Consider the following 110,598-nt stretch of genomic DNA (forward strand, 5'->3'; position numbering starts at 1 on the left):
GACGTGGTCCTCGTCGACGGTCGCCAGGACCTCGCCCACGCCCGGGACCTGTGCCGGCTGATCCGCACCACGGGCTCCGACCAGCCGGTGCTGCTCGTGGTCACCGAGGGCGGCCTGTCGGTGGTGGCCGTGGACTGGGGCATGGACGACGTCGTGCTCGCGACCGCGGGCCCGGCCGAGCTCGAGGCGCGGCTGCGGCTGGCGGTCGGCCGGCTCGCCGCGCAGGCCGAGGTCGCGCCCGACGCGCACGTGATCCGCTCCGGCGAGGTCACCGTCGACGACGCGACGTACACCGCCAAGCTCGGTGGCCGGCCGCTGGACCTGACGTTCAAGGAGTTCGAGCTGCTGAAGTTCCTCGCCCAGCACCCGGGGCGGGTCTTCACGCGTCAGCAGCTGCTGCAGGAGGTCTGGGGCTACGACTACTTCGGTGGCACGCGGACCGTCGACGTGCACGTGCGCCGGCTGCGGGCCAAGCTCGGCCCCGAGCACGAGACGCTGATCGGCACCGTGCGCAACGTGGGCTACCGGTTCGTCGTGCCCCCGGTCGACCGGGGCGCCCACGACGAGGCGCCCGCCCACTGAGCTCGCGGGTGCTGCCCGGACCGGGCCGTCCTCAGGCGGCGACCGGGTCGGCCTGCGTGGCCGCGACGGCGACCGGCGCCGGCTCTCGCGTCGCCCGCGGGGTCTCGATCCCGTCGGCCAGGGTGTCCTCGAGCCGGGCGAGCCACAGCAGCAGTCCCAGGCACAGGAACGGCACCGCCGCGGCAAATGCCAGCGCAATCGCCTCGTTCATCGACAAAACTCCCAAACCTCGACATAAGCGGGTCCACACCACCGTTCCCAGCCCGACAGGTTCCATGCGCGACTTGCCTAAGGTGAGCAGGTGACGTCGATCTCGCGGGTGGACCCCGACCAGTTCCAGCAGTCAGACGCGGCGGGCACCGATTCGGTTGCCTCCGCGCTGAGAGCGGTGTCCGCGCACGCCGCCGAGACCGACGGGCGCAGCCCCTTGAACGAGGGCACCGAGCTCTCCCTGCGCCACGACGGCCTGGCCGGCAAGTCGCTCTGGGTGGCCCGCGCAGAGGCCGGGGAGACCGTCGGCTTCGCGCTGCTCAGCGGCATCGACGAGTCCGCGTCGGTCGAGGCGAACCTGGTCGTCGCCCCCGGTGCACGCCGCGCGGGCATCGGACGGGCGCTCGCCGAGGCGGCGCTGGCCACCGTCGAGGGGCGGGCGGTCACCGCGTGGTCGCACGGCAACCACCCCGCCGGTTCCCGGCTCGCCGAGGCGCTCGGCTTCCGCAGGGTCCGGGACCTGTGGGTGATGCGCCGCCCGCTGACCGACGGACGGCCGTTGCCCGAGCTGAACGGCGCGGGCGGGACGGTCGTACGCCCCTTCGAGCCGGGGCGCGACGAGGAGGCGTTCCTCGCGCTCAACGCGGCGGCGTTCGCGCAGCACCCGGAGCAGGGCTCGATGACCCGCGCCGACCTCGAGCAGCGGATGGCCGAGCCGTGGTTCGACCCGGCGGGGTTCTTCGTCGCCGAGGACGCAGAGACCGGCCGGATGCTGGGCTTCCACTGGACCAAGGTGCACGACGACCGGGTCGGCGAGGTGTACGTCGTCGGCATCTCCCCCGACGCGCAGGGCCGCGGGCTCGGTCGGCTGCTGACGCTCACCGGCCTGCACCACCTGGGTGACCGGGGGCTGGTCGAGGTGATCCTCTACGTCGAGGCCGACAACGCGCCCGCGGTCGCGGTGTACTCCAAGCTGGGCTTCACGCACGCCCCCGAGGACACCGACGTGATGTACGCACGCGACTAGGCCAGCGCGCGGCGGAGCCTGACCGCCATCTCCGCGACGGCGGCTCGGTTCGCACGGCCCACGCCGACGATGTTCGCGAAGCCGTGGATGAACCCCGGGTAGCGCTTCAGCTCCACCTGGCAGCCGTGCTCGGCCAGCAGCCGCGCGTAGGCCTCGCCCTCGTCGCGCAGCGGGTCGAAGCCTGCGGTGGCGACGAAGGCCGGCGCGAGGTCGGGCGGGAACTTCTCGTGGAAGTACACCGAGACGTTCGGGTCGCGCCGGTCGTGGTGCTCGTGGAGGTACGACGTCTCGGCGAGGTCCATGAACGCCGTGGTCAGGAAGAACCCCTCGCCGAAGATCCGGCGGCTGTCGCTGCGCTCGGCCATGTTCGTGACCGGGTAGATCAGCAGCTGGAAGCGCAGCGGGAGCCCCGCCTCGGCGGCCCGGATCGCGGTCACGGCGCTGAGGTAGCCGCCGGCCGAGTCACCGCCCACGGCGATCCGCTCCGGGTCGGCGCCGAGCTGCTCGGCGTACTCGCTGACCCACTGGAACGACGCCCAGCAGTCCTCGACCGCGGCGGGGAACCGGTGCTCGGGCGCGAGCCGGTAGTCGATCGAGAGCACGCGTACGTCGGCCCGCTCGGCGAGGAACCGGCACAGGGCGTCGTGGCTGTCGAGGTCGCCGTACATCATCCCGCCGCCGTGCACGAAGAACAGCAGCGGCGAGTTCCGCGGGCTCGCAACCTGGCCGCGCGGGACGTAGAGCCGCGCGGGGATCTCGCCCTCCGCACCCGGGACCTTCAGGTCGCGCACCAGGCCGATCGGCTGCTTGCCGCCGGCCAGGGTGGCCTGGCGCAGGATCGCCTTGCGTGCCTGGTCCATCGGCAGGGTCTCGGCGGCCGGCTCGCGCATGAGCCTCTGCAGCCGCAGCATCCACTGGGTCTCCACGTCGAGCACCTGCCCGTCGACGACGACCGGCCGTCCTGCCAGCGCGCGCAGCACGGGACGGGGCAGGCCCATCAGGGCGCGGAACACAGCGGGCTCGATCTTCTCGGCGAATCCGGTCGGCATGCGGGCAACTTACTCCTGCCTCATCCGATCTGGTCGATGGCTACTCCCGTTCACCTCGCGGTGCGACGATGGGTGGCATGGACACCGCACCCGAGATCTCCCTCCCGACACTCGTCGAGGACCGGTTCCTCGACCGCGAGCTCTCGTGGCTGCACTTCAACACCCGCGTCCTCGAGCTCGCCGAGGACGACACCATCCCGCTGCTCGAGCGGGTGCGGTACCTGCAGATCTTCTCCTCCAACCTCGACGAGTTCTTCATGGTGCGCGTGGCCGGCCTCAAGCGCCGGATCGCCGCCGGGGTGGCGGTCCGCGCCGCGTCCGGGTTGATGCCGCGTGACGTGCTTGAGCAGATCTGGAGCACGACGGGCGCGCTGATGGAGCGCCAGGCGACCCTGTTCCGCGAGGAGATCATCCCCGCGCTCGAGAAGGAGGGGATCGAGCTGCTCCGCTGGCCCGACCTCACCCGCGACGAGCAGAAGCAGATGAAGAAGCAGTTCAAGGAGCGGCTGTTCCCGGTGCTCACCCCGCTCGCGGTGGACCCGGCGCACCCGTTCCCCTACATCTCCGGGCTGTCGCTCAACCTCGCCGTGCTCGTCCGCAACCCCCAGACCGGCAAGGAGCACTTCGCCCGGGTGAAGGTCCCGCCGATCTTCTCGCGGTTCGTCGCGGTGGGCGAGCAGCGGTTCGTGCCGCTCGAGGACGTGATCGCCGAGCACCTCAAGTCGCTGTTCCCGGGCATGGAGGTGATCGCCGTACACACCTTCCGGGTGACCCGCAACGAGGACCTCGAGGTCGAGGAGGACGACGCGGAGAATCTCCTTGCTGCGTTGGAGAAGGAGCTGCTCCGCCGCCGCTTCGGGCCGCCGGTGCGGCTCGAGGTCGAGGAGTCCATGGACGACCACATCCTCGAGCTGCTGGTCTCCGAGCTGGGAGTCTCCCGGGCGGAGGTGTTCCGGCTCCCCGGCCCGCTGGACCTGCGCGGGCTCGGCGTGATCGCCGACATCAACCGGGCGGAGCTGAAGTACCCGGCGTTCGTGCCCTCCACGCACACCGACCTCGCCGAGGTCGAGTCCGCCTCCCCGGTCGACGTCTTCGGTGCGCTGCAGCGCCGTGACGTGCTCGTGCACCACCCCTACGACTCGTTCTCCACCTCGGTGCAGCGGTTCATCGAGCAGGCGGCCGACGATCCCAGCGTGCTCGCGATCAAGCAGACGCTGTACCGCACCTCCGGCGACTCCCCGATCATCGACGCCCTGATCGACGCCGCCGAGGCCGGCAAGCAGGTGCTGGTCCTCGTGGAGATCAAGGCCCGCTTCGACGAGCAGGCCAACATCCGCTGGGCGCGCAAGCTCGAGCAGGCCGGCTGCCACGTCGTCTACGGTCTGGTCGGTCTGAAGACGCATTGCAAGCTGGCGCTCGTGGTCCGCGACGAGCCCGAGGGGATCCGCCGCTACACCCACATCGGCACCGGCAACTACAACCCGAAGACCGCGCGGCAGTACGAAGACTTCGGGCTGCTCACCGCGAACGCCGAGATCGGCGAGGACGTCGCGCACCTGTTCAACAACCTGTCGGGGTTCTCCCGTCACACCGGCTACCAGCACCTGCTCGTGGCGCCGGAGTCGGTGCGCGACGGGCTGATCGAGCGGATCCGCGCGGAGGTCACCAACCACGCCGAGGGCCGGCCGTCGCGGATCCGGATCAAGGCGAACTCGATCGTCGACGAGGCCGTCATCGACGAGCTCTACCTCGCCTCGCAGGCCGGCGTGCCCGTCGACCTGCTGACGCGTGGGATCTGCGCGGTGCGGCCCGGGGTCCCCGGCCTGTCGGAGAACATCCGGGTCCGTTCGGTGCTCGGCCGGTTCCTCGAGCACAGCCGGATCTTCTGGTTCGAGAACGCCGGCTCCCCCGAGGCCTGGATCGGCTCGGCGGACCTGATGCACCGCAATCTCGACCGGCGGGTCGAGGCGCTGGTCCGGCTCCCCGGGCAGGCCCAGGTCGACGAGGTCGGCCGGATCCTCGACCTGGCCTTCGATCCCGGTACGGCGACCTGGTGGCTGCAGCCCTCCGGCGAGTGGGAGCGGCATGCGTTCGCCGAGGACGGGACGCCGCTGCGCGACCTGCAGGAGATGCTGATCCAGACCAAGCGGCGCCGCTCCCGCTGACCCCATGACGGTCCCCTGCCCGCCGTACCGGCCCCGGCGCCGCGGCTGGCGCTCACTTGCAACGTTCTGCACCATTTCGACGGTGAAATTGGTGCAGAACGTTGCAAGTGCGGGGCGCGGCTCGGCGTACGGCGGTCAGCAGGCTGCGAAGAGCACCGGCCCCTGACTCAGGTCGCTGAGCAGCGGGGTGTCGCGGGTCGCCGGCTCGAGCTCCATCACGATCTCGTTGCCGTCGGCGGCCGCCTCGACGACACGGAACCGCTCAGCGAACGAACCACCCTGCCCTGGGGCCTCCCCGCCGGCCAGCTGGGCCCGCGGACGCAGGTCGTCGGAGGCCTGGGTGGAGCTCTCGAAGTGCATGCCGACCACCATCGACCGGTCCGGCTGCACGGCCATCACGAGACCGGCAAGCGGGTGCACTCCCCCGGCCGCGTCGACCAGGTCCTCGGCGACCGCGCGGTCGGAGTCGTCGGCCTGGCTCATGTTCAGCGCCTCGCAGGCGAAGTCGGAGGCGAACAGCACCGCGCTCGCCGGCTCACCGGCCGCCGACGCGAGCGCAGAGACGCCGTCCACCGAGTCGAGGCCGTCCGAGTCGCCGGTGACCACCTCGGCCGAGGAGGACGCGTAGGCCTGGTTGTCCGAGAGCAGCACGACCCGCTCCTCGGGCAGCACCACGACGTTCTGCATCACCGGCGTCAGCGACCCGTCGATGGTCGCGACGAGGTCGGCCGAGCCGGCCCAGACACCGCCGGAGCCCGGCCCGTCGGCCGGCTCGGAGTAGCCGAGCTCCTCGAGCCGCCGCTCCACCTCGTCGAGGTCGACCGAGTCGGGCAGCCCGAGCAGCACGACGGCGCCCTCCCGGGACTGGCCGAAGAGCTCCCACGACGCGTCGAGCGGCGAGAAACCGAACTCCCGGGACAGCACGAACGTCGCGTCCACGACCGCGGAGGTCGAGGTCAGGTCCAGGTCGTAGGCCCGCGACAGGAACCGGTCCACGTCGCCGGCCGAGGCGCGCCGCGACGGGCCGTCGGCCAGCGAGCGCACTGACTCCCAGTCGGTCCAGGTGGCCCGCAACGTCGACTCGGGCAGCATGGAGACGGCCCGTTCGTACGTCGTACGACTCACCGCCTGCCAGCCGAACCAGCCCGCCACCGCCACCACCACGAGGGCGACGACGGCGAGCAACACGACGAGGCGTCTGCGCACGAGGGGTCCGTTCTCTCCAGCCGGCAGTGGGTGTGAGACTAGCGCCATGGCGCAATCTGCCCGCCGCCCCGCCGACGTGGTCGCCGCCGGGGCGGTCGTCACCCGCAAGGGCGGCGACGTCGTCCTCGTGCACCGGCCGAAGTACGACGACTGGTCGTTCCCCAAGGGCAAGCTCGACCCGGGTGAGCACGTCACCGCCGCCGCGGTGCGCGAGGTGGCCGAGGAGACCGGTCTGGACATCCGGCTCGGCCCGCCGCTGCGCAGCCAGCGCTACCAGGTGGAGAACGGCGAGCGCCGGATGAAGCGCGTGCACTACTGGGTGGGCCGGGTGGTGGGCGACGACGACGTGTCGTCGTACCAGCTCAACGACGAGATCGACGAGGTCGTCTGGCTGCCGCTGGACGAGGCCCGCGAGCGACTGCACTACGACTACGACCGCGCGACGCTCGCGGAGTTCGAGGGCGTGCGCAAGAAGACCTACCCGCTGGTGATCCTGCGCCACGGCCGGGCGAAGTCGCGCAAGTCGTGGCCCAAGGACGACCGCGAGCGCCCGCTGACGAAGGCCGGGGAGTTCCAGGCCGAGCAGGTGGTCCCGGTGCTCGGCGCGTACGGCGTCACGCATGTCCTGACCTCGAGCAGCCGCAGGTGCTGGCGCACTGTCGCGCCGTACGCCGACGTGGCCGGTCTCGAGATGGAGGACACCGACGACCTCTCGGAGGAGGACGCCACTCCGGAGCTCGTCGCAGGGCAGGTCGACAAGCTGCTCGGCCTCAAGGAGGCCAGCGTGCTGTGCACGCACCGGCCGGTGCTGCCGTGGGTCTTCGAGGCACTCGGCATCGAGCCGCACCCGCTCGCGCCCGGCTCGGTTTTCGTCGTGCACCACCGTCGCGGCAAGGTCGTGGCCACCGAGCACCACGACGTGAGCTTCCGCTGACCCCAGCGCCGGCAGCAGTGCGAAAGTAAAGAGAACCGACCTTTCTACCCCTCGACGGGGCAAAGCACACCCCTGGACGACCCTGTTCACGTGACCGTCGTCATATCTCCGGGACCCGGTGGCCACTTCGCCGGTCACCGTTCACCTGCTGTTCACCTTCGCCGACTGATCGCTTCACCTGGCCTCCCTACGTTCGACAGCGACAACTCAGAAGTCTCGATGTCCCGAACACAGGAGATGACGCAGTGAACCGCTCAACCTTCCGCCGCGTGGCCGGCCCCGGCGTCGCGGCCCTCGCTCTTGCTCTCGGCCTGTCGGCGTGCGCCGCCGGCAACGAGACCGCCGACGGTGACAGCGAGGCGACCGTCGAGGGCCTCTCCGGCACCCTCAACGGCGCGGGCGCCAGCTCGCAGGAGGCCGCCCAGTCCGCCTGGCGCGCCGGCTTCCAGACCGCGAACCCCGACGTGACCGTGAACTACGACCCGGTCGGCTCCGGCGGCGGGCGCGAGCAGTTCATCGCCGGCGGCAACATCGCCTTCGCCGGCTCCGACGCCTACCTCAGCGACGACGAGGGCGAGCTCAGCGCGGCCAAGGAGCGCTGCCTGAACGAGGACCCGATCGAGATCCCGAACTACGTCTCCCCGATCGCGGTGATCTACAACCTCGAGGGCGTCGACAACCTCCAGCTCTCCGGCGAGACCCTCGCGAAGATCTTCACCGGCGACATCACCAAGTGGAACGACCCGGCGATCGCCGAGGATAACCCCGACGCCGAGCTCCCGAACAGCAACATCACCGCCGTGCACCGGGCCGACGACTCGGGCACCACCGACAACTTCACCGCCTACCTCGACGCGGCGGCGCCCGAGGTCTGGACCCACGGCGAGGTCGGCGAGTGGCCGATCAAGCACGGCGAGGCGGCTCCGCAGACCTCCGGCGTCGTGTCCGCGGTCACCAACGGGTCGGGCACGATCGGCTACGCCGACGCCAGCCAGGCCGGCGACCTCGGCGTCGCGTCGATCAAGGTCGGCGAGGAGTACGTCGCTCCCTCTGCCGAGGCGGCCGCCAAGGTGCTCGAGGTCTCGCCGCGGGCCGAGGGTCGCTCCGACGTGGACATGGCCGTCGACCTCGACCGCACCACCGAGGAGGCCGGCGCCTACCCGATCGTGCTGACGTCGTACCTGATCGCCTGCCAGACCTACGAGGACCAGAACACCGCCGACCTCGTGAAGGGCTACCTCACCTACATCGTCAGCGACGAGGGCCAGCAGGCCGCTGCCGAGACCGCCGGCTCCGCTCCTCTTTCGGACACGCTCCAGGAAGAGGCCCAGGGCATCATCGACGGCATCAAGGCGAAGAGCTGACCGCCGTCCGCACTGGACCCGGGTCCGCGTCCCAGCCCTAGGCTGTGACGCGGACCCTCGTCCGTGTCCTGGGCGCGGACGTCCGGCGCCCGCGCATCCATCAACGCAGACCCACGAAGAGGGAACCTGGTGTCCGCAACAGCCACCGCAAGGAAACAGCGATCGCGCCCACCACAGCGCCGTGGGGATCTGATCTTCTCGGGGTCCACCCGACTCGCCGCACTCCTGATCCTGCTCGCTCTGGCCGGCGTCGCGGTGTTCCTGACCGCCGAGGGGATCCCGGCGATCGGAGCACCCCCGGACAAGCTGGGCGGTGAGTCGAGCCTCGCCGCCTTCGTCTGGCCCCTGCTCTACGGCACCGTCCTCGCGGCTGTGATCGCGCTGGTGATCGCGACACCGTTCGCCATCGGCGTGGCGCTGTTGATCTCCCACTACGCCCCGCGCCGGCTGGCCCAGCCGATCGGCTACGTCGTGGACCTGCTCGCCGCGGTGCCGAGCGTCGTCTACGGCCTGTGGGGCATCGCGTTCCTCGGACCCCAGCTGGTGCCGGTGTACGCCTGGCTCTCCGAGAACCTCGGCTTCCTGCCGTTCTTCGCCGGCCAGCCGTCGGGCACTGGCCGCACCATCCTCACCGCCGGCATCGTGCTGGCGATCATGGCGCTCCCGATCATCACCGCGATCACCCGGGAGATCTTCGCCCAGACCCCGACGCTGCAGCAGGAGGCCGCGCTGGCGCTGGGCGCGACGCGGTGGGAGATGATCCGGCTCGCGGTGCTGCCCTACGCCCGGTCCGGCATGGTGTCGGCGACGATGCTCGGTCTGGGCCGTGCGCTCGGTGAGACGATGGCGGTGGCGATGGTGCTCTCCGCGACCGGCGTGGTGACGATCAGCGTCATCAGCAGCCTGAACCCGTCCACGATCGCGGCCAACATCGCCAACGGGTTCCCTGAGGCGACCGGGCTCGGCGTCAACGCCCTCATCGCCAGCGGCCTGGTGCTCTTCGTGCTCACCTTCGTGGTGAACTTCGCGGCCCGCGCGATCGTGGCCCGCAGCGAGAAGAGGTTGCACGGATGAGCGACGTGAGCACCACCCCGACCGCGAGCCCGAGCACGGACCGTTCGCACCTGCCGCTGTCCCACCCGATGCTGCCCCGCTGGGCGCCGTGGCTGGCCGCCGTCGTCGCCGCAGCCGCTGGCGGCCTGCTTGCCCTGTCCCTGGGCTGGGGGCTGATCGGCTGGCTCATCGCCGCCGTCGTCGTCTACGCCGTGGCCCTCCCGGTGTGGTCGTGGAGGGTCGAGCGGGCACGAGCCGCCAAGGACCGGCTCGCCACCATCCTGGTGTGGGTCGCCTTCGCCGTCGCACTCATCCCGCTGGGCTCCCTGGTGTGGAAGGTCGTCTCCGAGGGCGCACCCGTCATCGACGCGGAGTTCTTGACCTTCTCGATGCGCAACGTCGTCGGCGAGGGCGGCGGGATCTACCACGCGATCATGGGCACCCTGCTCGTGACCGCGGGCGCCGCCGCGATCTCGATCCCGGTCGGCGTGCTGAGCGCCATCTACCTCGTGGAGTACGGCGGGACCGGGCGGTTCGCGCGGGCAGTGACCTTCCTGGTCGACGTGATGACCGGCATCCCGTCGATCGTCGCGGGCCTGTTCGCCTACGCGCTGTTCGTGCTGTTCTTCGGTCCCGGCGTCCGGATGGGCTTCGGCGGCTCCGTCGCCCTGTCGGTGCTGATGATCCCGGTCGTGGTGCGCTCGGTCGAGGAGATGCTCAAGCTCGTCCCGCACGAGCTCCGTGAGGCGTCGTACGCCCTCGGAGTTCCGAAGTGGCGCACGATCGTCAAGGTGGTGCTGCCGACGGCGATGGCCGGGATCATCACCGGTGTCATGCTGGCGATCGCCCGCGTGGCTGGCGAGACGGCCCCGCTGCTGATCATCGCCGGCTCGACCGACTCGCTGAACCTGAACCTCTTCGACGGCCGGATGATGACCCTGCCGGTGTTCATCTACTACTCGTACATGCAGCCGGGGGTCCCGCCTGAGTTCGGGCAGGAGCGCGCCTGGGGAGCCGCGCTCATCCTGATCGCCATCGTGATGGCGCTCAACCTGCTCGCCCGGGCGATCGGGCGCTACTTCGCCCCGAAGACCGGCCGCTGACCCGTCCCACCGCCACAGAAAGCCGAAAGCGAAGCCCCATGGCAAAGAGCATCGACGTCTCGAACCTGAACATATACTACGGCGACTTCCTCGCCGTGGAGGACGTCTCCATGACCATCCCGGCGAAGTCGGTGACCGCCCTGATCGGGCCCTCCGGCTGCGGGAAGTCCACCTTCCTGCGCTCGCTGAACCGGATGCACGAGGTGATCCCGGGCGCCCGCGTCGAGGGCAAGGTGGTGATCGACGGGCAGGACATCTACGGTCCCGAGATCGACCCGGTGCAGGTACGACGCCAGATCGGCATGGTCTTCCAGCGACCCAACCCGTTCCCGACGATGTCGATCTACGACAACGTGATCGCCGGGATGCGGCTGAACAACAAGCGGATGAAGAGGTCGGAGTCCGACGACGTCGTGGAGAAGTCGCTGCGGGGAGCGAACCTCTGGGAGGAGGTCAAGCAGCGGCTGAACCGTCCCGGCGCCAGCCTCTCCGGCGGCCAGCAGCAGCGACTGTGCATCGCCCGCGCGATCGCCGTCGAGCCCCAGGTGCTGCTGATGGACGAGCCGGCCTCCGCCCTCGACCCGATCTCGACCAGCGCGATCGAGGACCTGATCCACGAGCTGAAGACCGACTACACGATCGTGATCGTCACCCACAACATGCAGCAGGCCGCCCGGGTCTCGGAGGACACCGCGTTCTTCAACCTCGCCGGCGCGGGCCTGCCCGGACGTCTGGTGGAGATGAACCCGACGCGGAAGATCTTCTCCACGCCCGACCAGCCCTCCACCGAGGCCTACATCTCCGGCCGCTTCGGCTGACCGAGAGGGCCGGGTAGCCGGCCGCGAGGGGGCCGTTCGGCCCTGCGCATCCGCGCATGCGCACCCCTACGGTTGCCGTATCGCGGCACGACAGTGGGAGGACGGCAATGGTGCTCAAGATTCTCGGCTCGGAGAACGAGTGCGACGCACTGGAGAAGGCGACCCGGACCGCGCTGCACGACCTGATGCTCGACGGGATGCCGCTCGAGCGGGTCACCGACGCCAGGCAGGTCGCCGCGCACGGCGTGCGGCGCACACCGGCCCTGCTCGCCGACGGCCACGAGCTGGTGTCGGGCAGGGTGCCCACCGCGGCCGAGCTGCAGGCTCTGCTCTCCGCCGCGAAGGTGTGACTCAGTCGCAGGCTGGGCGGCGCAGGTCCGAGGTGCTCCGCGCGCCGGCGGCGAGCTCGCCGAGCCGGGCGGCCAGGCCGTCGAGGACCTCCGGCACCAAGCGGTAGTAGGTGTAGCGGCCGGCGGGTTCGGCCTCCACCAGCCCCGCCTCACGCAGCACGCGCAGGTGGTTGGACACGTTGGTCTGTCGGGCACCGGTCTCGGCGACGAGGTGGCAGGTGCACAGCTGTTCCCGGGCGAGGAGCTCGACGATCTGCATCCGGAGCGGGTCGCCGAGGATCCGGAACACATCAGTGTGGACTGACATCAGCATTCTTTGATACGTTACCTGATGTGGTGAACCACCTCCAGACCCCGCGCGAGACGCATGTCGTCGAGCGTCTCTCCACCCTCGACCGGTTCCTGCCCCTCTGGATCGGGCTGGCGATGGTTGCCGGACTGCTTGCGGGCCGCTGGATCCCCGGCCTCAACGACGCGCTCGACGCGGTGAAGGTCGCGTCGGTGTCCCTGCCGATCGCGCTCGGCCTGCTGCTGATGATGTACCCGGTGCTGGCCAAGGTCCGCTACGACAAGCTCGACACCGTCACCCGCGACAGGCGGACGCTGGTCCTCAGCCTTCTGCTGAACTGGGGCCTCGGTCCGCTGCTGATGTTCACCCTCGCCTGGGTGTTCCTGCCCGACCTGCCGGAGTACCGCACCGGCCTGATCATCGTCGGCCTGGCGCGCTGCATCGCGATGGTGATCATCTGGAACGACCTGGCCTGTGGCGACCGCGAGGCCGCTGCGGTCCTGGTCGCACTGAACTCGGTGTTCCAGGTGCTCGCCTTCGGCGTGCTCGGCTGGTTCTACCTCGACGTCCTGCCCGGTTGGCTGGGCCTGGACACCACCGGCCTGGACGTGTCCCCGTGGACCATCGCCGGCAGCGTCGTGGTCTTCCTCGGCATCCCGCTCGCGGCGGGCTACCTGAGCCGTCGGATCGGCGAGAGGCGCCGCGGCCGCGAGTGGTACGAGTCGACCTTCCTGCCCCGGGTGGGGCCCTGGGCGCTCTACGGTCTGCTGTTCACGATCGTGCTGCTGTTCGCGCTGCAGGGCGAGGCGATCACCTCGCAGCCGCTCGACGTCGCGCGGATCGCGCTCCCGCTGCTCGCCTACTTCGCGATCATGTGGACCGGCTCCCTGGCGCTCGCCTGGGCGGTCGGGCTCGGCTACGAACGCTCCACCACGGTCGCCTTCACCGCCGCGGGCAACAACTTCGAGCTCGCAATCGCGGTGGCGATCGCGGTGTTCGGCGTCACCAGCGGCGAGGCGCTGGCCGGCGTGGTCGGCCCCCTGATCGAGGTGCCGGTGCTGGTCGGCCTGGTCTACGTCAGCCTCTGGGCCCGGAAGTTCTTCCCCCGTGCCTCGCGTCCCCGAAAGGCCCTGTCATGAGCAAGCCCAGCGTCCTCTACGTGTGCGTGCACAACGCCGGCCGCTCCCAGATGGCTGCGGCGTACACCAGGCACCTGTCCGGTGGCGCGGTCGAGGTCCGCTCCGCCGGGTCGGAGCCCGCCGACCAGGTCAACCCGGCAGCGGTCGAGGCGATGCTCGAGGAGGGCATCGACCTGTCTGCCGCGCAACCCAAGATCCTCACCACCGAGGCGGTCAAGGACTCCGACGTCGTGATCACGATGGGGTGCGGCGACACCTGCCCGATCTTCCCCGGCAAGCGCTACGAGGACTGGGTGCTCGAGGATCCGGCCGGCAAGGGCGTCGAGAGCGTCCGGCCGATCCGCGACGAGATCCGGCGCCGGGTGGTCGAGCTGCTCGAGTCCCTGGGTGCGCCGGTCCGCACCGGGTGACGGCTCCCCCGAGGATCGACCCTGCCGACCTCGGACGGGGCCGGGTCCCGGCAGGTGCGTCACGATCGGTCAGCTGAGCGGTTGTGACGTGCGATGTTGCTGAAACGCCGTCACAAGGGTTCAGCTGAACGGTTGTGACCGAACTCTGCTCAGGGCAGCACTTCGAGGAAGTAGTGCGCCACGCCGTAGCACGCGGCCGCCACGATGCCGGCCGCCGGGAAGGTCAGCACCCAGGCCATCACGATCGAGCGCGCCACACCCCAGCGCACCGCGGAGAACCGCTTCGTGGCGCCGGCGCCCATCACCGCGGAGGTGATGATGTGGGTGGTCGAGATCGGCGCGGAGAACGCGAACGCGGTGGTGTACAGCACACCCGCGGCCACCGACTCCGAGGCGAATCCCCGGGCCGGGTCGAGGTGGATGATCCGCCGGCCCAGCGTGCGCATGATCCGCCAGCCGCCGGAGTAGGTGCCGAGTGAGATCGCACCGGCCGCGGCGACGATCACCCACACCGGCAGCGGGTCGCCCTGGGAGACGTAGCCGCCGGCGAGCAGCGCCAGGAAGATCACGCCCATCGTCTTCTGGGCGTCCTGGAGCCCGTGGCCCAGCGCCATCGCCGCCGCCGAGGCGGTCTGGGCGAACCGGAAGCCGCGGTTGGTGCGGTGCGGGTTGCTCTTCCGGAACAGCCACATGATCGCCAGCATCACCAGGAAGGCCGCGGTGAACCCGAACAGCGGCGAGGCGACCATCGGGATCACGATCTTGTCCAGGATCACGACCCACTTGACCGGGTCGAGCGCGTCACCCTGGAGGAAGCCGTAGCCCATCGCCGCGCCGACCAGGCCGCCGATCAGGGCGTGCGAGGACGACGACGGCAGGCCGTAGTACCAGGTGATCAGGTTCCAGGTGATCGCACCGATCAGCCCCGCCATCACGACCACCAGCCCGGCAGTGCCGGTCGGCGGGCTGATCACGTCGCTCACGGTCTTGGCGACCTTCTGACCGAGGAAGGCACCGACGAAGTTCATGACCGCGGCCATGATCAGCGCCACCCGCGGGGTGAGGGCACGCGTCGAGACCGAGGTCGCGATCGCGTTGGCGGCGTCGTGGAAGCCGTTGGTGTAGTCGAAGACGAGGGCGACGACGACGACCGCGATGATGATCGCGAGCTCCACGCTCAGGACTCCTTGACGGCGATCTGCTCGACGGTGTTGGCGACCGTCTCGAACGCGTCGATCGCCGCCTCCAGCGAGTCGACGATGTCCTTGAGCTTGAGCACCTCGAGAGCCTCGAACTCGCCGCCGAAGAGCTTGGCGAGGATCCGGCGGTAGGACCGGTCACCCATGTTCTCGAGCCGGTTGATCTCGATCCAGTACTCGTCGAGGTCCTTCATCGTCTCCAGCCGCGGCATCGACTCCGCGGTCAGCTCCGCCGCCCGCTGGAGCACCTCGACCTGTTCGGCGAGCTCGCCGGGCAGGTCGTCGACGCCGTACAGCACGACGAGGTCGACGGCCTCCTCCATGTGGTCCATCACGTCGTCGAGCCCGGAGGCGAGGTTGTAGATGTCCTCGCGGTCGAACGGGGTGACGAACGTGGAGTTCACCCGCCGGATGATCTCGTGCGTCGTCTCGTCGGCCTGGTGCTCGGCCTCCCGCATGCGGGTGGCGATGGCCTCCCGGTCGTTGCCCTCACCGAGCATCTCGGCGAGGAGCGCGGCGCCGCCGACGAGGTGCCGGGCCGACTGTGCGAAGAGGTCGTAGAACGTGGCGTCGACCGGTCGGAAGCGCAAACCCACGGGAAACTCCTGACAAACCGGAAATGGACCACCGGACATGCTAGAGCGTCGGTGGCCCGTGCAGCCAAGCCGCCTGCCACACCGGCGGCGAGGCGCTCGTCACGTCGACCGGCGTCGACGCGTCAGTCCGCGCGGCGTTGCTGCTCGGGCACCGGCACCTGGCTGGCGTCGGCCGCCACGAGGCCGAGGAGACGGTCGACCTGTTCCTGGCTCAGCGACGCCTCTGACTCACTGGCGGCGATGATCAGGTTGGTGGTCAGCTCGACCTCGTCCAAGAGCTCGGCGTCTTCGAGCGGGACGTTCAGCTTGTCGTCCACGACGCGGCTCCTCTCCTGCATGGCCATGACACTACCTATCCGTCCGTCCCGACGCCGCCCACGGGTCGCGAGGGTTCCCGAGCCCATTCTCGCGGACGGAGTGAGTCCTACCCATAGTCAAAGCGGGCAAAACAAAGACCCCGACGGGTTACCGTCGGGGTCTTTGGTGTCTATGCCTTAGTGACTAGACGTTCCCTCTGGATCAGATGGGGCGAACGTTCTCAGCCTGGGGGCCCTTGGGGCCCTGGGTGACGTCGAACTCGACCTTCTGGTTCTCGTCGAGGGACTTGTAACCCTGCGTCTGGATCGCCGAGTAGTGCACGAAGACGTCGTCGCCGCCGTCCTCCTGCGCGATGAAGCCGAAACCCTTCTCGGCGTTGAACCACTTAACGGTGCCCTGAGCCATGCTCACTTACTCCTCTAACGGGGCGTGAGACCGTCACTTCGACGGCCCCGCTCCAGGTGCGGTGAAACGCCGTGCCCCCTCGAAAAGCATTGAGCTACTGAGAAGAAACGCCGTCGGATCACAAACTCCGCGGGCGTAACCTGCTGGAACTTGCACCTGGTGCACTGACGAGACTACCAACGATCTCGCCGAAAGCCGATACCGGAAGGTGAAGAGCTGTCGGCGATGTCGGGACGGCCCCGTGAACGCCGCTGGGACCTTGGACCCGATTCCTCGGCGTTGGTCCCACGCAGGTGGGTGGATCAGACATTTCACATCTAGGCTCGAGCACATGGGTCGCAGCGTCTACATCGCCTCGGTGGAGGGATTCACCGGCAAGTCCACGATCGCCCTGGGCGTCCTCGAGCAGCTCTCCCGGCGGGTCGAGCGGGTCGGCGTCTTCCGGCCGATCGTGCGCGCCGACGCCGACCGCTACGGCGGCCGGGACTACGTGCTGGACCTGCTCACCGCCCACGACTCGGTGACGTTGACGTACGACGAGTGCGCCGGCGTCACCTACGACGAGGTGCACGAGAACCCGACCGCGGCGCTGGACCGGATCGTCGAGCGCTTCCACCAGGTCTCCGACCGGTGTGACGCGGTCGTCGTGGTCGGCAGCGACTACACCGACGTCGGCACACCGACGGAGTTCTCCTACAACGCGCGGATCGCCGCCAACCTCGGCGCACCGGTGCTGCTCGTGCTCAACGGGGCCGACCGCAGCGCCGAGGACCTGCACACGGTCACCGAGATGGCGGTCAACGAGCTGCACGCCAACCACGGCACCCTGTTCGCGGTCATCGCGAACCGGGTCAGCGCCGCCGACGTCGCCAAGGACATCGAGGCGCTCTGCACCGAGGACGTCCCGGCCTACGCGATCCCCGAGGAGCCGCTGCTGAGCGCGCCGTCGGTCAGCGACCTCATCGGCGCGATCGACGGGCAGCTGATCAGCGGCGACGAGAGCCTGCTCAGCCGCGAGGTCACCGGCCTGGTGGTCGCCGCGATGACGATGCCCAACGTCCTCGACCGCCTCATCGAGGGCGCCGTCGTGATCACCCCGGGCGACCGGCCCGAGGTGGTGCTCGGCGTACTCATGGCGCACACCTCCCCCGACTTCCCGCAGATCTCCGGCATCGTGCTCAACGGCGGGCTCGAGCTGCCGCCCCAGGTGACGCGGCTGATCAAGGGCCTGGGCGTGACGATGCCGATCATCACCACCGAGCTGGGCACCTACGCCGCCTCGGCAGCCCTCACCGCCGTGCGCGGCCGGCTCACCAAGGACGCCCCCCGGAAGGTGGCCACGGCGCTCGCGCTGTTCGGCAAGCACGTCGACGGCGACGAGCTGCTCGACAAGCTCGAGGTGGCGCGCAGCGAGGCGGTCACCCCGCTGATGTTCGAGCACCAGCTCATCGACGACGCGGTCGCGGACTGCAAGCACATCGTGCTGCCCGAGGGTGAGGAGGAGCGGGTGCTGCGCGCGGCCGACATCCTGCTGCGCCGCGGCGTCGCGGAGCTGACCCTGCTCGGCGACCCGATCCAGATCAGTGCCCGCGCCGCCTCGCTCGGCGTCGACGTGTCGAAGGCGACCCTGCTCAGCCCGTTCGACGAGGAGCTGCGCGAGCGGTTCGCGCAGGAGTACCACGCGCGCCGCAAGCACCGCGGGGTCGACCTCGACGAGGCGCGCACGGTCGTCACCGACGTCTCCTACTTCGGCACGATGATGGTCCTGCTCGGTCTCGCCGACGGCATGGTGTCCGGCGCCGCCCACACCACCGCACACACGATCCGGCCCGCGCTCGAGGTGGTCCGCACGCTGCCCGGTGTCTCGGTGGTCTCCTCGGTGTTCTTCATGTGCCTGGAGAACCAGGTCCTGGTCTACGGCGACTGCGCGGTCAACCCGGACCCGACCGCCGAGCAGCTCGCCGACATCGCGATCTCCTCGGCTGCCACCGCGGCCGCGTTCGGCGTCGAGCCGCGCGTCGCGATGCTGTCCTACTCCACCGGCGCGTCCGGCTCGGGCAGCGACGTGGAGAAGGTCGCCAGGGCCACCGCGATCGTCAAGGAGCGGGCGCCGGAGCTGCCGGTCGAGGGCCCGATCCAGTACGACGCCGCCATCGACGTCGCCGTCGCCCGGACCAAGCTGCCCGACTCCGAGGTCGCCGGACGCGCGACGGTGTTCATCTTCCCCGACCTCAACACCGGCAACAACACCTACAAGGCCGTGCAGCGCTCGGCCGGCGCGGTCGCGGTGGGCCCGGTGCTGCAGGGGCTGCGCAAGCCGGTCAACGACCTGTCCCGGGGCGCGACCGTGCGCGACATCGTCAACACCGTCGCGATCACCGCGATCCAGGCCCAGCACATGCCCGAGGAGTCCCGATGAGCCGCGTCGTCCTGGTCCTCAACGCGGGGTCGTCCTCGCTGAAGTACAGCCTCGTCGAGGGCGACACCGGTGAGTCGCTGGCCGGCGGCCTGGTCGAGCGGATCGGCGAGTCCCACGGCATCCTCACCCACCGGACGCCCGACGGCGTGGACCGGCTCGAGCAGCCGATCGCCTCCCACGAGGAGGCGCTGACCGCCGTACTCGCCGCCTTCGAGAAGCACGGGCCGAGCCTGGACGGGCTCGACCTCGCCGCGATCGGGCACCGGGTGGTGCACGGCGGCGACCGGTTCGCCGACCCGGTGGTGATCGACGAGGAGCTGGTCGCGAAGGTGCGCGAGCTGATCCCGCTCGCACCGCTGCACAACCCCGCCAACCTCGAGGGGATCGAGGTTGCGCGCCGGATCTTCCCCGACCTGCCGCACGTGGCGGTGTTCGACACCGCGTTCCACCAGACCCTGCCGGAGCACGCCTACACCTACGCGGTGCCGCTGGCCTGGCGCGACGAGCACCACGTCCGCCGCTACGGCTTCCACGGCACCTCGCACTGCTTCGTCTCCCGGGAGGCCGCGCGGCTGCTCGGCCAGGAGCCCGAGGAGGTCAACGTGATCGTCCTCCACCTCGGCAACGGCGCCTCGGCCACGGCGGTCGCCGGCGGCAGGTCCGTGGACACCTCGATGGGGCTCACCCCGCTCGAGGGTCTCGTGATGGGCACCCGGTCCGGTGACATCGACCCGGCGCTTCCGGCGCACCTGCACCGCCAGCAGGGCTGGTCGCTCGACGAGATCGACCGGGTCCTCAACCGCGAGTCGGGACTGAAGGGCCTGGCGGGCGAGAACGACTTCCGCGAGCTCGAGCGGATGGTCGGCGAGGGCGACGAGGCCGCGCAGCTGGCGTTCGACGTCTACTGCTACCGGGTCCGCAAGTACGTCGGCGCCTACACCGCGGTGCTCGGCCGGGTGGACGCGATCGTGTTCACCGCCGGCGTCGGGCAGCACTCCGCCGAGGTCAGGGCGGCCTCGTTGAGCGGGCTCGAGAACCTCGGCATCGAGGTCGACGCAGAGCGCAACGGCGTCGTGACGGGTCGTGAGGCCGCGGTCGTGTCCACCCCGGACAGCCAGGTTGCGGTGATGGTGATCCCGACGAACGAGGAGTGGGAGATCGCGCGCCAGTCGCTGGCCGTCGTACCGTCCTAGCTCCTGCCGGCAAGCGGGAAGGATCCGGCGAAACCCTCCCGTCCCAGCAGTCACTGGGGTTACGTTGTCAAGGCGACACGCCGCCTCGATCGATCCCTGGGAGCCTGCATGGTCCGGACGCACCTCGGCCGGCTGCTCAGCGCAGCGCTGCTCCTCACCGGCCTGCCGTCGGCGGCGACCGCCGTGTCGGCGCCGGCGGGTGCGGCGGTCGACGGCTACGCCGGGTACGACGGCCAGTCCACCTGTGCCTCGGAGGTGCTCCCCGGCACGGCGTACCTCCTCGACCACCTGGTGCGCACCCACCCCGGCACGCGGGCGGTGTCGACGCTGCGCGCCTGCGCCGGGGACAACGTCTCCGAGCACAAGGACGGCCGGGCGCTGGACTGGGGCGTCGACGCCGACGTCGAGGCGGAGCGGCGGCTGGCCTACGCCTGGCTGGACAAGGTGTTCGCCAGCGACGCCCGGGGCAACGAGCACGCGCTCGCCCGGCGGATGGGGATCATGTACGTGATCTGGGACGACCGGATCTGGCGCGCCTACGACGGGTTCCAGGAGCGGCCCTACGCGCCCTGCGGGGACAGACCGGACTGCTCGAAGACGCTGCGCCACCGCGACCACGTGCACGTCTCGCTGTCCCGCTCCGGAGCGGCCGCGCAGACCACGTTCTACCGGCAGCGCAACGTCCCCTCCGTGCCGGTGCTCCTGCCGCGCACGAACCAGCTCGACCCGGTCGGCACCGCCGAGGTGACCGTCGAGGTCCCCGCCACCGGCCGGGTGGTGACCACGGACTTCGAGCTCAGCGAGGGCACCGGCTATCGGATCGTCGCCGACGGCCTGGTGCGCACCGGCCCGGGCGCCCGGGTCGCCGACCCCGCGTGCCGGTGGACCCGCGCCGGCTGGTCACCCGGCCCCGTGCTCCGTGTCGCCGGCACCGACCCGTGGGGCACGAGCTGCACCGACAGCCACACCTACGAGACCACGTTCACCGCGACGCAGACCGGACCGCTCTCTCTCCGGGTCGCCGGCGCCGCCGGACCGGGCGTGGAGGGGACGTTCACGTTCGCGATCCTCCGGGAGGACCTCCCGGCCACGACGGTGGCGACGCGCCGGCCGCTCGGCTCGGCCGAGCCGCGAGCCGCCCGCCGCAGCCCGCAGCGGGGCCGGCCGCTGAAGTCCGAGGAGGTCACCGTGCGTGCCGCGTCCGCGCGTGGCGTGCTGACCGAGCGGGGCCTGCGGCGCAAGGACCGCTACCGGGTCGTGGTCACCGGCACGGCGGCGAGCGGTGAGACGCTCTTCGACGGCCAGTGCGTGAGGTACGCCGGACGCTGGCGCCCGCAGCACACCCTCGACCTGACCACCCCGGCCGCCGACCACCTCGCGCTCTACATCCAGGGCGTGAAGGTGCCGCTCCGGGTGCCCGGGTCGAGCCGCCCCTGCGACGGGAAGGCGCACCGCTACGTCGGGGTGTTCCGGCCGGTCGTCGACGGCCGGTCCCAGGTCAAGATCTGGGACCCCTACAGCCACGCCGACAACACGGGTGCCCTGACCGTCGTGCTCAAGCGGCGGTGAGGCGCCCGCGGGAGGTCAGCGCATCACGCCGAGCGGGCGGTACTTCAGCCCCGGGAACACCTGGCTGATCGACCGGTCAGGGAACCGCTTGGTGATCACCTCGCCGAGCACGTTGCGGTAGTCGGTGGTGACCTTCAGGTCGCCGTCCTCGAGCGAGGTCGGGATCAGCCACGGCCAGTTGCCGTAGTACTTCCCGCCGCGCACGCCGCCGCCCATGACCAGCATCATGTTGCCCCAGCCGTGGTCGAGGCCGCGGTTGCCGTTCTCGGCCACGCGCCGGCCGAACTCGCTGATCGTCACCAGCGTGACCCGGCTGCGCAGCTCCGGGCCGAGGTCGCGCATGAAGGCGTCCACGGACTGCGCGAACGCACCGACCATGCCCTGCATCTCGCCCTGGCCCTGGTCGCCGTACTCGCTGTGCATGTCCCAGGAGCCGAAGTCGACCGAGATGATCTCCGCACCCACGTCGGCCCGGATCAGGTGGGCGGTGTCCTTGAGCGCGTCGGCCAGCGGCTTCGCCGGCCACGACTCGGGGTACCGCACGGCGTTGCGGGGGGCGTAGACCTGGTCCGCGATCGGGCCGAGCTGGGCGGCCACCTTCATCGCGGACCGGCCGGCGCTGCCGAGCGGGCCGGGCGCCTTGCCCCAGACGGTGCTCAGCTGGGCGCGGCGCTTGGCCGCCCAGCCGTTGTCGGTGCCAGGCAGGTTGAACCCGTCGAGCTTGGTCGCCGACAGCGTCGGCGCGGGCCCGGCGAGCATGGTCGGCACGACGCGGCCGTTGATGTGCACCGCCTCGCTCGGCGAGGAGCCGCCGCCGAGGCCGATCATCCGGTTCACCCAGCCCCGCCGCACGCTCGACGTCGGGTCGGCGTCCTCGATCTCCTCCATCGCGAGGAAGTGCGACCGGTTCGGCCGCTCCATCCCGACCGCGTGTACGGCGGCCAGCTCACCGCCGTCGAACATCCACGCCAGCGGCTTCATCGACGGGTGCAGCCCGAAGAAGCTGTCCTTCGCGACGAGGCTGGCCGCGGGCACGCTGATCCGCGGACGCGCCGCGTAGTAGCCGGGGTCGGCGTGCGGGACGACCATGCCGAGGCCGTCGATGCCGCCGCGCATGCTCATCACGACCAGGACGTTGCCGCCCCGGGTCGCGCCGAAGGAGGTCTGGCGCAGCGCGTCGCCGAACATCGTGGTGGCCACGGCGCCGGCGCTGGTTGCGGCGGCCGCCTGCAGGAAGCGGCGTCGCGAGAGGTTCGCTGCGCGCTCGTAGTCGGCGCAGCTGAGCAGGTCGTCGGTCATCGTCTACCTCAGCGAGACATGTGGGTCGGGGAGTCCAGCAGGACGGTGATCAGCCGGACGAACATCCAGTCGGCGACGGCGTGGTCGCGGGTGATGACCTCGCCGGGACGGATGCCGGTGGCCTGGACGGCGGCCTTGAGCATCTGCGGCGTCGAGCCACGCCCGTGCACCATCCGGCACAGGTGGTCGACGTACTGGTCGAACCGGATCCGCCGCTGCGGCAGCCACGACTTCGGCGAGCGGTAGGCCACCCGCTGGTTCGGCCACCAGCCGCCGGCGAGGTTCCAGTGCATCTTGAAGCTCGAGAGCATCCGGCTCGCCGAGGACCAGGAGGCGTTGTCCAGGGGTGCGCCGTCGGGCCGTGGCCAGGAGTAGAGCTGGTCGCCGCCGTGCGCGTAGGCGATCGCGGTGGCGAAGGACTGGTCGGTGGTCGGCTTGGCAGCGCGTACGCCGAGCACCCGCGCGGTGTGCACCATGTCGTCGATCGGGGTGCGGACCTTCTTGCCCGCCGAGGCACGGAACTCCTTGTGCGCCACCAGGGCCCGCAGCACGGCCTTGATGTCGGTGCCGGACCGGGTGAAGACGCTCGCCAGGTGGTTCACCAGCCCGGCCGAGGGGGTGTCGGAGACGAACCGCACCGCGAGCTTGCGGGCGATCGTCCGCGCGGTCGCGGGATGGTGGGCGAGGTAGCGCAGATAGGCCTTGGCCACCTCGCTGCCGTCGGGCCGCTGGTTGGCGTGGCTGAAGCCCAGCACCCGGACCCGGCCGGTGGTGTGCCGGCTCGGGTCGTAGTACGCCTTCCACGAGCCGCGGACGTCGACGGTGAAGCCGGAGAGGATCTTCGCGGAGTCCTTGACCATCTCCTCGGTGTAGCCGGAGCTGCGGCCGACCGTGTGCAGCTCGAGCAGCTCCCGGCCGTGGTTCTCGTTGGGCGCGCCACGGACCGACAGCCGGTTGTCCAGGAACACCAGCATCGCCGGGTGCAGGGTGACCGCCTCGAGCAGCTGGTCGAACCGCCCGAACGCGTGCTGGCGGATCGCCTCGTCGTAGCTGTCGCGCCAGACCCAGGCGAGGTCGCCGTTGGAGGAGATGTGGAAGTGGTCGGACCAGAAGTCGACCATGGTCTCCAGCACGGGACGGTTGGAGTACATCCGCTTGAGCATCGTGTAGGCGCCGAGGTCGCGGCCGTACTCCCAGCCCTCGTGCCGGCCGCTGACGTGGTTGTCCCAGCGGGTGGCCGGGCTGTGCCGGCGCTGCGGGAACCAGCTGTCGACGGCCTTGGCGAGCGGGCCCTCCGGGATGCTGGAGGGCCGCATCTGCTGCTCGAGCCACTTCCGCGACCCACCGGCGCGGCGCATCTGTGCCCAGGTCTCGCGCGAGTAGCCGACGCCGAGACGGTTCATCACGTGCAGGTCCGCCCGCGAGGGCACGCGGGTCTTCCGGTAGGGGTTGACGCGGTAGGACGGCGCGCGCATGGCGACGCGCGCGACGAGGGACGTGGAGGTCAAGCGGTCCTCACCCGGGATCTGAGGCCGTGGCCGGCCGTGGCACAACGGACTCTTTACCTATCGGCCGGGCTGGTCCGGGACTTTACGAATTCCACGGCCGCGCATGGAGACGGCGCGGGCCGGGTAGCACCGAGTGAGCAAGGACACGAGCCCTGGGGAGGGAGCGGCTGTGCAGGTGGACAAGGACGACGTGGTGGGTCTGCTGCGATCACGCGGCGAGCACGACAAGGCAGCCAGCGTGGACTGCGCGCTGCCCAAGCAGGTGGACACCGAGGCCGACGCCGGGCTGCTCCACCAGTTCGACGTCAACGTCAGCGAGATCGCGCAGGCGGTCGCCGACGACGATCCGGAGCCGGACGCTCCGGTGGCGGGCGCCGGCGCCTGAGCGCCTATCGTGGCCGGGTGCCCACGACGATCCTCGTGACCGGGTTCGAGCCGTTCGGCGGGATGCCGGTCAACCCCACGGAACAGCTGGTCTCCGCCCTCGACGAGGCCGCGGTGCCGGGCGTCACGTTGCACACGGCGGTCCTGCCGGTGGCGTACGACGAGTGCGCGAACGTCGTACGCGACCTGCTGGACCGGCACGAGCCGGACGCCGTGATCGCGTGCGGGCTCGCCGCCGGACGGGCCGCGGTGACCCCGGAGCGGATCGCGGTGAACGTGAAGGACACCGCCAGCGACCAGTCGATCGCCGACAACACCGGCCGGCGACCCAGCGACGAGCCGATCGCCCCCGACGGCCCGGACGGGCTGTTCTCCACGCTGCCGGTGCGCGAGATCGTGGTGGCGCTGCAGGCCGCGGGCATCCCGGCGGCGATCTCGAACACCGCGGGCACCTACATCTGCAACAACACGATGTACGCGGTCCTCGACCACCTGCGCCGGGCCGGGCGCAACGTGCCGGCGGGGTTCCTCCACTTCCCGGCCTCGACCGAGATGGCCGTCGGCGACCCGCGGCTGCCGAGCCTGCCGATGGCCACCATGGAGCGGGCACTCCAGGTGGCCATCGACACGGTGGTGACGTCGCTGTCCCGGGTCAGCTGAGGTCGAAGACCAGGCGCGCGGGGACCTTCCCGCTGAGCACCTCCTCGAAGCACTCGTTGACGTCCTCGAGCCGGCGGGTCTCGGCGACCACACGGGTCCGGCCCTGGGCGTGCAGGTCGAAGCACTCGGCCAGGTCGTTGCGGGTGCCGACCAGCGAGCCGATCACCGAGATCCTCTTGAGGACGTGCTCGAAGACCGGCAGCTCCAGCCGGTTGTCCGCGGGCAGGCCCACCAGGACCAGCCGGCCGTTCGGGTTCAGCGCGTCGTGCGCGGCGCGCATCGCCTGCGGCGAGGGCACGGTGACGACGGCGACGTCCACTCCGCCGAGGGCGGCCAGCTGCCCGGCCTGGTCCCCACGGGCGTCGACGGTGTGGTCGGCGCCGAGCTCGCGGGCCAGGGCCAGCTTCTCGTCCTCGACGTCCACGGCCACGGTGGTGGTGCCGAACACCTTGGCGTACTGCAGGGCCAGGTGTCCCAGGCCGCCGACGCCGACGACCATCGCGGTCTCGGCCGGCTTCGGCTGGGCGACCTTGAGCGCCTTGTAGGTGGTCACGCCGGCGCAGGTGATCGGCGCGGCGTCGAGGGAGCTGACGCCGTCCGGCACCTTCACCACGTGGCTGGCGTAGGCCAGTGCGAACTCGGCGTAGCCGCCGTCCATCGTGTAGCCCATGTACTGCGGGGTCTGGCAGTAGGTCTCCCAGCCGGCGACGCAGTACCGGCAGTGGCCGCAGGCGTAGCCCAGCCAGGGCAGCGCAACCCGGTCCCCGACCGCCACCGGCGAGTCGCCGTCGCCGACCTCGACGACCCGGCCGACCCCCTCGTGCCCGGGGATCAGCGGCATCTTCGGCTTGACCGGCCAGTCCCCGCGGGCGGCGTGGATGTCGGTGTGGCACAGCCCGCTGGCCTCGATCTTGACCAGGACCTGTCCCGGCCCGGGGGTGGGCACGGGCACGTCGCGGATCTCGAGAGGGGCGGCGAGCTCGGGGACGACTGCGGCTTTCATGGTGGCTCCGATGAGTGGTTGGGGGTCTCTGTCCACCCAGCAGTCAACCGGCGCGGCCCCGGTCCGGTCAGGGTGCGAACGGCCTCACCTGCCGGTGCCGGAGGTCCCGACCGGACTGGTCATCTCGGAATGCCGAACCTGCGTCTCCTCGGCGGCGGACCGGCCTGCTCCCCCGGGGTCGCCTGCGCCGGCTGCGGTGCCGGCGGGGCGAGCACGACCTCGTCCGCGGCGTAGGGCACCAGCCCGGTGTCGACGCGCCGGCGCAGCTCGGTGACCGCCGTACCGACGTCGTCGAAGGCGATCCCGTCGAGCTGGTTCGGGGAGAACCGCCACCACTGCAGCGTCCGGAGCGCCTCGACGGTCTCGTCGTCGAAGCGCTGTCCGATCGGGCGGGCGGGCACGCCGCCGACGATGGCGTACGGCGGTACGTCGCGCGTGACGACCGCCCCGGCGGCGACGACCGCACCGTCGTGCACGGTGACACCGCGCAGGATGGTCGCGCCCGCGCCGATCCACACGTCGTTGCCGATCACGACAGGGCCCTTGCGGAAGCTCCCCTGCGCGGCCTCCGCCGGGACCCGGGTGGAGCACGCCGCGGCTGCGGGATGCCAGCCGAACCGGCCCGCGTCGTACTGGAACGGTGAGGTGCTCATCCAGTCGACGGGGTGGTCGGGCTCGCCGATCCGGACGTCCGCGGCGATCGAGCAGTAGCGGCCGATCGAGGTGCAGTAGTCGACAACACCGCCGAGCAGGTAGCTGAACGCACCGACGCGGGTCCGGGTCGCGAACGTGGTCGGCCCCATGAACCACGCCGGCGCCTCGACGGTGACCTCGGAGCTGCGCTTGTGCTGGACGTTGCGCCGTCCGCGGATGGTGGACTCCGGACTCATGCGCGGCATGCTTCCACACGCGGCAAGGTCAGCCCGATCGGCGCCAGCGGCCAGCGGCCACGTCCCAGAAGGCGTCGAGGTCGGGGCGCCAGGTGGTCCACCAGTGCAGCCCGCACGGGCGATGGTTGTTGACGTGCTCGACGCCCGAGGCGCTCAGCGCCGAGCTGAACGCATCGGCCTGCCGGCGCATCTGGGGTTCGGTCGTCGCGGTCGGGTAGGCCAGGTTGGCGACGTCCTCGGGGCCGCAGGGCAGGCCGTTGCCGCTCGACAGCCAGACCGTGGTGTGCCTCAGCCTCGCCGCGCCGTGCAACGGGTCGACGGCTGCCCAGGCATCGCCGTGGGTCACCGGGTCACCCAGCGGCCCGGCGGCCAGAGGGTCGTCGCCGGCGCACACCTTCTCGGCCTCGAACATCGCGAAGGCCGCCGGCTGCCCGGCCGGGTCGCGCAGATCGACCGCTCCGGAGAGCACCCCGAGCTGGCCGAAGACGCCGGGGAACCGCTCCGCGAGGTGCGCGGCGGAGAGACCACCGCCGCTGTACCCGGCGATCGCCCGGTGCCGGCGGTCGGCCTTGGTGCGCCAGGTGCGGTCGACCCAGTCGACCAGCTCGCGGCCGACGAGCGTGGCATCCTGCCGGTGTCCGTCGACCCAGTCGACCGCCAGGCCGGTGATCGGGCTCATCCGCGGCATCACGACGATCGCCTGCTCGCGCTTCGGTCTGCTTCGCGAGTCGTCCAGGAGGCCGCCGTACTCGATCCAGCTGTCCTCGTCGCCCTGCGCCCCGTGCAGCAGGTAGAGCACCGGGTAGCGCCTCGCGTCCTTGCGGTAGCCGGGTGGCAGCACGACGGCCACGTCGACGCCGTCGACCACGGCCCGACGCAGCCGCGGATGCGGCGGGGTGTCGGTCTGCCCGCCGGGCTCGGCGCAGACCGGCGCGAGGCCCGTGGGCCCTGGCGGCGGCACGGCGCCCGCGGAGCAGACGGGAAGCCCGGCGGCCACCAGGGCAAATGCTGGGGCGAGGAGGCGAAGCGCGCGCATGCCCGTCCAACGAGGCGGTGCGGTGCAAGGTGACGGGCAGGCGCTGGCCGGCCAACCAGTAAGGTCACGCCCATGACAGCGGCCCACCCCACATACGAGCAGCTCAAGCCCCTGCCGGCGTACGTCGAGCAGCCGGTCCCGATCGCCTTCGAGGACGCCAACGGCCACCTGAACGTCCGCCACTACACCGGCATCGCCAGCGAGGGGCTCGACGAGTCGCTCGTCAAGGTGGGGATCCCGCAGAACTGGCCGGCCAGCGGACACGCCTGTTTCTCCGCAGAGCACCACCTGGTCTACCTCGCCGAGCTGCGCACCGGCGACCGGATGTCGGCTCGCGTGCGGCTGCTCGGTCGCTCCGAGCGGGCTGCGCACGCGCTGGTGTACCTGCTCGACGACTCACACCAGCGGCTGAGCTTCGTGATGGAGGAGATCTTCCTCCACATCGACATGGAGACCCGCCGCACCGCTCCGTGGCCCGACGATGTCGCGGCCGCTCTCGACGAGCAGATCGCGGCCGACGCCGAGCTGCCCTGGGAGCCGGACACCTCGGGGTCGATGCAACTGCGCTGACCGGCATCGCTTGACGACCGCCGAGTCGATCGGCTGGGACAGGAGCTCGATCACAGCGAGGGCTCCGCGCGCTCCCGTTCCCTCATGGCACGCACGGCCCTGACGGGGACGCCCGCGCAGGGCATCAGTGCTGAGTGTGACTCGTAGGCCACGCGGCAGGAACTGCAGTAGACCTCCAGCACCTGGAGGCGCGTGCCGGTGGGCAGGACGTGACGCCCCGTGCGGGCCGCGTGCTCCGCACGCCCGCCGACACTGCGGCTGGTGCCGAGCGCCACGAGAGCGGCGGCAACCCACTGGTGCTCCCCGGCTCCCAGCGTGCAGTGCCGACCCTGGTGCATCGCCTGTGTCGTCATCGGATCCCCCAACCTCAAGCTTTTACACGGACATCTTCCGTGCAAAATCGCTCTGCGCAAATAGCGCATTCGGGTCAGTTCTTCCGTCCCGTTGGGCGTCACGTGCCACGGACAGGCCACTGCAACGGCAGCCGGTCAGAGGACGTGGTGCCCGATCAGCTGGCTGATGTGCTGGATGTTCACGTTGCCCTTGAACTCGAGGCGCACCTTCCCAAGGCCGCTGAACCAGAGCTCGAGTTCCGAGTCGAGGTCGAACGTGCCTGCGGTCTCCACGCTCCAGGCTTGAATCTTGCTGAGCGGGAGCGACGTGTAGTCCCGCCTACGTCCGGCCACTGACGTGCCTGGTCCTCCCGCGCCCACGGCGGGAGGGACTTCGGCGTACCTGACATACTGCACGCGCGACACGGGGTCCACTCCCGAGGACCGTTCGGGTGAAGTCCCCATGTCCCGGGCCTCTAGCTCAATTGGCAGAGCAGCGGACTTTTAATCCGCGGGTTGTGGGTTCGAGTCCCACGGGGCCTACCTGGTCCGGTGCGCTGCGCCGGCGGACGCCGCCTCGATGCCTCGGCGATGTCAGGTGGACAGGCAGTTTCGCAGAACGGACTCACTGCAGAGCGGGACCTCCTGCCACGCACAGCCAAACTGCCTGTTCATCTGCCCGAGGCAACCCCGCCTGCAAGGCCCCGTCGCGCGCGCTGCACCAGCGGCGTCATGCGGGACCGTGCCGCGGACCGGCTACACGTGCAGTCCCCCGCCCGCTCCGGTCGCGCGACCGCCGGGCGAGGTACCGCATCACGAGCACCACCGTCGCGGTTGCGAGCACGCTGGACAGGAGCACCTCGTCGCGCGAGAGTCCGTCGATGTTCGGCTGGAGCTCTTCCTCGTCCGCCCATCCGAACAGGCCCTCGCTGGTGAGCACCCCGAGGCCGAAGCAGACGACGGTCGTGATCAGCAGCGCCCAGAGCCGGCGCGCTCTGGCGCCGTTCACGAGGATGCCGGCGACCACCCCGAAGCCGAGCGACATCCCACCGAGCACCACCAGTCCTTGCAGTCCCAGGTCCCACTGCATGGCTGACCTCCCTTCCCGGGACCCCACCCCTACTACCAGGGTCGGTACACCGTCCTCGACCCACCACCGCCGGAAGACCCGTCCGACGGGACGACGGACCCCTGAGTCACGCAGTGTCGAGGCACTACGTTTCACTCATGGACGAGGGCACCGCTTCCATGCCGACTGGCGGCCCGATGACCCAAGGAGCCCGACATGCTGATCCACCCGTGGGACGCCGCGGTCAGCGAGGCGGAGTGGCGTGACTGGTTGGCATCGACCGGCCGGTTCGGCGTCCTCGCGGTCAACAACCTCGACCCGGCTCAGGCTCCCCTGGTGCTGCCGACGCACTTCACCGTGGCCGGCGACGAGCTGCTGCTCCACCTTGCGCGCCCCAACCCGGTCTGGCCGCACCTGGAGGCGGCCGTCGAGGTGCGGATGACCGTGATCGGCGACTACGCCTACGTGCCCGGCTACTGGCGAGCGCCGGAGGACCGCCCCGAGGCCGAGGGCGTGCCGACGAGCTACTACGCCGCCGTCCAGCTCGTGTGCCGTCCGACGGTGATCGACGACTCGCAGGCGAAGGCCGACATCCTGGACGCCCAGCTCGGCGACCTTCAGCCGGAGGGCCGACACGCGGCCATGACGGTCGAGGCGGCGCCGTACGGACGCATGCTAGTCGGGATCCGGGCCGTCCGCCTCGCTGTGCTGCGCGTCGAGGCGAAGTTCAAGTACGACGACCACAAGCCGGTCGGACACCGCGAACGCGTGACCGCTCGTCTCGAGGAGCGCGACCACGGCCTGGACCGAGGCGCGGCCGCGCAGCAACGTCGGCGCCTCGAGGCGATCGGGGACTGGCAGGCCGGCCAGGACAGGAGCTGACGCCGCGGCGTTCACCTCGCGACGTGGCCGGGCGGGGTGGCGTCCTCATCGACGCCGACCTGCCGCACCTCCAGCGCCGGCTGCGCGAGCAGGTCGTCCACGAGTGCCGCGGGGCCGCCCACGCAGCGCCAGTCGTCGTCCCAGAGCCACGACACCAGCCACGACCGGTCGGCGGGGAACATCAGGTCCGGCCCGGGCGCGCGCCAGGAGAAGGGGTCGGTCCGCCACGCGAGCGCCTGCTCCGGTCCGGCCTTGACGAGGACGTAGGGCCAGTCGGCGTACAGCCTGACCCGCGGCGCGTCGGGGAAGACCAGGTCATCGGCACCGGTCTCGAGGAAACCCAGCCACCAGTCCTGGTCATCGGAGCTCCGTCGCAGCGTCTGCACGAGCAGCTCCAGGTCGGCAGCACGTCCCTCGTCCCGGTCCGGGACCACGACCGTCGCGTAGGCCTCGAAGACCGGCGGGATCGCGGTCGCGATGCTCAGGCCGACGCCCGCGGTGCCCTCGGCGATCCAGGCGACGTCCGCCTCGGTGCCGATCAGCCAGTCGCGTCCGTCCTTGCGGCGGGTGGTCGTCTTGCCGGCACGAGCCCGGCCCGGACCGGACGTGCCGGGCTGGACGCCGGGCACCGCTGCCCAGTCCCCCTGCTCGTTGCCGCGGTCGTCTGCGCTCACCCCGCCATCATGGACGCGGCACGAGGACGGGTCCACCGGAGCCGGCCGGCACAGCCGGTCAGACGTGTGCCGGCACGGGGTCGGGCTCGGTGCGCAGGCTCTCACCCTCGATGTCGACGTTGGGCAGCACCTTGTCCAGCCAGCCCGGCAGCCACCACGCCTTGTCGCCCAGCAGCGACATCACTGCCGGCACCAGGGCCAGGCGTACGACGAACGCATCGACTGCCACACCGAAGGCCAGGGCGAAGCCCATCGACTTGATGATCGGGTCCTCGACGAGGATGAAGCCGGCGAAGACCGAGATCATGATCAGCGCCGCGGCGACCACGACCCGTGCGCCGTGGCCGACGCCGGACACGATCGCCTCGGCGGCGGTCTCGCCGTGCACGAAGTCCTCGCGCATCCGGGAGACCAGGAAGACCTCGTAGTCCATCGCGAGGCCGAACAGGATCCCGATCAGGATGACCGGCAGGAAGCTCACCAGCGGCCCGGCGGTGTCCAGGCCGACCAGCTCGGAGAGCCAGCCCCACTGGAAGATCGCGACGGTGGCGCCGAACGTCGCACCCACGGTCAGCAGGAAGCCGGCGGTCGCCTTCAGCGGCACCAGCAGCGAGCGGAAGACCACGGTCAGCAGCAGGAAGCTCAGACCGACCACCACCAGCAGGTAGACCGGGAGCGCGTCAGCGAGCGTCTCGGAGATGTCGATCCCGAGCGCGGTCACGCCGGTGAGCGCGATGTTGGTGCCGCTGGCCTCGGCGGTCGCGCCGAGGTCGTCGCGCAGCTGGTGGACCAGGTCGACGGTGGCCTCGTCGGTGGGCCCGGTGGTCGGGATGATCGCCACCAGGGCGGTGCGCCCGTCGGCGCTGGTCTGCGGCGGGGCGACCGCGACCACGTTCTCGGAGCCGGTCACGACCCCGGCGGCCGCCTTGACGGCCTGCTGGACCGACTGCGGGCTCTCCCCGTCGACGACCATGACCAGCCGTCCGTTGAAGCCGTCACCGAAGCCCTCGGCCACCATGTCGTAGGCCTCCCGCTTGCTGGTGCCCGCCGGAGCGGTGCCGTCGTCGGGCAGCGCGAGGTCCATGCTCGCCGCCGGGATCGCGAGCACTCCGAGCGCGACGACGCCCACCGCCAGGACGGCGAACCGGCCCTTCATCATCAACCGGCCCCAGCGGAACCCGCCGTTGGTGGTGGTGTCCTCGAGGTCGGCGTGATGCGCATCGGAGCCCGCGTCGGCCTTGCGCTGTCGGCGGGAGAGGACCTTGTCGCCGGCGAAGGAGAGCAGCGCAGGCAGCAGGGTGATCGCGACCAGCACCGCGATCGCGACCGTGCCGGCGGCCGCCAGACCCATCGAGGTCAGGAACGGGATGCCGACGACCGAGAGGCCGGCCAGCGCGATGATCACGGTGAGGCCGGCGAACAGGACAGCGGACCCGGCGGTGCCCACCGCACGCCCTGCGGCCTCCGCGCGCTCCAGGCCGATCGCGACGTTGTGGCGGTACCGCGAGGTGATGAACAGCGAGTAGTCGATGCCCACCGCCAGTCCGAGCATCAGCGCGAGGATCGGGGTGGTGCTGGACAGGTCGACCTGGTGGGCGACGAGCAGGATGCCCATCATGCCGACGCCGACGCCGATCAGCGCGTTGACCATGGTCATCCCGGCGGCGACCAGCGACCCGAAGGTGACCACCAGGACGACGAGCGCGACCGCGACGCCGATCGCCTCGGTGGAGCCGACCTCCGGCTCGGTCAGCAGCGGCTCACCGCCGGCGGCCACGGCCCACCCCTGCGGCGCGTCCTCGCCGATCTCCTCGTAGGCGGTGCGCTGGTCCTCGGTGAGCAGGTCGGCGGCCTCGGCGAACTGGACGCTGACCATGGCGTAGCGGCCGTCCCTGGTCAACGCCTTGGTGTCGTAGGGGCTCGTCGCGCCGACCACGCCCGGCAGCTCGTTGGCCTCCTGCACGACGGACATCACGGTCTGCTGGTTCTCCGGGTCGAGGACGCTCTCGCCCTCGGGAGCCCGGATCACCACCGTTCCCGCAGCGCCACTGGCCTGCGGGAACTCCTTTTCCAGCACGTCGAGCGCCCGCTGCGACTCCGTCCCGGGGATGGAGAGCCCGGCACTCGAGGCGAGGCCGACCGAGGCGAGGACGCCCCCGAGGACCGCCAGCAGCAGGACCCAGGTCGACACGACGATGCCGCGACGGCGGAAGCCGAGTCGTCCGAGACGATAGAGCAGGTTGGCCATGCGGGTCTCCCAGCAGACGGGCGTGATCAGGGGCTCGTCCCAAGTTAGACGCCCGGCTATCCTGAGACAAGCCGATCGGCTAGCTATCGCGGTCGGTGTGGGAGGTATCACGCCGACGGCGGCCGGACGAGACGAGAAGGCGAGGACGAGAGATGGCCAGACCCCTGGCTCCGCGCGGGCAGGGCCGGGCGCGGGTGCTGCGTGCCGCGCTTGAGCTGTTCGCCGAGCACGGCGTCAGCGGCACGTCGCTGCAGATGATCGCCGCTCACCTCGGCGTCACCAAGGCCGCGGTCTACCACCAGTTCCACGCCAAGGAGAACATCGTCTGGTCGGTGATCGAGCCCGCCCTGGAGGAGATGCGGGGCTTCGTCACCGCCGCTGAGTCCGCGGAGTCGGCGGACCGGGCCGCCGACATCGCGCTGCAGGGGGTGGTCGACCTGATCATGGGTCACCGCCAGGTGGTCGCCGCGCTGTACCGGGACCCCGAGATCGAGCGCCTGGTCCAGTCGCACCAGGAGTTCCAGCCGCTGACCGAGCGTCTGGGCCGGCTGCTGCTCGGCCCCGATCCGGAGCCCCGACGCCGGGTCGCCACGTCCGTCCTGGGCGCCGGTCTGGCCCGGTCCGGCGTCGACCCGCAGCTCGACGACATCGATGACGCCACGCTGCGCGCCGAGCTCCTCGCGATCGGCCGGACGCTGCTCGGGGCGGCGGGACAGCCGCCCACCGGTCGTCGACCGAGGTCGGAGGCAAAATCTGGGAAAACCGCTGCTGCGGGACGTCGCGGATGACATGATTCTGCTGACCCCGCCGAGTGACCCGAGACGCCCGGCGGGGTCAGTCTTGTTCTCCGACCCTCGTTCCAGGCCGACACGGCTTTGCCGAGTCGGCCGGCACGGCCTAGGTTTGGGACGATTGCCTCATCCCCGGACCGGGGAACGACACGGAGGACGGATGACGGGAGATCGGTCCCAGCTGGTCGGCGCGGTGCTCGCGACCACCTGGCTGGTCGTGTTCGTCGGCGCCGACGCCGTCACCGCCGGCGCCTCGTTCATCCTCTCGCCCCTGTTCGCGATCGCCCCGCTCATCGCCTGCGCCGTCCTCCCGGGCCGCGTCACGGCAGTGTTCGGTGCGGCGACCGTGCTGTTCGCGGTGCTCTCCGGCGGGTGGAACGGTGCCTGGGGCACGCCGCAGCAGGTGGTGCGGATCGTGGATGTGACGCTGATCAGCGTGCTCGCCGTACTCATCGCGGTGGTCCGGGTCCGCCGTGAGCAGCAGCACGAGCGGGTCGCGGCGATCGCCGAGGTCGCGCAGCGCACGATCCTGCCCACCCTCCCCGAGGTCGTCGGCAGGGTCACCACCGGCGTGCGGTACATGTCCGCGGCCGAGAACGCCGTGGTCGGTGGGGACCTCTACGACTACTACTCCTCCGACACGCACGTGCGGTTCCTCATCGGCGATGTCCGGGGCAAGGGGGTCGCTGCCGTCGAGCAGGCTGCCCGCGTGATCCGGGCCTTCAGGCAGTCCGCGGCCACCCAGCCGACGCTCCCGGACGTGGCCCGCGACATGAGCGTCTACCTGCAGCGGTTCTTCGACGACGAGGAGTTCGTGACCGCGCTGCTGGTGGACGCGACCGAGCCGGGGCGGCTCACCGTGGTCAGCTGCGGCCACCCGCCTGCTCTGCTGGTCCCGGCCACGGGGCCGGCGGTCTTCGTCGAGGCACCGCCCGGGCTGCCCCTGGGCCTCGGCGAGGAGTACGACGCACGCACGGTGTCGTGGCAGCCCGGCGACCGCTTGCTGCTCTACACCGACGGGCTGAGCGAGGCCCGCGACGGCGACGGTGAGTTCCTCCGGGTCGACGGGCTGGCTCCGGTGCTCCGCGGCGCCGGCCTGGACCCCGCCCTCGACGGCCTGCTGGACGCCGTACGACGTCACCTGCCCGACGGGCAGCTCACCGACGACCTGGCAGTCCTCCTGCTCGAGCACAACCCTGCCGCGGACCGGCACCCGGCCGGAGTGCCCGCACCCGCATCGCGCTGACCCACCGACCACCCCTCGGGGCGCAGCCCCGGCCCAGGCCGAAGATCGCGCACGTGCGTGGCGATCGCCGCCGGCGCTGACCTGCCTTGTCGGTCTCTGGACGAATACCGGGAGCGACCCTCGGGTAGCCACAGAGCAAGGACCTGAGGCACCACGAGCGATCCCGAGGAGGGGATGACATGCCGGCCAAGCAGGAGCTGCCCTCGACCATCCAGCGCTCGCCGAAGAAGGCGCAGCGGACGTGGTCCAAGGCCCACGACTCGGCCGTCGACAGCTACGGCGAGGGCGAGCGCGCACACCGCACGGCGTTCTCCGCGCTCAAGCACGAGTTCGAGAAGGTCGGGGACCACTGGGAGCCCAAGGGCCGCAAGGGTCCTTCGGACAAGCAGGCCAAGAAGTCGACGTCGTCCGGCTCCCGCAAGGCGGGAAAGACCGCCGAGGGCGTCGACGCGAACGCCTCGAAGAGCCACCTCTACGAGGTCGCGAAGAAGCTGGACATCAGTGGTCGCTCGAAGATGGACAAGGACGAGCTGGTCTCCGCGATCAAGAAGGAGAACAGCCGCAGGACACGGCAGCGCCGTTCCTGACCGTCACCACCGCCGGAGTCGTCGCAACCCTTCATCTGAACGGTTGTGACGGCCGGATCGGCAACTCCGGTGTCGCAACAGGTCAGCTGAACCGTTGTGACGGCCGGATCGGCGCCTTCGAGCTGGTCGCCGTCTGGTTCACAGGGGCCACCAGGGGTCACAACCCGGCGCGCTCCTCGCGTTCGGCACGGTCGGCCGCAGCGGCGGAGGAGCGCAGCTGGTAGGGCACCGAGGTGATCGTGACACCGGGGTTGAGCAGCAGCCGGCTCTTGATCCGGAACGCGCTCTGGTTGTGCAGGATCCGTTCCCACCAGTGCCCGAGGACGTACTCCGGGATGTAGACCGCGACCACCCCGCGGGGGCTGTCCTGCTGGATCGCGCGGGTGTAGTCGACCACCGGCTTCACGACCTGCCGGTAGGGCGAGTAGAGGACCTTCAGCGGGATGTCGATGCCACGCTCGTCCCACTCCTGCAGCAGCCGGGCGGTGGCCTCGCTGTCGGTGTCGATCACCACCGCCTCGAGCGTGTTGGGCCGGGCCGCCTTGGCGTAGGCCAGCGCACGCATCGTCGGCTTGTGCAGCTTGGAGACCAGCACGATCGCGTGCACCCGGGTCGGCAAGACCTGGTCCTCCTCCCGGGAGGCCAGCTCGTCGGTGACCCGGCCGTAGTGCAGGCGGATCGCGCGCATCACCACGAACACGGCGGCCATCGCGAGGATCGCGATCCAGGCGCCGTGCAGGAACTTCGTGGCCAGGACCACCACGAGCACCGTGCCGGTGACCGCGCAGCCGAAGGCGTTGATCATCCGGCTGGTCTGCATCGCCCGGCGCCGCGCGGGCTCCCGCTCGACGCGCAGCCGGCGGGTCCAGTGGATGATCATCCCGCTCTGGCTGGCGGTGAACGAGACGAAGACCCCGACGATGTAGAGCTGGATCAGCCGGGTGACCTGCGCGTCGAAGGCGACGATCAGCAGGATCGAGAACCCGGCCAGCAGCACCACCCCGTTGCTGTAGGCGAGCCGGTCGCCGCGGGTGGTCATCTGTCGCGGCATGTACTCGTCCTTGGCGAGGATCGAGGCCAGCACCGGGAAGCCGTTGAAGGCGGTGTTCGCCGCGAGCAGCAGGATCACGCCGGTGGCCGCGGTGACGAAGAAGAAGCCGGGGGTGAAGTCCTCGAAGATGGTGCGTGCCAGCTGGCCGACCACCGGGTCCTGGTGGTAGCTCTCACCGACCGGCTCGCCGAAGGCGTCCACGAGCTGCCGGGCGGGGTCCTCGGCGACCTTCACCCCGGTCATGTTCGCCAGCGTCACGATCGACAGCGCCATCGTGGTCGCGATCCCGCCGAGCAGCAGCAGCGTCGTGGCGGCGTTGCGGCCCTTCGGCTTGCGCAGCGCGGGCACCCCGTTGGCGATCGCCTCCACGCCGGTCAGCGCGGCGCTGCCGGACGCGAACGCCCGCAGCACCAGGAACGCAGCCGCCGCGCCGGTGAACCCGTCGACGAACGACTCCGCGGGAAGCAGCTCGAACTCCGCGCTCGGTGCCTCGGGCAGCCCCTCGCCGAGGAACTCCCGGGCGAAGCCCCAGGCGGACATGCCGAGGATGGCGAGCATGAACAGGTACGTCGGCACGGCGAACGCCTTGCCCGACTCCCGCACCCCGCGCAGGTTCATCGCCATGATGAACAGCACCGCGCCGACCGCCGCCAGCACCTGGTGCTCGCGCAGCGGCGCGAACGTCGTGGCGGCGTACTGCGCGGCCGAGGAGATCGACACCGCGACGGTGAGCACGTAGTCGACGAGCAGGGCACTGGCGACGGTGAGTCCGGCGGTGCCGCCGAGGTTGGTCTTCGCGACCTCGTAGTCGCCGCCGCCGCTCTGGTAGGCCTGCACGTTCTGCCGGTAGGAGAAGACCACCACGAGCATCACGAAGGCGACCGCGAGACCGATCCGCCAGGAGTAGGTGTAGGCCGCGAAGCCCGCCAGGGACAGCGTCAGGAAGATCTCGTCCGGCGAGTACGCCACGCTCGAGAGGGCGTCGCTGGCGAACACCGGCAGCGCGATCCGCTTGGGCAGCAGCGTCTCGCCCATCTGCGCGCTGCGCAGCTTGCGGCCGACGAGCACGCGCTTGAGCACGTCGGCGCGGTCGGCCGGCGCCGGCTCGCGCCGGTGCAAGGTCTCAGGCAAGGTCACTGAACCGCTCCACTCCGTCCTCGGGGCCGGACACGATGATCAGGTCCCCTTCGTGTACGACGGTCTCCGGCGTGGCGTGGGTGAAGTCCTGACCCGCCCGCTTCACACCGACGATCGTGACGCCGTACTTCGACCGGACCCGCGACTCCCCCAACGGGAGATCGAGGATCGACCGGGGCGGGCTGGTCTTGACGATCGCGAAGCCGTCGTCGAACTCGATGTAGTCGAGCATCCGGCCCCGCACCAGGTGCGCGACCCGCCGGCCCATGTCGTGCTCGGGGCGGACCACGTGGTGCACGCCGAGCTGGCTGAGGATCCGGGCGTGCGAGTGCGAGATCGCCTTCGCCCAGATGTTGCGGATGCCGAAGTTCACCAGGATCGAGCAGGTGAGGATGCTCGCCTCGAGGTCGGAGCCGATCCCGACGACGGCACGGTCGAACTCGGGCACCGACAGCTGGCGCAGCGCCTCCTCGTTCGTGGAGTCCGCCTCGACCACATGGGTGAGCCGACCCGCCAACGACTGGACCTTCTTGCCGTCCTCGTCGATGCCGAGGACCTCGATGTCCTCCGCCATCAGCTCGAGGGCCAGGGACTTGCCGAACCGCCCGAGTCCGATGACGACCACACCGCCGTGGGTCGTTGATCTCCTAGCCAATGATCGGCCGTCCTTCCGGTAGCTGGTAGGCCCGCGGGCGCTCGCGCAGGGCGAGGGCCGAGACGAGCGTGATCGGCCCGAGCCGGCCGAGGAACATGAGCAGCACGAGGACCAGCTGCGCGCCGCCGGTCAGCTCGGCGGTGATCCCGGTCGAGAGCCCGGTGGTGCCGAACGCGGAGGTGACCTCGAACATCACGTCGCGCAGCGGGAGCCGGGTCATCTCCACGATCACGAACGTGGCGCCCACGACGGCGGCGATGCCGAGCAGCGCCACGGTGAGCGCCTGTCGCTGCACCCGGCTCCCGATCCGGCGGTCGAAGGCGTTGACCGCGCTCTCGCCGCGCACCTCGGCGTAGATGACGAAGAACAGCACGACGAACGTGGTGACCTTGATGCCGCCGGCGGTGCTCGCGGAGCCACCGCCGATGAACATCAGGATCATCGAGCCGACCAGCGTGCCGTCGTACATCTGACCGACGTCGAGGCTGTTGAAGCCAGCGGTGCGCGGCATCACTGCGTGGAAGAACCCGGCGAGGACACGGCCGGCCGGGTCGAGCGGCCCCAGGGTCCCCGGGTTGGACCACTCGGTCGCGGTCACCATCACCGTGCCGGCCACGATCAGCGCGACGCTGACCCACACGGTCAGCTTGGTGTGCAGGCTCCAGTCGCGGGGGCGGGCGACGTGGCGACGGAGCTCGAACAGGACCGGGAAGCCCAGGCCGCCGAAGATCACCGCTCCCGCGATCGGCAGGCAGATCCACGGGTCCGTGACGAAGCCCATGAGGTTGTCGCTGTAGAGGGCGAACCCGGCGTTGTTGAACGACGAGACCGCGTGGAAGACACCGTGGTAGAGCGCCCGGCCGACCGGCAGGTCGTAGCCGAGCAGGAACCGCAGGGACAGCGCCACCGCGGTCAGGGACTCGAAGACCAGCGTCACCTTCAGCACCCCGGTGAGCACGGTCCGCACGTCGCCGATCCCGATGCTCCTGGTCTCCGCCGCGGCGGTGAGCCGCGAGCGCAGCCCCATCCGGCGCGAGACGAGCAGGCCGAGCAGGGAGGCCATGGTCATGATCCCGAAGCCGCCGACCTGGATCAGGCCCAGGATCACCGCCTCCCCGAAGCCGGACCAGTACGTCGGGGTGTCGACCACCGCGAGCCCGGTGACGCACACCACGCTGGTCGCGGTGAACAAGGAGGTCAGGAACGGCGCCGAGTCGGCCCCGGCGCGGGAGACCGGCAGCATCAGGAGCACCGTCCCGACCGCCACGGCGAGTGCGAAGGCTGCCACGACGACCTGCGCGGGGTGCCGGAAGGCGGGCATGCGGAGCGAGCGGAAAGGTCCGCCCGCGGTGGGCGAGGTCACTGGATCAACCACCTGCCCAGGAGGATCAGGCCGAGACCCGCGGTGGGGAGGATCCACAGCTCGTAGAGACCGAGGCTCCAGGTGTGGCCGAGGGACCGGAACACCGCGGCGATGACGAAGCCGATCCCGACGACCATCAGCACGATCCCGAGCAGGACCAACGAGCTGCTTTCCATGACGTCTCCATCGTCGGTCGCCGTGAGCCCGGGTGGAAGGAGTTCGGCGTCAAGGGTGCGTTAAGGCGCTTTGGCGTGCACCACACCGCATCCAGGGCTGTGGGCAGCGCGCAACAATGGGCGCATGACTGAAGCCGGGCCCCGGGGTCGCCTGCGGCTCTACCTCGGCGCGGCACCCGGCGTGGGCAAGACCTACGCCATGCTCGACGAAGGGCACCGACGGGCCGCCCGCGGCACCGACGTGGTGGTCGCGGCGGTCGACCCCCGTGGCCGGCGGCCGGTCATCGAGCTGCTCGAGGGGCTGCCCCAGGTCGGCGCCGGCGTCGACGGCGAGCTCGACGTCGACGCGGTGCTCGCGCGCCGGCCCGACGTCGTACTCGTCGACGACCTCGCCCACGCCAACCCGCCCGCGGCCCGCAACGCCAAGCGCTGGCAGGACGTCGCCGAGCTGCTCGTCGCCGGCATCGACGTGGTCAGCACGATCAACATCGAGCACCTGGAGTCACTGGCCGACGTGGTCGAGTCGATCACCGGGGCACCGCAGGCGGGGACGGTCCCCGACCACGTGGTGCGTGAGGCGAACCAGATCGAGCTGGTCGACATGGCCCCCGAGGCGCTGCGCCGCCGGCTCGCGCACGGCAACGTCTACCCGGCGGACCGGGTCGATGCCGCGCTGTCGCAGTACTTCCGGGTGGGCAACCTCGCCGCCCTGCGCGAGCTGGCGCTGCTCTGGCTGGCCGACCGGGTCGACGAGGGGCTCGAGCGCTACCGGCACGACCACCGGATCGAGTCCACCTGGGCCGCGCGTGAGCGGGTGCTGGTCGCCCTGACCGGCGGGCCCGAGAGCGACGTCCTGCTCCGTCGCGGCGCACGGATCGCGGCGAGGGGCGCCGGTGGTGAGCTGCACGCGGTGTACGTCGCCGACGAGGCCGGCCCGGCGGCCCCGCCCCATGAGCTGGCCCGGCTCCGGGTCCTCACCGAGGAGCTCGGCGGCACCCACCACACCCTGGTCGCCGACGACCCCGCCGAAGCCGTGCTGCAGCTCGCGCAGAGCCTCAACGTCACCGAGATCCTGGTCGGGGTCAGCCGCCGGCCGCGGTGGCGGCACCTGTTCCGCAGCGGGGTCAGCGACCGGATCATCGCCGGTGCCGACGACATCGACGTGCTGGTGGTCACCCACCCGGCCGCTCGTCGCGGCGCCAGGCCGTCCCCGCGTGGACGGGGCGCGTTGAGCCCCCGCCGGCTCGCGGTCGGCTGGCTGCTCGCCCTGCTCGGGCCACCCCTGCTGTCGATGCTGCTGGTGCCCACCGGCGACCTGCCGACGCTGATCCTCGAGGCGATGAGCTACTTCTCGCTCACGGTGGCGGTCGCCCTGGTCGGCGGGCTGTGGCCGGCGCTCACCTCGGCGCTGCTCGGCAGCCTGCTGCTCAACTGGTTCTTCACGCCACCGGCCAACACCCTCACGATCGCCGACACCGTGGACGTGGTCGCGCTCGCGATGTTCCTGATCGTCGCGGTCGCCGTCGCCTCGGTGGTCGACAAGGCGGCCCGGCGCAGCCTCCAGGCGAACCTGGCGCGCCACGAGGCGGACACGCTGACCCTGCTCAACCGCACCCTGCTGCGCTCCCACCACAACGTGGAGGCGCTGCTCGCGCTGTTGCGCGAGAGCTTCCGCGTCGATGCGGCCGCGCTGCTGCGCCGGCAGCACGGCGGCTGGGAGTCGGTCTGCTCGGTCGGCGAGCGGCCGCCCACCGAGCCGGGCACCGCGGACACCACGGCCGACGTGTCGGCCTCGCTGGTGCTCGCGGTGCGAGGCGAGCCGTTGCGTCCGCACGAGCGACGGGTGCTCGCGGCGTTCGCCACGCACTTCGCGGTGGTGCTCGAGCGCCAGGAGCTGGCCCGGCGGGCCGCGGAGGCACAGCGGCTCGAGGAGGGCAACCGGGTCCGCACCGCGCTGCTGGCCGCGGTCTCCCACGACCTGCGCACCCCGCTGGCCGGGATCAAGGCGGCCGTCACGAGCCTGCGCAGTCCCGACGTGCGGTGGAGCCCCGAGGACGAGGCCGAGCTGCTCGCCACGATCGAGGAGTCCGCCGACCGGCTGCACACGATCGTCGCGAACCTGCTGGACCTGAGCCGGCTGCAGAGCGACGTGGTGCGGCCGATCATCCACGAGGTGGGGCTCGACGACGTCATCTCCCGCACCGTCGCGTCGATGCCGCACGGCGACCGGGTGGACCTCCGGTTCGCCCCGGACCTCCCTCCGGTCCAGGCCGACGCCGGCCTGCTCGACCGGGTGGTCGCCAACCTCGTCGAGAACGCCCTGCGGCACTCACCGCCCGGGTCCCGGGTGACGGTGTCCACCAGCCACGTCGGCGACCGCGTGCAGCTGCACGTCGTCGACCGCGGCCCCGGCGTGCCGGACGCCGAGAAGGAGCGAATGTTCGCGGCGTTCCAGCGGCTCGGCGACACCCAGGGCAGGGAGGGCCTCGGCCTCGGGCTCGCCGTCGCCCGTGGGCTCACCGAGGCGCTCGGCGGCCTGCTGATCGCCGAGGACACCCCCGGCGGAGGCCTGACGATGGTCGTGGACCTGCCCGTCGTACCCGTCACCGACCGGCCGCGCACCCCCGAGGAGGTCACCCCGTGACGTCGGTGCTGCTCGTCGACGACGAGGAGACCCTGCTGCGCACGCTGTCGATGAACCTGCGCGCCCGGGGCTACGACGTGCTCACCGCCGCCGACGGCGAGGCCGCGCTCGAGACGCTGCGCAGCCGGCGCCCCGACGTGCTGATCCTCGACCTCGGCCTGCCCGGGATGTCGGGGGTCGAGGTGCTGCGCCAGCTGCGGCAGTGGAGCACCGTGCCGGTGATCGTGCTGTCGGCCCGACACGGCTCCCAGGACAAGGTCGAGGCGCTCGACGTCGGGGCCGACGACTACGTCACCAAGCCGTTCGGCATCGACGAGCTGCTGGCCCGGCTCCGGGCAGCGGTACGGCGGGCTGGGTCGCTGGACCAGGCGACGGTGGAGACCGACCACCTGAGGATCGACCTGCAGGCGCGCACCGTGTGGCGCGACGACACCGAGGTCCGGCTCACGCCGACCGAGTGGGGGCTGCTGACCGCCCTGGTCACCCGGCCGGGGCGGCTGGTCCCGCAGCGGCAGCTGCTGCAGGAGGTGTGGGGACCGGTCTACGAGAAGGAGACCAACTACCTGCGGGTCTACATGGCCAACCTGCGCCGCAAGCTCGAGGCCGACCCCTCGCGGCCGCGGCACCTCATCACCGAGCCCGGGATGGGCTACCGGTTCATGACCTGACCGTGCGGGGCGTGGGCCCTTCAGCCCTGGCCACGGCGCGATGCGTCGGCGTTGCATGGGACGCGGGGGGCCTGCCAGGCACCAGCAGTCCTGTGAGGAGGGACCCATGAAGCTCGACGAGCTGATCAGCACCGCCAAGGACACCATCACGGTCAAGCGCATCTACGCCGAGCCCTACGAGAAGGACGGGCTCACCGTCATCCCCGCCGCCACCGTCAGTGGCGGGGCCGGCGGCGGCATCGGCCACGACGAGAAGGGCGGCGAGGGAGAGGGCGGCGGCTTCGGGATGGGCGGCCGGCCCGCCGGGGCGTACGTGATCAAGGACGGCAAGGTGAGCTGGACCCCGGCGGTCGACCCGAACCGGATCTTCACCGTCCTCGGGTTCGTGCTGGTCGCCTACCTGGTCACCCGCCCGCGGATGGTGCGGGCGCGGGGCAAGGCAGCCTCGTAGCGGCCCGGTTCTCTCAGATCCCCCCGGTCGCTGCCGAATGAGACGGTGACCGGGCGTGCCTCGGTCAGTCACCTGGACCGGGAGTGGGGCATGCGGAGAGGCCACGGCAGGCTGTTCGCCGACGCCGCGGTCCTGGCTGCCCTGGGCACGTCGGCATTCCTGCTCGCAGACCGGTTCGACGTCTCCGACCGGATCTCCGCATGGGCCGCACGGCACGGGGGGTGGCCGGTGGGGGACCTGGTCCTCGCGATCGGCGTCCTGGTCGTGGGCACCTTCGGACTGATCTGGCGGCGGTCCCACGAGCTGGCGGAGGAGATGCGCGCGGAGGCGCACACCCAGCGGCTGCTCGACGAGAGCCTCCAGCGCTACCGCTCGCTCTTCGACCACAACACCGACCTGGTCCTCTCCCTCGACCTCGACGGGAGGACGACGTCGGTGAACCCCGCCGCGGAGCGGATCACCGGCTACCCCGTCGAGGAGCTGATGGCGGTCGGCTGGGCCGAGGTGATCGCGCCGGAGAGCCGGGACGACGTCGCAGGCGCTCTCACCGCGGCCCTGCACGGCGAGGTCCGGGAGCTGACCCTGACCATGATCCGCAAGGACCGCGAGCGGGTCCGGCTCCACGCGACGTCGAGCCCGATCGTGGTCGACGGCGAGGTCGTCGGCATCTACGGCATCGCCAAGGACATCACCGAGGCCGAGGACCTGCAGCGCCGGCTGGCGTTCCTCTCCTACGCCGTGGACTCCGCGACCGAGGCGATCGCCGTCCACGACATCGAGGGCCGGCTGATCTACGCCAACAAGACCCTGGCCGAGATGTCGGGCTGGGAGTCCCCCACCGACCTCGTGGGCGAGCACTGGCACAGCTGCTACGACCCGGAGGAGGCGGCCCGGCTGTGTGCTGTCTCCGAGCCGGCGCTCCGGGAGACCGGCCACTGGACCGGGATGACCACGGCCCGGGACGTCGACGGCAGGACCGTCCATCGGGAGCTCTCCCTCACGGTCCTCGGCGGCACCCACATCCTGAGCATCAACCGCGACGTCACCGAGCGCGAGCGTGCACTGGAGGCCCTGCGCCAGAGCGAGGAGCGCTACCAGCTGGCGACCCGCGCCACCCAGGAGGTGATGTGGGACGCCGACCTGCGCACCGGCAGGACGATCTGGTCGGGTGCGATCGGACCGCTGCTGGGGCTGGAGGGCGAGACCCTCGAGTTCCACAGCCGGTGGTGGGACGACCGCCTGCATCCCGACGACCGGGAGGCGACCTTGGCCGGGCTCGTCGCGGCCCTGGCCTCGGACCGCAGCTCCTGGCACGGCGAGTACCGCCTGATGCGGGCCGACGGGGAGTACGCCACCGTCTTCGCCCGCGGCCACGTGGCCCGCGACGAGGACGGCAACCCCTTCCGGGTGGTCGGCTCGATGATGGACATCACCGAGCGCACCCGCCGCGAGGAGGAGCTCCGTCAGGCTCGCCTGGAGGCCGAGGAGGCGAACCAGGCCAAGTCGCTGTTCCTGGCCAACATGAGCCACGAGATCCGCACGCCGATGAACGGCGTCATCGGCATGGTGGACCTGCTGCTCGAGACCGACCTGGACCCCGAGCAGCGCAGGTACGCCGAGACCGTGCGCCAGTCCGGCGACCGGCTGCTGGTGATCATCAACGACATCCTCGACCTGTCGAAGGTGGAAGCAGGCCAGCTCCGCCTCGAGGAGGTCGACTTCGAGATGCGCGGGGTGGTCCAGGGCGTCGTCATGCCGATGGCTGCCCACGCCCAGCGCCAGGGGCTGACCTTCACCACGGTCGGCTGCACCGGCAACCGGGTCTTCCGCGGCGACCCCGACCGGGTGGCCCAAGTGCTCACCAACCTGATCTCCAACGCGGTGAAGTTCACCGAGCAGGGCGGGGTGGAGCTGCGGGTCGGCGGCGCCGAGCAGGACGAGGGCCCGGGCGCGACCATCACATTCGAGGTGCAGGACACCGGGATCGGGCTGACCGAGCAGCAGATCGGCCGGCTGTTCCGGCCGTTCAGCCAGGCCGACGCCTCCACCACGCGTCGCTACGGGGGCACGGGGCTGGGTCTGGCGATCTCCCGACAGCTCGTGGAGGCGATGGGTGGGGAGATCTCCGTGCAGAGCCGCCCGGGCGAGGGCTCGATGTTCCGGGTCGAGCTGTCGCTTCCGCCCGGCGATCCTGCGGCCGTCGTACCTCCCTCCACCGAGTCCGGGAACAGCGAGGCGGAACGACCCACGTCCGCGACCAGGCGCAGCGGCCACGGCCTGACCGTCCTGCTCGTGGAGGACAACCCGGTCAACCAGGACGTCGCCCGGCTGATGCTCACCCGTCTCGGCTACGCCGTGGACGTCGCCGAGGACGGGATCGCCGCGCTCGAGGTCCTGGCCGCGCGGACCTACGCCGCGGTGCTGATGGACGTGCAGATGCCGAACATGGACGGCTACGAGACCACCCGCCGCCTGCGTGAGCGGGAGACGGCATCCGGTCTCGGCACTGCCGCGCGGGTGCCGATCATCGCGATGACGGCGAACGCGCTGGCCGGGGACCGGGACAAGGCACTCGCTGCCGGGATGGACGACTACCTGGCCAAGCCCGTCAAGCTCGACGAGCTGGAGGCGGTCCTCAGCCGTTGGGCGACCGACGGCGCGCCCGGCGAGCTCCCGCCCGCCGCCCGGGAGGGCTTCGACTCCGAACCGCTCGACCCGGAGACGGTCGCCACGCTGCGGACGATCGCGCTCGGCAGCGGCGACGGCTTCCTCGACCGGCTGGTGTCCACGTTCGTGCACGACACCGAGGCCCAGCTCACCGCACTCGACACCGCGGTCACCGTCGGCGACGCGACGGCGGTCGGTGAGATCTCGCACTCCCTGCGCAGCAGCAGCGCGAGCATGGGCGCGGTCGTGCTGGCCGGGCTGTTCGAGCGCCTGGAGACCTCCGCCGCCGACGGCCTCACCGCCGCGCCGGCGGTCGCGGCGGGGATCCGGCGCGAGCTCGAGCGGGTCCGCGCCGCGCTCCGTACGCAGCTCGCCCCGACCCGCCTGTAGCCCCCGCACCGGGCGCTCCGGGGGCCTCGAGGAGACCTTCGGCCCTGGCCACGCGTGCCCCGGCACGGTGTGCTGGGAGGAGGCGGCCATCCGAGGAGGCGTCGATGCAACCCAAGTCACCCCCCACCGACCAGTCCCTGCTCGCGGACCTGCGCCGACGCCGCGCTGAGCTGCGTGACTCGATGACCGCGCTGGAGCACGCGCTGGCCGGGCCGGCGATCGGAGACCCGGCGCACTGGGCCGGGCGGGTCCAGGCCGCGCTGACGGAGCTCTCGGCCGACCTACGCACCCACGTGCAGATCACCGAGGACCCCGACGGCCTGTACCCCGAGCTGCTCCAGGTGGCTCCCCGGCTGTCCGAGCCGGTGGCCAGGCTGATCCGCGAGCACGGCACGCTGCGCGCGGCCCTGGACGACCTGCTCGCCGCCCTGGACGACCACGTCCCCGACGTGGAGCGAGTCCGCGAGCTCGGCACGTCGCTGCTCTCGAGCCTGTCGCACCACCGGCAGCGCGGGGCGGACCTGGTCTACGAGGCCTACGAGGTCGACGTCGGCGGCGGCGAGGACTGAGCACCGACGCCGATGATCGAGCTCCGCGACACCGTCGAGGTCGACGTCCCCCCGGACCGGGTGTGGGACTGGCTGCAGCACCTGCCCGAGCACTACCTGGAATGGCACCCGGACCACCTCAGCGCGCGATGGGTCGGCGGTTGCACCATGGTGCCCGGCGCGCTGCTGGAGTTCCGTGAGGTCCTGCACGGCAAGCCGCACCGGCTGCGCCTGCACCTGACCGAGGTGCCGGGCGGGGCAGACTCCTCTCCGTTGGGGGAACACCATCGCGAGAACCGGTCCCAGACCCGCCCGGGCAGGTGAACAGTCCTGACACAGCTACAGCTAGCACCGCAGTCGCCCTCACGTCCCGCCGTCGCACCACTGGCTGCCGTGCTCCACTTCGATGCGCACAGCGAGCTCCGCGTCAGCCAGGCCTGGGCCGCGCTCGACGCTCGCGGGGTCCCGTCAGCGGCGGCGACCTACGATCCCGACTACCGCCCGCACGTCACGCTGGCGATCGTGGACACGCCGGATCCCGAGGCGCTGGCCGCCCGGCTCGATCCCCACGTCCCCGACGTCGCCGGCATGCCGCTCACGATGACCGGCCTGGGCTTCTTCCTGACCGGCCGCGCCCCGGCGTACCTCGCGGTCGCGCCCACCCGCCGGCTGCTGGAGCTGCACGAGGACCTGCACCACGTCGTCGACCGGAGCCTCGCCCAGGAGAGCGGTACGGCGGTCAGCTGGCCCTACTACCGGCCGGGCAGCTGGATGCCGCACTGCACGCTGGCGATGGACGTGGCCTGCCCGTCGACGGTGGCCGACGCGCTCACCGGCACCGCCCTCCCGATCACCGCCACGGTCTCCTCGGTCGACCTCGTGCCGCTGAGCCCGCACGCTGTCGGGGCTGCGGGTCAGGACAGCTCGGTGAGGATCTGAGGAACGTGCGCGGGAAGCTCCCGGGCCAGGTAGCCGACCCTGCCGAGCACCGACGCCATCCGCTCACCGGCCCGCGCGTGCAGGTAGCCGCCCCACACCGCCGCCTGGGCGGGCTCGGCTCCTCGGGCGACGAGCCCGGCGACCACGCCGGCCTGGACGTCACCGGACCCTGAGACCCCGAGACCGGGTCCGCCACCCTGCACCACCCACGACTCGCCGTCGGGAGTCACCACGAGCTTCTGCTCGCCCCCGCACAGCACGACCACCCGCGAGCGGCTGGCGACCTCCCGGGCCGCGTCGAGCGGCTCCTCCTCGACCTCGGTCTCGTCCCTGCCTGCGGTGCGCGCGAGTTCGGTGGGGTTCACCGTGAGCACCACGCGGCCTTCGAGGTGCCGCAGCCCGTCGGGGTGCTCGGTGAGGAACGCCGAGGCGAGGGCGTCGACCACCAGCGGCCCGGCGAGCCCGGCCGCGAGCGCCTCGAGCAGCTCGACGGACGGGCCGACGTCGGAGAACCCGGGTCCCAGCAGCACCGCGTCGGCGCCGTCGGCGAACTCGGCCAGGTCCGGCGCCGCGCCGGGGGCGATGGCCCCGGTGTCCGTGGCCGGCAGACCGACGACCCGCGCCTCGGGCACGGCGACCGCCAGTGCGGTCACCACGGCGTCGACGGTCGCGATCGACAGCTTGCCGGCGCCCGCACGCAGCGCCGCCTCCCCTGCGAGCAGGACCGCACCCGGCGTCGAGGCGGTGCCGCCGATCACGGCGATCCGGCCACGGGCACCCTTGTCGCTGCCCGGCGCCGGCAGCGGCCACTCGCGCAGGGTCGCCGGCGTGACGACGGTCGGGTCAGTCCCCGTCACGGGCGTCCTCCGAGCCCTGGGAGGCCTCGTCGGTCACCTCGGCGGCGTCGAGGGCGGAGGTGTCGGCGAAGCGCACCAGCTCGAACCGGTCGCCCGGCCGACGGTAGCTGGTCATCGAGGCGTTGGGCAGCGGCTCCTCCCGGTCGATCTCGAGCAGCCGCTCCTCGGAGAGCCCTTCGAGGACATAGCGGAACGTCATGATCACCGCCTGGTGGGTGAACAGCCACACCCTCGCCCCGTCGTAGCCGAAGCGCAGGTCGGCGAGCAGGCTGCGCACCCGCAGCGCCACGTCGCACCAGCTCTCCCCCGACGGCGGCTGGTAGTAGAACTTGCCGAGCTTCTTGCGGCGCTCAGCCTCCTCGGGGTAGCGCGTGCGGATGCCCAGGCCGGTGAGGCCGTCGAAGACGCCGAGGTCCCGCTCGCGCAGCCGCTCGTCGTGCATCACCTCCAGGCCGAGACCGCCGACGGCGTGCTCAGCGGTCGTCGCGGCCCGGACGTACGGCGAGCTGATCACCACGTCCGGTCGCGCGGACTCGTCCTGCGCGGCGAGCCACGTGCCGAGCGCCTCGGCCTGGGACCGCCCGGTGTCGGAGAGGGCGACGTCGGCGTCGCGGAAGTCGAGGTCGAGCTCCTCCGCCTGCGCCTCACGCGCCTGCGCGTCGGCGTGGTTGCCGAGGCTGTGGGCATGCCGGACCAGGGTCAGCGACGCGGGGCCGTCGACCCAGCGGGGCTGCACCATCAGAGCACCCAGATGCCGATCACGAGCATGAGCAGGAGCCCGATGGCGACCGTCGCGAGGATGTACGTCGCGAGCGGTGCCTTCTTCTTCTCGGTGTTGTCGACCATGGTCCAGGTGTACCCCCGTGGGCCGGTTTCAGGCGCTGCGACCGCCGAGCATCTTGGTGAGCACCCGCCACCAGCGCATGTGCTCGGCGCTGCCGCGGCCCTGCAGCGCGGCCCGGTGCACGGCGGCGTGTGCCTCGGCGAGGTGGCCACTGGGATCGTCGATCCGTTCGATGTAGCGCGTCAGCGGGCAGGCGGCGTCGTCGTGGTCCGCAACCTGGCCCCGGCCGCCGCTCGCCCCCGCCCAGGCCTGGTGCTCCCAGGCCACGTGCGCGGCGAGGCCGCCGAGGTGCGTCGACGGGGCGGCGGGGTCGAGGTCGAGCCGGAAGTCGCGGGCCCACTGCGGCAGGTTCTGGCCGGGCATCGGCCGGGCGATCCCGTAACCCTGGCCGGCGTCGGCCCCCAGCATCAGCGCCGCCTCGACCAGGCCGCGGTTCTCCAGGCCCTCCACGATCACGTTGAGGCCCATGCTGTGCGCCAGGCTGGTCAGCGGCTGGATGAAGTTGAGCGCTCCGCGGGGGCTGAACTCCTGGCCGCGGATCAGGCTCTGGTCCAGCTTGACGTCGTCGAACGCGAAGTGGCGCAGCCTCAGCAGCGAGCTGTAGCCCGAGCCGAGGTCGTCCTGGGCCAGCCGTACGCCGAGTGCCTTGAAGTGGTCGAGCACCTGGCCCCTCCAGCGCGGCCGTCCGTCGACGTACCCGGTCTCGAGCAGCTCCAGGGTGAGCCTCGACGGCATCACCCGGTGGCGGACCAGGGCCGCCTCGACGAGCGAGGCGTAGCGCTCGTCGTGGGAGGAGACCGAGGGCAGGTTCAGCGAGACCCCGACGTTGAGGCCCTTCGGTGCCCACGACTTCATCGCCTCCAGCGCCTGGTCGAGGCCGAGCTCGAAGAGCTTGAGCATCTCCTCGTCGCCGAAGGCGGGAAGGAACTCCGCCGGCACCACCAGCCGGTGCTCGCCCTGGAGCCGAGCCAGCGCCTCCACCTTGGTCACCCGGCCGGTGCGCAGCTCCACGATCGGCTGGTAGAGCATCTCGACCTGACCGTCGTGCAGCCGTGCCAGGTAGTCGGTGCGCGCGGAGTAGGCGCGGACGCCGGAGGAGACGCTTCCGCGCAGCTCGAGGGAGCCGAGGGCGCGTTCGAGCAGGTGCTTGACCTGCTCGAGCAGGCTCAGTCGGGCCGGCGCCGCGAAGAACCCGGGCCAGGGCGAGTAGAACGACAGCAGCGCGCGCGAACGGCCACGGCCGTCCAGCAGCGGCACCGAGGCGCTGGACCGCCAGCCCAGCCGCGCACCGAGCTCGTGCCAGGGGGCGGTGCCCGCCTCGGTCTGGTAGGCGTCCGAGCGCTCGATCGCGCCGGTCCGCCACGACCGTCCGGACGGGCCCTCGCCACCGGCCTGCCCCTCGAGCACCGAGATCGTCAACGGCGGCCGGGCCGCGACCTCGGCCATGAACTCCTCGGCACCGGCACCCACGCCCATCTCGAACTGGAAGACGCCACGGGCGTCGGGGCGACCGAAGAAGCCCGCGGCGACCCCGTCGACACCCGCGCACGCCTCGAGCACGCCCTGGATCAGGTCGGGCACCGTCCCCGCTGCCGACACAGCCTGGCTCACGCGTGCCAGCGCCTCGTGCGCAGCGGCGTCGACATCGCGATAGCCGGCGAGCGCGGCCTGGAGGTCCTCCATCAGCCGTCCGGCCACGGTGGCGTAGAGCCAGCCCTGCTGGTGCTGGTCGGGCAGCTTGGCCACCATCGCGAAGATCTGCTGGTGGTGCGCCGAGATCGCCGAGGCGTACCACTGGATCTCCACCCCGACCATCGCGTGCACCCGGCCGATGCGGCGACTCGCCTCGAAGGCCCGCTCGGAATCCGCGCGCGGCTCCAGCAGCGCCAGCAGGTGCTGGGCCTGCCGGTTCTTCAGCCGGACCAGCTCGTCCTCGGTGAGCCGGGCGAGCACCTCACGCGGTCCCGGCTGCGACCACAGCCGCTCGTAGAAGCGGTTCACGAAGTCGTCGACGTCGGCGGCCAGCATCGCCTGCACCTCGCCCAGCAGGGTGACCTGCTGGGGGCTGGCCTGGACCGGGAACGGCGGCCGCGAGGACTCGGAGGTCTCCGGGCGACGGGTCGTCACGGCAGCACCACTCCCAGCGGCTGCTGGCGACGGCTGTGCATGGGCAAACCCCGTCCTCGACACGACGACCCGAACGTCTTGCAGACGACAGCCTAGGTGGTGTTTGTGTCTGATATGTCACGAATCCATCGGACGGCGTCACGAGGCGTTCAGGGGGGCGGCTCCAGCCACCACGGGCTCGTGTAGGCGATGCCCAGGTCGTTGCACGCATGACCGGCCGGACCGGGGGTGGCGTTGGGCTGGTCCGGGTCGCTGACCCTCAGCACCACCCAGTCCCCGTCGTCGACGTCGAGCGGCACGTCGAGCTGCACCACGTCGCCGACGGCGAACGGCACCACGTCAGCCACCTCGGGCGCCTCCGGCCCCGGCCGCAGCACCTGCACGTGCAGGGTCCGGCCCGACCAGCTCTCGTCGCGGGCCAGGTCGAGCCGGAAGGTGGCGACCCCCTGCGACATCGGCAGCACGCCACCCATCCGGGCGACGTGACCGTCGTACGACGCCGTGGCGTCCAGACGCAGGCCGGACGTCCTCGTCGCGAAGAACCGGCGTGCGCGCATCGCCTCTCGCACGCCCTCCCTCGAGTGCTGCCGGACCCACAGGCCGGTGCGGCCCTTGCCCTCCGGGAACCCCCAGTCGGTGCCGTGCTCGTCCGTGACGCCGGTCAGGCCGGTGCGCCAGCCGGCGTTCAGGCAAGCACACAACGGTGACGCCTTGCCGTCCGCCCAGCCCTCGAAGAGGTAGTCGTCGCGGCGGTTGAACATCTCCAGGCTGACCATCTGCTCACGCACCGCGGGGTCGAACCGGAACTCCTCGAAGCGCAGCGGCTCGCGGCCGGGGTGGTTGAACCCGGCGATCCCCTCCGCGCCGCCGTCGCCGAGGCCGAGCGGGCCGGATGTGCGGGCGAGCCAGCGATAGAGCGGGCCCATCTGGCCGAGGTCGAGCACGTCGGTCCAGTCGTCGGTGAACCAGACGTTGACGTGGCCCAAGGTCGGCTCCGACCACTCGAACCCCCGGAGCGCGGTGAAGCTGCCCGGCCGGTCCGCACCGTCGGCGAGCATCCCGGTGCGCTCCCAGCCGGCCCGAGTCAGCCCGCCGAGCTGGCTGTAGCCGGCGGGCAGCAGGGTGGTGAACGCGTCCCCGAGCAGGTGGTCCGAGAGCGTGGCGTGGTCGGTCAGCGCCGCGACGTCGAGCCCCGCGGCCCGCATCGAGACGAACGCGTCCTCGGGGTTGCCGTCGCCGTCGGAGAACAACGTGTGGTTGTGCAGGTCGGCGTGCACCAGCGTCGTACCCGTGCTCACCCGGGACTCCCGCAGCGCGCCCTCCACCGGCACCGCCACCGACTCGCGGGCGCCGGCCAGCGCGGGCCGCGGCAGCCCGGCGAGCAGCAGTCCGCCCGCGGCCGCCCCGAGCAGGGTGCGCCGGTCGAGTTCCCGCTGGTCGAGCCTGTCGAGACCCGGTCGGTGGTCGAGCCGGTCGAGACCCGGTCGGCCCCGGTCGTGTTCGTCGCACATGTCCTACCCAACGACGCCGGCCTCACGGCGTTACCGCAGGTCACCGCACGTAACCCGGAAGTTCACCGGTCGTTGTGGAGACACATCACCGGTTCGCGACGGCCACAGCCGACGCTCTCCAGCAAGGGACCTCGACGTTGACCACACCCCGTAGGTCACGACGGCTCACCGCCGCCTCGATCAGCCTGCTCCTGCTCGCCCCGCTCGGTGCCCTGGCCTCACCCGCCACCGCCCAGACCCCGGGGACGACGCTCACCGCCACCGCCGGCACCCTGGCCACGGCTACCGCCTCGGACTTCCTGTTCTACATGCACCCGCTCACCGCGGCCGGCATCCCGGTCTGCGACGGCAGCGGGCTCAACGTCTCCGACGCGCCGTACTTCGCCGCCGACGACTGCGGCTTCGCGGCGTTCACGCTGACCGGCTCGACCGCCACGCCGAGCGCGAAGCTGGTGTTCGCCGACGGCAGCAGCCAGGCCGTCGAGGTCAGCGGCAGCGCCGGCGACTTCCAGGCCGACCTCACCCCGGCGGCCAGCTGGGTGCCCGGTCTGGTCCGGCTCGTCGTGACCGCCGACGGCGCGGAGGTCGGCGAGGCCGGCTTCGGCTACAACCTGCTCCAGGCGACCATCGACCCGGTGGCCGACGTCAAGGCCGGCGAGAAGATCCCGGTGCGCGGCGAGGTGCTGCAGCGCAACTCCTCCGCGGTCACCGCCGAGGACGCCGGCGTGCCCGCGACCTTCACGCTGAAGGTCACCGACCCGGCAGGGAAGGTGCTGCACAGCGCCCCGGTGACCGCCGGCGCCGACGGTGCCTTCACCGCCGAGGTGCCCGGCTCGGTGACCGAGCGGCTGGCCGCGACCGCGGCCACCGGCTTCACGACCACGCTCGGTCTCGCGGCCGTCGACGCGCGCTACGACGCCGACCCCGGCTCGACCGCCGGCACCGACGTGTGGGCCGCGAAGGAGGCCGGCACCGGCTCGGTTCAGGTCGCCTCCACGCCGCGCACCCTCCAGCTGCACAACAGCTTCGTCTCCTCGGTCGGGTGGGTGAAGCCCGGCGAGAGCTACCCGTCCCGGGTGACCCTCACCAACGCCACCGACCGCGACTTCACCGGGGTGTCGGTGTCGATCCCGGCACCCGACGGCACCGTGTTCACCCAGGCCCGGCCCGGCGCCGCGTCCGGGTCGGTGACCGTGCGCAACGGCAACGTGGTCTGGACCCTCGGCACCGTGCCGAAGGCAACCGCGGCCACCACCCCGACGGTCCGCACCCTCGTGCTCGAGGCGGAGGCGGACACGCTCAGGGAGGACCCGGAGGTGGTCTGGAAGAACCTCTCCTCCACCGCCACCCTCGTGCTCGGCGGCCAGGCGCAGGGCGTGACCTCGCAGAGCCGCGGCCCGAAGGTGATCCCGCCGTCGGCGAAGTACGACACCGCCCGCTACGGCGATCGGCCGTTCCCCGTGGTGCCCGTGGACTACCGCGACCGGCAGCACCAGCCGTCGAACTCCGGTGACGAGCTCTCCGACGTGATCAACTCCCCCGACGTCCCGGGCTCGACGTTCAACCTGTTCCAGGAGATCTCGCTCGGCCAGCTGTTCCCGCACGGCACCGTGCCGTCGGCGGGCCTGCCGGACACTCCCTACACGCCCGAGGACGAGATCGACTTCACCACGCTCGCTCCGAACGGCACATGCACCGGCATCACCACCGGCTCCAGTCTGGCCGGCACCCCGCTGCAGCCCAACCGGATCCAGGACGGCTTCTACCAGCTGCCCGGCGACACCGCCTACTACGGCGCGGACCGGTTCGGCTCCGCCGTCGCCGGCGCGGTGGCCGGCGTGGGTGCGCTGATGGACATCGACTCCGCGTGCGGCCCGACCGGCAAGCTGGTCTACGACTCCGCCGCGATCGCCGACCCGGAGATCGACTACTCCGACTACGACACCGACAAGGACGGCGTCGTCGACTTCTTCATGGTCGTCTACGCCGGCTGCGGCGGGCACGGTGCGTCACAGCTGTCGATCGCCGGCTGCCCCTACACCGACGCGCCCTACGACAACGTGTGGCCGCACTCGTCGAGCCTGGAGTTCTACTACACCGACGAGGAGACCGGGCTGACCGGCTACATCTCCGACGACCAGCTCGAGAACCTCGAGGGTCAGAAGATGTACTACACCGACCAGAGCCGCTCCACGATGACCACCACGAAGACGGCGTTCCCGGTCTTCGTCCGGGTCGGCCCCTACAACGTCAACCCCGAGACGTCGATCGACAAGGCCAGCGTGATCTCGCACGAGTACGGCCACTCCCTGGGCCTGCCGGACTTCTACTCGCTCGGCAGCCGGGAGACCTACGGCGACTGGAACCTGATGGCCTCGGACAAGTCCCAGCACATGGACGTGTTCTCCCGCCAGGAGATGGGCTGGATCGTCCCGGAGGTCCTCCCGCCCGGACGTCGTACGGCGGTCAAGGGCTGGACCGACTCGAAGAAGGACACCCACAAGATCACCTGGCGCCGGCCCGACGGGAAGCCATACACGTTGACCGGACCGGGTGTGCACAACGCGCAGGCCTACGTCGCGAAGCTGCCCGGCCGGCAGCTGATCGACCCGGCGAAGTTCGACAGCGGCGCCAAGGCGAGCAAGACGCACGCGTGGTGGTCGGGCTCGGGCAACGACTTCGGCTGCCCACCCAACGGCGGCCACAACCTCGACGTCGCGCTCCCGGGCGCCTCGAAGCTGCCCGAGGGAAGCACGATCGAGCTGACCTTCAAGTCCCTGTGGGACATCGAGTGGGACTTCGACTACGGCTTCGTGCTCACCTCCGGTGACAACGGCGAGACCTACACCTCCCACGAGTCGAAGAACGGCTACACGACGCCGGCCACGAACAACCCGAACCAGAACGCCTGCCAGGCGACGCTCGGCAACGGCATCACCGGCTCCAGCGGCTCGCACGACGCAGGCACCGCGACCACCGACCGGCTGCTCGGCAGCTACCCCGACTCGGTCTTCGTCGCCGACGCCTACGACGTCTCCGACCTGGTCGGCAAGGACCACCCGGTCCTGCGGTTCACCTACGCCACCGACCCGGGCCTGGCCCGGCCGGGCTGGTTCATCGACGACCTCGCCGTGGTCGCCACCACGCCGGACGGCGCGAAGGTCGAGCTGCTGAAGACCGACCTGGAGAGCTCCGGCGACCCCGAGGACCCGGCGTTCTTCAGCGGGGGCTGCAAGGGACTGCCCGGGCAGGCGCTGAGCACCGCCAAGCAGTGCACCGAGGGCTGGGACTACATCGACTCCTCCTCGGAGGCGCCCTCGGACCACGCGTACTACCTGGAGCTGCGCGACCGGTCCGGGTTCGACTACGACGGGAAGGGGCAGAACGACCGCGACCCGATCGGCTTCGCCCCCGGTCTGTCCCTGGTCTACACCGACGAGGCTCACGGCTACGGCAACGTCGGGACCGACAACCCGCCGGCGCAGTCCCCGCTGGACGCCAACCCCGAGCCCGGCAGCGACACCCCGAACCTCGCCGACGCGGCGTTCACCGCCAAGGGCAAGAGCCGGTTCAGCGACTCCGGTGACGGCCACGTCGACAACTACTCCGACCCCTCGGAGGAGAAGGCTGCCGGTGACGTCGCCAACCCGTGGCGGTTCGACTTCGACTGCCTCACCTTCGACATCACCCGGATGGGCGGCGACGACCTCGACGCCCCGCCGGCCCCCGGCGACCTCAACGCCGACGTGGTGTTCGACCTCGGCGCCGGCTGCGGCTCGTTCGACTACGGCTACAAGAGCGCGGCCGCCGAGCCGAACACCGCCCCGGTCGCCCGTGCCACCGTGCGGCCGCGACCGGCCACCGCCGGCAAACCGGTGACCCTGAGCGGCACGGGGTCCACCGACGCCGAGACGCCCACCGAGCTCGAGTACACCTGGGACGTCGACATCCGCCGTGACACCAACGGTGACGAGCGGTCCGGCAACGACAAGGACGCCGTCGGCCGGACCGTGCGCACCGTCTACCGCCGGCCGGGCACCTACACCGCCCGGCTGACCGTGACCGACCCGCGCGGTGCCTCCGCCACGCGCAACGTCAAGGTCGTGGTGACCAAGCAGGGCGCTGCGAGGAACCGACGCGTCACCTGTGACGCCCGGGTCGTGTCCCGCGCCGGCAGCTGGCGGGTCCGCGACGGGGGCCGCAAGGCAGCCGACGGGGAGTACTGCGACAACCTGGGCCGGCGCGCCGGAAGGGACACCCTCACGCTCGGGTTCACCGGTCCGCGGCTGACCCTGAGCTACGGCACCGCCCGCAGGGGCGGCAACGCGGTGGTGTTCATCGACGGCCGACGCGCCGGCGTCGTCCGCTTCGCCGGGAAGACCCGGGTGCCGGTGTTCGGCAGAACGCGCACCTGGACCCGGCTCGGCGACCGGCGGCACACGGTGCGAGTCGTGGTCCGCAAGGGCGCGGCGTACGTCGACCACCTGGTCGTCGCAGGGGTCGCCCGCAGGAGCTGAGCTCGTCCTCGTGCAGGAACCGACCGGCCGGGGCGAACATCACGCAGACGCGCGATCCTCGCCCCGGCCTCGTCGTTTCGACGGCGAGTCCCGCGCACGTGCGCGATCTTGTGCCTCGCTCATACGACCCGGGGTGGTGGGTACGGCCAGAGGACGAGACCGCGAACACCAGCACCCGCAGGAGGACGCGATGCAGCTCAGCACCCTTCAGGACGTCTACGCCCACCCCGGTCCCTACGTGACCGTCCATCTCGACGTCAGCCGCAACACCGAGGACGCCCCCCAGCAGCTCGACGCCCGCTGGACCAGCGCCCGCCACGAGCTCGAGCGGGCCGGCGTGGACGCGGCCCTGGTCGAGGAGATCCGGAACCGACTGCACGAGCCGGTCGAGGTCGCCGGCGACGCGCGGCGCACGATCATCGCCGCCGACGGCCGGGTGGTCTTCGACGAGGTGCTCGCCGGCACCAGCGTGTGGCCGGAGACCGTCACCGTCGGCGACCTGCCCGACCTGGCCGCCTGGGCGCACCAGGCCGACGGCCAGCTGCCGTTCCTGCTCGTGGTGGCCGACCGCGAGGGTGCGGACCTGGACTTCTACCCGACCAGGGCCCAGCCGGCGGCGAACGCGACCGTGGAGGGCGACGACCTGCACCTGCACAAGTACCAGGGCGGCGGCTGGTCGCACCGCCGCTTCCAGCAGCGGTCGGAGAACCAGTGGGAGAGCAACGCACGTGAGGTCGCCGACGAGATCCGCGACCTGGTGAAGCGCCACCGTCCCCGGATCGTGCTCCTCGCCGGCGACGAGCGGGCGCGTACGTCGATCGCCGGAGCGCTCGACGGCATCCAGTCCGAGGTCGTGCACGTCACGGCGGGCGGACGCGCCGCCGGGTCCTCCGACGAGGCGCTGTGGGAAGAGGTGGACCGGGTGCTCGCCGCCTACGAGGCCGCCGACCAGGTCGAGACCATCGGCAGCCTCGAGCAGAGATGGGGACAGGGCAGCGGTGCCGTGCTCGGTGTCGACGACGTCCTCGAGGCCCTGGTCCAGCACAAGGTGGACACGCTGATCGTGGACCTGCAGAAGGCCCACGACCTCACGGTCGACCCCAGCCGGTTCCCCGGGCTTCCGATCCCGGAGCAGGCGACCACCAAGAAGGAGCTCCCGGCGGACCAGGTCCTCGTCGCCGCCGGTGCCGCGACCGACACGCACCTGGCCGTGCTGCCCGCCGCGCAGACCAAGGGTGGTGGCGTCGCCGCGCTGCTGCGCTGGGACGACCGCGCGGAGGACGGCCGTGACGACCGTTAGTCCCCCACCCCGCCTCGCCGTCGTCACCGGCGCCGACTCCGGCATCGGCAAGGCGACCGCCGAGCTGCTCGCCACCGAGGGCTTCGACGTCGGCATCACGTTCCACACCGACGAGGCCGGAGCCGAGGACACCCGGGGGGCGATCGAGGAGCGTGGCCAGCGCTGCTTCGTCGCCCGCCAGGACCTGACCTCACCCGATGCCGCCGACGTGGTCGCCGGGCTGGCGAGCGAGCTCGGCGGCATCGGGGTGCTGGTCAACAACGCCGGCACCGGCCACAGCGACCCGGTGCTCGACCTGGACCTCGACACCTGGCGAAGGGTGATCGCCACGGACCTGGAGGGGCCGTTCCTGTGCGCGCAGCAGGCAGCCCGGGCGATGACCGCAGCCGGGCACGGCGGCCGGATCATCAACGTCACCAGCGTGCACGAGCACGTGCCCCGGGTCGGCTCGGCCGCCTACTGCAGCGCGAAGGCGGGCCTCGGCATGCTCACGAAGGTGCTGGCGCTGGAGCTGGCCGACAGGGGGATCCTGGTGAACTCGGTGGCACCGGGCGAGATCGCGACACCGATGACCGGCAAGCCCGAGGAGCAGGCCTACGCCGAGGAGCGACCCGGCAACCCGGTGGGCCGTCCCGGCCACGTCAACGAGGTCGCGTCGGTGATCGCGTTCCTGGCCGGCCCCCGCTCGTCGTACGTCACCGGCTCCTCGTTCACCGTCGACGGCGGGCTGACGCTGATGGCAGCCCACGGCCACGACCTGGCCGACCCGAGCTGGCGCGAGGTATGACCGCCGACGTCGAGCGGCCGGGTGCAGGACGCTGGGTGCCCGACGGCGGCACCCTGGCGGACCTGCGGTCGGCGGCCCAGGAGTGCCGGGGGTGCGAGCTGTACCGCGACGCGACCCAGGCGGTCGTCGGTGAGGGTCCTGCGGATGCCCGGCTGATGGTGCTCGGCGAGCAGCCGGGTGACAAGGAGGACCTCGCCGGGGAGCCGTTCGTCGGGCCGGCCGGCAAGCTGCTGGACCGGGCGCTGGACGAGGCCGGCATCGCACCCGAGTCGGTGTTCCGGACCAACGTCGTGAAGCACTTCCGGTTCGCCGGCACCCGCGGGAAGCAGCGGATCCACAAGTCGCCGAGCCGGGTGCACGTCTCCGCGTGCGGTCCATGGCTCGTCGCCGAGCTCGCCCTGGTGCGCCCGGTCGGCGTGGTCGTGCTGGGCGGCACAGCCGGGAAGGCGCTGTTCGGCTCCTCCTTCCGTGTCGGCGAGACCCGTGGCCGGCTGGTCGACTGGCCGGACGGGTTCGACGTCGGGCACCGGCCGGAGTGGGTGCTGCCGACGACGCACCCGTCCGCCGTGCTCCGCTCCCGGGAGCGGGAGGAGGACTACGCAGCGTTCGTCGCCGACCTGGCCGTGGCCACCGACCGGCTCTGACGTTGTGGCGTGTGGGGTGCACCACGTTGCCGGTGCCGCACACAGAACGTGTTCTACGCTCGCCCGATGGATCTGAACTCCTACCAGCGCCTCGACGTCCCCGTCGAAGAGCTCGCCGAGCACGACCGCGTCTTCGGCGGCCTCGCCCAGTCCATCCGCGAGCTCATCGACGCCAGCATGCACACCGCCGTGGACCACCCGACGGTGGAGAAGGTCACCGCCGAGGTGCGCGCGCTCACCGAACAGCTCAAGGAGCAGACCGACCCCTCCTACCTCGGCGTGGCCATCGGCCCCGACGGTCGCGAGCGCAACCACGGCAACGCCGTGGTCGGGCTGCGCAACCCGTTCGCTCCCCCGCTGGTGGTCGAGAAGAGCCCCGAGGGTACGGCGTTCGCCGCCTTCCACCTCGGCGCCGCCTACGAGGGCCCGCCGAACCTGGTGCACGGCGGCGTGACCGCGCTGATCCTGGACCAGATGCTCGGCACCGCCGCCGCTGCCGGTGGGGCGCCGGGCATGACCGGCAAGCTGAACCTGACCTACCGCCGGCCCACGCCGCTGGGCGACCTGAGCGCGAAGGCGTGGATCCACGAGGTGGTCGGGATCAAGACCATCGTGCACGGGCACATGATCGGCCCCGACGGCGAGCCGACCGTCGAGGCAGAGGGCGTCTTCATCCTCCCGAGGTGGGCCCGCGAGGCGCTCGCGGCGGCCCGGGAGAAGGGGCACGCCTTCGAGTAGCCGCCCCGGCTACTCCTCCTCGACGATGTGGACCGCCGCCTCCTCGGCGCTCGCACCGGCACCGTTGATGCCGACGTCCTCGGCGACGAGGTCCTTCTCGGTGTCCTCGTGGCTGCCCTCGTCCCCGGCGACCAGGCGGCCGGATCGGCGGGTGCCGACCTCGCCCCGAGGCCCTTCGGGATACTCCTCGTCGGTGTACTCCTCCTCGGCCTAGGGGTCGGGCTCGGGCTCCTCCTGGGAGAGCCGCTGGTCGAGCGACTCGCCGACCTCCTCCTCGTAGGGGGTGTTGCCGTAGCGCTCCGCGGCCGACCACTTCTCGGGGGCCGAGTAGCCCTCGTCGAGGGCGTCGTCGAGGCCTCGGTCGACCAGGGTGTCCTCGGGCTGGAGCTGGTTCTCGTCGTCGACGCTGTACGCGCCGTAGTCCTCACGGCTGGTCTCGCCGGTGTTCTCGCTCACCTGCCTCACCTCCTGGCTACGCCCCCAACGTAGCCCTCGGTCGGCACCCGCACATGGGCTACAGGTCCCGGGCCGGTACATGCTCTGCACGAGTCCGGGGAACCGGTCAGGGAGCCCGCCGGCGCACCCGTCGGCGGTCCCACCGAACGGAAGGCGACAGCGATGACCGAGCAGCCCGAGAGCACCAGCGAGCAGATCGGGACCGACCCCTCGGTGGACGTCACCGGGGACGCCTCGACCGCAGGCGAGAGCTACCACGGCTACAGCGTCGACGACGAGGACCAGCCGCAGTCGACCGGCGACAGCCTCTCCGACAGCGACCGGGTCGCCGAGCCGCTGGACGAGGGGTACTCACCGCCGGAGAAGTGGTCGGCCGCCCAGGGCTACGGCAACACCCCGCTCGAGGAGCAGCTGGGCGAGTCCCTCGACCAGCGGCTCGCGCAGGAGGTGCCGGAGCCGGACCCCTACGAGCAGGCCGCGAACGAGACCGAGAACGTCTCCGGCGAGGTCGGTGAGCAGCGCAGCGGGCGTCTGGTCGCCGACGACGAGGGTGTCGCCGAGGACACCGAGAAGGACCTGGTGGCCGACGACGTCGGCGTCGACGGCGCCGGCGCGAGCGCCGAGGAGGCCGCGGTCCACACCATCGAGGAGTGAGGACCTAGCCGCGCGAGGGGGCTCCCTCACGCTTGACGCCGCGCTCGCCGGCGTCGGTGAGCCGGGCCTCCTCGCGCGCGTGCTCCTCGAGCTCGCGGCGGCGTTCTGCCTCGGCGGCCTCCCGCTGCGCGTCGTACTCACCCGGCGCGCTGACCAGCTCCGCGGCGCCGCGCTCGAGCCGGCTCAGCGCGGCCCGGGCGAAGATCTGCTGCTCGGTGGTGGTGCGCTCGGAGCGGCCGCGGCCGATGAAGCTGACCGCCCAGTGCAGCAGCGCCGTCACCCGGTTCTTGAAGCCGGTGATGTAGACCAGGTGCACCGCGAGCCACATCAGCCAGGCGAGGAAGCCCGACAGCCGCAGCTTGCCGACCATCGCCACCGCCCGGAACCGGGAGATGATCGCCATGCTGCCCTTGTCGAAGTAGCGGAACGGCGGCTGCGGAGCCCGGCCGGCGAGCCGGTTGTCGATCTCCTTGGCGGCGTACTTCGCCCCCTGGATCGCGACCTGCGCGACACCGGGGAGGTTGTCGAGGCTGATCATGTCGCCGACCACGAACACCTCCGGATGGCCCGGCAGCGTGAGGTCCGGGTTGACCCCGATCCGGCCGGCGCGGTCGAGCGGCGCGCCGGTCTGCTCGGCCAGCGTCCGGCCCAACGGGCTGGCCTGCACACCCGCGGCCCACACCTTGGTGACCGCTTCGATCCGGCGGCGGCTGCCGTCCTTGTCCTTGACCTCCAGGCCGCGCTCGTCGACGTCGACGACCATCGCGCCGAGCTGCACCTCGACGCCGAGCTTCTCCAGCTCCTCCTTCGTCTTGTGCCCGAGCTTGGCGCCGAACGGGGGGAGCACCTGCGGCGCCGCGTCGAGCAGGATCACCCGCGCCTCGCGGGTGTTGATCCGCCGGAAGTCGTGCTTGAGCGTGCGGTGCGCGAGCTCGGCGATCTGGCCGGCCATCTCGACACCGGTCGGGCCGGCGCCGACCACCACGAAGGTCAGCAGCCGCTCGATCTCCTCGTCGGTCTCGGCGATCTCCGCGAGCTCGAACGCTCCGAAGATCCGGCCGCGCAGCTCCAGCGCGTCGTCGATCGACTTCATGCCGGGGGCGAACTCCGAGAACTGGTCGTTGCCGAAGTAGGACTGGCCGGCGCCGGCGGCCACGATGAGGGAGTCGTACGGCGTCACCGTCACGCGGTTCAGCACGTGCGAGGTGACCGTCCTGGCCTCCAGGTCGATGTCGGTGACCTCGCCGAGGATCACCCGGGCGTTCTTCTGCGAGGCGAGCACCTCCCGGGTGGGCGGGGCGATCTCGCCCTCGGACAGGATCCCGGTGGCCACCTGGTAGAGCAGCGGCTGGAACAGGTGGTGGGTGGTCTTCGCGACCATCGTCACCTCCACGTCCGAGCGGCGCAGCGCCTTGGTGCCGAACAGCCCACCGAAGCCCGAGCCGATCACCACGACCCTGTGCCGGTCCGGTGCGGTCTGGTTCATCGTGTTGCCTCTCCTCGGTGACGTGGTGTCGCGGTGAGTGTGCCCATTCTCGGGCTCCCTCAGGCACAACAACCGAGGCGTCTCGGGGCTTTCCGGTGCGAGGAGACTCACATGGTCGGGCAGGATGGGCCGGGTGACCCACTACGACCTGGCGATCATCGGCAGCGGCTCGGGCAACTCGATCGCCGACGGCCGCTTCGCCGACCGCAAGACCGCGATCCTCGAGAAGGGCGTCTTCGGCGGGACCTGCCTCAACGTCGGCTGCATCCCGACGAAGATGTTCGTCCACCCCGCCGACCTCGCTGCGGGGGTGCGCCACGCGCGCGAGCTCGGCGTCGACCTGACACTGGACGGCGTGCGCTGGCGCGAGATCCGGGACCGGATCTTCCGGCGGATCGACCCGATCTCGGTGGCCGGGCGCAGCTTCCGCGCCGAACGGCTGGAGAACGTCACGCTCTACGAGGGGCACGCCCGGTTCACCGCGCCGCGCACGATCGACACGGGCACCGGCGAGACGATCACCGCCGACCAGGTCGTGGTCGCGGCCGGCAGCCGGGCCGTCGTGCCCGACATCCCCGGCCTGGCCGAGGTCCCGCACCACACCAGCGACACGATCATGCGCATCGACGACCTCCCGGCACGGATGGCGATCATCGGCGGCGGGTTCGTGGCCGCGGAGTTCGCCCACGTGTTCGGCGCCTTCGGCACCGAGGTGACCGTCCTCAACCGGTCCGGTGCGCTGCTCCGCGGCGAGGACGAGGAGGTCTCCGCGCGGTTCACCGAGCTCGCGCGGCAGCGCTGGGACGTGCGGTTGGAGACGGTCGCGGTCAAGGTCGAGGAGTACGACGGCCGCATCCGGCTGCACCTCGACGGGCCCGAGGGCGCAGCCGTGCTCGACGTGGACACGGTGCTCGTCGCGACCGGTCGCCGCTCGAACTCCGACGGCCTCGACCTGGACAAGGCCGGTGTCGAGGTCGACGCCGACGGGCTGGTCGTGGTCGACGAGTTCCAGCGCACGACCGCTGACGGGGTGTGGGCCCTGGGTGACGTGAGCAACCGCTTCCAGCTCAAGCACGTGTCCAACCACGAGGCGCGGGTGGTCCAGCACAACCTGCTGCACCTCGACGACCCCGACGTGTGGATGCGCACGAACCACGACGCCGTACCGAGCGCGGTGTTCACCTCACCGCAGGTCGCCTCCGTCGGGATCACCGAGCAGGAGGCCCGCGAGCGCGGGATCGAGCACGTGGTGGCCAAGCAGATGTACGCCGACACCGCCTACGGCTGGGCGATGGAGGACACGACCAGCTTCGCCAAGGTCGTCGCCGAGCCCGGCACCGGCAAGCTGCTCGGCGCCCACGTGATGGGGCCCGAGGCGTCCAACCTGATCCAGCCGCTGATCGCAGCCATGTCGTTCGGGCAGAGCGCGCACCAGGTGGCCCGCGGCCAGTACTGGATCCATCCCGCGCTCAGCGAGGTCGTGGAGAACGTCCTGCTCGGCGTCGCCGACGCGCCACGGACCGCGACACCCGGCTGACCAGCCGGCCGGTCACCGGGCCGGCGAGCCGGTTGCGGTGCGCGGGCGGGCCGGGCCGCACGGTCATCGAGGCGACCTCGCTCAGGGCGGGATGCTCGTGGTCGCCGTCCTCGACTACGCCGGTCCACCAGCTCAGCGCCAGCCCGTCGTCGCCGCGGTCCTCCAGCAGCGCGAGGTTGTTGTCGAACCACGGCCCGCGCAGCAGGCCCCAGGTGAACGGCGGGTCGGGCACGTGCGCCGACCTCGCCGCGACCGCACCCATCGGGCCGGCCAGGCCGTAGGAGAGGAAGGCCGTGGCGAACCGCATCGACCTCGGCAGCGGGTTGCGGATCGGCGAGCACACCGCCTGCACGATCCGGCTCCGCCTCCCGCTGGTCGAGGCCCGGCCGTGCACCCGGCGCACCTCGGACACGTAGGAGTGGTGCACGTCGCCGGAGAGGAAGGTGACCGTGTCGGGCGCCGGCCCGCGCTCGCCGTACGCCACCTCGAGCGCCATCGTGGCGACCTCCTTGAACCCGTGCTGGAACGCCGCCCAGTGCTCGAGGTCGACGGTCTGCCGCAGCCACTCGCCGAACCGCGCGCCACGCCGGCCCCAGGCCCCCTCGACGAGCGCCTCGTCCCAGGCCTCGAGGTGGTGCAGGCCCGGGGAGAGCAGCAGCGGGAGCGAGGTGCCCACGAGCAGGTGCCGGAAGCCGCCTTGCATCTGCTCGTCGAGCCAGGCGAGCTCCTCGGGGTCGAGCATCGAGCGGTTCTCCGGGTCCAGCACCCGAGCGGCCCGCGAGTCCACCACGACGAGCCGGACGTCGTCGAGGTCGCGCCGGAAGCTCCAGCGGTAGGTCGTCGGCTCCTGGTCCACGCGCGCGGCGAACGCGTCGACCAGACCGGTGATGTCGACCTCGGCACCACCCTCGCCGCGGCCGGCGAGCACCGCCTGCCACAGCTCGTCCTCGGCGCGCTCCTCGGGCGAGAGGTTGCCGAGGTGCTGGTAGACCCAGTACGAACCCAGACCGGCGACGATCCGCTCGTGCCACCACGAGGTGGCCTCCATCTGCTGCTTCCACTCCGCCGAGGTGTTCCAGTCGTCGCGGACGTCGTGGTCGTCGAAGATCATCAGGCTCGGCAGGGTCGACAGCAGCCATCGGTTCACCGAGTCGGTCCAGGCCAGCTTGTAGAGGTGGGCGTACTCCTCGAAGTCCTTCAGCTCGTCCCACGGTGGCGCCTCGATGTCGCGGCGGGAGGCGATGAACTCCTCCATCTCGTCGCTGGTCTCGTCGGCGTAGACCTGGTCGCCGAGGAAGAGCACCAGGTCCGGCCCCGACGGTGACTCGCCGTCGGCCTCCCCGTCGACCTCCGCGGCCGCGAGCCGCAGCCCGAACGCGCGCAACGCGTCCACGCCGTGGGTGCGGTTGCCCTGCTCGTCGTGCGGCACGCTGGTCCGGCAGGAGCCGTAGGCCATGCGCAAGGGCTTGCCCGGCTCGAGGGTGGCGATGACGCTCGGCGGGAACGGCGAGCCCGGCGCCGGCCAGGCCGTCGTACCGTCGACCTCGACCTCGTAGGCGTGCCGGCTGCCCGGTTCCAGACCGTCGACCTCGACGAGCGCGTAGTGGTGCCCGTGCACGCCGAACGTCGGCGCGGACCAGGAGCGGTCGGCCGCGCGCACCGTCACGGTGGTCGCGTCGCGGGTCTCCACCCAGATGCTCGCGCTGGTCCGGTCGACGTACCTCAGCATCGGGCCGAGCACGAGCTGGTCCTGGGTCACGAGTCCGTTCTACCCCTTCGACCTGTGCCACGCCTGAGAAACCGGACATACCGCGCGGGCGACTGGTCTGCTCCAGGGAGTGCGGCGGCGGGTCGGGGGTACTCGCACGAGCGCCCGGACGTCCCGGGCACCGGGAGAGGGAGACAGCAGATGAACGCCGGGGACGTGTCCGCGCAGGTCGACGAGCTGGGACGCAAGGCCGACGACAGCACCGCTCTGGACCACACGGTGCGGGTGGGCCTGATCGCCTACGGCGTCGTGCACCTGCTCATCGCCTGGGTGGCGCTGCAGCTGGCCTTCGGCGAGCGTCAGGGCAACGCCTCGAGCGAGGGTGCGCTCAGCCAGATGGCGAAGACCCCGCTGGGCGGCGTGCTGCTGTACGTCGTCGCCGCCGGGTTCGCCGCGCTGGTGGTCTGGCAGCTGACCGAGGCGGTCGCCGGGCACCGCGACGAGGACGGCAAGAAGCGGGTCGCGAAGCGACTGGGTTCGGCTCTCAAGGCGGTGCTCTACGGCTCGCTGGGCTGGAGCGCCCTGAAGATCGCGATGGGTGGCGGCTCGAGCGGCGGGAGCACCGACACGACGACGGCCAAGATCTGGGCGATGCCCGCGGGCCAGGTGCTGGTCGCACTGGTGGGGCTGGCGGTGCTCGGCTACGGGATCCGCCTGGTCTACCGCGGCCTGAGCGAGAGCTTCATGGACAAGCTCGAGACGAAGGGCCGCACCGGGACGACCGGCAAGGCGTTCGTGACCTTCGGCAAGGCCGGCTACGTGAGCAAGGGGCTGGCGCTGTTCATCGTCGCCGGGCTGTTCCTCTGGGCGGCCTGGACCCACGACCCGAAGAAGTCCGGCGGGCTCGACCAGGCGCTCAACCAGGTGCTGCAGCAGCCTTTCGGCAGCCCGATGCTGATCGTCCTGGCCGCCGGCATCGCCTGCTACGGCGTGTTCGCGTTCGCCTGGGCACGGCACCTGGACCGGTAGCCGGACACCGCCGGCGTTCCACGAGACTGGGGCGATGGAGACCGAGCGCTGCATCCTCCGCGACTGGCGACCCGACGACGCGAGCCGGGTGCTGGACATCTACTCCCGGTGGGAGGTCGCCCGCTGGCTGGGTGCCACCCCGCGGGCGATGGAGACGCCGGAGGAAGCCGCCCGGTTCGTCACCCGGTGCAACGAGCTGAACCGCAGCGAGCCGGTCGCCCGACGCTGGGCGTACGCCACCGAGACCGCCCTCGCCGCGCTGCGGTGGGCCTTCGCCCACGGCCTCGACGAGGTGTTCGCGGTCGTCCGGCCCGGCAACGACGCCTCGATCGCGGTCTGCCGCCGTTTGCGGATGGCCTCGCTGGGCAGGACCACGGCGTACTACGACACCGAGTCCGAGCTCTTCCGCATCACGAAGCCGGAGACCCCATGACCCTCGACCTGAGCACCGACCTGCACGTACGCCGGACCGGCCGGCCGGCCGGCGAGGCGCCGACGCTGGTGTTCCTGCACGGTCTCACCGACTCCGGGTCCGGCTGGCCCGGCGCCGAGCGGCACTGGGGCGAGGCCTACTCGATCCTGACCGTGGACCAGCGCGGCCACGGCTCCTCCCCCCGGTTCACTCCCGAGCAGCTCGCCGCACACCCCGGCGAGGTCATGGTCGAGGACGCGATCTCGCTCCTCGAGCAGCTGGACGCGCCGCCGGTGGTGATCGGCCACTCGCTCGGCGGCGCGGTCGCGCTCACCGTGGCCGTACGTCGACCGGAGCTGGTGCGCGCCCTGGTCCTGGAGGACCCCGCCCCGCTGGGCCCCGACGACCCCCAGCACGACCCGGCCCGAGGCGAGGAGTTCCTCGCCGGGGTCCGGGACAGCCTCGCCGCCCGGGACGAGCAGGACCTGGTGCGGCTCCGCCGCGAGAAGCACCCGGACTGGGCCGACGACGAGCTGTTGGTGTCCGGGGTGGCCGAGCAGCAGATGGACCTCGACTACCTCGCCCACGGCGACTTCAAGCCGTCGACGCGGTGGCCGGCCCTGTTCGCCCGGCTCGGCGTGCCCACGCTCGTCGTGTCCGGCGACGCCACGGCCGAGGTGTGCATCACCGGTGATCTGGAGCAGGCGATCGCCTCGATCGGCAATCCACACGTCCGGGTGGTCCGGATCCCCGGTGCCGGGCACTGCATCCGCCGCGAGCAACCCGACGGGTTCTACGCCGCGGTCGACGCGTTCCTGGGCGACCACGCCGGGTGAGCGGGGGTCGCGGCTGCGGACACACCCCGACCGGCGCGGCTAGGCTGCCCCGGTGGGAGTGATCGCGTTCGTCCGGGGGACACCGAGTGCCGCCCTGCTCGCGGCGCAGCTCCTCGGCGTCCTTGCCTACCCGTTCATGGAGCGGACCGCCGCAGGCCGCGCCGCGTTCGCGATCTTCGGGATCATGGTGCTCTCGCTCGCGGTGCTCGTGGTGCGCAAGACCCCGTTCCTGTCGTGGGTCAGCGTGCTGATCGCCGTACCCGCCATGGTCCTGCTGGGTGCCCAGGTCTTCTCCGACAACGCCACCCTCTTCGCCTGGTCGTCGGCCTTCGAGGCGCTGCTCTACCTCTATGCCGCGGGCAGCATGTCCGCCTACATGCTCTCGGACACCACGGTGAGCCTGGACGAGGTCTTCGCGATCGGCACCGTCTTCACGCTGCTGGCCTGGGCCTTCGCCTACGTCTTCGTGGTGCTCGAGGCGGTGGACCCGACCAGTTTCTCAGCGGGGGGCCAGGAGGTGCACTCTTGGGTGGACATGCTCTTCCTGTCCTTCACCACGCTGACCGGCACCGGGATGACCGAGATCCTCCCGGTCTCCGGCCACGCCAAGAGCGTCGTGATGGTCGAGCAGGTCCTCGGGCTGTTCTACGTCGCGATCGTGGTCACCCGCCTGATCGGCCTGCAGGCGATGCGGAAGCGGGTCTGACGTGCCCCTGAACCTCCCCCCGCTGGCCCTCGATGCCGACCCGGCCTCGGTCAAGAAGGCCCGGGACTGGGTGCGCCGGCTGCTGGTCGAGCTGCGCCGCGAGGACCTCGTCGACCCGGCCGAGCTCGGGGTCTCCGAGCTCGTCACGAACGCGATCCTGCACGGCACGCCACCGATCACCATCCGGGTCCGCGGCACCCGCAGGCATCCCCGGGTCGAGATCCGCGACGCCTCCAACCACCCGCCGAGCGTCAACGTGGAGATGGCCGACGAGGAGTACCTGCTGGCCACGTTCGGGCGCGGTCTCGGTCTGGTCGCGCTGAACTCGTCGGCCTGGGGCGCCGACCTCGACGCCGAGGGCAAGGTGGTGTGGTTCGAGCCGGCCAGCGACCCGCGGGTCGAGGGAGACCTGGACGGGGCGGTCTTCGACCTCGACCAGACCGTCACGGAGCGGATCGAGTCGGCCGGACCGTCTGGTGACTCGGTGCGGGTCCAGCTGCGCGACGTGCCGGTGGCGCTCTACTCCAAGTTCCGGCGCCGCTACTACGAGCTGGCCCGCGAGCTGCGGCTGCTCTCGCTGGTCCACGGCGACGCCTACCCGATCGCCACCGAGCTGGCCGAGGTCTTCCTCGAGGCGGAGCGGCTGCACCGGCTGACCCGAGGCTGGGACCGGTTCAACCAGCTCCTGGCCGGTGACGCCGACCGCGGTGACGTCGAGCTGGTCGTGCCGGCCGAGGCGCCGCCGCTCCTGCTGAGGCTCCTGGAGAGCCTGGAGCGCGCGGACGAGTTCTGCCGCCAGGAGCGGCTGCTCGTGCTGTCGGCGACCCCGGCGGAGGCCGAGCTGCAGCGCTGGTTCTTCCACGAGTTCTCCCGGCAGGCCGCCGGCGAGCCGCCGCTGCCCTGGCCGGGCCCGTTCACCGTCGACGAGGCGCCCGCGGCCTCGTGAGTCCTCGACACCCCCTGCACTTCTCGGTCCTGCTCGCAGTCGCCGTCGGCGGTGCGCTCGGTGCGACGGCTCGCTACGCCCTCACGGCGGCCGAGCCGCACGGCTCCGGCTTCCCGTGGGCCACCTTCGCGGTCAATGTCGGCGGGTCGTTCCTGCTCGGGCTGCTCCCGGCCTTCGCCGCGATCATCCGCCACCGCCTGCTGCCGCCGTTGCTCGGCACCGGCGTGCTGGGCGGGTTCACCACGCTGTCGGCGTACTCGGAGCAGACCCGCGCTCTCGTCGATGCCGGCTCGGTGGCGACCGCTGGCGTGTACGCCGCGGCGACGGTCGCGGCCTGCCTGGTGGCCGTGGCGATGGCGCAGCGGTTCACCGCTCTGGCGAGCCGGCTGGCGTTCGACGAGGAGGAGGGGGACCTGTGAGCTACCTGCTCGTCGCGCTGGGCGCGGCCGTCGGTGCGCCGGCGCGCTACGTGACCGCGCACTTCCTCGACGGCCGGCGGCACGACCCGGCCCACGACGGGTTCCACTGGGGCACGATCCTGGTCAACGTCGTCGGGTCCTTCCTGCTCGGGCTGTTCAGCGGCCTGGCGCTCACGGGCTCGTCGATGGCGCTGCTCGGCACCGGATTCTGCGGTGCCCTGACGACCTTCTCCGCGTTCGCCGTGCACGCCCACGACCTCGGGCCGCGCAAGGGCGCCGCGACGGTCGCCCTGACCGTCGTACCGGCGCTGGTGCTGTGCTTCGCCGGGTTCTGGCTCGGCGCCGCCTGACCGCCGGCAGGTGCTCAGTCGTAGCCGAGCTCGTGCAACCGGTCGTCGTCGATGCCGAAGTGGTGCGCGATCTCGTGCACCACGGTGATCCGGACCTCCTCGACCACCTCGTCGGCGTCCTCGCACATCCGCAGGATCGGGTTGCGGAAGATCATGATCCGGTCCGGGACGACGCCGGCGTACCTGCTGTCCCGCTCGGTCAGCGGCGTGCCGTCGTAGAACCCGAGCAGGTCCGGGTCGTCGGCGGGCGGCTCGTCCTCGACGAGCACCACGACGTTGTCGACGAGCGCGGCGAGCTCGGCGGGCACCTCGTCGAGGGCGTCGCCGACGAGCTCCTCGAAGCGCTCCCGGGTCATCTCGATCACGCGTCCATTCTCGCGGGGAGCCCGCAGCGGCGCCGCGCGCGGGGTGATTTGGGGCACCTGTCTGCGTGGCCTATGCTTGTCCGGTCCCTGACGGCAGTCGCGCCTGACGGCCCATGGGTAACCAGCCCCCATCGTCTAGTGGCCTAGGACGTCGCCCTTTCACGGCGGTAGCACGGGTTCGAATCCCGTTGGGGGTGCCAGTCCGGGTCGGCCAGACGGCCGATTCGGAGGATCGGCGGTGGATGGGTTAGAGTTCCACCGCTCGTTGCAACAAGAGCATGGCCCCGTAGCGCAGTTGGTTAGCGCGCCGCCCTGTCACGGCGGAGGCCGCGGGTTCGAGTCCCGTCGGGGTCGCCACCAGAAGCCCTGGACCATCCGGTCCAGGGCTTCGCTCGTTTGCGGCCGGTACGACGGGCACCGGCATGGCGAGCGTCACACCCAACGTCGGAATCGTTGAACAGTCAACAATCGTTGAGCCGGGCATGACGCTTGCACTCTCCCCCGAAGCCCAGGCCCTGCTGTTCCGCGACGCCCGGACGGCGAACTCCTTCACCGACGAGCCGGTCACCGACGAACAGGTCGCCGCGATCTACGACCTGGTGAAGTACGCCCCGACCGCCATGAACACCCAGCCGCTGCGCGTGGTGCTGGTCCGCCAGGGCGAGGCTCGCGAGCGCCTGCTGAAGCACATGGCCGACGGCAACCGGGACAAGACCGCGAACGCTCCGCTGGTGGCGATCCTCGCTGCCGACACCGACTTCCACGAGCACCTGCCGCGCACCTTCCCGCACTTCCCGGGCGCCAAGGACGTCTTCGCCGACGACGTCGCCCGCGAGCAGGCGGCCCGCTTCAACGCGACCCTGCAGGCCGGCTACTTCTTCCTCGGCGTCCGCGCGGCCGGCCTGGCGGCAGGCCCGATGGGCGGTTTCGACGCTGCGGCGCTCGACGCCGACTTCTTCGAGGGCACCACGCTGAAGTCGCTGGTGGTGGTCAACATCGGCCGTCCTGCCGAGAACGCGTGGTTCGACCGGCTCCCGCGCCTGGACTACGACGAGGTCGTCCTCGAGGCCTGACCTGCCCGGCGGCTCAGGATGCCGTGCCGCTGAGCGCGTCGATCGCCGCCATCTCCTCGTCGGACAGCTCGAAGCCGCCGACGTCGGCGTTGGAGCGGATCCGGTCTGCCTGGGTGGACTTGGGGATCACGATCACCTCGTGCTGGAGGTGCCAGCGCACGATCACCTGGGCCGGCGTACGGCCGTGGGCATCGGCGATCCGGCGGATCGTCTCGTCCTCGAGCGTGCCGCCACGCAGGGCGCTGTAGCCCTCCAGCGCGATGCCGCGGCCACGGTGCTCGGCGAGCACGTCGGGCTTGAACAGCAGCGGGCTCCACTTGACCTGGTTGACCACCGGCTTGACGCCGGTGTCGTCGGCGAGCTCGTCGATCATCGGAGCGTAGAAGTTGCTCACCCCGATGTCCTTGGTCAGTCCTCGCTCGCGGGCCTCGACGAACTTCTCCCACATGCCGACACTGGGGCCGTCCTCGACCGGCCAGTGGATCAGCCACAGGTCGACCTGGTCCAGGCCGAGCATCTCCAGGCTCTTCTCCAGCGTCTCGATCTCGCGGCCGGCAAGGTGCGGCGGGCACTTCGTGGTCACGAAGACGTCCTCGCGCGGCAGCCCGGCGCCGGCGAGCGCACGGCCCACCTCGGCCTCGTTCTCGTAGATGGTGGCGGTGTCGACGTGGCGGTAGCCGGCCTCGAGCGCCGCCTCGGTCGCGGCCACGGCCTCGTCACCCTTGATCTGCCAGGTGCCGAAGCCCAGCAGCGGCATCTGCGCTCCGGTGGTCAGGGTGGCTACGTCGGCGGGGATCTGCGGCTTATCGGTCATGCCTCGGTCGTACCCCGGTCACCGCGGCCGAATCCCTGCGCCCCGGCACGCTCCTCCTCGCCGGCAAGCTCCTGGAACAGCGTGATCTGCAGTCCCGCGGGGGCCTCGAGCCGCGAGTTCAGCGACTTCCACGGCGTCACGGTCGGCGGGGCGACGAGCTCTGCTCCGGCGTCCACCAGTGCCGTCGTACGGCGGTCGGCATCATCGACCTCGAACGCCACCCGCAGCCTCGGCGCGACGTCACGGCCGACCTCGACCTCGTCGATCATCCGGCGCTGTGCGGGGTTGGCGATCTCGAGCGTCGCGCGGCCGGCGTCGAGGATCGCCATCGCGCGTCGCCCTCTCCCTGGAACGCCAGCTGCTCGGGCAGCCCGAGCACGTCGCGGTAGAAGCGCAGGGCCTCGTCATAGTCCTCGGCCTCCACCACCAGCCGCAGCTGGCGGACGGGGCGGGCTGGTTCGTCGGCAACGGTCATGCCGCTCACGGTAAGCCCTTTCTTCTTGACCGATAAAGAGAGCGCGAGTACTGTACCGGTCAAGAACCTCTGAAGGGAACCGCCATGCACGAGCCACTCACCGGCCTGCTCGCACTGAAGGCGATGCGCGCCGAGGTGACCAGCGCCCAGCCACACAGCCCCGTCGTGCCCGACCGCCGTTCGGCGCGGGCGGCCGCCTCGAGCCGAGCTCGGGCCTCGCTCGCGCGCGGCCTGCACGCACTGGCAGCCCGGGTCGAACCCACCGAGCGCGGTAATGTCGCCTGCAGTGCAGGAGCGCGCTAGCGCCCTGCCGGCAAACCGGGTGCGACGGGCAGGTGACATGGGTCGGGTAACGCTGCAGTCGATCGCCGACCGCACCGGCGTCAGCCGGATGACCGTCAGCAACGCCTTCTCCCGTCCCGACCAGCTCTCCGCCGAGCTGCGCGAGCGGATCCTCGCCGCGGCCGAGGAGCTCGGCTACGTCGGGCCCGACCCGGCGGCACGAGCACTCGCCAAGGGCAGCGTCGGCGCGGTCGGCGTACTCCTGACCGACCGGCTCAGCGACGCGTTCCGGGACGACGTCGCGACCGCCTTCCTCGCCGCGGTCGCCGACGCCCTGGCCGCCCGCGGTCTCGCACTCACCCTGCTGACCCCGGCCACCGGCACCGAGTCGGTCCCCGCGCGCGACGTCGCCGTGGACGGGGCCCTGGTCTACGTCTGCGACCCCGACTCCCCCGACCTGGCCTGGCTCACCAAGCGTGGCCTGCCGATGGTCGGCGTCGACCAGCCACCGGCGCCGGAGCTCGCGGCAGTCAACGTCGACGACCGGGTCGGCGCCCGCGCGGCCGCGCAGCACCTGCTCGACCTCGGCCACCGCCGCATCGGCGTGCTCACCCTCGGCAAGGACGAGGGGGCACGCCTGACGGACCTCGCGGACCTCGAGCTGCGCGGGTTCGCCGCCACCGAGCGGCTCGCCGGCTGGCTGACCGTGCTCGAGCCCGCAGGCATCACCCCCACGGTCGCGCTCAGCCCCTACCGTCCCCCCGAGGCGGCGTACGACGGCGCCCGCGCACTGCTCGACCAGCCCGAGCGGCCCACGGCGATCCTGTGCTTCTCCGACGCGTTCGCCGCAGAGACCGTCCGCGCCGCGCGCGACCTCGGACTGTCCGTGCCGGGCGACCTCTCCGTGGTCGGGTACGACGACAGCTCGCTGTCGCGCCTCGTCGACCCACCGCTGTCGACCGTGCGCCAGGACCTGGCCGCCAAGGCCGAGGAGGCCGTCGCCAAGCTGGCCGCCGTGATGACCGCTGCCAAGCGGGGTGAGCAGCCCGAGGTCGAACGGACCGTGCTGCCCACCGAGCTCGTCGTGCGGGGCAGCACCGGGCCTGCGCCCCAGGAGGCGTGAGCAGCGCCGGGGCGATTCCCGGTTGCACGTACGACTGTTGTATCGTTGCGACCTGCTTGGGCAGGTAGCTCAGTTGGTACGAGCGTCCGCCTGAAAAGTGGAAGGTCGGCGGTTCGACCCCGCCCCTGCCCACAAGCACCGAGAGCCGCAGGCGGAGTTCATCTCCGGCCTGCGGCTCTCGCGTTCACCGCCCCTGTGACCGCGAAGCCGACCACGACCACGACCCGGGCCTGCGACGCGGAGTGTGCCGCCGTCGGCGCGGCCGGCCGCGGTGGACTCAGACCGCCCGGGCAGCCGCCTCGCCGTGTACGACGCTCAGGGCGGATGCGAACTCCGACAGCGCGTCGGCGAGCACCTCGCGATGGTCCTCCGCCAGGCATGCCATCGCCTGCTCCACGCGATCACGGCGGTAGCCCATCGCCTCTTCGACGAACCGCTGGCCTTCCTCGGTGAGCACCAGGAGCACGTGTCGCCGGTCGTCCGGCGAGCGCCGGCGCGAGAGAAGGCCGAGCGCGACGAGGCGGTCGCAGATCCGGGTCGCATTGGAGGCGTGCACGCCCAGGTCCTCGGCCACCGCCGAGACGTTCGAGGAGCCCCGGGAGGCGAGCACCAGGACCCGCCACTGCGGCACCGTCACCGCGGGCTGGACCGCGGCGAGGGACTCTGCGATCAGACCGCCGACCACCTGGGTGGCCGCCACGACCACATCGACCTGCTCCGCAGGCACCGGCGCGGCGACCGAGGGCGACGACGTCATGGCAGCCTCCAAAGATCGTTTGCGTTTGCGCAACTAAACGGGAGGGTACCCGATGCCCATGGCCAGAACCGATCGCATCGCACAGCCATGGGGAACGCGCACGCCGTACGGTCCCGGGGAGAAGTGGCCGACACGGGTCGACAGCCACCTCGCCGAGGGTCTGACCGATTCCGACGTCGACCGGTGGGTGCAGTCGGCGACGATCCTGCACTCCAACGGCGACGGGCTCGACATCGCCGTGAAGGACGGCCGGATCGTCGGCGTCCGAGGCCGCGCCGAGGACCGGGTCAACCACGGCCGGCTCGGCCCGAAGGACCTCTTCGGCTGGCAGGCGAACAACTCGCCCGACCGGCTCACCAAGCCGCTGATCCGCCGGGACGGGAAGCTCGTCGAGACCGACTGGGACACCGCGATGAACGCGGTCGCCGGTCGCACCATGGAGCTCATGGAGGAGCGCGGTCCCAGCTCGATCGGCTTCTACACCACCGGCCAGCTGTTCCTCGAGGAGTACTACACGCTGGCACTGATCGGCCACGGCGGGATCGGCACCAACCACATGGACGGCAACACGCGCCTGTGCACGGCGACCGCGGCGGCGGCACTGAAGGAGACCTTCGCCTCCGACGGCCAGCCCGGCTCCTACACCGACATCGACCACGCCGACGTGATCGCGCTCTATGGGCACAACATGGCCGAGACCCAGACGGTGCTGTGGACGCGGATCCTCGACCGGCTCGCCGGACCGAACCCGCCGAAGATCATCTGCGTCGACCCGCGGGAGACCCCCGTCGCCCGGGCGGCCGACGTACACCTCGCGCCTCGCCCCGGCACGAACGTGATGCTGATGAACGCGATCCTGCACGAGATCGTGGCCAACGACTGGGTCGACCACGAGTACGTCGACGCGCACACCGTCGGGTTCGACGAGCTGACCAAGCAGCTGGACGGCTACACCCCCGAACGCGCTGCCGAGGTGTGCGACGTGCCGGCCGACGACATCCGGGAGGCAGCCCGGATCATCGGCCACGCCGAGCGGCTGCTGTCGACGGTGCTCCAAGGCTTCTACCAGTCCCACCAGGCGACGGCCGCCGCCGTGCAGGTCAACAACACGAACCTGCTGCGCGGCATGATCGGCAAGCCCGGTTGCGGGATCCTGCAGATGAACGGCCAGCCCACCGCACAGAACACCCGCGAGTGCGGCGCCGACGGCGACCTCCCCGCCTTCCGCAACTGGTCCAACGACAAGCACGTCGAGGACCTGGCGAAGGTGTGGAACATCGACCCGATGCGGATCCCGCACTACTCAGCGCCCACCCACCTGATGCAGATGATGCGCTACGTCGAGGACGGGTCGATCCGGTTCCTCTACGTCAGCGGCACCAACCCCGCGGTGTCGCTGCCCGAGCTGGCCCGGATCCGCGAGATCCTCAGCCAGGACAGGCTGTTCCTCGTGGTGCAGGACATCTTCCTCTCGGAGACCGCACAGCTCGCGGACGTCGTACTCCCTGCGGCGACCTGGGGCGAGAAGACCGGCACGTTCACCAACGTCGACCGCACCGTGCACCTGTCGGAGAAGGCCGTCGACCCGCCCGGGGAGGCACGCTCCGACCTCGAGATCTTCATCGACTACGCCCACCGGCTCGACCTGAGGGACAAGGACGGGCAGCCGCTGGTGAAGTGGTCCACCGCCGAGGAGGCGTTCGAGGCCTGGAAGGAGTGCACCGCCGGTCGGCCGTGCGACTACACCGGCCTGAGCTACGACAAGCTCCGTGGCGGCAGCGGCATCCAGTGGCCGGTCAACGACGAGCACCCCGACGGCACCGAGCACATCTACGTCGACGGTGAGTTCTGGAGCGACCCGTCGTACTGCGAGAGCTACGGGCGCGACATGGTCACCGGCGCGCCGCTGTCGCCGGACGAGTACAAGTCGATGAACCCCTTCGGCAAGGCGGTGATCAAGGCCGCGCAGTACCTCCCGCCGCACGAGGAGCCGTCGGCGGACTACCCGTTCGTGCTCACCACCGGGCGCACCCTCTTCCACTTCCACACCCGCACCAAGACCGGCCGCGCCCCACAGCTCGAGCAGGCCGCGCCCGAGGTCTGGGTCGAGCTGTCGGCGTACGACGCTCAGCAGCACGGCTGGACCGAGGGCGACCTGCTCCGGGTCACCACGCCTCGCGGCGCCGTGGATGCCAAGCTCCGGATCAGCGGCATCCGCCGCGGAGTGGTGTTCCTTCCGTTCCACTACGGCTACTGGGACCAGCCGGGCGGCCACGAGCCGAGCGACGGGACCGGCCGAGCGGCCAACGAGCTGACCCTCACCGACTGGGACCCGGCCTCGAAGCAGCCGTTGTTCAAGAGCGCCGCGGCGAAGGTCGAGCGGATCCACGCCGGTGACGGCACGCCTGCCGCAGCGCCGACCAACACGGGCTCCCGCCCCGTCGGCAGCGGGATCCCGGAGACCGCCGGCGGAGCGGCCGCGGAGGCCGACGAGGACGTCGTTGCCACGACGGGAGGCACCCGATGAACAAGGTGGGACTGGCGATCGAGGAGCTGCACCGCTCCGAGAACGACCTGGCCGGCGAGCTGCTGCGGGCCTCTGACCGGCACAAGGTCGACCACGAGATCTTCTACCTCGGCCGCGACCTGGCCCGCTGGTCGCAGCAGCACGTGCGCGAACTCGCGCGGGTGGGCCGCGACTACGGGCTCGACCTCGACCCCGAGCCGGAGGACGACAACACGATCCTGGCGAAGGTCCGGCAGAAGGGTGCCGAGCTGCTCGGTCGGCACCACGACCCCGGGCTGCTGCTCCTGCGCGACCTGCGCGAGATCCACCGGATGGCCGCCGGAGTCTCGCTGGACTGGGAGATCCTCGCGCAGACCGCGCAGGCCATGGGCGACCGCGAGCTCCTCGGGGTGACCAAGGACTGCCATCCGCAGACACTGCGCCAGCTCCGGTGGGCCAATGCCTCCCTGAAGGAGAACGCCGCCCAGATCATGGTGACTGCATGAGCACGAGCGGCGACGCCCGGATCGTGCTGCGACCGGTCGCCACCCCGCTGCCGCTCGGCTTCCTCGGCCTGTTCGTGGCGACGCTCTCCTTCGCCTCCCTCCAGCTCGGCTGGATCGCCGACAGGCAGGGCAGCACGATCGCTCTCGCGGTGCTGGGCCTGACCGTGCCGGTGCAGCTGCTGGCCTCGGTCTTCGGCTTCCTGGCCCGCGACCCGGTCGCCGGCACCGGGATGGGCATCCTCGCCGGCACGTGGGCCGCCGCCGGGCTGGCCACCCTGACCTCGCCGCCCGGCGCAAACAGCCCCGGGCTGGGCGTGGTGCTGCTGGCCTCCGGAGCGGCGATGCTCGTCCCGGCCGCCGGAGGCCGCCACAAGGTGGTCGCGGCCACGGTCATGGCCCTGAGCGCGCTGCGGTTCACGGTGACCGGGGTCGCGGAAATCAGCGGCACACCTGGCTGGCTCACCACCGCCGGCTGGGTCGGCGTCGTGCTGGCCGCGGTGAGCCTCTACGCCGCGCTCGCCTTCGAGCTCGAGGGCACCGACAAGCGCGACGTCCTGCCGCTGTGGCGGCGGGGCGGCGCGGCCGAGGCGGTCAGCGGCGACGAGCAGGCACAGCTGGCCGGCGTGGCCCACGAGCCGGGCGTCCGCAAGCAGCTGTGACCCTCACGTCGCGGGAGGGTGAGTTCGCTCACTCCTGCGCGTTCGCGTGCACTGCTCGATTGTGACCCTGCCGTCGCGTCAGGGTACGGTTGCACCTTCCGCCCAGACGAAGGTGCCCGTGAGTCTCCACCACATGCAGATCGGCGAGGTCGCCGAGCAGACCGGCCTCTCGTTGCGCACGATCCGCTACTACGAGGAGGTCGGGCTGGTCACCCCGTCGGCGCGCACCTCGGGCGGGTTCCGGCTCTACTCCGAGACCGACGTCGCCCGGCTGCGGCTGGTCAGGCGGATGAAGCCGCTGGAGTTCAGCCTCGAGGAGATGCGCCGGGTGCTCGGCGTGCTCGACGGGCTCGAGACAGCCGGTGGCGACGGGCGCGACGACCTGGTCGACCAGCTCGTCGGCTACCGCCAGGCCGCCGACGCCCGGGTGGCCGCGCTGCGCGAGCAGCTCGAGGTGGCCGAGGGGTTCGCCACCGACCTGCGCCGCGAGATCGCACGACAGAAGAGGATGACGAGGAACAGCTCATGAGCGCCGACCCCACGACCCAGGACATCCCGGCGCCCGTCGTACGACGGGAGGCCGAGCGCCGTCGTACCTTCGCCGTCATCAGCCACCCCGACGCCGGCAAGTCGACGCTCACCGAGGCACTCGCCCTGCACGCGCGGGTGATCTCCGAGGCCGGCGCCGTGCACGGCAAGGCCGGCCGCAAGGGCACCGTCTCGGACTGGATGGAGATGGAACGCGCCCGCGGCATCTCGATCACCTCGGCCGCCCTGCAGTTCGAGTACGACGGTCACGTGATCAACCTCGTCGACACCCCCGGTCACGCCGACTTCTCCGAGGACACCTACCGCGTGCTCGCGGCAGTGGACGCGGCCGTGATGCTCGTCGACGCCGCGAAGGGCCTCGAGCCGCAGACCCTGAAGCTGTTCCAGGTCTGCCGGCACCGTCGGATCCCGGTGATCACGGTGATCAACAAGTGGGACCGCCCCGGCAAGGACGCGCTGGAGCTGATCGACGAGATCCAGGCCGAGATCGGGCTGCGGCCCACGCCGCTGACCTGGCCGGTCGGCATCGCCGGTGACTTCCGCGGCGTGGTCGAGCGCAGCAGCGGCGACATGATCGCCTACACCCGCACCGCCGGCGGCGCCACCCGCGCGCCAGAGGAGCGCCTCGACCCCGCAGCTGCGGCGGCCGCGCACGGGGTCGACTGGGAGACCGCGGTCGAGGAGCACGAGCTGCTCGCCGCCGACGGAGCCGACCACGACCACGAGTCGTTCATGAGCGGCGACACCACGCCGCTGATGTTCGCCTCCGCGATCCTCAACTTCGGCGTCGCCCAGCTGCTCGACACCCTCGTCGGCGTCGCCCCGGCCCCGGCCGGCACGACCGACCGCGAGGGCGGCGTGCGCGCGGTGGACGACCCGTTCAGCGCGTTCGTGTTCAAGGTGCAGGCCGGCATGGACACCGCCCACCGCGACCGGCTCGCGTTCGCCCGCGTCTGCTCAGGCGTATTCCGCCGCGGCATGGTTGCCACCCACGCCGAGTCCGGCCGGCCGTTCGCGACCAAGTACGCCCAGGCGGTCTTCGGTCGCGAGCGCACGGTCCTCGACACCGCCTACCCCGGCGACATCATCGGCCTGGTCAACGCCTCGGCGCTGCGCGTCGGTGACACGATCTTCGAGGACCAGCCGGTGGCGTTCCCGCCGATCGCGAGCTTCGCACCCGAGCACTTCATGTCCGTGCGCGCGGCCGACTCGGGCAAGTACAAGCAGTTCCGCCGCGGCATCGAGCAGCTCGACCAGGAGGGCGTCGTCCAGGTCCTGCGCTCCGAGGTCCGTGGCGACCAGGCTCCCGTCCTCGCCGCGGTCGGACCGATGCAGTTCGAGGTCGCGGCCGCCCGGATGGAGGGGGAGTTCAACGCCCCGATCAAGATGTCCCGGCTCGACTACTCCCACGCTCGTCGTACGACGCCCGAGCACGCGGTCGAGGTCAACGACCTGCGCGGCGTGGAGGTCCTGACCCGCAGCGACGGTGCGCTGCTGGCGCTGTTCCCCGACCGGTGGCGTGCCGAGGCCGTCGAGCGCCAGCACCCGCACCTGGTGCTCGAGAAGCTCGTCGCCGGCGAGCGCTGAGCGCCGACTCCCCACGCCCTGCGGACGGATCCCACGTAGTACGCCACAGGTGTTGCGTCCAAGACCTCCGCGTCACAGCGGTCACGAGCTGGGGCACAGCGAGCACCAGACGTCCCCGAGCCCTGCCGTGCCCGCCGCAGCGCACGTCCGCCGCCGGACGGGCCCGCCGCAGTCGAGGTTGCCGGGCGCGGTTCAATCACGCCGCGGAGCCGACACAATCCTTCAGCTGAACCGTTGTGACGCCCCGCCTGCCCCATTCGGTGTCACAACCGTTCAGCTGAACGATCGTGACGCACCGCCCGGTCCGGTCGACCTCGACCGGTCAGCTGAACAGGCAGGTTGGTGAGCGCCGACCCGAGGTCACGCTCGGCGTCCGAGGGCCGGCGCCGAGTCTGCCTGTTCATCTGACCGCGGACAGGACGCCGGCCCCGCGCGGCCGGTCATGGCCGGGGTGTGTCAGCCGGCGTGGCGGTGGTGTCGTCGCCGGTCCGAACGGGCCCGGCGGAGGTCGACCCAGGCCACCCAGGCGAGGGCGGCCGCCCAGATCGCGACACCGACCCCGGCCAGGACCTCCATCGGCCCGGCCGACTCGGCGGCGAGTGTCGCCGCGTGCTCGGTCTGCTGGTTGCGGGGAGAGAACATCTCGCACCTCCATCGGTCGTCACTTCCCGACGGAGGTCTTCCCCGGCCCAGGGGCCCCGCGCGCCGGGCGTGAGCCGGACTGACGACGTCGCGGTGATGGGGTACTCCCCTCCTTGCCGTCCAGGGTCCCGCGAGCCCGGCGTGCAGGCAAGGGCGAAGGTCCTGCCTCGCGGCCGACATCCCCAGTGCTGTGGACGGTTCCCACGGCGTGTGTCGCGTGTGGAGCGTCCATAACCCCGCGTTACAGCGAGGTGGAGCGAGGGGTCAGAGAGCGAGGCCGGCCACGAGCATCAGCGCGACGACGGCGACCAGGCCGGCCCAGACGATCAGGTCCACCCCGGCCTCGGCCTGCAGCGTCATCTGCCGCCCGAACCGGCCCTCGCCGAAGGCCCGTTCGGCAGCAGCCACCCGGATCGCGCCGCTGCCGGCGATCACGAGGTTCACGAAGCAGCCGAGGCAGAACAGGCACAGGATCCCGATCGAGAACGCCGACTGCTCGAGGTACCAGAAGATGAACACGGCGAAGAACGCGGCGAACCCTGCCATCGTCGCCAGGAAGCTCTTCGACAGCCGGGAGCCGAGCACGCCGGCCAGCCCGGCGGCGGCGAACATCGCGAACAGCGGCATCGCGATCAGGGAGTTGGGGATGCCCAGCGCGGAGGACTGCCAGTGGCTGAACACGCTGCTGCACGACAGCACCGCGTTGATCTCGCAGATCGACCCGGCGTTCGGGTCGCCCTCCCAGACGATCCGCTCGACGGTCTGCCAGGCGGCGGTGACGACACCGAGCGCGCCACCCACCAGCATCAAGGCGTACCAGCGTCGCAGGCTGCCGATCGCCGGCTGCGGCGCCTCGACCTCCGGGGTGTCCGCGGGGCGGGGCAGGGTGGTGGCCATCGGATGCTCCGTTCGTCGTGCCTCTGCTCAAGCGTCCGCCGCGTCCGTCGTACCGACGTAGGGCCCTTCGTCCCGCCACGTGCCCCCGAAGTGCCCCATTTCCGAGTACGGCGCTCTAGGTGACGTGTAGTCCGACCGACCGGAACACGGCGCGGGCGTCCTCCACCTGCTCGAGCGTGGCGGCAGGCACGCCGGCCAGCCGGTCGGGCAGCCCGAGCTCGGCGTACTTCTCGCGGCCGAGCCGGTGGTAGCCGAGCACGTCGACCCGCTCGACGTTGCCGAGCGCGGCGACGTACTTCGCCAGCGACCGGACGTGTCCGGGGTCGTCGGTCCACTGTGGGAGCAGCACGAACCGCACCCACACGGGCTTGCCGAGCTCGGCCAGCCGCTCGGCGAAACGCAGCGTCGGAAGCAGCGCACCCCCCGTCAGCCGCCGGTACAGCGCGGGCGTGATCGCCTTGATGTCGAGCAGCACCAGGTCGGTGGCGTCCAGCAGCTCGGCGTCCGCCCGGTCGCCGAGCACGCCCGAGGTGTCCAGCGCGGTGTGCAGTCCGAGCTGTTTGGCGCCGGCCAGGATGCCGCGCACGAACGCCGGCTGCAGCAGCGGCTCACCACCGGTCACGGTCACCCCGCCGCCGGCGATCCGCAGCACCTCGGCGTAGCGCGAGAGCCGCTGCAGCACCTCGTCGGAGCCGACCCACTCGCCGTTGCGCATCCGCCAGGTGTCGGGGTTGTGGCAGTACAGGCACTGCAGCGGGCAGCCGGCGGTGAAGACCACGAACCGGGTGCCGGGGCCGTCGACCCCGGTGGAGATGTCCCAGGAGTGGAGGGACCCGCGTGCGAGACGGGTCTCTCCCGCAGGACAGGCGCCCGCGGCCCCGGCGGCTCGGTTGGCGAGGGCGGTCATAGCGCACCGTGGAAGGTTCGGTTGATGACGTCCTCCTGCTGCTCGCGGGTCAGGCGCACGAAGTTCACCGCGTAGCCCGAGACCCGGATCGTGAGCTGCGGGTAGTCCTCGGGGTTGTTCATCGCGTCGACCAGCGTGGCCTTGTCGAGGACGTTGACGTTCATGTGGAAGCCGGACGAGGCGACGTAGGCGTCGAGCACGCCGACGAGGTTGGCGACCTGCTCCTCCCGGGTCCGGCCGAGGCCGGCCGGCGTCACCGTCGTGGTCAGCGAGATCCCGTCGCGGGCCTCGTCGAACGGCAGCTTCGCCACGCTCAGCGCGGCAGCCACCATCCCGTGCTTGTCGCGCCCGTTCATCGGGTTGGCCCCGGGAGCGAACGGCTCTCCCGCCGCACGACCGTCAGGGGTGTCCCCGGTCGCCTTGCCGTACACGACGTTGCTGGTGATCGTCAGCACCGACTGGGTGTGCTCGGCGTCGCGGTAGGTCTTGTGCTTGCGGATCTTGTCCATGAACGTGTGCACGAGGTCCACCGCGATCTCGTCGGCGCGGTCGTCGTCGTTGCCGTACGTCGGGAACTCCCCGAAGGTCTCGTAGCCCACGACCAGCCCGTCGTCGGCGCGCACCGGCCGCACCTCGGCGTACCTGATCGCCGACAGCGAGTCGGCCGCGACCGACAGGCCCGCGATGCCGCAGGCCATCGTGCGGCGCACGTCGCTGTCGTGCAGCGCCATCTCCAGCCGCTCGTAGGCGTACTTGTCGTGCATGTAGTGGATGACGTTGAGCGCGTCGACGTAGGTCTTGGCCAGCCAGTCCATCATCACGTCGAGGCGGGCGCGGACCTCGGCATAGTTGAGCACCTCGCCGTACATCCTCGGCAGCCGCGGACCGACCTGCGCCCCCGACATCTCGTCGCGGCCGCCGTTGATCGCGTACAGCAGCGTCTTGGCGAGGTTCACCCGGGCGCCGAAGAACTGCATCGCCTTGCCGACGGCCATCGGCGAGACGCAGTAGGCGATCGCGGTGTCGTCGCCCCACAGCGGCCGCATCAGCTCGTCGGACTCGTACTGGATCGCGCTGGTGTCGAGCGAGACCTGCGAGCAGAACCGCTTGAACCCCTCGGGCAGCGCCGGCGACCAGAAGACGGTCAGGTTCGGCTCGGGAGCAGGTCCGAGGTTGTACAACGTCTGCAGGAACCGGAACGACGTGCGGGTGACCAGCGGCCGGCCGTCGGCGCCGATGCCGCCGATACTCTCGGTGACCCAGGTCGGGTCGCCGGAGAACAGCGCGTCGTACTCCGGAGTCCGCAGGAAGCGGACGATCCGCAGCTTGATCACCAGGTCGTCGACCAGCTCCTGGGCGTCGGTCTCGGTGAGCACGCCCTCGGCGAGGTCGCGCTCGAGGTAGACGTCGAGGAAGGTGCTGGTGCGGCCCAGCGACATCGCGGCGCCGTTCTGGTCCTTGGTCGCGGCGAGGTAGGCGAAGTAGAGCCACTGCACCGCCTCGCGGGCGTCGGTCGCGGGCCCGGCGATGTCGAAGCCGTACGACGCTGCGAGCCGCTTGAGATCCCCCAGGGCCCGGATCTGCTCGGCGACCTCCTCGCGGGAGCGGATCACGTCCTCGCTCGAGGGCCGGGCGTCGAGGGCGGCCCTGTCGGCGCGCTTGCCCTCGATCAGCCGGTCGACGCCGTACAACGCCACGCGCCGGTAGTCGCCGATGATCCGGCCGCGGCCGTAGGCGTCGGGCAGCCCGGTGATCAGGCCGCTCTTGCGGGCGGCGAGGATCTCGGGGGTGTAGGCGTCGAAGACCCCGTCGTTGTGGGTCTTGCGGTACTTCGTGAAGACCTCGCGCACCGCCGGGTCCGGCTCGAAGCCGTACGCCGCCAGGGCCGCCTCGACCATCCGCCAGCCGCCGTTGGGCACGATCGCCCGCTTCAGCGGGGCATCGGTCTGCAGGCCGACCACGAGCTCGTCGTCGCGGTCGATGTAGCCGGGTCCGTGGCTGGTGATCGACGACGGGGTGTGCACGTCGACGTCGTAGACGCCGCGGTCCCGCTCGACAACGAACAGCTCGCTCAGCTTCGACCACAGCCGCGTGGTCCGGGCGGTGGGGCCCTCCAGGAACGAGCTGTCGCCGAGGTAGGGCCGGTAGTTGGCCTGGATGAACGCCCGCACGTCGACGGTGTCGCGCCAACAGCCGTCGTCGAACCCGCGCCACGGGTCGACCGGGGCGGGAGCATCGGAGGGGACGGGGTTCAGCACTGCGAGGGACACGTCTTCACCTTGTCGGTCACGCCCGGCTGTGCGGGGCGGGGGCCGGCCTGTCCGGCCATCTCCAGCCTCTCCGGCGCGACCGCGCAGCCGGAGGGGCATTGGTCCCTGTGTGCCCGACTTCGGTCCCGAGTTGGATCGATCACATTTTGTGATGAGGATACATAGTGAAGTAACATCACTACATGCCTTCTCCCGACGAGCGGGTCGCCGCTCTCGACCAGATCCTCGAGCTCGCCGTGCTCGTGAACGCCGACATGGCCGCCGGCCTCGCCGAGCGCGGTCTCACCGAAGCCAGGACGCACCTCGTCTGGGTGCTGCGCCAGCAGGGGCCGTGCACCCAGCGCGACCTCGCAACCGCGCTGCGGGTCAGCCCCCGCAACGTCACCGGGCTCGTCGACGCGCTCGTGGCGACCGGCTTCGTCACCCGACAGCCCCATCCCACCGACCGGCGCGCGACGCTGGTGCAGCTCACCGACCACGGCGCGACGGTCGCCGCCGCGCTCGACGCCGACCACCAGGAGTTCGCCCGACTGCTGTTCGCGGACATGCCGGGCACCACGTTCGCCGGGTTCACCGACGGGCTCGGTGCGGTGCTCGACCGGATGCGCGGCCTGGTCGCCGAGTCCCGCCCCCGACCCGAGGAGGAGCCAGCCGATGCCTGACCTCGGCCCACGCAACCTGTGGCGGATGCTCACGAAGGCCGTCCTCTTCGAGCTCCGGCTCTACCGCAGCCTGGCCCGCTGGGTGCTGCGGCGTCACGACGTCCGGTACGACGACGCCCGGCCGGTGAGCTACGCCAAGACGGTCACCCCCGTGATGTGGCTGTGGATCTTCGCCTCGGCCGTCGAGGTGCCGCTGGTGCACCTGCTCATCCCGTGGGACAGCGTGCGGATCGTCGTACTCGTGCTCAGCATCTGGGGGCTGCTCTGGATGGTCGGCCTGCTCGCCAGCCTCACCGTCTACCCCCACCTGCTCACCCCGACGGGTCTGCGCGTGCGCAACGGCGCGAGCACCGACATCCCGCTGCCCTGGTCGCGGGTGGCCTCCGCGTCCTACCAGCGGCGCGACCTCGACTCCACGATCCGCACCCTGCAGCCCCGGGAGACCGAGGACGGCACGAACCTCCAGGTCGCCGTCTCCGGCCAGGTCAACGTGCACCTGCGGCTGCACGGGCCCACCGTCGTGGCCACCCCGAAGGGCGAGCTGGAGATCGTCGAGCTCAGTCTGTTCGCCGACGACCCCCGGGCACTCGTGGCCGCCGTGCGCGAGCAGATAGGTTCGAGGGCGAAGCCAACCCCTCGGACTGGAGGCACACGATGACGCTCGGCTCCCCGGTGCGCCAGAAGCGCAGCGACAAGGACGCCTGCAGCGCGCTGCTGCTCGAGAACATCCACCCGGTCGCCGAGGAGGCGCTGACCAAGGCCGGGATGAAGGTCTCCACGATGCCCGGCGCCCTCGACGAGCAGGAGCTGATCGAGGCCCTGCAGGACGTCGACGTGCTCGGCATCCGCTCGAAGACCCAGGTCACCGCCGGCGTCCTCGCCCACGCCCCGCACCTGCTCGCGGTCGGCGCGTTCTGCATCGGCACCAACCAGATCGACCTCGCGGACGCCTCCGGACGGGGCATCGCGGTGTTCAACGCGCCGTTCTCGAACACCCGCAGTGTCGTCGAGCTCGCGATCGCCGAGATCATCGCGCTGACCCGGCGGCTGACCCAGAAGGACGCCTCCCTGCACGCCGGGGTGTGGGACAAGTCCGCGACCGGCGCCCACGAGGTGCGCGGTCGCCGGCTCGGCATCGTCGGCTACGGCAACATCGGCAAGCAGCTGTCGGTGCTCGCCGAGGCGCTCGGCATGTCGGTGTCGTTCTACGACATCGCCGACCGGCTCGCGATCGGCAACGCCCAGCGCCGCAACAACCTCGAGGCGGTGCTCGAGGAGGCCGACGTGGTCTCGCTGCACGTCGACGGCCGGCCCGGCAACGCCGGGATCTTCGGGGAGCAGGAGTTCGCCCGGATGAAGCCCGGCGCGATCTTCATCAACCTCTCCCGCGGCTTCGTCGCCGACCACGAGGCGCTGCGCGCGCACATCGAGAGCGGCCACCTCTCCGGCGCGGCGATCGACGTGTTCCCGGAGGAGCCCAAGCGCCAGGGCGACCCGTTCACCTCCGCGCTGCGCGGGCTGCCCAACGTGATCCTCACCCCGCACATCGGCGGGTCCACGGAGGAGGCGCAGGAGGACATCGGCCGCTTCGTCGCCGGCAAGCTCACCGACTTCGTCGGCAGCGGCGCGACCACGCTGAGCGTCAACCTGCCCAGCGTCTCCCTCGAGCACGCTCCCGGCACCCACCGGCTGGCGCACCTGCACCACAACGTCCCCGGTGTCCTGGCCCGGGTCAACGCGGTGCTCGCCGACCGCGGCGTGAACGTCGAGGGCCAGGTGCTCACCACCCGCGGCGACCTGGGGTACCTGCTCACCGACGTGGGCCTGGACTACGCACCCGACGTGATCTCCGAGCTGGCGGGCCTCCCCGAGACGGTCGGTCTGCGCATCCTCGACTGACACCGAGCCCGGGCGACGGCCCGTCCGTCAGGAGCGGGGCAGGCGCCCCACGGGCTTGAGGAGGTCGAAGTTCGCGCTGGCCCACTCGGTGAGCGCACGGGCGCCGTCGGTCGAGTACCCGGACGGAGCGCCCAGGTGTGCGGTGGCGATCCGGCGTCCGCCGATCTCGGTGACGACCACGAGCGTGTTCTGCGCCGGCGTCGTCCACCCGCTCTTGCCGAGCGAGCCCGGGTAGCGGTTCACGTAGTCGGTGCCCCGCCAGATCGGGCGCCGGGCCTTCCCGGTGACGGTGGAGACGACGGCGTACGGCGTGCCGAGGATCCGGCGTACCGTCTCGTCCTGGAGCGCGGCACGCAGGAACAGCACCAGGTCACGGGCCGACGAGTGCGAGCCCCAGGCGGTGAGGCCGGAGGCGTTCTTCGCGACGGTGTCGGTCGCGCCGAGCTCACGGGCCAGGTCGTTCATCGCCTGGTAGAAGGCCCACCGGCCGCGCGGGTGCATACCGGCGACGGCCTCGGCGGCGTCGTTCCCGGACTTCAGCAGCATGCCGGTCAGCAGCGCGTCCCGGGAGTACACCCGCCCGGGCTTGAGCCCGACGCACGAGCAGGTCTGCTTCGCCTCGTACCGACTGACCCGGTGCTTGGCGTCGGGAGCGATGGTGCGGGTCGCGGTCAGCGCGGTGAGCAGCTTGAGCGTGGAGGCCTGCGGGAGCCACCTGCGGTGGTTGTAGCGGCCGAGCAGGCGACCGGAGTCGAGGTCCACCACCACCCAGGACCGGGCCCGGACGCGGGGCGGGACGGCCACCACGCTGCCCCGGCGCGGCCGGAACTCGGTCCGGTTCGCGACGTAGAGCGTGCGGCCGTCACCCGCCACCCGGCCCTTGCGGCGCTTCAGCTCGACGCGGCTGACCGCCACCGGCCGGAGCGTGTCGGCGGTGACGGTGCCGGCCGGTGAACCGGCCTCGGACCGGCCCGAGGGCGCGGTCTGCTGGCCCACGGCCAGGGAGCTGAGTGCGGCGAGGGCGGCGACGGGGCCGGCCAGCCGCTGCCACCAGAGGCGACGGCGGGGCAGTGGTGATTGCGGGACGGGTCGAACGGTGCGCATGACCCCGTTATCGGCAGCCGCCGGCGAAGGTAAAGGAACTTGCCGCGAGGTCCCTCAGCAGCAGGGACGGAAGCCGGCGAACTGGAGCGAGGCGTCGTAGCGGATCAGGCCCTCCTCGACGAGGTCCCACAACATCGCGACGACGGCGCCGCGGTCGGCGCTGTAGTCCGTGGCCACCGAAGCGATCACGTCGGCCGGGGCCCACGCACCGTCGAACACCGCGTTGAGGACGGCCGCACGGAGGGTGATCGGTTCGGACTGCACTGCCAGCATGGCTACTTCTCCTGTTCATACGCTGCCCGGTCTGGGGCACGGTTCCAGCGTGAAGGAGTCATCCGAGAAGCAGCAGGGGGCGTTGGTCCTCCGTGTGCAGGCATCGGTCCTTTCCGGACATTCCCCTTCGACCCGCGGCCCCCGATGGGCTGTAGCGAAGGACACGCCGCCCAAGCTTCCACAAACCGGAAGAACCCCTACGCACGGCCGCAGAGTGACGTACCGTCTTCGTCGGCTTTACCTTTCCTCACTTGCTACCAGGTGACCTACCTCCTCGGGGAGCTCATCCATGCGTGCACGCCGCCTCGGCATGCTCACCGCGTTCTGCGTCGTCGCCGGCCTCACCGTCGGCATGACCACGTCCGACCCCTCCGCCCATGCCGCGACCGCGACCACCGCACCGGCGGCCGTGACCGCCCCCGGTCCTGCCGTGGCGAAGCGCCCGGTCTCGACCGTCCCCCGTGCCCCGCGGGTGCTGGGCAAGCAGCCGAACATCGTGATGATCACCGCCGACGACATGCGCGCGGACGACCTCGAGCTCATGCCGCGCACGCAGCGGCTGCTGGGCAGGGCCGGCGTGACCTTCACCGACGCGGTCTCGAACTACCCGCTGTGCTGCCCGGCCCGGGCGTCGCTGCTCACCGGCCAGTACTCCCACAACAACGGGGTGCAGGGCAACGAGTGGCCGTACGGCGGCCACCGGAAGTTCTACGAGAGCGGCGCCGAGGAGGAGACCCTCCCCGTGTGGCTGCAGCGCGCCGGCTACAACACCGCCTTCGTCGGCAAGTACCTCAACTACTACGGCAGCGCCGACCCCGTGCAGGGATCCACCGGCCCCTGGTACATCCCGCCGGGCTGGAACGACTGGCACGCCACCTACGGACGGGTGTTCCGCTACCACTGCCCGACGATGAACCACAACGGTTCGCTGCGGCGGCACCGCGGGCAGTACCAGACCGACCTCTTCTCCCGGCTGAGCACGGACCTGATCGACACCTACGCCAAGGCCGACCGGCCGTTCTTCCTCTGGACCTCGCACCTGGCCCCGCACGCCGGCGGCACCGGCAGTGCCCAGGACGGGTGCGTCGACGTTCCCGGCCTGCCCACGCCGGCCGCCGAGCGCCACGAGCGGATGTTCGAGGGGATCTCGCTGCCGAAGAGCCCGGCGCTCAACGAGAAGGACATGTCCGACAAGGGCACCTACATGCGGGACCGGGGGAAGCTCGACCTGCACCGGCAGGCGGTCGTCCACCAGGCCCGGCTCCAGGCGCTCCAGTCGCTCGACGAGTCCGTCGCGGAGACGGTCACCGCACTGGACCGGCGGGGGGTGCTCGACGAGACCCTGATCGTCTTCGCCTCCGACAACGGCTGGCTGCTCGGTGAGCACCGCGCCGAGAAGAAGATCCTCCCCTACGAGGAGTCGCTGCGGGTCCCGCTGCTCGTGCGCGGCCCGGACCTGCCCGCCGGCGTACGACGTCACCAGCCGGTCGGCATCGTCGACGTCACCGCCACCGCGCTGGCCGTCGCCGGCGCGACCCCGACCAAGCCGCAGGACGGCGTCTCCCTGTCCGGGCTGGCCCGCGACCCGCGGCGGCTGGCCCGGCGGGTGATGCCGATCGAGTCCGGCCCGGTCCCGGCGGTGCAGGGCAAGCACAACACGGTGCAGCCGGCCTGGTACTACCGCGGGGTCCGCTCCTCGCGCTGGTCCTACATCGCCTGGCAGCTGAACGAGGGGATCGAGGAGGAGTTCTACGACCTCGACCGCGACCCCTACCAGGAGACCAGTGCCCACGGCACGGAGAGCGCCGCGCTCGAGGCCGCCCGGGTCGCTCAGCAGCTGCTCCAGGACTGCGTCGGCCAGGCCTGCGTGATGGAGCTTCCTGCGGCCGTGGAGGACGGCTCCCCGCGGCCCGGCCCGGCTGGTGACACCGTCCGCCCACAGGTCGGCGTCGTCCGCGCCCCGAAGGGCTGGATCCGCAGCACCCGCGCGGTGGTCCGCTACACCGCGTCGGACCGGACCGACCGGGCGCGAGCCCTGTCGCACTGGTGCAGCCACCAGGCCCGGGACTGTGACGGCACCGCGACGCTCCACCTGTCCGGGGAGGGCAGGCACAGCTGGACCATCCACGTCACCGACCGCGCCGACAACGTCGGCAGCGCCTACGGCAACCTCGGCGTCGACCTGTTCGCGCCCCGGGTGCGCAGCACGCACCCGCGCGACGAGGTCCGCGACGGAGGCCGCGCCCGGCTGGGCTGGAAGCTGAAGGACACCGCGTCGGGGGTGAAGCGGGTCGACACCCGGATCCGCACCGTCGCCCTCGACGGTCCACCGACCCCGTGGGCCTACCCCGCCCGGATGCAGAACCGCAAGCGCCCGGTCCGCGCCGTCGCCCTCCCCCGCGACAACGCGACCGTCTGCGTCGAGATCCGGGCCCGGGACCGGGCCGGCCGACAGACCCGGTGGACGCAGGTGCAGTGCCGCGCTCGGGCCATCGACGCGGCCGCGCTCGTGCCCGACACCGAGGCTGCCTGGAAGAGCGTGGCCCGTCAGGGCTGGTACGCCGGCACCGGCACGACCGCGCGGACCCGGGGTGCGGCACTGACGGTGCCCAGCACCGGTCCGGTCGGCCTCGTGCGGGTCGTCGCCCGCGCCGGCGCGGGGATGGGTCGCGTCCGCGTCGAGGTCGGCGGGAAGACCGTCGGCCGGATCGCGCTGGACCGTGCCGGCCGGGGGCTGCAGGAGTTCGTCCTGCCGACCGCGGGCAAGGCCGGGCCGGTGACCGTGACGGTGACCAGCAAGGGCCGGCCGGTGTGGCTGGACTCCGTCGGCGTGATCCGTCGCGCCGGCAGCTGACGCCGGCAGGACCGAACCGGTCGCGCGGCCGCCCCCTACACGGCCGCGCGACCGAGCCGAGCTCCTGTGGTGGGCGTCACCTGCTCAACGACACCGCCGGCCCGGAGGTCACGCACTCGGGCCCCCGGGGGCGGCTGCGGCGGGACTGCCGGCTGTCTGACCGTGTACGCCGTGGGCAACGGCACGTTTCGCGGAGGGCCCTGCTGGAAACTCTCCCAGCACCATGAAACTGAAGCAGCGGGCGCGCCACGCCAACCGGTACCGCCAGATCGCGACGCTCCTGGTGCGCCACGGCCGCGGCGACCTGGTCCGCTCCGCCGGGATCGACGGCGTGCTCGACGACGAGCAGCTCGAGCACGGCGACCCCGAGGCGGCCGCGAGCCTGGCCGACGACCTCGAGGCGATGGGGCCGACCTTCGTCAAGCTCGGCCAGCTGCTGTCCTCGCGGGTGGACCTGCTCACCCCCGCCTACATCGAGGCGCTGTCCCGACTGCAGGACAAGGTGGAGCCGTTCGACTTCGAGCGGGTCGAGGAGATCGTCAGCGAGGAGCTCGGCGTGCGGCTCTCCAAGGTCTTCCCGACCTTCGACCACCGGCCGCTCGCCGCCGCCTCGCTCGGTCAGGTGCACCGAGCCACCCTCCGCGACGGGCGCGAGGTCGTGGTCAAGGTGCAGCGGCCGGGGATCCGGCGGCAGGTGCTCGACGACATGGAGGTGCTCGCCGACCTCGCCGAGCTCGCCGACACCCACACCGACCTGGGTCGGTACGGCCTGGCCGACCTGCTCGAGGAGTTCCGCAAGTCCCTGCTCGACGAGCTCGACTACCGCCGCGAGGCGGACAACCTGGTCACCATCGGCGGGATCCTCGCCGAGCGCGAGGCGATCGTGGTGCCCAAGCCGTACCCCGACTACTCCAGCAGCCGGGTACTCACCATGGAGTACGTCGACGGCAGGAAGATCACCGACCTCGGGCCGCTGGGCCGGCTCGAGCTCGACGGCGCACCGCTGGCCGACGAGCTCTTCTCCGCCTACCTCGAGCAGGTCCTGGTGCAGGGCATCTTCCACGCCGACCCGCACCCGGGGAACGTCCTGGTCACCTCCGACGGCCGGATCGCGCTGCTCGACATCGGCATGGTCGCGCGGATGGCGCCGGCGTACCGCGACCGGCTGGTGAAACTCTTCCTGGCCCTCGCCGACAGCCGCCCCGACGAGGTCGCGCGGGTGGCGCGCACCATGGGCGAGGAGCTGCCCGACTTCGACCCGGTGCTGTTCGAGCGGGCGGTCACCGAGGTCGTCGGCCGCTCCGCGGACGCCGCGCTGGCCGACCTCGACGTCGGCGCGATGGTGCTGCAGCTGACCCGCAAGGCCGGCGAGGCCGGGCTGAAGATGGACCCCGAGCTGGTGATGCTCGGCAAGACCCTGCTCAACCTGGACCTGGTCGCGGCCACGCTCGATCCCGGCTTCGAGCCCCGCGAGGCCCTGCGCCGGCACACCGCCGAGCTGATGAAGAGCTCGATGAAGACCTCGCCGGCGGCGATGTTCGCCACCGTGCTGGAGGCCAAGGAGTTCGTCGAGTCGCTGCCCGGCCGGGTCAACCGCGCCTTCGACGCGATCGGCGAGGGCCACTTCGAGCTGCGCGTGAAGGCCTTCGACGAGGACGAGTTCCTGCGCGGCCTGCACAAGCTGGCCAACGTGATCGCCGCCGGCCTGATCCTCGCCGCGATGATCCTGGCCTCGGCGTTCCTGGCCCGCTCCGGTGACGGCGGCGCAAGCTGGGAGAACCGGATCGCCCTCGTGGTGTTCGTCGTCTCGGTCATCGTCGCCCTGCTCATGCTCTCGCGGATCGCGCTGCAGACCCGGCACATCCGCAGCCACCGCCGCACCTGACCCCTTCCCAAGGTCGCTGCCCGACCGCTAGGTTTCCCGAGCGTCCCACGGTGGGACGGGGGGAGGCACTGGTCTCGAGGAGACACAGGTGTCCAAGCGGTTCCGGCAGCGCTCGCTGCCGTCTCGGGTTCGCGGGCCGGTGCTGGCCCTTCTGTCCACGCTCGCCCTGGTCGCCGGCACGCTCGGCCTCAGCGTCGCGCCGGCGCAGGCCGACGGCCCGGGCGTCGGCACGCCGTGGGTCGTCACGCTCGGCGACTCCTACATCTCCGGCGAGGCCGGCAGGTGGGCGGGCAGCTCCAACGACTCGGCGTCGTACGCCGACGCGCTCGGCCCCACGGCGTACTTCGACAACGCCGCGGGCACGGCCGAGCAGATCCCCCGCTGCCACCGCAGCAGGTCCGCCCAGGCCCACATCGGTGGCGGGGTGAACGGCCTGAACCTGGCCTGCTCCGGCGCCAGGGCGGCGACGTTCTGGGACGGCAACGACCGGTTCAAGCCGGGCCTGGACTTCTACGACGACGGCGCCGGCCACATCGGCCAGGCCAAGGCGCTGCAGCAGTTCGCCGCTACCCACAACGTGCGCATGGTGGTGGTCTCGGTCGGCGGCAACGACTTCAACTTCGGCTCGATCGTGCAGACCTGCGTGACCAACTTCCTCACCTCGCCGACGTGGTGGAAGGACTACTGCTCCGACGACGGCGACGTGACGTCGAACTTCACCAGCAGCAACGTGGCGGCGGTGCGGGCCAAGATCAAGACCGCCTACCAGAACGTCCGCACCGCGATGCGCAACGCCGGCTACGGGGACTCGTCGTGGACGCTGCTGGTGCAGAACTACCCCTCCCCGCTGCCGCGCTCGGGCGGGATCCGGTACGCCGAGAGCGGCTACACGCGCCAGGACACCGGCGGCTGCGGGTTCTGGAACCGAGACCTGGACTGGGCCAACGACACGGCGCTGCCGACGATCAACAACACGGTGTTCGCCGCGCTCGGCGACGCCGCGATCGGCAACAGCCGCACGCTGGACCTCTCCTCGGCGTTCAACGGCCGGCGGCTGTGCGAGAACACCGTCGGGCTGTACGAGGAGAAGGGGCTGACGAACTGGACGCAGGCCGGCGCCGTGGACAAGACCGAGTGGATCAACCAGATCCGCACGGTCAGCACGGTCGGCGACAGCCCGTACTACGTCCAGGAGTCGCTGCACCCGAACTACTGGGCCCAGCTGGCCACCCGGTCCTGCGTGCGCCAGGCCTACAACGGCGGTACGCCGCGCAGCGGCCGTTGCACGATCAGCGGCACCGGCCTCGTCAACGGCGAGCCGCGGATGTCACTGGGTTAGCGGCCGGTCAGCGAAAACGGCAGATCCCGCCCACGCCGTCCTCCGGCGCGAAGCCGGCGTCGGGCGGGATCACCCGCACCTGGGCACCGGTGAGCAGCGCGGCACGGACGGCCACGTCGGTCAGCCGGCCGGTCCGCGGGTCCGGCCAGGTCGGCCCCGAGTCCCCGGCGGCGTGCACCTCGGTGGGCGCCTCACCGAACCAGGCCTCGGGTTCCTCCGGGGACGGGCTGTCCACCAGGAGGGTGCCGACCCGGGAGTGGGCGAGCGCGTCGAGGGTCTCCTTGGCGCCGGTGACGCTGAGCCCGTTGGGCGAGCTGCCCTCGAGGTAGGTCTGCCACAGCGCGGCCGTCTGCTCCCGCACCGTCTCCTCGACGGCACGCGCCACCGCAGCAGCGTGCGCCTCCCGCGACCCGTCGTTGGCGCGGCTGCCGGTGACCTTCTTGATCGCGACCGTCTTGCGGACCCAGTCCGGCAGCCGGTCCAGGAGCAGCTGGCTGGCCCGCACGTCACCGGAGACCACGAGCACCCTGCCCTCGACCCGGTGCAGCGCCTCGGCGACGGCCTCCGCGACCGCGGCGGCGTTGTGCGCCCACGAGTCCTCGGCCCGGTGCTGGAAACGCCCTTGCGACAGCAGGCCGCCGGCGTCGGTCCGCTCGATCTCGTCGTCGGGACCCTCGACGGTGCTGTGCCCGGGGGCGTTGCCGCGGCCGATCGAGCTCTCCAGGTCCGCACCGGTGCGGTCGATGACCACCGACACGTACGGCGGACGCTGCTGGGACCACGCCAGGAGCGGCACCAGGTGCGCCGGCGCGCCGAACCGGGCGACGTCGTCGCCGTCGAGCTCGGGGAGCGTGACCAGGGCGAGCACCTGACCTGCCTGGGCGAAACCGGCGACCTGCCCCGAGCCGCGGGCCGCGCGCGCCGACGCGGGTGCGGCGAGCGCCGACTCGAGCACCTTCACGGTCTCCTCGTCGGCCCCCTGCTCCCGCAGCGTGGCCGCCAGCGGGCGCCACCGGGTCTCCCAGGACAGCTGGTACTCGTTGGCCACGTCCGGGCCGGAGCCGAGGTAGACCGCCGCGATCGGTGCGACCGGTCGGAGCACGGCCTCGAGCGTGCTGTGGTTGATCTGCTGCTCCAGGACTGTCACGACAGCCACCTCCTCGACCGATGCCTTCCTCCATCACCCCGCAGGGCAGGCGCATCCGCCAGGGCCGTCCGACCCTTGTTGCCTCAGCCGGCCCCGGAGATCCCGTCGAACAGGGTCCGGCTGACCAGCTCCCCGGCCGCGGCCGGCTCGATCAGGCCGGCGTCGGCGGCACGGGCCGCCGAGACCAGCAGGTTCACCAGGACCATCCCGGCCCAAGCGGGGTTGCCTGCGGGGCTGCCCTTCTTGTGCGGCTCCGCCGCCGCCCTGGCGACCAGCCCGAGCAACGGCGCGAGCACACGGTCGCGGGCGGCCACGAACTCCGGGTCGAGGTCCGCGCCCTCGGCGAGCAGCACCCGGAACCGCATCCCGAGCGGCACCAGCACCTCCGCCGCACGACGTACCCCCTCCCGGGCCGGCACGTCGTCGAGCGCAGCCTCCCGGAGCGCGGCCTCCGCACGCGACAGCGCCTCGGCACGGATCGCATCCCGGAGGGCCTCACGGCTCGGGAAGTGCCGGTACAGCGTGGCCCGACCGAGCCCCGCCCGCCGCGCCACCTCACCCAGGGACGCGCTCGGGTCCACGGCCAGGACGTCGACGGCTGCGTCGAGGATCGCGCCGCGGTTGCGCAGCGCGTCTGCCCGGTCGCCTCCCTCCATGCGGCTCACTCTACGGTCCTCCCTCTTGATCCGTGGTGTAGCCTACCCGATAACTGAGACATCAATGTCTCACTTCGTCCCAGGAGGCAGCCATGCCAGACCCACTCACCCAGGAGGCGTGATGCTGCACGCACTCGCCTCCTTCTCCGTCCGCCACCGCTGGTTCGTCGTCCTGGCCTGGCTGGCGCTCGTCGTCGGCGCGACCGTCGCCGGCCAGAACCTCGGCGGCTCGTTCAACAACGACCTCTCGGTGGAGGGCACCGACTCGCAGGCCGCCTACGACACCCTCGCCGGCGAGTTCCCCGAGATGTCCGGCGACGGCATGCAGGTCGTCGTGCACTCCCCCGACGGCGTCACCGACCGCGAGGTCCGCGACGCGGTCGAGACCGCGCTCGCCGAGGTGCGCGGCCAGGACGGCGTCGCCGCCGCCGAGTCGCCGTACGACGCCCGGCAGCCGATGGTCTCCGCCGACGAGACCACCGCGATGGCCACGATCCGCTTCGACGAGCGCGCCAAGGACATCGACGACAGCCAGATCGCCGACGCCCAGGACGCCTTCGACGACGTCCCCGCCCAGGTCGAGTTCGGCGGTCCGGCACTCGACGGCGAGTCGGGACCCTCCGGCAGCGAGGTGATCGGCCTCGCCGCTGCGGTGATCGTGCTGCTGCTCGCGTTCGGATCCGTCTTCGCGATGCTCGTCCCGCTGTTGACCGCGGTGATGGCGCTCGGCCTGGGGATGGGGCTGATCCACCTGCTCGCCGCCGAGGTCTCGATCGGCACCGCCGGGCCCGTGGTGGCGGCCATGATCGGGCTCGGCGTCGGCATCGACTACGCCCTGCTGGTGGTGACCCGGCACCGCGAGGGGCTGGCCGCGGGCCGGCCGGCCGCCGAGTCGATCCCGGTCGCGCTGGCAACCGCCGGCCGGTCCGTGCTCGTCGCCGGCACCACCGTGATCATCGCGATCCTGTCGCTGTACCTGATCGGGATCCCGTTCGTCGCCACCCTCGGCCTGGCCAGCGCGATCACCGTGGTTACCACGCTGCTCGCCGCGGTCACCCTGCTCCCCGCCCTGCTCGGCATCTTCGGCGACCGGCTCGACCGGTTCCGTGTCCGCCGTACCCGCCTCGACCACGGCGAGGGGCACGTGAGTCGCTGGCACCGGTGGACCCGCCACGTCCAGCGCAGGCCGTGGCCGTACCTGCTCGCCTCGGTCGCGCTGCTGCTCGCGATGGCCGCACCGCTGCTGGACCTGCGGCTCGGCACCGCCGACGACGGGTCGGCCCCGGAGGGCAGCACCGAGCGCGCCGCCTACGGGCTGGTCGAGGAGGCCTTCGGCCCGGGCTGGACCGGCCCGCTGCTGGTCACCGCGGAGTACGACGACCGGGCCGACGCCGCGCAGGGGATCGGCACGCTGCGCGACAAGCTGCTCACCATCGACGGCGTCGAGCAGGTCGGCCCACCGCGGTTCAGCGAGAACGGCGAGGTGGCCCTGCTGACCGTCGTGCCCAGCAGCTCGCCCGACGACGCCGAGACCGAGGCCCTGGTCGAGACGATCCGGGCGACCTCGACCGACGCCGAGATGCACGTCGGCGGCGCCACCGCGACCTCGATCGACCTCGCCGACAAGCTCGAGGAGCGGATGGCCTGGTTCATGGGCTTCGTCGTCGCGCTCAGCTTCCTGCTGCTGATGGTGGAGTTCCGCTCGATCTTCGTGCCGGTCAAGGCCGCCCTGATGAACCTGCTGTCGGTGGGCGCGGCCTACGGCGCTGTGGTGGCCGTCTTCCAGTGGGGCTGGCTGGCCGACCTGATCGGCGCCGAGCCGGGGCCGATCGAGTCGTTCGCGCCGATGATGCTGTTCGCGGTGCTCTTCGGTCTCTCGATGGACTACGAGGTGTTCCTGCTCAGCCGGGTGCGGGAGGAGTACCTGCGCACCAACCGGCCCGGCCCGGCGGTCGCCGACGGGATCGCGGCCACCGCCCGGGTGATCACTGCGGCTGCCGCGGTGATGGTCGTGGTCTTCTCCAGCTTCCTGCTCAACGACGAGCGGGTGGTCAACCTGTTCGGGTTCGGCCTGGCGGTCGCGATCGCGATCGACGCGACCGTCGTACGGCTGGTGCTGGTGCCGGCCACGATGGCCGTCGCCGGCCGGGCGGCCTGGTACATGCCGCGCTGGCTGGACCGGCTCCTGCCCCGGGTCTCGCTGGAGACCGAGCCGCCGGACCCGATCGAGTCCGAGCTCGAGAAGCTCGTCGCCGTCGGCGCGGTGGCACCGGTCACCACGTCAGGCGCCGGCGCGGCCCCCGGACCGGCCGACGGCCCACCCGCGCTCGGCCCGGTCGACGCGCTGCACGCACTGGAGCGCGCACTCGCCGAGAGTCGGCTGCTCGAGGAGCAGCACGTCGCGCTGCAACGCGAGCACGCCGCGCTGCTGGAGGAGTACGACGCCCTGGTGACCGCGCTACGCACCCTGCGCCGGGTGGTGGCCGGCGACCGAGCCGACTGACCCCTCCTCTCTTGTAACGCGGGGTTATGGACGCAACACACGCGGCATGCCGTGGGTGAAGCGTCCATAACCCCGCGTTACTTGAAGTCAGGTGAGGAGGGTGTCGCCGAGCCAGCCGCCGTCGGTGGACCCCGGCAGGATCGCGAACACCGCCGAGCCGACCGCGGTGGTCCACTCGTTGAGCAGGTCGGCCATGTCGAGCCGCTGCTGCATCGGGGTGAACTGGCGGGCGATGTCGGCCTGGTGGCTGAGGAAGAGCAACCCGCTCTCCACACCGCCTCGACCGTCGTCGTGGGTGTAGTTCAGCCCCTTGCGGAAGATCCGGAAGCCGTTGTTCATCGTCGGGTGCGACAGCCGCGCGTGCGCGCGCATCGCGATCACCGGCCGCCCGCCCTCGGTGGCGGTCAGGTCGAGGTCGTCGCCCTCCTCGCCCCCGGTGAGCGGCGCCCCGTCGGCGAGCCGGCGCCCGATGGAGGCCTCCTGCTCTGCGCGGGTGACGGTGTCCCACAGGTCCAGGTCCATCGCGATCCGGCGCAGCACGAGCGTGGTGCCACCGGCGAACCAGCCCGGCTCCTTGGCCCAGACGGTCTCGTCGAACACCTTCGTGCCGGGGGCCGGGTTGGCGCTCCCGTCGACCTGACCGAACAGGTTGCGACCGGTCGCCGGGGACCCGTCCTTGCCGAAGCCGTTCCAGAAGCCGCTCTGCCGCCAGCGCAGCCGGGCGAACGGACCGGCGTCGGCGACCAGGCGGCGCACGGCGTGCGCCACCGACGTGCCGTCGTGCGCGGCGACCACCAGCAGCAGGTCCCCGCCGGACCAGCGCTCCTCGAGCCGGTCGTGCTTCATCGGGGGGATCTCGTGCAGACCCGGCGGCCGGGCGTCGGTGAGCCCATCGAGGCCGAACACCCCCGGCCCCCAGCCGACGGTCACGGTGAGGTCGGCGTTCGGCACGGCCAGCTCCGGTGCGGTGTCACCGGGGGCGGCGCGGCCGGCCATCAGCGCCACCACGTCGCCGGTCCACAGCCGCATCAGGCGGCCGAGCGCCTCGGCGTCGGTGTCCGGCAGCAGGTCGAGCGCGACGAGCTCGGTGAACCGCTGTGTCGGTGTCGTGATCCCGGCCTGGTGCACGCCGTACGGACTCACCGTGGCCATCGGTGTCGCCGGACCGCCGACGGCGGGCTGCTCCTGGCCGATCGCGAGCGCGGTGAGCGGCGCGGACGCGGCCGCGCCGGCGGCGGCAGCTCCTACGTAGCCGAGGAACTGCCGCCGCGACGACGCGGACCCGGTCACGGGGTCGCCGAGCCGCTCGGGCTCACCGACTCGTCCATGGAGTCCATCGGCTGCTCGGACTCCATCGCACCCTGCGACGCTTCCGCCGACGGGTGCGCGTGCGGGGCGTCGGACTCGTGGTAGTGGCCCTCCTCCTCGGTGAACTCCTTCACCGGCACGGTCAGCTCCTCGGTGCTGCCGTCGGAGAACTCCAGCACGAGCTCGACCTCGTCGCCGGGGGCGAGCTCCTCGGTGAGGCCCATCAGCATCACGTGGTTGCCGCCGGGCATGAGCACCTGTCCGAAGCCGGCCGCGATGTCGAGGCCGCCCTCGATCTTGCGCATCACCATCGAGCCGTCGACCATCGCCATCTCGTGGATCTCGGTCATCTTGGCCACCGGTGAGCTGGCGCCGGTGAGGGTGATGTCGTCGGCGCCCTCGTTGTCGATGGCCATGAACGCGCCGGTCATCGACGGGTCGTCGGCCTGGGTGGTGGCGCGGACCCAGGCGTCGGAGACGACCACCGACGAGCCGGAGTCCTCGGCCGCGGTTGCGGCGGCCTCGTCGGGGCCGGTGCCGCAGCCGGTGGCGGCCAGGAGCAGCGCTGCGCCCAGGGCGGCGGCCCCGGCGAGGCGGGAACGGGCGGTCGTCGGCACGTGCGGGGTGGAACGGAGCTTGCGTACGGTCATGAGTGCTCTCCTCGAGCGAAGTGGGGTGCCGGCGCACGCCGGTCGGCGGCACGCCGGGGCCGCGCGGTAGGGCGGCAGGGGCGGTTCAGGCTGCGAGGAGAGCCGGTGGCCCGCGGTGGGCGACGACGTGGTGGAGCAGGTGTGGGAGGGGTACGACGTCCCGCCGGCTGGCCACGACCACCGGGGAGCCGTGCACCCGCTCGTGCAGCGCGGCCGCCCAGTGCCCGAGCACGAGCAGCAGGGCGTGCTCGGCGAGGTCGTGCAGGCGCGTGGTGGAGAGCACGAGCACGGTCCACAGCGCGCGCTCGCCGACCGCGAGCCAGACGCCGAGGCCGGCGACCACGACGAGGTGGGCGAGCAACATCGCCGGCGACTGGCCGGCGAGGTGGTCGACGAGGTGCGACCAGCCGGCGTGAGCGGCGGAGGGGGTGCCGGACTGGGAAGCGGCGTGGCCCGCAGCGTGACCGGCGAGGTGTTCCGCCGCCGCTCCGGACGCCGCCGAGGCCGTGAGCTGCTCGAGCGTCGCGGCATGCATCGCGGCGACCTGGTCGAAGTAGCTCCCGGTGCGCTCGGCCACCGTGGCGGGCACCGCGGGTGTGGGCGCCGCAGTCCCGAGGGGGCCGGTCGCGGCTGCGACACCGGCCGAGGCACCGCTCCCGGCCGCGGCACCGTGCCCGGCCGCGGCATCGTGCCCGGCGAGCAGCGTGAGCACGCCGTGGAGCGCGGCCTGTCCGGCGACCAGCAGCGACACGAGCCGCAGCGGCGACGCCTGGTGGGTCAGGAACGCCGCGGAGGCCACCGTCGCGGCCGCGAGCAACCCTGCCATCGCGAGCGGCCCGGGCAGCAGTCCGTCGGCGCTGACGTGGCCGACGACCGACGCGGTCAGCACGACCGTTGCGAGCAGCGCGGCACGCGCCCAGAGCAGCGCGGGCGTCGCCCGGGTCGTTCCGGTCATCAGCTGGTCCCCACGGTGGTCGGCGCCGGCCCGGCGCGCACCCGGGGATTCTACCGAGGTCCGCGGCGGCGGCCGGACCCGCGGCACTAGCCTGGACCGGACCCGCGGTGCCGGAACCCTGGCACCGATCACGGGGAAGCAGAGGAGGAACCGTGCGCGTCGCCGTCGCCGGAGGGACCGGACTCGTCGGGAGGATGGTCGTCGCCGCGCTGGAGCGTGAGGGCCACACCCCGGTCGTGATCGCCCGCTCCCAGGGCGTGGACCTGGTCAGCGGGCGGGGCCTGGGACCGGCCCTGGAGGGCGTGACCGCAGTGGTCGACACCAGCAACGTCACCACGACCAGCCGCCGGGGCTCGGTGGAGTTCTTCGCCCGCGCGACCGCGAACCTCCTCGACCAGGCGACCCGCGCGGGGGTGCAACACCTCGTGGTGCTCTCGATCGTCGGGATCGACCGGGTCGACTTCGGCTACTACGAGGGCAAGCGCCGCCAGGAGGAGCTGGTGCGCGCCGGCTCCGTGCCGCACACGATCCTGCGAGCCACCCAGTTCCACGAGTTCGGCCAGCAGCTCCTGGACCGGATGCCGGGGCCGGTCGCCGTGGTGCCCCGGATGCGCTCCCAGCCGGTTGCCGCGTCGGAGGTCGCCGACGAGCTCGTCCGGCTGACCACCGGCCCCGCCCTCGGCGACGCACCCGAGCTGGCAGGGCCCGAGGTGCACGACATGGTGGACCTGGTGCGCCGCCAGGTCCGGCACAACGGCGACCGGCGGCTGGTCGTCCCCGCCCGGCTCCCCGGAGCGGTCGGCCGCGCGATGGCCGGCGGCGGCCTCTTGCCGACCGGGCCGGGCCCGCGCGGGTCGGTCACCTTCGACGAGTGGCTCGCCGGTGTCTAGGTGCAGGTACTCAGCCGCAGTTGAGCCCATCGGCCCTGCCCGGGCGGATGCGCGGGATGGGTCAATGGCGGTATGACCAGATACGCCGACCCCGAGCGGTGCCCTGACTGCGGGACCGCGATGCCGTTCGGCTCGCCACGCTGCCCGTCTTGCGGACTGTCGCTGCAGGGCCCGCTCGCCGCGCAGCTGTTCACCACGTTGAGCACCGCCGACGACCTGCTCGTCCGGCTCCGGACCGCTTCGGCGCACCCCGCCGTCCCGGTGGGCGCCCCGGTGGGCGCGACGACATCCGCCCCGTCGGGCGTCCGGCCCGGCACGCCGACACCGACGCCGCCCGGAGTCCGGTTCCCCGGCCCGAGCGGAGCACCGGTGCCCCCCGTGCCGACGCCGCCGTTCCGGCCCGAGCGGGTCCGGGGCGCCTCGGTGCCGAAGATCCTGCTGGCGCTCGGGGCGCTGTGCCTGCTGGTGGCGGCACTGGTCTTCCTCGCGGTCGCCTGGTCTGCGATGGGCGTGGCCGGACGCACCGCGACCCTCGTCGGGTTCACCGCGGTCACAGCAGGGCTGGCCGCCTGGACCGCCCGACGGGACCTGCGGGCTGCGACCGAGTCCCTCGGCGTCGTGGCCCTGGGCCTGCTCGCGTTCGACCTGTTCGGCGCCCGCGACGCGGGCTGGCTCGGCGACATCAGCACCGCCGGGTTCTTCGTCGTCCTCGGCGTGGTGCTTGCGGTGACCGGCGCCGGCGCGGGGCTGGCGGCGCGTCGGACGCCGGCCGGCGCCCTGGTCGGCGGGGAGGTGGTGGCCACCCTCGGCCTGCTCGTCGCCGCCGTCGGCGGGTCGGCCGGGGAGTGGGTCGCCTGGTCGGCGACACTGACCCTGACCGTCGTACTCCTGGGTGGTGCGACGCTCGCCGCAACGCGTCTGCGGCTGACCGCGCTGACCGCGGGTGCGGCGCTGCTGACGCTGGCGACCTGGGTGGTGCTCGCGATCGCTTCTTGGGACCGCGCGGTCTCCCACCCCTCCCTGACGCAGCTGTGGGCGGACCTCGAGATCTGGCCGCTGCTGGCGAGCGCCGCCCTGGCCGGCGCGCTCGCGCTCACCCGGCTGCCGCAGGTCGCCCGGTTGGCCGGCGTCTCCGCGGCGACCCTGGTGCTGGCTGCCGGGGTGCTGGCCCCGTTCGCCGACGAGACGCTCACCGCCCAGGCGGCTGCGGGTGCCGTGCTGGTCCTCGTGGTCGGCGCGCTCGCCGGGGTCGTCCCGCAGCCGTGGCGCCGCGGGCTCGGCGTGCCGATCGGCTTCGGACTGCTGTGGATGGTCGCCCTCGCCGTCGGGCTGACCTCGATCGCGCTCGAGCGCCTCGGGGAGGCCGGCACGGCGCTGTGGAGCGGCGCCGCCAGCGCCTCCCTGCCCGCCCGCACGGTGACGGGCTCGGACCCGGCAGGCTGGCTGCTGCCGCTGGCCGTGGCCGCCGTCGCGCTGGGCCTGCTCGGCCTGGCCCGGTCGTTCCCGTGGGCCGACCGCTCGGTCGGTCGGCTGACCGACTCCGACGGCCTGCTCGGAGCTGCCCTGGCCACCGGTGCGCTCACCATCGCGTTGTACGCCGCACCGATCTGGCTCGAGCTGGCCGTGCTCCTGCTCGCCGGCGCTGCGTTGACCGGCCGGGCCCTGCGCCGGGGCGGTCCGGTGCCGCTGACCCTGGCCGCACCCTTCCTCGGCCTCGGCCTCCTGGTCTCCCTCCACGCCACCGGTCTGACCCTGGCGGCGCTGGTGGTCGTGCTGCTCGCCGCGGGCGCGGTGCACCTGCGTCACCCGCGACTCGAGGTCAGCGTCGGCGCCGGCGCGCTGGTCGCCGGGGCGCTCACCGCCGTGGTGTGGACCGTCGGTTCCCTGGCCGCCGTGCACGGCGAGTGGCGCGCGGTGGCGGCCGTGCTGGTGCTCACCGCGCTGGTGCTGGCGACGCCGTACGTCGACCAGCGGCTGCGTGTGGCCGGCCCGGCGACGTACGCCCGGCTCGGGACCGAGGCCGGCGCCCTGGTCGGGGCCGGTGTCGTGTCGGTGGCCGGCGTGTGGTCCGTCGCGATCGCCGACGAACCGGCCTGGACCGCGGGCTACCTCACCCTCGTGGGCGCAGCCGCCTCGGCGATGGCCCTGCTCCGGGCCGACCGTCGCCTCGTCGGCTGGCTGGGCGGCTTCCTGCTGGCGGCGGCGAGCTGGGTCCGGCTGGCCGACATCGGCGTCGACGCGCCCGAGGCCTACACGCTGCCGTCGGCGGCGGCACTGCTCCTGGTCGGTCTGCACCACCTGCGGCGGGCGCCCCGCGCGAACACGTTCGTGGCACTCGGCCCCGGCCTGGCGCTGGCCCTGCTGCCCAGCCTGGTCTGGGTGCTCGCCGAGCCGATCGCCCTGCGGGCGGCCCTGCTCGGGCTGGCCTGCCTGGGGCTGGTCGTGGCCGGCGTGCTGCTGCACTGGGCCGGGCCGGTGCTGCACGGCGGTGTCGTCGGGGCGGTGCTGGTGCTCAGGCTGGCCACCCCGCTCGCCGAGGCGGTTCCGCGCTGGGCGCTGATCGGTGCCGCGGGCGCGCTGCTGGTGACCATGGGCATCACCTGGGAACGCCGGGTGCGCGACGCCCGGGCGGTCGCGGGCTACGTGCGCGGACTTCGCTGAGCATCGCGCAGTCGGTCGGGGGACCGCGCCGTCCCCCGACCGGCCGGTCCACGCCCCGTTCGGGTGACAGCGACGGATCCGGGGCGCACGAAAAAGGACCTAGCACCTTGCGGTGCTAGGTCCCTGAACGTCTGAACTGAGGTCCTGGCTGCCCCCCGGCGCCCCTTCCAAAGCCTCAACGTCCCCCCGGGATGATTCGGTCGAGCTCAGCTCTCATCCCCGCGACGCTGCTCGGGAACCATCCCGGTCAGCAGTTCGCGCACTTCGGACTCGCGATAACGGCGATGTCCTCCGAGAGTCCTGATCGAGCTCAGCTTGCCGGCCTTGGCCCACCGCGTGACCGTCTTCGGGTCAACGCGGAACATGGCCGCGACCTCAGCAGGCGTGAGCAGCGCCTCGGACTCAGGCGGTCGCACGTTCATGCGAACCTCCCTCACTGTCGGTACCCACCCAGACCAGGGAGGAGACCCTGGTCATGCACACCTCAATGGTGTCACTTATGAGAGTAGGCAGGGGCCAAAATTCGGACAATGGTCTCTATGGACCACTTAGTGGTCTGGACTGCCCAGACCCGGACACCCGAAAGTGTGACCGAGGTCGCACCCGGCCCGCGTTGTTCGTAGTCTAGGCCGTGACGGACGCACCACCCCTCGCGCTCGTCACCCACCCAGTCGCCCGCACCACCCCCGCGGGCCCGATGAGGAAGGGTCACCACCGTGACCGCATCAGAGCAGTCCGGCCTCGTGTTCGAGCGCGGCACCGGTCATGAGCAGGTCGTCTTCTGCCACGACGCCCCGACCGGTCTCAAGGCGATCATCGCCATCTACTCCACCGCCCTGGGCCCTGCCCTCGGCGGCACCCGGTTCTACCCCTACCCCAGCGAGGCCGACGCCCTCGAGGACGTCCTGAACCTGTCCAAGGGGATGGCCTACAAGGCCGCCCTGGCGGGCCTGGACCTCGGCGGCGGCAAGGCCGTCATCATCGGCGACCCGACGAAGCTCAAGACCGAGGCGCTGCTGCGCGCCTACGGCCGGTTCGTGGAGTCGCTGGGCGGCCGCTACTACACCGCCTGCGACGTCGGGACCTTCCCCGAGGACATGGACGACATCGCCCGCGAGTGCTCCTACGTCACCGGGCGCACCGAGCCGCACGGCGGCGCCGGCGACTCGTCGGTGCTCACCGCCTACGGCGTCTTCCAGGGCATGCGCGCCGCGGCCGAGGTGACCTGGGGCGCCCCGACCCTGCACGGGCGCACCGTGGGGGTGGCCGG

General features: G+C 71.6%; 106 protein-coding genes, 4 tRNA genes and 1 pseudogene (2 of these 111 only partly in view). 64 read left to right on the plus strand and 47 right to left on the minus strand.

All coding sequences use genetic code 11. The annotated features are described in order from the left end of the window. Nucleotides 1–582 carry the 3' portion of a winged helix-turn-helix transcriptional regulator gene (locus ACYVIH_RS07750; RefSeq protein ID WP_460867858.1) on the plus strand. Its footprint begins 132 nt before the window's first position, so 582 of the gene's 714 nt are visible here — the last part of the coding sequence; its start codon lies beyond the left edge, outside the window; it ends in the stop codon at nucleotides 580–582. A 31-nt stretch (nucleotides 583–613) separates the two neighbouring features. On the opposite strand, the gene ACYVIH_RS07755 is transcribed toward ACYVIH_RS07750, so the two are convergent. Further along, nucleotides 614–793 carry a hypothetical protein gene (locus tag ACYVIH_RS07755; RefSeq protein WP_460867860.1) on the minus strand — a complete coding sequence of 60 codons (180 nt, stop codon included), beginning with the start codon at nucleotides 791–793 and terminating at the stop codon, nucleotides 614–616. 90 nt (nucleotides 794–883) lie between these two features. On the opposite strand from ACYVIH_RS07755, the gene mshD reads away from it, so the two are divergent. Continuing rightward, a complete protein-coding gene (mshD, locus tag ACYVIH_RS07760; RefSeq protein WP_460867863.1) occupies nucleotides 884–1,819 on the plus strand; it encodes a mycothiol synthase in 936 nt (311 codons plus the stop codon). On the opposite strand, the gene ACYVIH_RS07765 is transcribed toward mshD, so the two are convergent. Next, nucleotides 1,816–2,868 carry an alpha/beta hydrolase gene (locus ACYVIH_RS07765; RefSeq protein ID WP_460867864.1) on the minus strand — a complete coding sequence of 351 codons (1,053 nt, stop codon included), beginning with the start codon at nucleotides 2,866–2,868 and terminating at the stop codon, nucleotides 1,816–1,818. The two genes, mshD and ACYVIH_RS07765, sit on opposite strands and share 4 nt — an antisense overlap. Before the next feature lie 68 nt (nucleotides 2,869–2,936). Between ACYVIH_RS07765 and ACYVIH_RS07770 the strand changes: the two genes are divergently transcribed. Further along, nucleotides 2,937–5,033: an RNA degradosome polyphosphate kinase gene (locus ACYVIH_RS07770; RefSeq protein WP_460867866.1), complete on the plus strand. Its 2,097-nt coding sequence runs from the start codon at nucleotides 2,937–2,939 to the stop codon at nucleotides 5,031–5,033. 135 nt (nucleotides 5,034–5,168) lie between these two features. Here ACYVIH_RS07770 and ACYVIH_RS07775 read toward each other — a convergent pair whose 3' ends face one another. After that, on the minus strand, nucleotides 5,169–6,239 hold the full coding sequence (locus tag ACYVIH_RS07775; RefSeq protein ID WP_460867868.1) for a hypothetical protein: 1,071 nt from the start codon (nucleotides 6,237–6,239) through the stop codon (nucleotides 5,169–5,171). Nucleotides 6,240–6,285: 46 nt separating this feature from the next. Between ACYVIH_RS07775 and ACYVIH_RS07780 the strand changes: the two genes are divergently transcribed. The 6 genes from ACYVIH_RS07780 to ACYVIH_RS07805 all read left to right on the plus strand — a co-directional run bounded on the left by ACYVIH_RS07780 (nucleotide 6,286) and on the right by ACYVIH_RS07805 (nucleotide 11,861). Next, a complete protein-coding gene (locus tag ACYVIH_RS07780; protein ID WP_460867870.1) occupies nucleotides 6,286–7,173 on the plus strand; it encodes an NUDIX hydrolase in 888 nt (295 codons plus the stop codon). A 245-nt stretch (nucleotides 7,174–7,418) separates the two neighbouring features. Continuing rightward, entirely contained in the window at nucleotides 7,419–8,537 is a 1,119-nt protein-coding gene (gene pstS, locus ACYVIH_RS07785) for a phosphate ABC transporter substrate-binding protein PstS (protein ID WP_460867872.1), read from the plus strand. 129 nt (nucleotides 8,538–8,666) lie between these two features. Further along, nucleotides 8,667–9,611 (plus strand): phosphate ABC transporter permease subunit PstC, encoded by a 945-nt coding sequence (gene pstC / locus ACYVIH_RS07790; protein ID WP_460867874.1) that lies wholly within the window; start codon nucleotides 8,667–8,669, stop codon nucleotides 9,609–9,611. Continuing rightward, entirely contained in the window at nucleotides 9,608–10,693 is a 1,086-nt protein-coding gene (pstA, locus tag ACYVIH_RS07795; RefSeq protein WP_460867876.1) for a phosphate ABC transporter permease PstA, read from the plus strand. Before pstC ends, pstA begins: the two co-directional genes overlap by 4 nt. Nucleotides 10,694–10,731: 38 nt before the next feature. Continuing rightward, nucleotides 10,732–11,511, plus strand: a complete 780-nt coding sequence (gene pstB, locus ACYVIH_RS07800; protein ID WP_460867878.1) for a phosphate ABC transporter ATP-binding protein PstB — start codon at nucleotides 10,732–10,734, stop codon at nucleotides 11,509–11,511. A gap of 107 nt (nucleotides 11,512–11,618) precedes the next feature. Then, on the plus strand, nucleotides 11,619–11,861 hold the full coding sequence (locus ACYVIH_RS07805) for a thioredoxin family protein (protein WP_460867881.1): 243 nt from the start codon (nucleotides 11,619–11,621) through the stop codon (nucleotides 11,859–11,861). A 1-nt stretch (nucleotide 11,862) separates the two neighbouring features. Here ACYVIH_RS07805 and ACYVIH_RS07810 read toward each other — a convergent pair whose 3' ends face one another. Further along, nucleotides 11,863–12,168 (minus strand): ArsR/SmtB family transcription factor, encoded by a 306-nt coding sequence (locus ACYVIH_RS07810; RefSeq protein ID WP_460867883.1) that lies wholly within the window; start codon nucleotides 12,166–12,168, stop codon nucleotides 11,863–11,865. 29 nt (nucleotides 12,169–12,197) lie between these two features. On the opposite strand from ACYVIH_RS07810, the gene arsB reads away from it, so the two are divergent. Both arsB and ACYVIH_RS07820 read left to right on the plus strand, forming a co-directional pair. Continuing rightward, nucleotides 12,198–13,289, plus strand: a complete 1,092-nt coding sequence (gene arsB / locus ACYVIH_RS07815) for an ACR3 family arsenite efflux transporter (RefSeq protein WP_460867885.1) — start codon at nucleotides 12,198–12,200, stop codon at nucleotides 13,287–13,289. Then, entirely contained in the window at nucleotides 13,286–13,699 is a 414-nt protein-coding gene (locus tag ACYVIH_RS07820) for an arsenate reductase ArsC (protein WP_460867887.1), read from the plus strand. The genes arsB and ACYVIH_RS07820 overlap by 4 nt, the downstream gene beginning before the upstream one ends. Before the next feature lie 149 nt (nucleotides 13,700–13,848). Here the strand turns inward: ACYVIH_RS07820 and ACYVIH_RS07825 are convergent, their stop codons facing one another. The 4 genes from ACYVIH_RS07825 to ACYVIH_RS07840 all read right to left on the minus strand — a co-directional run bounded on the left by ACYVIH_RS07825 (nucleotide 13,849) and on the right by ACYVIH_RS07840 (nucleotide 16,217). Continuing rightward, nucleotides 13,849–14,874 carry an inorganic phosphate transporter gene (locus ACYVIH_RS07825; protein ID WP_460867889.1) on the minus strand — a complete coding sequence of 342 codons (1,026 nt, stop codon included), beginning with the start codon at nucleotides 14,872–14,874 and terminating at the stop codon, nucleotides 13,849–13,851. 2 nt (nucleotides 14,875–14,876) lie between these two features. Continuing rightward, complete coding sequence (locus ACYVIH_RS07830) at nucleotides 14,877–15,494, minus strand: DUF47 domain-containing protein (protein ID WP_460867891.1); 618 nt, start codon at nucleotides 15,492–15,494, stop codon at nucleotides 14,877–14,879. A gap of 122 nt (nucleotides 15,495–15,616) precedes the next feature. Continuing rightward, the gene (locus tag ACYVIH_RS07835) at nucleotides 15,617–15,811 is read right to left on the minus strand and encodes a hypothetical protein (RefSeq protein WP_460867893.1); all 195 of its coding nucleotides are present in this window, start codon (nucleotides 15,809–15,811) and stop codon (nucleotides 15,617–15,619) included. Nucleotides 15,812–16,013: 202 nt separating this feature from the next. After that, nucleotides 16,014–16,217: a cold-shock protein gene (locus ACYVIH_RS07840; protein WP_011757695.1), complete on the minus strand. Its 204-nt coding sequence runs from the start codon at nucleotides 16,215–16,217 to the stop codon at nucleotides 16,014–16,016. Nucleotides 16,218–16,548: 331 nt separating this feature from the next. Between ACYVIH_RS07840 and pta the strand changes: the two genes are divergently transcribed. The 3 genes from pta (at nucleotide 16,549) to ACYVIH_RS07855 (ending at nucleotide 21,398) form a co-directional block, all read left to right on the plus strand. Further along, nucleotides 16,549–18,636, plus strand: a complete 2,088-nt coding sequence (gene pta / locus ACYVIH_RS07845; protein ID WP_460867896.1) for a phosphate acetyltransferase — start codon at nucleotides 16,549–16,551, stop codon at nucleotides 18,634–18,636. Beyond that, entirely contained in the window at nucleotides 18,633–19,829 is a 1,197-nt protein-coding gene (locus tag ACYVIH_RS07850) for an acetate/propionate family kinase (protein WP_460867897.1), read from the plus strand. The genes pta and ACYVIH_RS07850 overlap by 4 nt, the downstream gene beginning before the upstream one ends. 108 nt (nucleotides 19,830–19,937) lie before the next feature. Beyond that, nucleotides 19,938–21,398, plus strand: coding sequence for a hypothetical protein (locus ACYVIH_RS07855; RefSeq protein ID WP_460867899.1), 1,461 nt, complete (start codon nucleotides 19,938–19,940; stop codon nucleotides 21,396–21,398). 15 nt (nucleotides 21,399–21,413) lie between these two features. Here ACYVIH_RS07855 and ACYVIH_RS07860 read toward each other — a convergent pair whose 3' ends face one another. Next, a complete protein-coding gene (locus ACYVIH_RS07860; protein WP_460867902.1) occupies nucleotides 21,414–22,697 on the minus strand; it encodes a DUF1501 domain-containing protein in 1,284 nt (427 codons plus the stop codon). A gap of 8 nt (nucleotides 22,698–22,705) precedes the next feature. Continuing rightward, complete coding sequence (locus ACYVIH_RS07865; RefSeq protein WP_460867904.1) at nucleotides 22,706–24,205, minus strand: DUF1800 domain-containing protein; 1,500 nt, start codon at nucleotides 24,203–24,205, stop codon at nucleotides 22,706–22,708. Between the two features lie 169 nt (nucleotides 24,206–24,374). Between ACYVIH_RS07865 and ACYVIH_RS07870 the strand changes: the two genes are divergently transcribed. Further along, a complete protein-coding gene (locus tag ACYVIH_RS07870) occupies nucleotides 24,375–24,590 on the plus strand; it encodes a hypothetical protein (protein WP_460867906.1) in 216 nt (71 codons plus the stop codon). Nucleotides 24,591–24,607: 17 nt separating this feature from the next. Then, on the plus strand, nucleotides 24,608–25,249 hold the full coding sequence (gene pcp, locus ACYVIH_RS07875) for a pyroglutamyl-peptidase I (protein WP_460867908.1): 642 nt from the start codon (nucleotides 24,608–24,610) through the stop codon (nucleotides 25,247–25,249). Here the strand turns inward: pcp and ACYVIH_RS07880 are convergent. The 3 genes from ACYVIH_RS07880 to ACYVIH_RS07890 form a co-directional block, all read right to left on the minus strand. Then, on the minus strand, nucleotides 25,242–26,252 hold the full coding sequence (locus ACYVIH_RS07880) for a zinc-dependent alcohol dehydrogenase (RefSeq protein WP_460867910.1): 1,011 nt from the start codon (nucleotides 26,250–26,252) through the stop codon (nucleotides 25,242–25,244). The two genes, pcp and ACYVIH_RS07880, sit on opposite strands and share 8 nt — an antisense overlap. Nucleotides 26,253–26,371: 119 nt before the next feature. Beyond that, nucleotides 26,372–27,142 (minus strand): CatB-related O-acetyltransferase, encoded by a 771-nt coding sequence (locus tag ACYVIH_RS07885; RefSeq protein WP_460867912.1) that lies wholly within the window; start codon nucleotides 27,140–27,142, stop codon nucleotides 26,372–26,374. A gap of 28 nt (nucleotides 27,143–27,170) precedes the next feature. Continuing rightward, nucleotides 27,171–28,178, minus strand: a complete 1,008-nt coding sequence (locus ACYVIH_RS07890) for an alpha/beta hydrolase (protein ID WP_460867914.1) — start codon at nucleotides 28,176–28,178, stop codon at nucleotides 27,171–27,173. 72 nt (nucleotides 28,179–28,250) lie between these two features. Between ACYVIH_RS07890 and ACYVIH_RS07895 the strand changes: the two genes are divergently transcribed. Beyond that, nucleotides 28,251–28,748: a thioesterase family protein gene (locus tag ACYVIH_RS07895; RefSeq protein WP_460867917.1), complete on the plus strand. Its 498-nt coding sequence runs from the start codon at nucleotides 28,251–28,253 to the stop codon at nucleotides 28,746–28,748. A gap of 50 nt (nucleotides 28,749–28,798) precedes the next feature. On the opposite strand, the gene ACYVIH_RS07900 is transcribed toward ACYVIH_RS07895, so the two are convergent. After that, nucleotides 28,799–29,101, minus strand: a complete 303-nt coding sequence (locus tag ACYVIH_RS07900) for a hypothetical protein (protein ID WP_460867919.1) — start codon at nucleotides 29,099–29,101, stop codon at nucleotides 28,799–28,801. Between the two features lie 135 nt (nucleotides 29,102–29,236). Continuing rightward, entirely contained in the window at nucleotides 29,237–29,434 is a 198-nt protein-coding gene (locus ACYVIH_RS07905) for a PH domain-containing protein (protein ID WP_460867921.1), read from the minus strand. Nucleotides 29,435–29,550: 116 nt separating this feature from the next. Here ACYVIH_RS07905 and ACYVIH_RS07910 point away from each other — a divergent pair. After that, nucleotides 29,551–29,623 (plus strand) — tRNA-Lys (locus tag ACYVIH_RS07910). Nucleotides 29,624–29,810: 187 nt separating this feature from the next. On the opposite strand, the gene ACYVIH_RS07915 is transcribed toward ACYVIH_RS07910, so the two are convergent. Further along, nucleotides 29,811–30,170 carry a hypothetical protein gene (locus ACYVIH_RS07915; RefSeq protein WP_460867925.1) on the minus strand — a complete coding sequence of 120 codons (360 nt, stop codon included), beginning with the start codon at nucleotides 30,168–30,170 and terminating at the stop codon, nucleotides 29,811–29,813. Between the two features lie 195 nt (nucleotides 30,171–30,365). Between ACYVIH_RS07915 and ACYVIH_RS07920 the strand changes: the two genes are divergently transcribed. After that, nucleotides 30,366–31,031, plus strand: a complete 666-nt coding sequence (locus tag ACYVIH_RS07920; protein WP_460867928.1) for an FMN-binding negative transcriptional regulator — start codon at nucleotides 30,366–30,368, stop codon at nucleotides 31,029–31,031. A gap of 11 nt (nucleotides 31,032–31,042) precedes the next feature. Here the strand turns inward: ACYVIH_RS07920 and ACYVIH_RS07925 are convergent, their stop codons facing one another. Together ACYVIH_RS07925 and ACYVIH_RS07930 are read right to left on the minus strand one after the other, a co-directional pair. Then, a complete protein-coding gene (locus ACYVIH_RS07925; protein WP_460867930.1) occupies nucleotides 31,043–31,705 on the minus strand; it encodes a hypothetical protein in 663 nt (220 codons plus the stop codon). 58 nt (nucleotides 31,706–31,763) lie between these two features. Beyond that, nucleotides 31,764–33,953: an MMPL family transporter gene (locus ACYVIH_RS07930; protein WP_460867932.1), complete on the minus strand. Its 2,190-nt coding sequence runs from the start codon at nucleotides 33,951–33,953 to the stop codon at nucleotides 31,764–31,766. A gap of 152 nt (nucleotides 33,954–34,105) precedes the next feature. Here ACYVIH_RS07930 and ACYVIH_RS07935 point away from each other — a divergent pair, with 152 nt between their 5' ends. The 3 genes from ACYVIH_RS07935 to ACYVIH_RS07945 all read left to right on the plus strand — a co-directional run bounded on the left by ACYVIH_RS07935 (nucleotide 34,106) and on the right by ACYVIH_RS07945 (nucleotide 36,577). Next, nucleotides 34,106–34,741 carry a TetR/AcrR family transcriptional regulator gene (locus tag ACYVIH_RS07935; RefSeq protein WP_460867934.1) on the plus strand — a complete coding sequence of 212 codons (636 nt, stop codon included), beginning with the start codon at nucleotides 34,106–34,108 and terminating at the stop codon, nucleotides 34,739–34,741. Between the two features lie 163 nt (nucleotides 34,742–34,904). Then, a complete protein-coding gene (locus tag ACYVIH_RS07940) occupies nucleotides 34,905–35,990 on the plus strand; it encodes a PP2C family protein-serine/threonine phosphatase (protein WP_460867936.1) in 1,086 nt (361 codons plus the stop codon). 179 nt (nucleotides 35,991–36,169) lie between these two features. Then, the gene (locus ACYVIH_RS07945) at nucleotides 36,170–36,577 is read left to right on the plus strand and encodes a ChaB family protein (protein ID WP_460867938.1); all 408 of its coding nucleotides are present in this window, start codon (nucleotides 36,170–36,172) and stop codon (nucleotides 36,575–36,577) included. Nucleotides 36,578–36,734: 157 nt separating this feature from the next. On the opposite strand, the gene ACYVIH_RS07950 is transcribed toward ACYVIH_RS07945, so the two are convergent. The 4 genes from ACYVIH_RS07950 to ACYVIH_RS07965 all read right to left on the minus strand — a co-directional run bounded on the left by ACYVIH_RS07950 (nucleotide 36,735) and on the right by ACYVIH_RS07965 (nucleotide 40,959). Further along, nucleotides 36,735–38,663 (minus strand): APC family permease, encoded by a 1,929-nt coding sequence (locus ACYVIH_RS07950; protein ID WP_460868142.1) that lies wholly within the window; start codon nucleotides 38,661–38,663, stop codon nucleotides 36,735–36,737. Nucleotides 38,664–38,751: 88 nt separating this feature from the next. Next, a complete protein-coding gene (locus ACYVIH_RS07955) occupies nucleotides 38,752–39,390 on the minus strand; it encodes a potassium channel family protein (RefSeq protein WP_460867940.1) in 639 nt (212 codons plus the stop codon). Nucleotides 39,391–39,412: 22 nt separating this feature from the next. Further along, nucleotides 39,413–40,741, minus strand: coding sequence for a TrkH family potassium uptake protein (locus ACYVIH_RS07960; protein ID WP_460867942.1), 1,329 nt, complete (start codon nucleotides 40,739–40,741; stop codon nucleotides 39,413–39,415). 38 nt (nucleotides 40,742–40,779) lie between these two features. After that, nucleotides 40,780–40,959: a hypothetical protein gene (locus tag ACYVIH_RS07965; protein WP_460867944.1), complete on the minus strand. Its 180-nt coding sequence runs from the start codon at nucleotides 40,957–40,959 to the stop codon at nucleotides 40,780–40,782. A 124-nt stretch (nucleotides 40,960–41,083) separates the two neighbouring features. Here ACYVIH_RS07965 and ACYVIH_RS07970 point away from each other — a divergent pair, with 124 nt between their 5' ends. The 7 genes from ACYVIH_RS07970 to ACYVIH_RS08000 all read left to right on the plus strand — a co-directional run bounded on the left by ACYVIH_RS07970 (nucleotide 41,084) and on the right by ACYVIH_RS08000 (nucleotide 49,266). Then, a complete protein-coding gene (locus tag ACYVIH_RS07970; protein ID WP_460867947.1) occupies nucleotides 41,084–43,603 on the plus strand; it encodes an ATP-binding protein in 2,520 nt (839 codons plus the stop codon). Further along, entirely contained in the window at nucleotides 43,600–44,271 is a 672-nt protein-coding gene (locus tag ACYVIH_RS07975) for a response regulator (RefSeq protein WP_460867949.1), read from the plus strand. The genes ACYVIH_RS07970 and ACYVIH_RS07975 overlap by 4 nt, the downstream gene beginning before the upstream one ends. A gap of 106 nt (nucleotides 44,272–44,377) precedes the next feature. After that, complete coding sequence (locus ACYVIH_RS07980; RefSeq protein ID WP_460867952.1) at nucleotides 44,378–44,722, plus strand: spore germination protein GerW family protein; 345 nt, start codon at nucleotides 44,378–44,380, stop codon at nucleotides 44,720–44,722. A 90-nt stretch (nucleotides 44,723–44,812) separates the two neighbouring features. After that, entirely contained in the window at nucleotides 44,813–47,779 is a 2,967-nt protein-coding gene (locus ACYVIH_RS07985) for a PAS domain S-box protein (protein ID WP_460867954.1), read from the plus strand. Between the two features lie 104 nt (nucleotides 47,780–47,883). Then, nucleotides 47,884–48,348 carry a hemerythrin domain-containing protein gene (locus ACYVIH_RS07990; protein ID WP_460867956.1) on the plus strand — a complete coding sequence of 155 codons (465 nt, stop codon included), beginning with the start codon at nucleotides 47,884–47,886 and terminating at the stop codon, nucleotides 48,346–48,348. 12 nt (nucleotides 48,349–48,360) lie between these two features. Next, the gene (locus ACYVIH_RS07995; RefSeq protein WP_460867958.1) at nucleotides 48,361–48,651 is read left to right on the plus strand and encodes an SRPBCC family protein; all 291 of its coding nucleotides are present in this window, start codon (nucleotides 48,361–48,363) and stop codon (nucleotides 48,649–48,651) included. Nucleotides 48,652–48,720: 69 nt separating this feature from the next. Further along, entirely contained in the window at nucleotides 48,721–49,266 is a 546-nt protein-coding gene (locus ACYVIH_RS08000) for a 2'-5' RNA ligase family protein (protein ID WP_460867961.1), read from the plus strand. Here the strand turns inward: ACYVIH_RS08000 and ACYVIH_RS08005 are convergent. The 4 genes from ACYVIH_RS08005 to ACYVIH_RS08020 form a co-directional block, all read right to left on the minus strand. Beyond that, the gene (locus tag ACYVIH_RS08005; protein WP_460867963.1) at nucleotides 49,242–50,123 is read right to left on the minus strand and encodes an NAD(P)H-hydrate dehydratase; all 882 of its coding nucleotides are present in this window, start codon (nucleotides 50,121–50,123) and stop codon (nucleotides 49,242–49,244) included. The genes ACYVIH_RS08000 and ACYVIH_RS08005 overlap by 25 nt on opposite strands. Next, on the minus strand, nucleotides 50,110–50,862 hold the full coding sequence (locus ACYVIH_RS08010; RefSeq protein ID WP_460867965.1) for a histidine phosphatase family protein: 753 nt from the start codon (nucleotides 50,860–50,862) through the stop codon (nucleotides 50,110–50,112). Before ACYVIH_RS08010 ends, ACYVIH_RS08005 begins: the two co-directional genes overlap by 14 nt. Before the next feature lie 135 nt (nucleotides 50,863–50,997). After that, entirely contained in the window at nucleotides 50,998–53,094 is a 2,097-nt protein-coding gene (locus ACYVIH_RS08015; protein WP_460867967.1) for an EAL domain-containing protein, read from the minus strand. 149 nt (nucleotides 53,095–53,243) lie between these two features. Then, on the minus strand, nucleotides 53,244–54,605 hold the full coding sequence (locus ACYVIH_RS08020) for a CehA/McbA family metallohydrolase (protein ID WP_460867969.1): 1,362 nt from the start codon (nucleotides 54,603–54,605) through the stop codon (nucleotides 53,244–53,246). Between the two features lie 137 nt (nucleotides 54,606–54,742). On the opposite strand from ACYVIH_RS08020, the gene ACYVIH_RS08025 reads away from it, so the two are divergent. From ACYVIH_RS08025 to ACYVIH_RS08045, 5 genes are all read left to right on the plus strand, one after another. After that, a complete protein-coding gene (locus ACYVIH_RS08025) occupies nucleotides 54,743–59,122 on the plus strand; it encodes a PKD domain-containing protein (protein ID WP_460867971.1) in 4,380 nt (1,459 codons plus the stop codon). Nucleotides 59,123–59,312: 190 nt separating this feature from the next. Then, a complete protein-coding gene (locus ACYVIH_RS08030) occupies nucleotides 59,313–60,422 on the plus strand; it encodes a baeRF2 domain-containing protein (protein WP_460867973.1) in 1,110 nt (369 codons plus the stop codon). Beyond that, nucleotides 60,409–61,209 (plus strand): SDR family oxidoreductase, encoded by an 801-nt coding sequence (locus ACYVIH_RS08035; protein WP_460867975.1) that lies wholly within the window; start codon nucleotides 60,409–60,411, stop codon nucleotides 61,207–61,209. The genes ACYVIH_RS08030 and ACYVIH_RS08035 overlap by 14 nt, the downstream gene beginning before the upstream one ends. Further along, nucleotides 61,206–61,853 (plus strand): UdgX family uracil-DNA binding protein, encoded by a 648-nt coding sequence (locus ACYVIH_RS08040; protein ID WP_460867977.1) that lies wholly within the window; start codon nucleotides 61,206–61,208, stop codon nucleotides 61,851–61,853. The genes ACYVIH_RS08035 and ACYVIH_RS08040 overlap by 4 nt, the downstream gene beginning before the upstream one ends. 66 nt (nucleotides 61,854–61,919) lie before the next feature. Further along, on the plus strand, nucleotides 61,920–62,591 hold the full coding sequence (locus tag ACYVIH_RS08045; protein ID WP_460867979.1) for a PaaI family thioesterase: 672 nt from the start codon (nucleotides 61,920–61,922) through the stop codon (nucleotides 62,589–62,591). A gap of 9 nt (nucleotides 62,592–62,600) precedes the next feature. Here ACYVIH_RS08045 and ACYVIH_RS08050 read toward each other — a convergent pair. Both ACYVIH_RS08050 and ACYVIH_RS08055 read right to left on the minus strand, forming a co-directional pair. Next, nucleotides 62,601–62,741 (minus strand): annotated as a pseudogene (locus tag ACYVIH_RS08050) (DUF5709 domain-containing protein); the annotation flags it as partial. A gap of 60 nt (nucleotides 62,742–62,801) precedes the next feature. Continuing rightward, complete coding sequence (locus ACYVIH_RS08055; RefSeq protein WP_460867981.1) at nucleotides 62,802–63,047, minus strand: hypothetical protein; 246 nt, start codon at nucleotides 63,045–63,047, stop codon at nucleotides 62,802–62,804. Between the two features lie 162 nt (nucleotides 63,048–63,209). Between ACYVIH_RS08055 and ACYVIH_RS08060 the strand changes: the two genes are divergently transcribed. Continuing rightward, nucleotides 63,210–63,701, plus strand: a complete 492-nt coding sequence (locus ACYVIH_RS08060) for a DUF5709 domain-containing protein (RefSeq protein ID WP_460867983.1) — start codon at nucleotides 63,210–63,212, stop codon at nucleotides 63,699–63,701. Nucleotides 63,702–63,705: 4 nt separating this feature from the next. On the opposite strand, the gene ACYVIH_RS08065 is transcribed toward ACYVIH_RS08060, so the two are convergent. After that, complete coding sequence (locus ACYVIH_RS08065; RefSeq protein WP_460867985.1) at nucleotides 63,706–65,187, minus strand: NAD(P)/FAD-dependent oxidoreductase; 1,482 nt, start codon at nucleotides 65,185–65,187, stop codon at nucleotides 63,706–63,708. 133 nt (nucleotides 65,188–65,320) lie between these two features. On the opposite strand from ACYVIH_RS08065, the gene ACYVIH_RS08070 reads away from it, so the two are divergent. Further along, nucleotides 65,321–66,724 carry a mycothione reductase gene (locus ACYVIH_RS08070; RefSeq protein WP_460867987.1) on the plus strand — a complete coding sequence of 468 codons (1,404 nt, stop codon included), beginning with the start codon at nucleotides 65,321–65,323 and terminating at the stop codon, nucleotides 66,722–66,724. On the opposite strand, the gene ACYVIH_RS08075 is transcribed toward ACYVIH_RS08070, so the two are convergent. Further along, the gene (locus tag ACYVIH_RS08075) at nucleotides 66,657–68,483 is read right to left on the minus strand and encodes an alkaline phosphatase D family protein (protein WP_460867989.1); all 1,827 of its coding nucleotides are present in this window, start codon (nucleotides 68,481–68,483) and stop codon (nucleotides 66,657–66,659) included. The genes ACYVIH_RS08070 and ACYVIH_RS08075 overlap by 68 nt on opposite strands. A 150-nt stretch (nucleotides 68,484–68,633) precedes the next feature. Here ACYVIH_RS08075 and ACYVIH_RS08080 point away from each other — a divergent pair, with 150 nt between their 5' ends. The 7 genes from ACYVIH_RS08080 to ACYVIH_RS08110 are packed head-to-tail and all read left to right on the plus strand — an operon-like array spanning nucleotide 68,634 to nucleotide 73,130. Continuing rightward, nucleotides 68,634–69,461, plus strand: a complete 828-nt coding sequence (locus ACYVIH_RS08080) for a DUF1206 domain-containing protein (RefSeq protein ID WP_460867991.1) — start codon at nucleotides 68,634–68,636, stop codon at nucleotides 69,459–69,461. Nucleotides 69,462–69,495: 34 nt separating this feature from the next. Further along, nucleotides 69,496–69,894 carry a GNAT family N-acetyltransferase gene (locus ACYVIH_RS08085; RefSeq protein ID WP_460867993.1) on the plus strand — a complete coding sequence of 133 codons (399 nt, stop codon included), beginning with the start codon at nucleotides 69,496–69,498 and terminating at the stop codon, nucleotides 69,892–69,894. Further along, entirely contained in the window at nucleotides 69,891–70,709 is an 819-nt protein-coding gene (locus tag ACYVIH_RS08090; protein WP_460867995.1) for an alpha/beta fold hydrolase, read from the plus strand. Before ACYVIH_RS08085 ends, ACYVIH_RS08090 begins: the two co-directional genes overlap by 4 nt. 52 nt (nucleotides 70,710–70,761) lie before the next feature. Then, nucleotides 70,762–71,415: an ion channel gene (locus ACYVIH_RS08095; RefSeq protein ID WP_460867997.1), complete on the plus strand. Its 654-nt coding sequence runs from the start codon at nucleotides 70,762–70,764 to the stop codon at nucleotides 71,413–71,415. Nucleotide 71,416: 1 nt separating this feature from the next. Next, nucleotides 71,417–72,361 (plus strand): ATP-binding protein, encoded by a 945-nt coding sequence (locus tag ACYVIH_RS08100; protein WP_460867999.1) that lies wholly within the window; start codon nucleotides 71,417–71,419, stop codon nucleotides 72,359–72,361. Beyond that, nucleotides 72,358–72,780: a fluoride efflux transporter FluC gene (locus ACYVIH_RS08105; protein WP_460868002.1), complete on the plus strand. Its 423-nt coding sequence runs from the start codon at nucleotides 72,358–72,360 to the stop codon at nucleotides 72,778–72,780. The genes ACYVIH_RS08100 and ACYVIH_RS08105 overlap by 4 nt, the downstream gene beginning before the upstream one ends. After that, nucleotides 72,777–73,130, plus strand: coding sequence for a fluoride efflux transporter FluC (locus ACYVIH_RS08110; protein ID WP_460868004.1), 354 nt, complete (start codon nucleotides 72,777–72,779; stop codon nucleotides 73,128–73,130). The genes ACYVIH_RS08105 and ACYVIH_RS08110 overlap by 4 nt, the downstream gene beginning before the upstream one ends. Before the next feature lie 14 nt (nucleotides 73,131–73,144). On the opposite strand, the gene ACYVIH_RS08115 is transcribed toward ACYVIH_RS08110, so the two are convergent. Continuing rightward, nucleotides 73,145–73,486, minus strand: a complete 342-nt coding sequence (locus ACYVIH_RS08115; protein WP_460868144.1) for a metallopeptidase family protein — start codon at nucleotides 73,484–73,486, stop codon at nucleotides 73,145–73,147. Nucleotides 73,487–73,619: 133 nt separating this feature from the next. Between ACYVIH_RS08115 and ACYVIH_RS08120 the strand changes: the two genes are divergently transcribed. The 3 genes from ACYVIH_RS08120 (at nucleotide 73,620) to ACYVIH_RS08130 (ending at nucleotide 74,568) form a co-directional block, all read left to right on the plus strand. Beyond that, nucleotides 73,620–73,695 (plus strand) — tRNA-Glu (locus ACYVIH_RS08120). An 80-nt stretch (nucleotides 73,696–73,775) separates the two neighbouring features. Further along, nucleotides 73,776–73,852, plus strand: a tRNA-Asp gene (locus tag ACYVIH_RS08125). A gap of 125 nt (nucleotides 73,853–73,977) precedes the next feature. Continuing rightward, nucleotides 73,978–74,568: a malonic semialdehyde reductase gene (locus tag ACYVIH_RS08130; RefSeq protein ID WP_460868006.1), complete on the plus strand. Its 591-nt coding sequence runs from the start codon at nucleotides 73,978–73,980 to the stop codon at nucleotides 74,566–74,568. 13 nt (nucleotides 74,569–74,581) lie between these two features. Here the strand turns inward: ACYVIH_RS08130 and ACYVIH_RS08135 are convergent, their stop codons facing one another. From ACYVIH_RS08135 to ACYVIH_RS08145, 3 genes are read right to left on the minus strand one after another with little or no spacing between them, the layout of a single operon-like run. Next, entirely contained in the window at nucleotides 74,582–75,382 is an 801-nt protein-coding gene (locus ACYVIH_RS08135; protein WP_460868009.1) for an aldo/keto reductase, read from the minus strand. Next, nucleotides 75,379–75,711, minus strand: coding sequence for a hypothetical protein (locus tag ACYVIH_RS08140; RefSeq protein ID WP_460868011.1), 333 nt, complete (start codon nucleotides 75,709–75,711; stop codon nucleotides 75,379–75,381). Before ACYVIH_RS08140 ends, ACYVIH_RS08135 begins: the two co-directional genes overlap by 4 nt. Further along, the gene (locus tag ACYVIH_RS08145) at nucleotides 75,648–75,857 is read right to left on the minus strand and encodes a hypothetical protein (RefSeq protein ID WP_460868013.1); all 210 of its coding nucleotides are present in this window, start codon (nucleotides 75,855–75,857) and stop codon (nucleotides 75,648–75,650) included. The genes ACYVIH_RS08140 and ACYVIH_RS08145 overlap by 64 nt, the downstream gene beginning before the upstream one ends. Before the next feature lie 84 nt (nucleotides 75,858–75,941). Here ACYVIH_RS08145 and ACYVIH_RS08150 point away from each other — a divergent pair, with 84 nt between their 5' ends. From ACYVIH_RS08150 to ACYVIH_RS08160, 3 genes are all read left to right on the plus strand, one after another. After that, complete coding sequence (locus tag ACYVIH_RS08150) at nucleotides 75,942–76,160, plus strand: hypothetical protein (protein WP_460868015.1); 219 nt, start codon at nucleotides 75,942–75,944, stop codon at nucleotides 76,158–76,160. A 37-nt stretch (nucleotides 76,161–76,197) separates the two neighbouring features. Beyond that, nucleotides 76,198–77,262: a LacI family DNA-binding transcriptional regulator gene (locus tag ACYVIH_RS08155; RefSeq protein ID WP_460868017.1), complete on the plus strand. Its 1,065-nt coding sequence runs from the start codon at nucleotides 76,198–76,200 to the stop codon at nucleotides 77,260–77,262. Nucleotides 77,263–77,320: 58 nt separating this feature from the next. Next, a tRNA-Phe gene (locus tag ACYVIH_RS08160) sits at nucleotides 77,321–77,394 on the plus strand. 145 nt (nucleotides 77,395–77,539) lie between these two features. Here ACYVIH_RS08160 and ACYVIH_RS08165 read toward each other — a convergent pair. Further along, nucleotides 77,540–78,019, minus strand: a complete 480-nt coding sequence (locus tag ACYVIH_RS08165) for a MarR family winged helix-turn-helix transcriptional regulator (RefSeq protein WP_460868019.1) — start codon at nucleotides 78,017–78,019, stop codon at nucleotides 77,540–77,542. Nucleotides 78,020–78,077: 58 nt separating this feature from the next. Between ACYVIH_RS08165 and ACYVIH_RS08170 the strand changes: the two genes are divergently transcribed. The 5 genes from ACYVIH_RS08170 to ACYVIH_RS08190 all read left to right on the plus strand — a co-directional run bounded on the left by ACYVIH_RS08170 (nucleotide 78,078) and on the right by ACYVIH_RS08190 (nucleotide 83,826). Then, nucleotides 78,078–80,546, plus strand: a complete 2,469-nt coding sequence (locus ACYVIH_RS08170) for a molybdopterin oxidoreductase family protein (protein ID WP_460868022.1) — start codon at nucleotides 78,078–78,080, stop codon at nucleotides 80,544–80,546. Continuing rightward, nucleotides 80,543–81,031 carry a hypothetical protein gene (locus ACYVIH_RS08175; RefSeq protein ID WP_460868024.1) on the plus strand — a complete coding sequence of 163 codons (489 nt, stop codon included), beginning with the start codon at nucleotides 80,543–80,545 and terminating at the stop codon, nucleotides 81,029–81,031. Before ACYVIH_RS08170 ends, ACYVIH_RS08175 begins: the two co-directional genes overlap by 4 nt. Beyond that, a complete protein-coding gene (locus tag ACYVIH_RS08180) occupies nucleotides 81,028–81,690 on the plus strand; it encodes an acetate uptake transporter family protein (RefSeq protein ID WP_460868026.1) in 663 nt (220 codons plus the stop codon). Before ACYVIH_RS08175 ends, ACYVIH_RS08180 begins: the two co-directional genes overlap by 4 nt. A gap of 118 nt (nucleotides 81,691–81,808) precedes the next feature. Then, complete coding sequence (locus ACYVIH_RS08185) at nucleotides 81,809–82,219, plus strand: MerR family transcriptional regulator (RefSeq protein WP_460868028.1); 411 nt, start codon at nucleotides 81,809–81,811, stop codon at nucleotides 82,217–82,219. After that, a complete protein-coding gene (locus tag ACYVIH_RS08190) occupies nucleotides 82,216–83,826 on the plus strand; it encodes a peptide chain release factor 3 (protein WP_460868030.1) in 1,611 nt (536 codons plus the stop codon). Before ACYVIH_RS08185 ends, ACYVIH_RS08190 begins: the two co-directional genes overlap by 4 nt. A 456-nt stretch (nucleotides 83,827–84,282) precedes the next feature. Here the strand turns inward: ACYVIH_RS08190 and ACYVIH_RS08195 are convergent, their stop codons facing one another. From ACYVIH_RS08195 to pflB, 4 genes are all read right to left on the minus strand, one after another. After that, the gene (locus tag ACYVIH_RS08195; RefSeq protein WP_460868032.1) at nucleotides 84,283–84,468 is read right to left on the minus strand and encodes a hypothetical protein; all 186 of its coding nucleotides are present in this window, start codon (nucleotides 84,466–84,468) and stop codon (nucleotides 84,283–84,285) included. Nucleotides 84,469–84,732: 264 nt separating this feature from the next. Next, a complete protein-coding gene (locus tag ACYVIH_RS08200) occupies nucleotides 84,733–85,365 on the minus strand; it encodes a vitamin K epoxide reductase family protein (protein WP_460868036.1) in 633 nt (210 codons plus the stop codon). Nucleotides 85,366–85,480: 115 nt separating this feature from the next. After that, nucleotides 85,481–86,272 carry a pyruvate formate-lyase-activating protein gene (gene pflA / locus ACYVIH_RS08205; RefSeq protein ID WP_460868037.1) on the minus strand — a complete coding sequence of 264 codons (792 nt, stop codon included), beginning with the start codon at nucleotides 86,270–86,272 and terminating at the stop codon, nucleotides 85,481–85,483. Then, nucleotides 86,269–88,542, minus strand: coding sequence for a formate C-acetyltransferase (gene pflB / locus ACYVIH_RS08210; RefSeq protein WP_460868039.1), 2,274 nt, complete (start codon nucleotides 88,540–88,542; stop codon nucleotides 86,269–86,271). The genes pflA and pflB overlap by 4 nt, the downstream gene beginning before the upstream one ends. 182 nt (nucleotides 88,543–88,724) lie before the next feature. On the opposite strand from pflB, the gene ACYVIH_RS08215 reads away from it, so the two are divergent. The 3 genes from ACYVIH_RS08215 to serA are packed head-to-tail and all read left to right on the plus strand — an operon-like array spanning nucleotide 88,725 to nucleotide 91,103. Beyond that, entirely contained in the window at nucleotides 88,725–89,204 is a 480-nt protein-coding gene (locus ACYVIH_RS08215) for a MarR family winged helix-turn-helix transcriptional regulator (RefSeq protein ID WP_460868041.1), read from the plus strand. Then, nucleotides 89,197–89,862 (plus strand): hypothetical protein, encoded by a 666-nt coding sequence (locus ACYVIH_RS08220; protein WP_460868043.1) that lies wholly within the window; start codon nucleotides 89,197–89,199, stop codon nucleotides 89,860–89,862. The genes ACYVIH_RS08215 and ACYVIH_RS08220 overlap by 8 nt, the downstream gene beginning before the upstream one ends. Further along, nucleotides 89,859–91,103, plus strand: a complete 1,245-nt coding sequence (gene serA, locus ACYVIH_RS08225) for a phosphoglycerate dehydrogenase (RefSeq protein WP_460868045.1) — start codon at nucleotides 89,859–89,861, stop codon at nucleotides 91,101–91,103. The genes ACYVIH_RS08220 and serA overlap by 4 nt, the downstream gene beginning before the upstream one ends. 27 nt (nucleotides 91,104–91,130) lie before the next feature. Here serA and ACYVIH_RS08230 read toward each other — a convergent pair whose 3' ends face one another. Continuing rightward, entirely contained in the window at nucleotides 91,131–92,207 is a 1,077-nt protein-coding gene (locus ACYVIH_RS08230) for a D-alanyl-D-alanine carboxypeptidase family protein (RefSeq protein WP_460868047.1), read from the minus strand. Nucleotides 92,208–92,261: 54 nt separating this feature from the next. After that, nucleotides 92,262–92,480 (minus strand): hypothetical protein, encoded by a 219-nt coding sequence (locus ACYVIH_RS08235; protein ID WP_460868049.1) that lies wholly within the window; start codon nucleotides 92,478–92,480, stop codon nucleotides 92,262–92,264. 289 nt (nucleotides 92,481–92,769) lie between these two features. Here ACYVIH_RS08235 and ACYVIH_RS08240 point away from each other — a divergent pair, with 289 nt between their 5' ends. From ACYVIH_RS08240 to ACYVIH_RS08250, 3 genes are all read left to right on the plus strand, one after another. Next, nucleotides 92,770–95,334 (plus strand): sulfatase family protein, encoded by a 2,565-nt coding sequence (locus tag ACYVIH_RS08240; RefSeq protein ID WP_460868051.1) that lies wholly within the window; start codon nucleotides 92,770–92,772, stop codon nucleotides 95,332–95,334. Between the two features lie 223 nt (nucleotides 95,335–95,557). Beyond that, nucleotides 95,558–97,219 carry an ABC1 kinase family protein gene (locus tag ACYVIH_RS08245; protein ID WP_460868055.1) on the plus strand — a complete coding sequence of 554 codons (1,662 nt, stop codon included), beginning with the start codon at nucleotides 95,558–95,560 and terminating at the stop codon, nucleotides 97,217–97,219. An 88-nt stretch (nucleotides 97,220–97,307) separates the two neighbouring features. Further along, entirely contained in the window at nucleotides 97,308–98,558 is a 1,251-nt protein-coding gene (locus tag ACYVIH_RS08250) for an SGNH/GDSL hydrolase family protein (protein ID WP_460868056.1), read from the plus strand. Nucleotides 98,559–98,565: 7 nt separating this feature from the next. Here ACYVIH_RS08250 and ACYVIH_RS08255 read toward each other — a convergent pair whose 3' ends face one another. Both ACYVIH_RS08255 and ACYVIH_RS08260 read right to left on the minus strand, forming a co-directional pair. Then, a complete protein-coding gene (locus tag ACYVIH_RS08255) occupies nucleotides 98,566–99,705 on the minus strand; it encodes a baeRF2 domain-containing protein (protein ID WP_460868058.1) in 1,140 nt (379 codons plus the stop codon). A gap of 83 nt (nucleotides 99,706–99,788) precedes the next feature. After that, the gene (locus tag ACYVIH_RS08260; protein WP_460868060.1) at nucleotides 99,789–100,361 is read right to left on the minus strand and encodes a TetR/AcrR family transcriptional regulator; all 573 of its coding nucleotides are present in this window, start codon (nucleotides 100,359–100,361) and stop codon (nucleotides 99,789–99,791) included. A 121-nt stretch (nucleotides 100,362–100,482) separates the two neighbouring features. Between ACYVIH_RS08260 and ACYVIH_RS08265 the strand changes: the two genes are divergently transcribed. Beyond that, nucleotides 100,483–102,864, plus strand: coding sequence for an MMPL family transporter (locus ACYVIH_RS08265; protein ID WP_460868063.1), 2,382 nt, complete (start codon nucleotides 100,483–100,485; stop codon nucleotides 102,862–102,864). 87 nt (nucleotides 102,865–102,951) lie between these two features. Here the strand turns inward: ACYVIH_RS08265 and ACYVIH_RS08270 are convergent, their stop codons facing one another. From ACYVIH_RS08270 to ACYVIH_RS08280, 3 genes are all read right to left on the minus strand, one after another. Then, entirely contained in the window at nucleotides 102,952–104,154 is a 1,203-nt protein-coding gene (locus ACYVIH_RS08270) for a Dyp-type peroxidase (RefSeq protein ID WP_460868065.1), read from the minus strand. Further along, entirely contained in the window at nucleotides 104,151–104,822 is a 672-nt protein-coding gene (locus ACYVIH_RS08275; RefSeq protein ID WP_460868068.1) for a copper chaperone PCu(A)C, read from the minus strand. Before ACYVIH_RS08275 ends, ACYVIH_RS08270 begins: the two co-directional genes overlap by 4 nt. Nucleotides 104,823–104,907: 85 nt before the next feature. Beyond that, nucleotides 104,908–105,777 carry a hypothetical protein gene (locus ACYVIH_RS08280; protein WP_460868070.1) on the minus strand — a complete coding sequence of 290 codons (870 nt, stop codon included), beginning with the start codon at nucleotides 105,775–105,777 and terminating at the stop codon, nucleotides 104,908–104,910. 152 nt (nucleotides 105,778–105,929) lie between these two features. Here ACYVIH_RS08280 and ACYVIH_RS08285 point away from each other — a divergent pair, with 152 nt between their 5' ends. Together ACYVIH_RS08285 and ACYVIH_RS08290 are read left to right on the plus strand one after the other, a co-directional pair. Next, on the plus strand, nucleotides 105,930–106,667 hold the full coding sequence (locus tag ACYVIH_RS08285; protein ID WP_460868072.1) for an SDR family oxidoreductase: 738 nt from the start codon (nucleotides 105,930–105,932) through the stop codon (nucleotides 106,665–106,667). A 72-nt stretch (nucleotides 106,668–106,739) separates the two neighbouring features. Beyond that, nucleotides 106,740–109,328, plus strand: a complete 2,589-nt coding sequence (locus ACYVIH_RS08290; protein WP_460868074.1) for an SCO7613 C-terminal domain-containing membrane protein — start codon at nucleotides 106,740–106,742, stop codon at nucleotides 109,326–109,328. A 206-nt stretch (nucleotides 109,329–109,534) separates the two neighbouring features. On the opposite strand, the gene ACYVIH_RS08295 is transcribed toward ACYVIH_RS08290, so the two are convergent. Continuing rightward, nucleotides 109,535–109,750 (minus strand): BldC family transcriptional regulator, encoded by a 216-nt coding sequence (locus ACYVIH_RS08295; protein WP_460868076.1) that lies wholly within the window; start codon nucleotides 109,748–109,750, stop codon nucleotides 109,535–109,537. Nucleotides 109,751–110,044: 294 nt separating this feature from the next. Between ACYVIH_RS08295 and ACYVIH_RS08300 the strand changes: the two genes are divergently transcribed. After that, nucleotides 110,045–110,598 carry the 5' portion of a Glu/Leu/Phe/Val dehydrogenase dimerization domain-containing protein gene (locus ACYVIH_RS08300; RefSeq protein WP_460868079.1) on the plus strand. The gene runs 538 nt beyond the window's last position, so the window shows 554 of its 1,092 coding nt (coding positions 1–554); it begins with the start codon at nucleotides 110,045–110,047; the stop codon falls past the right edge of the window.

Source organism: Nocardioides pakistanensis, assembly GCF_054781215.1.

What these genes read in the sequence shown, in the direction of transcription:
- ACYVIH_RS07755 (WP_460867860.1), bottom strand. Translation starts at nt 793, where the DNA reads ATGAACGAGGCGATTGCGCTGGCATTTGCCGCGGCGGTGCCGTTCCTG.
- ACYVIH_RS07765 (WP_460867864.1), bottom strand. Translation starts at nt 2,868, where the DNA reads ATGCCGACCGGATTCGCCGAGAAGATCGAGCCCGCTGTGTTCCGCGCC.
- ACYVIH_RS07770 (WP_460867866.1), top strand. Translation starts at nt 2,937, where the DNA reads ATGGGTGGCATGGACACCGCACCCGAGATCTCCCTCCCGACACTCGTC.
- ACYVIH_RS07780 (WP_460867870.1), top strand. Translation starts at nt 6,286, where the DNA reads ATGGCGCAATCTGCCCGCCGCCCCGCCGACGTGGTCGCCGCCGGGGCG.
- pstA (WP_460867876.1), top strand. Translation starts at nt 9,608, where the DNA reads ATGAGCGACGTGAGCACCACCCCGACCGCGAGCCCGAGCACGGACCGT.
- pstB (WP_460867878.1), top strand. Translation starts at nt 10,732, where the DNA reads ATGGCAAAGAGCATCGACGTCTCGAACCTGAACATATACTACGGCGAC.
- ACYVIH_RS07805 (WP_460867881.1), top strand. Translation starts at nt 11,619, where the DNA reads ATGGTGCTCAAGATTCTCGGCTCGGAGAACGAGTGCGACGCACTGGAG.
- ACYVIH_RS07810 (WP_460867883.1), bottom strand. Translation starts at nt 12,168, where the DNA reads ATGTCAGTCCACACTGATGTGTTCCGGATCCTCGGCGACCCGCTCCGG.
- ACYVIH_RS07820 (WP_460867887.1), top strand. Translation starts at nt 13,286, where the DNA reads ATGAGCAAGCCCAGCGTCCTCTACGTGTGCGTGCACAACGCCGGCCGC.
- ACYVIH_RS07840 (WP_011757695.1), bottom strand. Translation starts at nt 16,217, where the DNA reads ATGGCTCAGGGCACCGTTAAGTGGTTCAACGCCGAGAAGGGTTTCGGC.
- pta (WP_460867896.1), top strand. Translation starts at nt 16,549, where the DNA reads ATGGGTCGCAGCGTCTACATCGCCTCGGTGGAGGGATTCACCGGCAAG.
- ACYVIH_RS07850 (WP_460867897.1), top strand. Translation starts at nt 18,633, where the DNA reads ATGAGCCGCGTCGTCCTGGTCCTCAACGCGGGGTCGTCCTCGCTGAAG.
- ACYVIH_RS07855 (WP_460867899.1), top strand. Translation starts at nt 19,938, where the DNA reads ATGGTCCGGACGCACCTCGGCCGGCTGCTCAGCGCAGCGCTGCTCCTC.
- ACYVIH_RS07860 (WP_460867902.1), bottom strand. Translation starts at nt 22,697, where the DNA reads ATGACCGACGACCTGCTCAGCTGCGCCGACTACGAGCGCGCAGCGAAC.
- ACYVIH_RS07880 (WP_460867910.1), bottom strand. Translation starts at nt 26,252, where the DNA reads ATGAAAGCCGCAGTCGTCCCCGAGCTCGCCGCCCCTCTCGAGATCCGC.
- ACYVIH_RS07885 (WP_460867912.1), bottom strand. Translation starts at nt 27,142, where the DNA reads ATGAGTCCGGAGTCCACCATCCGCGGACGGCGCAACGTCCAGCACAAG.
- ACYVIH_RS07890 (WP_460867914.1), bottom strand. Translation starts at nt 28,178, where the DNA reads ATGCGCGCGCTTCGCCTCCTCGCCCCAGCATTTGCCCTGGTGGCCGCC.
- ACYVIH_RS07895 (WP_460867917.1), top strand. Translation starts at nt 28,251, where the DNA reads ATGACAGCGGCCCACCCCACATACGAGCAGCTCAAGCCCCTGCCGGCG.
- ACYVIH_RS07900 (WP_460867919.1), bottom strand. Translation starts at nt 29,101, where the DNA reads ATGACGACACAGGCGATGCACCAGGGTCGGCACTGCACGCTGGGAGCC.
- ACYVIH_RS07915 (WP_460867925.1), bottom strand. Translation starts at nt 30,170, where the DNA reads ATGCAGTGGGACCTGGGACTGCAAGGACTGGTGGTGCTCGGTGGGATG.
- ACYVIH_RS07920 (WP_460867928.1), top strand. Translation starts at nt 30,366, where the DNA reads ATGCTGATCCACCCGTGGGACGCCGCGGTCAGCGAGGCGGAGTGGCGT.
- ACYVIH_RS07930 (WP_460867932.1), bottom strand. Translation starts at nt 33,953, where the DNA reads ATGGCCAACCTGCTCTATCGTCTCGGACGACTCGGCTTCCGCCGTCGC.
- ACYVIH_RS07935 (WP_460867934.1), top strand. Translation starts at nt 34,106, where the DNA reads ATGGCCAGACCCCTGGCTCCGCGCGGGCAGGGCCGGGCGCGGGTGCTG.
- ACYVIH_RS07940 (WP_460867936.1), top strand. Translation starts at nt 34,905, where the DNA reads ATGACGGGAGATCGGTCCCAGCTGGTCGGCGCGGTGCTCGCGACCACC.
- ACYVIH_RS07945 (WP_460867938.1), top strand. Translation starts at nt 36,170, where the DNA reads ATGCCGGCCAAGCAGGAGCTGCCCTCGACCATCCAGCGCTCGCCGAAG.
- ACYVIH_RS07950 (WP_460868142.1), bottom strand. Translation starts at nt 38,663, where the DNA reads ATGGGCGAGACGCTGCTGCCCAAGCGGATCGCGCTGCCGGTGTTCGCC.
- ACYVIH_RS07960 (WP_460867942.1), bottom strand. Translation starts at nt 40,741, where the DNA reads ATGCCCGCCTTCCGGCACCCCGCGCAGGTCGTCGTGGCAGCCTTCGCA.
- ACYVIH_RS07965 (WP_460867944.1), bottom strand. Translation starts at nt 40,959, where the DNA reads ATGGAAAGCAGCTCGTTGGTCCTGCTCGGGATCGTGCTGATGGTCGTC.
- ACYVIH_RS07970 (WP_460867947.1), top strand. Translation starts at nt 41,084, where the DNA reads ATGACTGAAGCCGGGCCCCGGGGTCGCCTGCGGCTCTACCTCGGCGCG.
- ACYVIH_RS07980 (WP_460867952.1), top strand. Translation starts at nt 44,378, where the DNA reads ATGAAGCTCGACGAGCTGATCAGCACCGCCAAGGACACCATCACGGTC.
- ACYVIH_RS07985 (WP_460867954.1), top strand. Translation starts at nt 44,813, where the DNA reads ATGCGGAGAGGCCACGGCAGGCTGTTCGCCGACGCCGCGGTCCTGGCT.
- ACYVIH_RS07990 (WP_460867956.1), top strand. Translation starts at nt 47,884, where the DNA reads ATGCAACCCAAGTCACCCCCCACCGACCAGTCCCTGCTCGCGGACCTG.
- ACYVIH_RS07995 (WP_460867958.1), top strand. Translation starts at nt 48,361, where the DNA reads ATGATCGAGCTCCGCGACACCGTCGAGGTCGACGTCCCCCCGGACCGG.
- ACYVIH_RS08010 (WP_460867965.1), bottom strand. Translation starts at nt 50,862, where the DNA reads ATGGTGCAGCCCCGCTGGGTCGACGGCCCCGCGTCGCTGACCCTGGTC.
- ACYVIH_RS08020 (WP_460867969.1), bottom strand. Translation starts at nt 54,605, where the DNA reads ATGTGCGACGAACACGACCGGGGCCGACCGGGTCTCGACCGGCTCGAC.
- ACYVIH_RS08030 (WP_460867973.1), top strand. Translation starts at nt 59,313, where the DNA reads ATGCAGCTCAGCACCCTTCAGGACGTCTACGCCCACCCCGGTCCCTAC.
- ACYVIH_RS08040 (WP_460867977.1), top strand. Translation starts at nt 61,206, where the DNA reads ATGACCGCCGACGTCGAGCGGCCGGGTGCAGGACGCTGGGTGCCCGAC.
- ACYVIH_RS08045 (WP_460867979.1), top strand. Translation starts at nt 61,920, where the DNA reads ATGGATCTGAACTCCTACCAGCGCCTCGACGTCCCCGTCGAAGAGCTC.
- ACYVIH_RS08060 (WP_460867983.1), top strand. Translation starts at nt 63,210, where the DNA reads ATGACCGAGCAGCCCGAGAGCACCAGCGAGCAGATCGGGACCGACCCC.
- ACYVIH_RS08065 (WP_460867985.1), bottom strand. Translation starts at nt 65,187, where the DNA reads ATGAACCAGACCGCACCGGACCGGCACAGGGTCGTGGTGATCGGCTCG.
- ACYVIH_RS08080 (WP_460867991.1), top strand. Translation starts at nt 68,634, where the DNA reads ATGAACGCCGGGGACGTGTCCGCGCAGGTCGACGAGCTGGGACGCAAG.
- ACYVIH_RS08085 (WP_460867993.1), top strand. Translation starts at nt 69,496, where the DNA reads ATGGAGACCGAGCGCTGCATCCTCCGCGACTGGCGACCCGACGACGCG.
- ACYVIH_RS08090 (WP_460867995.1), top strand. Translation starts at nt 69,891, where the DNA reads ATGACCCTCGACCTGAGCACCGACCTGCACGTACGCCGGACCGGCCGG.
- ACYVIH_RS08115 (WP_460868144.1), bottom strand. Translation starts at nt 73,486, where the DNA reads ATGACCCGGGAGCGCTTCGAGGAGCTCGTCGGCGACGCCCTCGACGAG.
- ACYVIH_RS08130 (WP_460868006.1), top strand. Translation starts at nt 73,978, where the DNA reads ATGACGCTTGCACTCTCCCCCGAAGCCCAGGCCCTGCTGTTCCGCGAC.
- ACYVIH_RS08135 (WP_460868009.1), bottom strand. Translation starts at nt 75,382, where the DNA reads ATGACCGATAAGCCGCAGATCCCCGCCGACGTAGCCACCCTGACCACC.
- ACYVIH_RS08140 (WP_460868011.1), bottom strand. Translation starts at nt 75,711, where the DNA reads ATGGCGATCCTCGACGCCGGCCGCGCGACGCTCGAGATCGCCAACCCC.
- ACYVIH_RS08145 (WP_460868013.1), bottom strand. Translation starts at nt 75,857, where the DNA reads ATGACCGTTGCCGACGAACCAGCCCGCCCCGTCCGCCAGCTGCGGCTG.
- ACYVIH_RS08150 (WP_460868015.1), top strand. Translation starts at nt 75,942, where the DNA reads ATGCACGAGCCACTCACCGGCCTGCTCGCACTGAAGGCGATGCGCGCC.
- ACYVIH_RS08155 (WP_460868017.1), top strand. Translation starts at nt 76,198, where the DNA reads ATGGGTCGGGTAACGCTGCAGTCGATCGCCGACCGCACCGGCGTCAGC.
- ACYVIH_RS08165 (WP_460868019.1), bottom strand. Translation starts at nt 78,019, where the DNA reads ATGACGTCGTCGCCCTCGGTCGCCGCGCCGGTGCCTGCGGAGCAGGTC.
- ACYVIH_RS08170 (WP_460868022.1), top strand. Translation starts at nt 78,078, where the DNA reads ATGGCCAGAACCGATCGCATCGCACAGCCATGGGGAACGCGCACGCCG.
- ACYVIH_RS08175 (WP_460868024.1), top strand. Translation starts at nt 80,543, where the DNA reads ATGAACAAGGTGGGACTGGCGATCGAGGAGCTGCACCGCTCCGAGAAC.
- ACYVIH_RS08180 (WP_460868026.1), top strand. Translation starts at nt 81,028, where the DNA reads ATGAGCACGAGCGGCGACGCCCGGATCGTGCTGCGACCGGTCGCCACC.
- ACYVIH_RS08190 (WP_460868030.1), top strand. Translation starts at nt 82,216, where the DNA reads ATGAGCGCCGACCCCACGACCCAGGACATCCCGGCGCCCGTCGTACGA.
- ACYVIH_RS08195 (WP_460868032.1), bottom strand. Translation starts at nt 84,468, where the DNA reads ATGTTCTCTCCCCGCAACCAGCAGACCGAGCACGCGGCGACACTCGCC.
- ACYVIH_RS08200 (WP_460868036.1), bottom strand. Translation starts at nt 85,365, where the DNA reads ATGGCCACCACCCTGCCCCGCCCCGCGGACACCCCGGAGGTCGAGGCG.
- pflA (WP_460868037.1), bottom strand. Translation starts at nt 86,272, where the DNA reads ATGACCGCCCTCGCCAACCGAGCCGCCGGGGCCGCGGGCGCCTGTCCT.
- ACYVIH_RS08215 (WP_460868041.1), top strand. Translation starts at nt 88,725, where the DNA reads ATGCCTTCTCCCGACGAGCGGGTCGCCGCTCTCGACCAGATCCTCGAG.
- ACYVIH_RS08220 (WP_460868043.1), top strand. Translation starts at nt 89,197, where the DNA reads ATGCCTGACCTCGGCCCACGCAACCTGTGGCGGATGCTCACGAAGGCC.
- serA (WP_460868045.1), top strand. Translation starts at nt 89,859, where the DNA reads ATGACGCTCGGCTCCCCGGTGCGCCAGAAGCGCAGCGACAAGGACGCC.
- ACYVIH_RS08230 (WP_460868047.1), bottom strand. Translation starts at nt 92,207, where the DNA reads ATGCGCACCGTTCGACCCGTCCCGCAATCACCACTGCCCCGCCGTCGC.
- ACYVIH_RS08235 (WP_460868049.1), bottom strand. Translation starts at nt 92,480, where the DNA reads ATGCTGGCAGTGCAGTCCGAACCGATCACCCTCCGTGCGGCCGTCCTC.
- ACYVIH_RS08240 (WP_460868051.1), top strand. Translation starts at nt 92,770, where the DNA reads ATGCGTGCACGCCGCCTCGGCATGCTCACCGCGTTCTGCGTCGTCGCC.
- ACYVIH_RS08245 (WP_460868055.1), top strand. Translation starts at nt 95,558, where the DNA reads ATGAAACTGAAGCAGCGGGCGCGCCACGCCAACCGGTACCGCCAGATC.
- ACYVIH_RS08260 (WP_460868060.1), bottom strand. Translation starts at nt 100,361, where the DNA reads ATGGAGGGAGGCGACCGGGCAGACGCGCTGCGCAACCGCGGCGCGATC.
- ACYVIH_RS08265 (WP_460868063.1), top strand. Translation starts at nt 100,483, where the DNA reads ATGCTGCACGCACTCGCCTCCTTCTCCGTCCGCCACCGCTGGTTCGTC.
- ACYVIH_RS08275 (WP_460868068.1), bottom strand. Translation starts at nt 104,822, where the DNA reads ATGACCGTACGCAAGCTCCGTTCCACCCCGCACGTGCCGACGACCGCC.
- ACYVIH_RS08280 (WP_460868070.1), bottom strand. Translation starts at nt 105,777, where the DNA reads ATGACCGGAACGACCCGGGCGACGCCCGCGCTGCTCTGGGCGCGTGCC.
- ACYVIH_RS08290 (WP_460868074.1), top strand. Translation starts at nt 106,740, where the DNA reads ATGACCAGATACGCCGACCCCGAGCGGTGCCCTGACTGCGGGACCGCG.
- ACYVIH_RS08295 (WP_460868076.1), bottom strand. Translation starts at nt 109,750, where the DNA reads ATGAACGTGCGACCGCCTGAGTCCGAGGCGCTGCTCACGCCTGCTGAG.